Origin of the sequence: Arthrobacter sp. Soil761 (assembly GCF_001428325.1) — a bacterium.
Taxonomy (GTDB): domain Bacteria; phylum Actinomycetota; class Actinomycetes; order Actinomycetales; family Micrococcaceae; genus Arthrobacter.
Genome location: NZ_LMSF01000007.1, coordinates 1 through 83318, shown reverse-complemented (window position 1 = coordinate 83318; position 83318 = coordinate 1). Strand labels below are relative to the sequence as shown.

Here is an 83318-nt window from a genome sequence, read left to right as displayed (position 1 = left end):
ACAAACTTGGCACACTATTGAGTTCTCAAACAACAGACACACCCGGCACCACCCAAACCAACGTCCAGGCTCGCTCCGGAGCAACTTTCCAAACTTACCCGGTTCCAACAAGCTTCGCAAATCAGCGTTACCGCGATCCACTCCACCTAAAAACCAGCCCCACCCGCATCCGGCACGCCAAGGGGCGAACCATTTCCAGGCCGTTCAGTAAGGGGTTTGGCCGCTATCTTTCCGCTTCAGCGGCGGCGACTCAGAAAACAATACCCGCCCCCACACCCAACCGCAAATCGACCCCCTAGCGGGTGAAGATCCGCGGAATCCCGGGGCAGGAACGGCCGTCGGGGCACCCAAGCGGCCTCCCGCCGTCGTAATTCCCTGGTGTGTGCTGCCGCACATGCTGTCTGGCCTCCCCCATCTCCGGCCCCGACCTCAATTCCCTCGGTTGGCCCTTAAAGCCACGAGCCGCGGATACCTCCGGAAAGGAGGATCCGCGGCTCGCCTTAGCACTGCCCCGCCTGGCTAACGCTCGCAGGCGACGCCGTCGCCGTCGCGGTCAAGGGAAGAGCTGTACCCCGCCTGTCCCCTGTACAAAGGCGCCGCACCCGCGGCCTTGGCTGCAGTGCAATTGGCGTAGTAGGCAGCTGCCGGAGCCTGCACGGGGGCTGGTGCGGCAGGAACTGCCACAGGAGCAGGTGCGGGAGCCTGCGCGGCCTGCTTAGCCGCGGCAGCCTGGTCGGCGGCAGCCTTCGCAGCGGCTGCCTGATCGGCGGCGGCCTTGTCGGCAGCGGCTTTCTCAGCGGCCGCCTTCGCAGCAGCAGCCGCCTTCTCGGCCGCGGCCTTGTCAGCTGCCGCCTTGTCGGCCGCAGCCTTCTCCGCCGCAATATCGTCAAGGCTCTTGACGCCGAGATGCACCGTGGACCCCTTGTCAGCCTTTGCACCGTTGGCTGGGTCCTGGGTGGTCACCTGCCAGTTGCTCTTGACCATGATCGACTTGCCGTGGGCCGTGTCCTTGGCATCAACTTCAAACCCAAGGTCTTTCAGCTGATCCGTGGCCTTGTCCAGGGCCAAACCCGTCACGGACGGAACGGTGACGGTCTCGATCGTTTGCGCAACAGCGGTTGCGGCTGCTGCAGGCTGCGTCGCCGCCTGCTTGCCGCCGCAGCCCGTCAGCATGAGGCCGGCAAGCACAGCCAGAGCCAGCGTCTTCTTCAACCTGCCGGCGGCAGGCATGGGACTTGTTTTCAAGATTCCCCCTAGGAATGCGTGTGATGGTGTTGAAATCGCGTCCGGAGAGTCCGGACAAGAACGGGCCTACTCGCAGGCGATGCCGTCGGAGTCGCGGTCCAGTGCGGACCGGTAGCCGGCCTGGCCGGCGTAGAGCGGCGCAGCTCCCGCAGCCCTCGCCGCAGTGCAGTTGGCGTAGTAGACGGCGGCAGGTGCCGGTGCGGCGGGAGCAGGTGCGGGTGCAGCCGGCGCAGGTGCCGCCGGGACAACGGGCGCGGGCGCCGGAGCGACCGGTGCCGGTGCGGGGGCAACCGCCGCCGGAGCAGGAGCAGCCGCGGCAGGCGCCGGTTCAGCCACCGCCGGTGCGGGAGCCGGGGACTGTTGGCTGGTCGGAGCCAACTGTCCGGAGCAGTCACCGAGGATGCGGGCCATCGCGTCGTGCTCCGCCTGTGTCACCCACAGCCCATATGTCGCCTTCACCGAGATCTGCCGGGCCACATACTCACACCGGAAGGGCTTGTTCGGGGGCAGCCAGGTGGCCGCGTCGCCGTCGCCCTTTTGCTGGTTGGTGGGGCCGTCCGTTGCCTGGAGATTCAGCGGATCATTCGCGAACGCCGTCCGCTGCTCGGTGGTCAACTGCTGCGCGCCCTTCTGCCACGCGTCGCTCAGCGCCACCACATGGTCGATCTGCACGGCAGTGCTGGTCCCCGAGCCACGGACAAAACTGATGGTCTTGCCCGTGTAGGGATCCGCCAGGGTCCCTGTCTGGACTTTGCAGGGAACACTGTTCGTGTAAGTGATGCCGGTGAGGTCCCGCCGGAGGATGTCGTTGCGGGTATCGCAGCCATTGCGGTCCACGTCCAGCCACGCCTGGCCGAACTGCGCCCGGTCATACCCCGTTTTCGGCGCCCGGCCCTTGATGGAAAGGGTGGCCAACAGATCGACCGCCTTCGTGGCGTAGGCCGGCTGCGCGTTGGGTGCGGTGGCGGTGACGCCGGCGGCAAGGACGGCCGGGTTCTCCGGGTCCAGCGGCTCACCAGTGCTGTCAGCGGTGGGAGTGGGCGTGGACGACGGCGAAGCCGTGGCTGTGGCGGTTGGGCTCGCTTTGGCGGACGCCACCTTGGCGGCGCTCTCCGAGGAGGCTGCCTCCAGGTCTGCGCTGGCAACGTGCGGCAAGGCGACGGCCCCGCCGATGAAGAGGGCGAGGGACGCGGCGATCGCGATGGCGCCGGCCTTGCGTTGCGCCGGGAGCCAGGCCCAGGAGCGCCGCCCTGTAAGCAGGACATAAAGGCCGGTGAGTGCGGTTGAAATGCCCAGGAAAACCAGGGCTCCGCCCACTCCGCCGCTCAGCGCGCCCAAAAGCATGAACAGTGCGGTGATGCCGGCAACAATAAACGTTGAAATGCGTGGTTTCCGCGGCGGCTTCGGTGCCGCCGCAGGTGGAACAAACCCGAAAAGGGTGTCGTGGTCGGGCATTCTTTCCCCATTTTCACGGGGTCCCCATAAGGGGACCCCACATTTGGCGGGCCTGCTGCTAAGCCCGACAAACTCATCGTCATGAGCCTATGGTCCAACCGAAACCGAAAACGGGCGTCCTGCGCGTCCTCGGCCAACATTCAGCAAGTCTTGATCGGACCTTGAGGAAAGCCCGACGCAATACCGTGTGAGTGCTTCATAATTCGCGGTTTCGCGTGGCTAAACCCGTCTGTTCGGCTCCCATTCCCTTGCGTGAGCCGCAAAGATAGAGTGGCCGGATGCAGATGCGTCTTGAGGTTGTCCAGGTCCCGGTTTCCGACGTCGACAGGTCGAAAGCGTTCTATACCGAAAAACTTGGCTTCGTCCTGGACCACGACGTGGAACACATTCCGGGCATGAGGGTGGTCCAGCTGACTCCCCCGGGTTCGCCCACATCAGTAGTCATCGGCACCGGGATGACCGCCATGACGCCGGGCAGCCTGGAGGGACTGCAACTGGTGGTTCCGGACATCACCGAGGTCCGGGCCGAACTGGTCAGGCGGGGCGCGGACATCAGCGAAATCCAGGACCTGGGCGGCGTCCTGTTCGCCTACTTCACCGATCCCGACGGCAACCGCTGGGTGATGCAGGGCCAGACCCCTGCGGACATCCGGGACGCGCACAAAACCCTAAAAGAAGCTGCCAAAAGGGAGCGGGCGCCGGAGGGTGCGGACTACTTTTTAGCCGGCGGGGCAGTGGAACCCCGGACCACCAGCTCGGTGCCGAGCTCGATCCGCTGCGGCAGTTCCTCGTCACCATCCAGATGCCGGAGCAGGGCGCGCATGGCAGTTTCGGCCATCTGCACTACCGGCTGCCGGATCGTGGTCAGCCCCGGCTCGATCCACTCGGCCGCCGGAATGTCGTCAAACCCAATGACGGACAAGTCTTCGGGAATGCGGAGCCCGGCGGAACGCGCAGCCCGGTACGCACCCAAGGCCTGGTCGTCGTTGCCGGTGAAGATCGCCGTCGGACGGTCCGACAACTCCAGCAGCTTGCGGGTTGCAGCCTCGCCCGCTTCGATGGAAAAGTCGCCGGGAACCATCAACGCCGTGTCCAGGGCTATGCCCGCGCGGCGCAGTGCCGAGATGTAGCCATCCTCTCGGGCGCTGCTGCACTGCAGGTCCTCGCGGCCGCCGATCATGGCGATCCGCTTATGCCCCAACTGCAAAAGGTGTTCCGTGGCCGAATAGCCACCCTCCCAATTCGCCGCCCCCACTGTCATCAGGTCCGGGCCAGGCTGGCCCACAGGATCGATCAGCACCACAGGTATCCCCAAGGACTTGATCCGCTGGATTTGCTTGGCATCCAACTGGTAGACGGCCATGAGCAGCCCATCCGATTTCCGCTCCGCGAGGTTGGCCAGCCACGGCCGGATGCGCGAGCCGTCCAGGCTCAGGCTGCTGACCACAGTCCCGTAGCCGGCGTCCTGTGCCACACGTTCTACGCCCTCGATGATCTCCAGGGCCCATTCCGAGCCCAGCCCCGGAAACACCAGGTCCACCAGGCCGGCCTTTTGCCTGCGTTTGGCAGGGCGGCGCGCATAATCGCGCCGGGCAATGATCTCCTCCACCCGGGCACGCGTCTCTGCCGCCACGTGCGCGTGCCCGTTCAGCACCTTGGACACGGTGGGAACCGAAACCCCTGCTTCACGGGCAATCTCACTGATCGTCGCGCGCCTGGTGTCCTGCTTGCTCACCACGGAAACCGCCCTCTCACCCGGGTCACGCGCCCGGTGCTATGTATCGGAAAGTTCCCACGTCTGGATCCGGCCACACATGCCGTAAATTCTGCGGTTTTCCCGTTTTCCCATCGTAGTTCGCGCACCGGACAGATAGATACTTTCTGCCGTGTCCAGAGAGGCCAGCTGCTGCCGGGTGACTTCCGCCTGGCGGGCAGCTCCCTCCGCCAGAACGTCTGCCCAGGCGCTGGTCCTGTCCGAGACCAGACGGGCAGCGGCAGCATGGAAGTCGGCCAGTGCTGCCGGACCGGAAACCAGCACGGCTTGCTTAAGCGCAAAGTAACCTTCCAGGGCCAAATCACGACGGCGGCGCGCGGCGTGCTCGCCCGCGTCCGGCCCAGCGTCGGCGTCCTTGTGTTCCAGCGCCGCTGCGCTCCGGTACTTTTCCGCGTGCGCAAGGTACTCGGGCGGAAATGTCATCACGGCGTCGCCGTGTTCGGGCAGCCCGGCACTCTGCATGACTACAAGGACCTTCAGGTCACCCGAATCATTGATGGCGCGATGCACGGTGCCGGGGGTAAACCAAAGCACCACCCCAGGCGCCAACGGTGTCGAGGTGAAGCCGCGCGAGTCAAGTGTCTCCAGCCTGCCGATTCCCTGGAGCACCACGTACGCCTCCGTGGAAGCGGTGTGCACGTGCGGCGACCCGCCGGCTGCACCGTCGGCGCCCGGCCAGTCGTAGATGCTGATTTCGGAGAGCCCAGTGGCGCCCGGAAACGTTGAGGCCATCCGTTACGCCCAATCGCGAAGCGCTGCTTGCGCAGCATCCGCCAGCGCCTGGGCGCGTTCGGCGTCCACACCGCCATCGGCAATCACCACGGCGTAGCGGTAGGAAAGCGGCGCACCTTCACGGAGGGGCACCTCCTCGCTGAAGAAGGGGGCTGAGCCCAGGCACGCGAACATGGACGACCTGGCAAACCACTGGTTGGGTGCACCGGGGTTATTTCCGTCCTCCACGAACGCGATGGTGGAGGCCCGGCAGGTGACGTCATGCGTACCGGTGAAGGCGATCCACGGCGAGCGGGTGCCCATGAATTCGTCCGTACCCGCATCCTCCTGGTTGCGGAACACGCCGCCTGTAAAGGACCTGGGGCCGCGCCAAAAGAGGCCACCGTATCCGGCGTTGTGCCGGCCTTCCGTAGTGGGGCTGCCGATGCGGATCTCTTCGCCGGAGATATTGCTCATCCTGGTCTCAAAGAGGATGGCGTATGCCCCCTCGGTTTCGCTGTTCTCCGTGGCAGCGTCTTCCACCAACCGGAGGCTGAACCGGCGGCTCTCCGCAATGACCGGTTCCCCTTCCTGCGAGGTCCAGGTCAGGGATTCCGACGCCGTGATGCCGGGGCCGGATTGGTCGATGCCCGTGAAGGATCCGTGGGTCATGGCACCATTGTTGTCCAGGTTGGCGTACTCCGTGGCGCGTGTGTAGGTGGCTCCGCCCCAGAAATTGTGCTTGCCCACGTTGGGCAGCGCCCAGGAAAGTCCCTTATGCCAGACGTGGTCCCACGGGCGGGAAATTGTCACCTCGTCCCCGCCCAGGGTGGTCAGCGGATGGAAGAACGGCCGCGGACTCTCGTACTGGTCGTCCGTGGGCTTGTAGGTATAGGTGGCGATAGGCCTGCCTTTGGCTGTGAAGGTGAGGGCCGCTCCATCGTCGTGGAAACTGAGTGATGCCGCGGACACAGCGGAAAGGGACGCTGCTGTGGGGGTGGTCATGGTGGTGCCTCCTTGGGTATGGGCTCAGACGCTGGTGGCTTTGAGGGCGGTCAGGTTGAATGCTGTCTCCTCGAGGACTTTCGCGCCCAGCCCTTCGCCGTCCATGCCCCCGTAGAAGGGGTGGCCGGTGACGATCTCGCCGCGGTGCACGGATTTTCCGGTAAAGGCGGAGGCGTAGAGGGCGGCAGCGAACTCCAGAGTTTGCCGTGCGGAGTCTGCCCCGGCCGGAAGAGGGCGGCCGGCGTCGAGCGCGCCATACATGGCCAGGAACTGGGCCGCGTGTCCGCTTCCCTGATCCAAGGGCTCGCCGTTCCACGCTGTTCCTACCTGGTCCTCGTGGCCGGGCGCTGCCGTAATGGTCCAGTTGTCCGTGCTGTAGCCGTAGAGGTGGCTCAGCTCCACAGTGGCAAATTCGCAGTCGATTCGGATGTCCGAGGTTTCCCGCGGCGAGAGCAGCGAGTTGATAATGGTGGCCACGGCTCCGTTACTGAACCGGACCAGGGCGGCGGACAAGTCTTCAGTGGAAGTAGGCCGTGCCTGCCGGCTGGCGATGGCGGTGATTTCCTCCCACGGACCCAGCAGGTGCAACAGCAGATCGAACTGGTGAATGCCGTGACCCATGGTGGGCCCGCCGCCCTCGGCTTCCCAGGTTCCGCGCCAGGGAAGTTCCCAGTAGCTGTCCGGCCGGTACCAGAGGGTGTCGCACCGGGCCACCAGGGGACGGCCGAAGTCACCGCCGCCAATCAGCCGGCGGGCCGCGGCTGCCGCATCCCCGAACCGGTGCTGGAAGACGCAAGAGAACTGGGCGCCGCCCTTTGCCTGGGCGGTCTCCAGCCGGTCGAAGTCAGCGAGGCTTAGCGCCGGGGGTTTTTCGGAGAGGACATGGACGCCTGCTTCGAGGCATTCGATGGCCTGGCCGATGTGGAACATGGGCGGCGTGCAGAGGTGGACAATGTCCGGTTTGGCCTCTGCCAGAAGATCGGCCAGGCTCAGGTACATACCAGGGATGCTGTGCTTCTCCGCGAAGGCATCCAGCCGGCCCTGGTCCACGTCGCATGCCGCCACCAGCTCCGCCCTGCCGTTTGTCCGGGCCAGGTTGTCAGCATGGACCGCCGCGATCCCGCCGGTTCCCACGATGGCCACTCTGTACGTCCGCATGTTTTCTCCGTCGTTGCAGTGATGTAGGTAGCGCCCCAGGGCTTCGAAGTGGTCCGAAGGGCCTCCGGGCGCCTGGTCCCAAAGTCAATGGAAAGTTTCTATTCCATTCACGAAGTTTCGTGGGTTCCGTCGCAGACTTATCCCACTCCCATTGTCAACCGTAGGAGGATTATCTTTGAAGAGTCAATGCTTTAGGACCTAGAAAGTAAACGATAGTTTCTGATAGTTTCTTAGAAACTTCCTACGATCCCAGGAGACGCCCGTGACCAGCGGTGCCGCCGAAAAGCAAGCCATCACCTCCCCGGCCGCCGGCAACGGCTCCCGTGACGCCGTCGAACGCCTCTCCATTGATGAGCTGGTGCGGCACATGACCCTGGAAGAGAAGCTGGCCCAACTGGCAGGTGTGTGGGTCAATGCGTCCACGGACGGAGACTCCGTAGCGCCGCTGCAGAATGAGATGGCCGGCGACGCGCGCTCCTGGGAGGAGATGATTGCCTCCGGACTGGGGCAGATCACCCGCATGTACGGCACGGTGCCCTTGGAGCCTCTCGAGGGCGCCCGGCGGCTGGCCGCGGCGCAGGAACAGATCATGGCGGCCTCACGCTTCCGGATTCCGGCGCAGGTCCATGAGGAATGCCTCGCCGGCTTGGCTGCGTGGAAGGCCACGGCTTTCCCCGTCCCCCTGGCGTGGGGCGCGACCTTTAACCCTCCGCTGATCCGTCGGATGGCGGGTCTCATTGGTGGGCAGATGCGGGCACTCGGCGTCCACCAGGGGCTGGCTCCCGTGCTGGACGTTGTGCGGGACCTGCGCTGGGGCAGGGTGGAGGAGACCATCGGCGAGGACCCCTACCTGGTGGGCACGGTAGCCAGCGCCTACGTCTCCGGGCTGGAAGGGTCCGGAATCGTGGCCACGCTCAAGCACTTCGTTGGCTACTCTGCGTCCCGCGCCGGACGCAACCATGCACCGGTGTCCATGGGCCCGCGCGAGTTGGCGGACGTGATGCTGCCCCCGTTCGAAATGGCGCTTAAACACGGCGGAGCCCGCTCCGTGATGCATGCGTACACGGACACCGACGGCATTCCTGCAGCCGCCAACCGCGCACTGCTGACCTCGCTGCTGCGCGACGAGTGGGGCTTCGCCGGCACCGTGGTTGCCGACTACTTCGGCGTCGCCTTCCTGCATGTCACCCACGGCGTTGCTGCCGATTCCGGCGATGCAGCAGCCCTGGCACTCAGAGCGGGCGTTGACGTGGAGTTGCCTACAGTGAACTGCTATGGCACGCCCCTGCTTGAGCGCGTGCGCTCCGGCGAGGTCCCCGAATCCCTGGTGGACACCGCCCTTCGCCGGGTGCTGCGGCAGAAGCAGGAGGCCGGGCTGCTCGCGCCGGATTTTGACCCCGCGCCCCCGGTCCTCAGCGCCGGAGCCGTCGACCTGGATCCAGCCGGGAACCGGGCTTTGGCCCGCGAGATCGCCGCCCAGTCATTGGTGCTGCTGACCAACGGGATGCACGACGGCGGCGCCAGCCTCCCGCTGCCCGTTACGGCGTTGGCCTCGCTTGGCGTGGTGGGGCCCCTGGCAGAGGATCCATTCGCAATGCTGGGCTGCTACTCATTTGACGCGCATGTGGGCGCATCACACCCGGACGTTCCCATGGGTGTCCACGTTCCCACCGTGGCCTCGGCAGGCAGAAACCGTTTCGGATCGCTGCGCAGCGCTGCGACCGGCACCTGCGAGGCCATCACGGACGAACAGATCGCGGAGGCCTGCCGGACTGCCGCGTCGGTGGACACCTGCGTAATCGTGGTGGGCGACAACGCCGGCCTCTTCGGCCGCGGCACCTCCGGGGAAGGCAACGACGCAGCTGACCTTCAGTTGCCCGGGGACCAGCACCGCATGCTCGACCAGGTGCTCACCGCGGCCGAGGCCGCCGGAACGCGCACCGTCGTCGTGGTCCTCAGCGGCCGGCCTTACGCCTTGGGCGACTTCGCGGACCGGGCCGGGGCGATCGTCCAGGGCTTCTTTCCCGGCGAAGAGGGCGCGGAGGCGCTCTGGGACATCCTGACAGGGGCCGTCAACCCGTCCGGCAAACTGCCCGTTTCCGTACCCCGAACTTCCGGCGGACAACCCGGCACCTACCTGCACAGCCGCCTGGCCGGGCCGTCCGGCGTCAGCGCGCTGGACCCCTCGCCACTGTTCAGCTTTGGGCACGGCCTGTCTTACACGACCTTCGACTTTTCCTGCCACTCGGCCAGTGCGGACGCAATGTCCACAGCGGATGCCGTCACCGTGGGATGCACCGTGACCAATACCGGCCCCGTTGACGGCGCCGAAGTGGTGCAGCTGTACCTCGAGGACCCGGTGGGCGAGGTGGTGCGGCCCCTCCGCGAACTGATTGGCTACGCCCGGGTGGACCTTGCCGCCGGCGCATCGGCGAGGGTCGAGTTCACGGTGCACGCCGACCGGACGTCCTTCACAGGGGTGGATCTGAAGCGGGTGGTGACGCCGGGCCTGGTGAAGCTGCACGTGTCGACCTCCAGCAGCCGGGACACCCACAGCCACGAACTCATCCTGCAGGGCGGCCGCCGCGTCGTGGGTTTTGACCGGGACATGCTGACACCGGCAACGGTGGCGCCGGTCCGGGCGTGTACTGACCCGAGAGGTTGATTGAGGACTCACCCCCGGCCGTGCACCGGCCTGGCGTTTGCCGGGGGTTCCCCAACCTCATGGATGCCATGGCCACTGCAGGCCGTCTTGGTGACGCTGGCCCGCTCGATACGCGAAACGGTGAACCACCGCATGGCGTTGCGCAGCCGGCACCACCCAACCAGGTACCACTGGCCGTTGGTGGCTGCGAACAGCACCGGCTCGACGTCGCGGGTGGTGGTGGTCCCGTCCCCGGATGTGTAGCGAAGGCGAATCACGCGCTGCTCGGCCATCGCCTCCTCCAGTACCGACTTGATGGCCCGTGACGAGGAGGGAAGGGCGTTGACCCAGACACGGTGGGCCAATGCGTCAGCTCGTGCCCGTGTTTTGGGATCGAGGACATCCATGATCTTCCGGACACCTGCTGCTGCCAGATCGGCGTAGGGGGCATCCGACGCAGCGGACACCGCTGCCATGAGCGCCACGGCCTGCGCCGGGGACAGGCTGACTGGCGGCAGGGACCCGCCTGCAGCCAACCCATAGGCACCGCCCGGACCTGGGCGGGACCATACCGGCGCACCGCTGTTCTCCAACGCATCGAGGTCCCTCTTGATGGTGCGAACAGATACCTCAAGTTCTGCAGCCAGCCGCCCGGCAGAAACCCCCTGCCTGCCGCTGCGGCGCAATATCTCGGAGAGGGCATGGAGCCGTTCGACCCGCTTCACCGTTTAAGCCCGGGCAGATTCATGACATAAATAGTGACACACCCTTGTCCAAGGCGGCTGCGAGGGTATTGGCATGACAACTACTGCAAGCCGTCCCATCATCATTCTCATCGCCGGCCACTGGCTGGGCGCCTGGGCGTGGGATGAAGTGCTGGAACACCTGGCAACCGACCAATCCCGCGCCGTCGCGATGACGCTGCCCGGTCTCGACGGGGACGATCCCGGGCGTGCGGCAAAGACCCTCGACGACCAGGCCGCGGCGGTCCTGGACGTCATCAGCCAGCTCGGGGCCTCTGGGGACCAGCCCGCCACTCTCGTCGCCCACAGCGGGGCAAACGCCCCCGTCAGCCTCGTCCTGGACCGACACCCTGAGCTTGTCCATCGAGTGGTGTGGGTCGACTCCGGCCCTGTGGCACCGGGAAGCGCCTTCGGCCCGGGCATCCCGGAGGAGTTGGCGGAGCTTCCGCTGCCGCCCTTCGATGTCCTGGCCCAGCAGGCGAGCCTCGACGGCCTGAGCCCAGAAGTCCTCGAGCGTTTTCGGGCCCGGGCTGTCCCTGAACCCGGCCCTGTGCTTCGTCAGGCCGTCGAGCTCACGAACGATGCCCGCCACAAGGTCCGGACCACCCTGGTGTGCTGCTCGATCCCGGGCGCGCAGGTGCTGGAGCTCGCCCGCTCCGGGCATGCCATGTTTGCCGAAGTGGCGAACATTGAACACCTCGACGTCATCGACCTCCCAACGGGGCATTGGCCCATGTGGAGCCGTCCCCGCGACCTCGCCGGGACCATCCAGTCAGCGGCTTCCCGAACCAGCTGAACTGCACCCATGACCGGTCAGGCGGCGGTGAATTTCTCCTCAACCAGCGCCAGCAGCGGCCGGGAGTTCAGGCACACCAGAAACACTACGGTGCCGGCGAGAACCGGCAGCAGGTACGCAGTGGTCACCAGCAGCAGGGTTCCCGCGACGAACAGGATCCCGGCGTTGCCCAGTGAAACCCGCTTCCGGGCACTGAAGCTGTACAGGGAGAGCCGGTAGAGGTCCCGGGTCCGGAACGAAAACCTGGACAGCAGCAGCAAAGCATTCAGGCCGGCGGTGGCCACGAGCACTGCGAGGAGCAGCATCGCCGGCCTGAGCGCGGGCGTGGCCGGGTTGCCCGGATGCAGCGAGGACAGCCCGGCCAGGTTGACCGCGATGACGGCCAGAACCAAAAGGTACGGCACCCAAACCTGCAGGGCCTGCCCCAGATTCATCCGGTACCCGCGGACGAAGTCCTGGTAAACCCCGCCCTCATGGCCGGCGGCCATTCGGTTGAATGCGTACATGCACGCCACCAGGGCCGGCCCCGCCGGAACGAGTGCCACCACAAGGGCCCAGGCCCCCGCGATGGGTGCCGCCACCAGGGCCGGCAGCAGCAGGATATTGGCCAGCCCCAGGAGGACCGAGCCCATCATCACGCCCGCAACGGTGCCGGCCGCCCTGAACAGGGGGCCGGCTCCGTACTCCGCCTTCTTCTGCACCACTGACTGCCTTTCGGTCACCGCGGAAGGCCCGCGGCCGCCGTCGTACGCCCTACTTCTTTTCGGCGTATGCCTTGTAGGCCTTGTTGGCCAACTCTACGTATTTGCCCATGCCCTTGCTGTCCAGCTCTTTGACGTAGGCGTCGAACTCCGAGAGGCTGCGCTGGCCGGTGATGAACTTCAAGGTGTTCTGCTTGACGTGGTCCTTCAGTGGCGTGAGAGTCAGGGTGGCTTGCTCCCGGTCGGTGTCGCTGAACGGCACGGGCGGGGCAACGGGCCTGGGCTTCTTGCTCTTCATGGCCTTTTGGAAGGCCAGCTCTTCCTCATTGAAGGTGGACTGGAGCAGGTCCGTGGTGCCCCCGTAGGCGAAGTTGCCGCCGGAGAAGCCGTAATCCACGCGCAGGTCTTTGGTGCCGCCCGGATTCAGGCCCTGGAAGTTGATGTCCTTGGCCAGGATGCGTTTGCCGCCTTCCTTGTTGTAGGTGGTGCCCTGCACCCCCCACTTGGCGAACTCCTGGCCTTCGTCGCTGTAGAACAGCCAGTCGATGTACTGCATCAGCGCCACGAAGCTGTCCTTGTCCTTCACGGACGCGTTCAGCATGATGCCGTTTTCCAGCCGGGAACCGCCAATGACGTCGCCTGCGGGGCCGCCGGGAACCGTGATCTTTCGGACGGCGAAGTTGCCCTTCCCCAGAGACTGCTCCATTGATGTGCGGTACGTGATGATGTTTTGGGAGTTGGCGCTGATCACAAACGACTTGCCCGAGGTGAACTTCTGGATGGCCGAATCATCGGTCTGCGTGAAGCTTTCCGGATCCATCAGCCCCTCCGAAACCAAGGAGTTGAAGTAGGTCACAAGATCCTTGAACTGGCCGCTGCCGGCACCGAAGGCGAACTCCTTCTTGCCTTCATCGAACGTCAGTCCGTCCACCAGGCCCCAGCCTGCCACGGTGCCAAAGGCGGTGCCGGCAATGTTCAGCACGCTGTTGCCGTTGAACCGGTCGGAAAAGGGCACCACATCGGGATGGTTCTTCTTGAGTTTGCGCAGCACCTCCCGGAACTCGTCCCAGGTCTTGGGCTCCGCGATCCCGTCCTTCTCCAGCACGTCGGTCCGGAACGCCAGCGTGTAGTCCGGCCAGAGTTCCTCGTGCAGACCGGGCAGGACGTAGTACTTGCCGTCCTCCTGGGTGAGGCCTGCAATCTCAGGCTCCAGCTTCCACTTCTTGATCTTGTCCTGGTAGTGCGGCATGAGGTCCACGTAGTCGCTGACGGGAAGGACGGCGCCGGAGGATACATACGCGCTCTCCTGCCCCGGGTAGGTCTTGGCAATTATCTCCGGGGCCTTGCCCGAACTGATCAACAGGCTGCGCTTCTGCTCGTAGTCGCTGCTGGGAACGATGGTCGGTTCCAGGGTGACGTTGTTGTCGCTGGCCATCTTGGAGAACAGGAGCCAGTCCTTCTTGTATGGATAGGTGGGCTGATCGCTGAACAGGAAGGTGAAGCTCAGCGGCGCCGTCGCCTTGAACGTGTCCCCAACCCCAAAGCTGTCCATCGCACCATTGCGGGCCTTTGAGGTATCGGCCTTGCTGCCGGAGTCAGAGTCACATCCCGCCATCACCAGGCCGAAGGCTGCGAGCGCGGACAGGCCGAGGAAATCTCGTCTGCGGATCATGGGTTTTCCTTTCATAAGGGTTATTCCTTGACGGAGCCGAGCATGACGCCCGAAAAGAAGTACTTCTGGACAAAGGGGTAGACGCAGAGGATGGGGATCACGGTCAGGACGATGGTGACGGACTGGATGTTCGCGGCAATCTGGCCCACGTTCTCCGCCGTACCGCCGGCGGAGCCTGCCGTGGTGACGCCGGCAATCATGTTGCGAAGGTAGATGGTCACCGGGAACAGATCGGGGTTGTCCAGGTACAGGAACGCCTGGAACCAGGAGTTCCAGTTGGCTACTGCGTAAAACAGGACCATGGTGGCAACGATTGCCTTGCTCAGCGGCAGGACCACCTTGAAAAGCACCCCGTACTGGGTAAGTCCGTCAATGGCGGCCGCTTCCTCCAGTTCACGCGGCATGTTCTCGAAGAACGACTTCATGATGAGCAGGTTGAAGACGCTGATGGCGTTGGGCAGCACTACGGCCCATAAGGTGTCCCGCATTCCAAGCGAGGTGATGAGCACATAGTTGGGGATCAGGCCGCCATTGAAGAACATGGTGAACACCGCGATGCCGATGAACAGGCTGCGCCCCTTCAGGTCCTTCCTCGCGATGGCATACGCGAAGCTGGTGGTCAGCACCATGGAGATAGCCGTGGCCACCACGGTGTACAGAATCGTGTTGCCGTAGTTCCGCCAAAAGACCGAGTCGGCCAGGATCAGCTGGTAAGTCTCGGTGTTGAAGCCCATGGGGAACAGGTTGACCTTGCCGGCGTTAATGAATCCTTCGCTTGAGAAGCTCTGCGCCAGGATGTTCAGGAACGGATACAAGGTCAGGAACACCACCACCAGCAGGAAGGCCAGGTTCACCACCCGGAACAGCCGCATGCTGCGTGAAACCTTCATGTCCTTGACCAGGACACCTGTGTCCTTTGGTGCTGCTTTCGCGCCGGGTTCTTTCACGGCTGTCCCTTTCACAGTTGTCCCCTTCACCACAGGCTCGTTCCGGCGAGCCGCTTGGATATGGCGTTGGCGGAGAGAATCAGCGTGAGGCCGATGACGGATTCGAACATGCCGATCGCCGCCGCGTAGCTGAAGTTCGACGATTCAAGGCCCACCCGGTACAGGTAGGTGGAGATGACATCCGAGGTCTGGTAGTTCAGCGGGTTGTAGATCAGTAGGATCTTTTCGAAGCCCACGGCCATGAACGTGCCGATGTTGAGGATCAGCAGTGTGATGATGGTGGGCCGGATGGCCGGCAGGGTCACATGCCAGGTCTGCTGCCAGCGGTTGGCGCCATCGATCCGGGCTGCCTCGTACAGCGATTCGTCCACCCGGGTCAGGGCGGCCAGGTAGAGGATGGCTCCCCACCCCATGGTCTGCCACACCTCGGAGCTGATGTACATGGGCCGGAACCACGCGGCGTCCTGGGTGAAGTTAACCGTGGTGCCGAACAGCGAGTTGGCAATTTGGTTTACGGTGCCTGTCATGGAGAAGTTCTGCAGGATCATGCCGGCGATGATCACCACGGACATGAAGTGCGGCAGGTAGGCCACGGTCTGGACGAACTTCTTGAACTTCTGCGAACGCAGTTCGTTCAGCATCAGCGCGAAGATGATGGGCATCGGGAAGCAGAACAGGAGTGTCAGCACGCCCAGGATGATGGTGTTCTGGAACGCCTGCCAAAAGCTGGGATCGTTGATGAAGAGGGTGACGTATTTCAGGCCCACCCATTTCTCGCCGAAGATGCTGCCGCCGGGCTGGAACTGCCGGAACGCGATCACGTTGCCTGCCATAGGCAGGTACCGGAAGATGGCGAAGTAGGCCAGCGGCAACAGCACCAGGGTGTAGAGCCGCCAGTCCCGCCTGAAGGCCAGCTTCCAGCCTCCGGGTTTGTTCCGCGGTTTTTCAGTTCGCGCATCGGCGTCCGTGGGGACCGCCTCGGGAGGTACTTCCAATCGCATGGCCATGACTGCCTCCTACCGGCCCGTTTCTGCGGTTGAGTCTTTAGTGGGTATTTCCTCCAGCACCAGCACGCCGTTGGCGGCGAGCTCCACCGTGCCGGTGACATTGGCTCCGGTGAGCTGGTCTGTGCCGCCCTGCCCCACGTCCACCCTGGCGGGTGCATCGTTGTGGTTCAGGACCAGCAGGTAGCTGCGTCCGTTGCCGGCACGACGGCGGACCTGCACTCCCAGCGGCGCATCCAGTTCCGCGCGGATTCCCGCAGCGGCACGTTCAGTTGAGAGCAGTTCCGCAAGGAAGGAGCTGTCCACCCTGGCCGACAGGTACACGGCAGTGCCGGCGCCGAAGCTGTTGCGGGTGACGGCGGGCGAGCCTTCCAGCCGGCCGGAGGCATAGCTCGCAACAACGTCAGCCGTGGTGGTGTGCAGGTGCTCGGTCCAGTAATCGGCTGAGGCCGTACCGCCGTCGGCCGTTGAAAGCTTGACTGCCTCGCCCTCCCCGGCCAGCGGATGCATCTCCTCGCTCCACACCCCCAGGACGTTGCGCAGCGCGCCCGGGTAGCCGCCCAGGAGGATGGTGTTGTCCTGGTCCACGATGCCGGAGAGGTAGCTGGCCACCAGATGCCCGCCGCGGGCCACATAGTCCTCGATGTTCCCGGCGGCCTGGTCGGTGAGCAGGTACGACGCCGGCAGGACCACCATGCCGTACTGGCTGAGGTCGCTGGTGGTGTTCACGAAGTCCACGGATATGTTGGCGTCGAAGAAGGGGCGGTAGAGGCGGAGGACTTCCTGGGCGTAGTTCAGGTCCGAGCGCGGGGAGTTCCCCAGTTCCAGGGCCCACCAGCAGTCCCAGTCGAAGACCAGCGCGACCTTGGCGCTGGAGCGTGTGCCGGTGAGGCCGGCCAGGCCCTTGAGTTCCTGGCCCAGTTCACAAACTTCCCGGAAAATGCGCGTATTGGGCCCGGCGTGGTTGACCATGCCGGAGTGGAAGCGTTCGGTGCCGCCCCTGGCCTGGCGCCACTGGAAGAAGAGGATGGAATCGGCGCCCTGCGCGATGGCCTGGTAGGAGCCAAGCCTCATTTTGCCGGGCAGCTTGGAGACGTTGACGGACCACTGGCTGACGGCGCCGGTAGCCTGTTCCATCACCAGCCATGGCTGGCCGCGGCGGAGCGAGCGCATCAGGTCGAAGTTGAGCGCCGCGGCCACGTGGGCGTCTTCCTCGCGCGGGTCCGGGTAGATGTCCAGGGCCGCGGCGTCCTCCTCAGCAGCCCAGGCCCAGTAATCGTTGTTCTTGTAGAAGCGCATGAAGTTGGTGACAATCGGCAAATCTGGCGTGTACCGGCGCAGGATGTCCCGCTCGGCCTTGTAGTGCTCCAGCATGCTGTCCGAAGTGAACCGGTGGTAATCAAGGCGGCGGGACGGGTTGGACCACGTGCGCGGCTGGGCGGGTGCGTTCACCTGTGACCAGTCGGAGTAGCGCTGTCCCCATACGTCGGTGCTCCATGCCTGGTTCAGGTTCTCCAGGTCGCCGTATTTTTCCTGCAGCCATGCCCGGAAGGCGCGGTCGGCGTACGGGCCGTACGAGACCGGTCCGTACTCGTTGTTTACATGCCACATGCGCAGGGCCGGGTGGGCAGCGTAGCGCTCCCCCATCTTCTCTGCCATGGCCAGCGATTTTTCCCGGTAAGCAGGATGGGAGACGTCGAAGTGCTGTCGGGAGCCGAAGCCGAACGTAGAGCCGTCGGCCAGGACGGGCAGGATGTCCGGGTGCCGGGCGATCAACCAGGCCGGCGGGACGGCGTCCGGAGTGGCCAGGTCCACGCCGATGCCGTTCCGGTGCAGCAGGTCCATCACCTCGTCCAGCCAGCCAAAGTCGTAAAGACCGTCGGCTGTCTCGAGCCGGCTCCAGGAAAAGACGGCCAGGGTAACCAGGTTGACGCCCGCTTGCTTCATGAGCCGGACATCCTGGTCCCACACCTCGCGGGGCCACTGTTCGGGGTTGTAGTCACCCCCGTAGGCGATGCCGCCCAGACGTTCGTGCAGGCGTTTGAAGCGGTGTTCGGAGGTGCTGGTGCTGTGCTCGCGGGTCATCATCGTCCTTTTGTTGGCATCATGGCCGCGGGCTCCCACCAGTGCGACCTGCATCACAGTGAGAAACTATCGTAAAGTTTCAGCAATAACAACAGAAAAGGGAAAGTGGGAGGAGACTCCGCGTCCCCTGCAACCATCCATAAGGGCGGCAATACCCAGAGAATGGGGCAGCGGAGTGCGGACTGGCCATCCTTTATGCATGGTTGCCCGAATAGGGATCTTTCCGGGCAGGCAGGAAAGTATCGGGTGGGGAGGGGGAAAGAAACCTACAGCGCTGCTTCCAGCTAAGCGCCCGGTGCCGTTCCACCCGCCTGGGGTTCCAGGACATCCTGGACAACCTCATTGTGGCGCAGGAACCACGGCTTGAACGGCGGGTCGAAGCGGGCGAATCTCGGCGTCCCCACGGGAGTCAGCCCGGCCAGGGTGAGCGCAGCGTGCAGGCCGTCGTTGCGCTTCTGGAAAGCCGATGCCGAACCGCTGCCGGAGAATCCCAGCACTGCGGCAAGGGAACCTGGCACCGCGCGGATCCTGACCATGGGATCGGCAGGGACCGGAGCGCCGTCAGCTGTCACGCCGGCCGGAAGGACGAACGCCACCGAATATTCGGCAGGCTCCCCCGACCCCGGCACCGGACCGGACTGGAGTACGGGGGTGGTCATTGCCAGTTTCCGGGGCCCTGGTTCCTGGAGCACCGGAGCGGTCATGGCCAGTTTCTGCCGGGCATTATTGCTGCCGCTGATGTAGTTGAAGAGATGCCGGAAGGCGGCATTGCCGGCGCGGTCAAAATCCGCGGTGACCGTCACTTCGGCCACCACGTAGTCCGGATACCGGCGCAGCTCGAAATGCGGATAGCGCCGGATCAATTCAAAGGGCTGCTGCTCGGTCATGGTGGACCGAGCCTACGCCCGCCGAGCCGCAGCGGCCAGACCCAAGAGCCGTGACAGTCTCAGACCACGTGGTTTGTGGCGGGTTTCCGGAATTTGGCACGGAGGGCCGCGGTGCCAACCCCAAGGCAGAGCAGCAGTCCCAGCCCGCCGAAGATGACGGTCAGCACAATGCCCACGCCACGGAACCACACACCGTCGCTCTCATAACCCAGCACAACGGCCCTGGCCGGGTCATTTTCGGCATAGACCACCGTGGCTTCGCTGCCGACGACGGGATGCTGGTCGTGGTCAACGGCCGCGAACGTCCTGTGGGGCAGCCCGTCCGCCGCCGTGAATTCAACCTGCATCCTGCGCGAGGAGGCTTTGGTGACGTCCTTGAAGTGGACGATCGTTCCGGTGGCCTGTGTCCCGGTCCGCACAAGCTCCTCGTCGACGTTGATCATGAAACTGCCCACGCCAATCAGGATCGGGCCCAGGCAGATGACCAGGACGGCCACCGCAAGGTTCGCTTTTCCTTTCCACGACAACGCGGATTTGCGCTTTACATCAGCTCTGCCCCCAGTCACGCATCCCATTCTGCCGGAGCATGTCACCAAACCCACACCGCAGGCTGTTGCCCATTGATAAGCAAGCAGACCATAATAGTTAGCAGAACTAATTAGCACTGCTAAGGAACGTCAGCAGGAGGCGCACCCGCATACATGTCACCCACCCAAACGAAGAACACAGCAACCGCAGACCCCACCACGCCCGATACCCTCGCCATCGAGCTCCGCACCGCCGTGATGCGTACTTCACGCCGGCTCCGCGTTGAGGCAACGGGCGACATCATCACCCCCGGGCAATACACGGTCCTGGCCATGCTGAACGGCAGCGGCCCCAGCACGCTCCGGGCACTTGCCGAGAGTGAGCACGTCCAGGCGCCGTCCATGACCAGGATCGTCAACGCGCTCGCCGACCAGGGCTTCGTCACCAGGAGCGCAGACCCCGACGACGGGCGGCAGGTCCGCGTGGACATCACGGATGCGGGAAGGACGGTCCTCGCCGAGGCACGGAGCCAGCGGACGGCCTGGCTGGCCCAGCGCGTGGCCGGGCTCAGCGAGGACGACAGGCTTACCCTCAGCCGGGCGGCCCGCATCATGCAGGAAATGAGCGGCAAATGAGCGCGATGTTCCGGGCCCTCGAAAACCCCAACTACCGCATCTGGGCCAGCGGTGCGATCGTTTCCAACATCGGCACCTGGATGCAGCGCGTGGCCCAGGACTGGCTGGTCCTGACCGTTCTCACCGACCACTCAGGCGCCGCCGTCGGCCTCACCACGGGCCTGCAGTTTTTGCCCATGCTGCTGTTCGGCCCTTACGGCGGAGTCCTGGCTGACCGGTACCGGAAGCGCATTATCCTCATGTGGACGCAGTTGGCCATGGCATCCACCGGCCTCGCCATCGGCCTCCTGGTGGTGACCGGCACCGCCCAACTGTGGCATGCGTACGTGGCGGCCTTCTGCCTGGGCGTTGCCAGTGCCGTGGACGCACCGGCGCGCCAGGCCTTCGTCTCGGAACTGGTGGGGCAGGAGAACATCTCCAATGCGGTGGCCCTGAATTCCGCCTCCTTCAACACCGCCCGGCTCACAGGCCCCGCGGTCGCCGGGGTGCTCATCGCCTGGGTGGGAACGGGCCCGGTGTTCCTGCTCAACGCGGCGAGCTTCGCGGCCGTCCTGGTCTCGCTGTTCAGGATCCGCATTACCCAGCCCGCCCCGGTGGCAAAGGGCGAGCGGAACAAGCACCAGGTGGTTGAGGGCATCCGCTACGTGCGCCGAAGGCCGGACTTGATGCTGATCATGGTCCTGGTGGGCGTCCTGGGCGCGTTCGGCATGAACTTTCCCGTCATCAACTCGCTGATGGCCACCACCGAATTCCGCATGGGCCCGGGTGAATTCGGGCTTCTCGGTTCCATCATGGCGGTGGGCACCCTGGCCGGCGCCCTCCTGGCGGCCCGCAGGTCCCGTCCTCGGCTGAGGTTCCTGCTGGGCGGGGCGCTGGGCCTGGGTGTCTTCACCATCCTGGGCAGCGTCGCGCCGTCTTTCTGGGCCTACGCTGCCCTCCTCATTCCCGTGGGGCTGGCGTCCATCACGTTCCTGAACAGCTGCAATACCAGCATCCAGCTGTCCGTGGAGCCACAGTTCCGCGGTCGCGTGCTGGCCCTGTACCTGGCCATCCTGCAGGGCGGCACCGCCCTGGGTTCACCGCTGGTCGGTTGGATCGGGAGCCAGTTCGGCGCCCGCTGGTCCGTGGCCGCAGGCGGGATCATGGTGCTGCTGGCGGGTGTCGCAGCCGTCATCGCGGTAACCAGGCGGAACCGGCTCACCCTCCGCGCCGCCCTGCGGCTGGCGCTGGGGCGGCGCCAGCCCGCCGTTTGAATTGGATGGCGGGGGAAGGAACAGACGGCTTATTTGGGCCGTGGGCCGGTCCCCCAATGTCACACGTTACCGACCCACGGCAGTCTTAGTCCCCCGAAGCGGGCGGGAGGGCCAGCCGGCGCGTGAGTTCGTCGTCGACGAGGCATCGGAGAGCGGACGCGTGGTCCGGTTCGGTGGAGGAATCTTGGCCGACGAGCGCGTGGCGCAGCAGGAGCAGGTCGGCGGCCGGGACGAGCGGCCAGCGCCGGAAGGCATGGAACACCCTGCCCTGTGAGCTGGTGCCGGGACGGATCCTCCCGGAAGGTGGCTGGTCAGCAGCGGCGTCCATCAGTGGCCCCCATGAGTAACTTGCCAGCTGACTGCTCAACCACGGGTATGCACAAGATACCCAGAACACGGCGGATAAGCCACCGGTTTTTACAACACGTGGACTTATGACGGAAGCTTGGTGACGATATCCACGGAGATTTCCACCGCCGGGACCGTCCCCCTGTTCTCCAGCCAGTGGGTGGTGTTCCGGTCCTCCGGCCAGCCCACTCCGGGCCCATAGTCCGTGGCGGCGCCGTCGCGGTGGTCGGTGATGGTTCCCTGCAGGATAAAGACGGTTCCGGGTCGCCCCACATGGTCATGGAGGGGCCCGAAGACCCCGCCGGGGTCGATCGTCACCATCCGCATCCGCAGCTGCCGGCCTTCCATCCCGTCAATCTCGCCGTCAAGGTCTACGGCCGCCAGCAACTCCACCGAGACGCCTTTTGTCTCCGGAACCATCTCTTCCGCGCCCATTCCCGTGCCTTCCTTTCAGGCCGCTTACGACGGCGGCGCCGGCCTGCCGCTGCCACGCACCCGGGTGCGGGTGCTTCGGGCGGCACGTGCCGGCGTCGTACTTATGGCTTTGCTGCCAGGTGATTGAGTATGCGCCTGTGCAAGGCGGATGGCTACGTGACGGGGATCGAGGAAATGTTCAGGATGTTGCCCTCGCTGTCGAGGAACCACGCACCCTTGCCCATGCCTTCCATCGTTGCGATGCCGTTCTCGGTCTTGAGTCCCGGCATGTCGTACTCCTCAAAGACGACGCCGCGGCCCCGCAGTTCCTCCACTTCCTTTTCGACGTCATCGACGCCCCAGGACATCTGGGTGTTCTTGGCGGAACCGGCGTTGTCCGTCTGGTAGAGCAGGAAGCCCGTTCCCTTGCCGCAGCGGTAGATAAGGTTGTCGTTTTCGACCGTCTGGACCGGCTCCAGTCCCAACTTGTCCCGGTAAAACTCCCGTGCCCGGTCAATATCCTTGGCCGGCAGCACAGCCATGATTTCCCTATCCTTGAGCATGACAATTCTCCTTGTGCATTTAGTGGCGTTGCTCTCCCCCTGAAACAGTCCGGCCGTCCCGGCCGGGCCTCGTGGCCGTCCTTCCCGCCGATTGCCGGGGCGGCCACCTGGAACCCCTGGTTCCGCCGTGGCACAGGACAGCGGCGGGAGGTTCCCGAAGTCTACGAGGCCATTATGGAACCGAATTACCGGGGACGAAATAGGGGAATTTTATGGAATGCCGGGCCGCCGCCCGGCGCTTATTTCCGGGCCGAGCGCGCCGCTTTCCGGAACGCCGCGCCGGCAACAGAAACCAATGGAACAAGGCACACCAGCATGGCGATGGTGTTGGGGCGGAAGACCGCGCGCCCATTCACGGTCCGGTACACGCCCAACGGGACAACGAAACCGCCGCCCCCGCCGCCCGATGCCCCCTGGTCCGATTCCGTGCCGCCGCCAAAACCGAAGGACACCAGCGCCACCGGCACAATGTCCTCCCCGCCCACATTCACGGGAGAGCCGTACGCGCGGGCAACGCCCATGTTCTTGAAGGAGTCTGCGAGGGAGGAGAGAGTATCAGCCATGGCACCACGCTATGCACTGGCGCGGCCGGCTGGAAGGACCATAGGTCCCGCCGTCGTCCTGCGCCCTATTTCCGTATTTCTGCCATCCGCAGCCGGACGATGTCAGCGAGGACGTCGTCCGGCACTGGATGGTCCGCCGTGAAGCGGATGGTCCCCTTGGACAGGGAGTACCCCTCCAGCCGGCCGGCCACTGCCTCCACCACCGCGGAGGAGAACGGGAAAACCGAGAGGTGCTTTGCTGCGGCCACGGCCGCCACCAGCGGTTTGCCGTCCAGTTTGAGGGCGGGCATGCCGTAGCTCATGCCCTCCGTGGCGTCGGGAGCCAGGGACCGCGCAATCTCCACCACGTGCTGAAGGCAACTGCGGTCCGGTCCGTCAATCCTGTCCAGGGCTTCGTCAACGACACCCATGTGGCGGCCTCAGCTCTTTCGTGCCGCCACTGTGGCAGCCAACGCGGCCAGGCCGCGTTCGAAATCGGCGCCCACCATCTTGTCCATGTTCATGAACAGTGCGAACACCCTCCCCAGGCCCTTGTTCTCGCCGGTCATCCGCCAGGTCACTTCGGTGCCGCCCGGGGCAGGGGTGAACGTGAAGGTGGTGGGGTTCAGGGCCTTGAAGGGCTTGGTGAACTGCAGCCGGATCCGGACCAGATTCGACGGCACCGACTCCTCGATCTCCATGGTGCCGCTGCCCGCCTTGCGGTTGCCGCTCCACTCATACCCGGCCCCCGTGCCTGCTTCAGTGCCGAAGTAGCGGCGGCTCATGCCGGGGTCGATGGTCTCCCAGGGGGACCAGGCAGTCCATTCGTGGAAGTTGTTGACGAGCGGAAAGATGTCTTCGGCGGCGGCAGGGATCACGGAACTGCGGCGGACTTCAAAAGTGGACATGGGCCAAGCATAGGGGCGGGAACCGCCGCGGTTAAGGGAGGACCACGTTCACCGGGTCCTTGCCCTCCAACAGCAGCCCGATCTGCTTCCTGAGCAACCGGACCATCCGGGGGAACATGGCCGAACTGGCGCCGCCCACGTGCGGTGTGATGAGCACGCCGGGAGTGGTCCAGAGCGGATGGTCGGCGGGCAGCGGCTCCGGATCGGTGACGTCCAGCGCGGCCCGGAGCCGTCCGCTTGCGGTCTCTGCCAGCAAGGCCCCGGTATCCGCCACCGGGCCGCGGGCCACGTTGACCAGCAGGGCCCCGTCCGGCATGGCCGCCAGGAACTTCGCATCCACCAACTGCCTGGTGTCTTCGCCCAGGGGGACGCTGACCACAACAATCTCGTGCAGCGGCAGCTGCTGGTACAGCGAATCGATCCCCAGGATGGTCCCGCGCTCATCGTCGCGGGCGCGGCTGGCCATCCGGGTGACGTCGGTTTCGAACGGCAGGAGCCGGGCCTCGATGGCCTTGCCCACTCCCCCGTAACCCACCAGCAGCACGCGCCGGTCCGCCAGGCTGGGCCGCTGGCTGTTGTCCCACGTACCGGTTTCCTGGTTCCGGACAAAGTCCGGAATGCCGCGCTGGGAAGCAACCATCATCCCCACGGCGAGCTCCGCCGTCGAGGTTTCATGGACTCCCGCCGCGTTGGCGAAGGTGACGCCGGCGGGCAGCACCGAGGCGACGCCGTCGTACCCGATGGACTGGCTCTGCACCAGGCCGACGTCCACGCCCTCCAGTGCGGCGAGCGCCGCCGGTTTGCCCATGTAGCCGGGCACCAGCAGGTCCAGCCGGCCGTCCGGCACCGGCCCGGTGAGGTCCCACAGGACAAAGTCGACGCCGTCAATCGGCGCCAGTGCGTCCAGCAGGTCCCGGGACGGCAGGCACACGCGCAGGCGGGCCGTCATGCGGCAACCATCAGCTTGACGTTGGCGGCGCGCAGGGCTGTCTCGATCTCCCGCGGCGGCGGAGCGTCCGTGACCAGGATGTCCACCGCGTCGAACGCCGCCAGCCGCGCCAGCGCGTACCGCAGCATCTTCTGGTGGGTTGCCACCACCACTACCTGTTCCGCTGAATTCATAAGGGCGATCTTAGTGGCGCGCTCCACGTCGCGCTCAATATAGAACGCCTCGTCATGGATGCCGCTGACGCCAATAAAGGCTGTCTTGGCACGGAGCCCGGAGGCGGCGCTGACGGTCATCGGTCCGTTGAACGCCTGGCTGTCCAGCAGCAGCTCCCCGCCCAGGCAGATGGTGCGCGCCGCCGTCAGCTGCAGGCAGCGCTGGATGGCGGGCGCGGAGTGCGTGATGATGGTGCCGGTGAACGACGTGGGCAGTTCCTGCGCGATCTGGTACGTCGTGGTGCCGGCATCAAGGATGATGGCATCCCGTTCGCCAATCATCGAGAGGCACACCCTGGCCACCCGAAGCTTCGCGTCCGCGTCCTCCCGGACGCGCGCGGCGAAGTTCGCGTTCTGGCCATGACCGTCCACGGCGCTGACGCCGCCGTGGACCACCCGGGCCAGTCCGCGCTTGGACAGCACCCGGGTGTCCCTCCGCACCGTCATGTCGGAGACGGCAAAGGTCTCCGCCAGATCATTTGTTGAAATGAACCCCCGGCGGCCCAGCTCATCGAGGATGGTGCGCTGGCGGGGTGTCAGCGGCGCCTCTTTATCTGCGGTGCCCATTGGCTGTTCTCCCTCCCCCGTGCGCCGGGCAGGAGCCTGGCGGGATGTTGCAATTCCAACATGTATCTTCTTATGAACGTACCCCGAGGGCGGCATTGCCAAGCTCAACGGGGCGTCCTTCCGTAATAGAGCGTTCGGCGGCCAGGCCCATGCGTACGGACTGCAGTCCGTCCGCAATGGTGACTTCCACCGGCCCCTCGCCCAGGATGGCCTTCCGGAAGCCCTGGTGCTCATAGTAGGTGGAGCCGTGGTGCGCGCCGGCCGCCAGGACAGCCTCATCCACCGGAACCTCGTGCTTTTCGGGACCCAGCGGGGACCGTGGGCTGAATTCAACCGTCGCTTCAGCGTGGTCACCGGGAATCCAGTGGTTGGCGGCCACCGGGATGAGGGTTTCAATCTTGGCAGCATCCCCAACAATGGAGATGCGTTCCTGGAACTTGGATCCCTCGGCGAACATGGACAGCTCCAGCATGGCGCGGCGGCCGCCCTTGAAATCGACGATCACATAGGCGTTGTCCAGCATGTCCGACACCCGGCCGTCGTAGACCTCATCCATGTGGTTCACGTCGTGGCCGCCGCTGGCGAAGACGCGTACGGGCTCGTCCCGCAGGATCAGGCGCATCAGGTCAAAGAAGTGGCAGCACTTTTCCACCAGCGTCCCGCCGGTCCGTTCCGCAAAGCGGTTCCACGCATCCACCTTGTGCAGGAACGGAAAGCGGTGCTCCACGATGGAGAGCATGTGGATGTTGCCCAGCTTGCCGCCATGCGCCGCCTGGATGATCTCCTGGACCGGCGGCATGTACCGGTATTCCATGGCCACCCACACCGGGGCCGGGTAGCTGCCGGCCAGCGCCTCCAGTTCGTCCGCCTGCTCCGCCGTGGTGCACACCGGCTTCTCCACGAGGACCGGAAGGTTGGTGCCGCTGGCGAAGATGTCCTTGAGGATGCCCAGGTGGGTGTCGTTGGGGCTGGCGATCACCAGCGCGTCCACCAGGCCCGAGGCCAGCAACTCCTGGTGGGAAGGGAAAGTCCGCACCTCATGGCCGATCTCCTTCACCGTCTCTTCCAGTGAAGAGGGTGTGGGATCCGAGACTGCGGTGATGCGGCTTCCCGGGATCAGGGCAAGGTTCCGGACGTGTTCGCGTGCCATATGGCCCGCTCCAATGAGGCCATACCGGATGGTCCGGACCGATTCCGCAGTAGGCAATGACATGAGCTGCTCCGTTTCTCTACGTTGAGTGGGCGGGACCGCGGCGTTGCATCCCAAACACAACTATACAGAAAGTGTTGTTTTTCCAACATGCTGTGTGTATATTTCTTCAGTATCAGCCGGAACTACAACGAGGTGGAACGTGCCCCAACCGTCAACCGGAACCCTGCTCTTCGTAGGCTGCGCCACTCTTGACGCCATCGCCCTGGTGCAGGATTACCCTGCCGCGGACAGCCGCACCGTCGCCACGGACTTTGCCACGGCGGGCGGCGGACCCGCCGCCACGGCAGCCGTAGCGGCCGCCCGCGCCGGAGCCAGGACGGCCTTTGCCGGCGTCCTGGGAACCGACGAAGAAGGGGACCGCATCGTCAGCGGCCTTCAGGCAGAAGGCGTGGACACCTCCGCCGTGATCCGCGACGCCGGCGTCAAGACCGGTGCCAGCGTGATCGTGGTCAGCAGGGCCACCGAAAGCCGGGCCATCGTCACCCGTCCGGTCCCGCCGGTCAGCTTCCCCGGGGACAGCCGCTTCTCCGAACTGCTCCAGTCAGTGGCCTGGGTCCACACGGACCACCTGGGCTGGAACGCGGTGGCTAATGCCCCCGCGCGGCCGGCCGGCCTGGCCATCAGCGTGGACGCCGGCAACCCCATCCCCGCCTTCAGCCCCCGCGGCGTGGCCCTGTACGTCCCCACCATCGAAAGGCTCCGCGCAGAATACGGCGAGGACCTCTCCCCTGAGTCGCTGCTCCGGAAGGCAATTGACGACGGCGCCTCCGCCGTCGTCGCCACCGCCGGCTCCGAAGGTGCCTGGGTTTTGGAACGCGGCGCCGAACCCGTCCACGTCCCGGCCACGCCCGCCACCATCGTGTCCACCCTCGGTGCCGGCGACGTCTACCACGGCGCCCTGCTCGCCGCCGTCGCTGCCGGGCTTCCACTGGTGGAAGCCGCCGTATTCGCCGGGCGCACCGCCTCCGCCTCCTGCGGCGGACTGGACGGCCGGTCCGCCATCCCGCACCAAACCGTCAATCTTGTCCCAGCCTCCAACTGACCACCGAAAGAAGCCACCCCATGAGCCATACCGACCTCTCCCCGCTCCAGCGCCCCTCCGGCGCCTTCGCCATGCTGGCCGTGGACCAGCGCGAAGCCATGCGGAACATGTTCGCCGAACACACCGACCAGCCCGTCACGGACCAGGTCCTGCGCGACTTCAAGCTTGAAGCAGCCCGGATCCTGACCCCGTACGCCTCCGGCATCCTGATCGACCGTCAGTTCGCCCTGGACCAGGCCATCGAGGCCGGCGTCGTGGACCCCAGCTGCGGGCTCATCGCCTCCGCCGACCACTTCGAATCCGCCCACGGCGAGCTCGTTGGCGAGGTCACCATCGACCGGCTGGTGGATCCGCAGAAGTACGCGGCCCTGGGCGTGAAGGCCCTCAAGCTGCTGGTCCTCTACCGCCCGGACGAGCCCGCCGAAGGCCGTGTGGCCATGGTCCGTGAATTCGTGGAAAGCTGCCGGTCCGCCGGACTGATCAGCATCATCGAGCCCGTCTCCCGCAAGCCCCTGGCCGGCGGCGACTTTGACTGGGATGCCGGCATCCTGGCCGCAGCCAAGGAACTCGGAAGCCTGGGCGCCGACCTCTACAAAGCGGAGGTCCCCTTCCACGGCCAAGCCCCCGAAGACCAGGTCCGCGCCGCCTGCGCCGAACTGACCAAGGCCATCGACGGCCCCTGGGTGGTCCTGTCCTCCGGCGTCCCCGAGGACGTCTTCCCGGATGCCGTTCGGTGGGCCTGCCTGGAAGGCGCCAGCGGCTTCCTCTCCGGACGCGCCGTCTGGGCATCCTGCATCGGTGCCCCCGACGTCGTCGAATCCCTCTCCACCGACGCCGTCCGCCGGCTGCAGCGCCTCTGCGCCGTCGTTGACGACGTCGTCTCCGCGCAGAGGACGCACGCGTAGCCATAGGTGGCGCGCACCAACGTCCTGACCGGGGCACACCCTTTCCGCAGTAAGCAAACTAGGCACACCAAACACTCAACGAGGAGATTATTGTGAGTCAGATTTCACGCAGGCAGGCAGTCGCCCTTCTGGGAGCCATGGGCTTCGGCGCCGCTGCGGCAGCGTGCGCCGGGCCCGGCGGTTCCACCAAACCCGGCGGTGCCACCGGACCGGCGGCACCCTCCACCGGCGCCGTGACCGGCAGGGTGTCGTTCGCCCACTGGCGCGGCGAGGACAAGGCCGTGTTCGACGAACTCATCAAGCGCTTCGCCGCCCAGCACAACGGCGTGGAGGTTGCCCAGGACATCTCCACCTCCAACGACTACAACGCCCAGGCCCTCCAGAAGCTGCGCGGCGGCTCGATCGGCGACGCTTTTGCCACCTTCCGCGGCGCCCAGTTCAAGAACTTCACCGAAGCCGGCATCTACACCGAGCTCAAGGACAGCAATGCGGTGGGCAACTACCAGAAGGGGCTGCTGTCCGCGGGCCGGAACGGCGACAGCCAACTGGGCCTGCCCTACCAGGTGGTGTTCCCCATGCCCATGGCCAACGTGGATCTCTTTGACAAGGCCGGTGCGGAGATCGCCCCCAAGAACTGGGATGCGTTCCTGGGCATGTGCGAGAAGCTGGCCTCCGCCGGTGTCATCCCCATCTCCTGGCCGGGCGGCGATGTCGGAAACGGCGGCCAGCTGTTCAACTGCATGATTGCCAACAACGCCCCCGTTGACGACATGTGCGCCCAGATCGAACAGGGCAAGCTCAAGTGCACCGACGACTGGTTCATCAAGATGCTTAACCAGTACAAGGACCTGAAGCCCTTCGTTCAGCCCAACGCCACCGGCACCGCCGTGGAACCGGCCCAGAACCTGTTCTCCCAGGGCAAGGCCGCCATGCTGGCCACCGGCTCCTACCACATCGCCGCCGTGCGGGGACTCGGCGCCAAGTTCCCCATCGACCTGGTGTTCCCCAACACCACTTCCGACGGCAACGGCAAATACGAGGGCGCCTACAACGCCACGTTCATCCTCGGCGTCAACTCGGCCAGCAAGAACCAGGCCGCCGCGGCAGCCTGGATCGATTTCCTCTCCGAGCCCGAAAACGCCGGCTACTACGCCAACCAGACCGCCCAGCACGTGTCCGTGGACAAGGTGGAGTACACCAACCCGGACCTGAAGCGGCTGAGCCCCTGGCTGCAGAAGAAGACGGCGCTCGCAGCCCGCTTCCAGTTCCAGAACCTCGACGTCCGCAATGCGGTGGAGGCCAGTGCCACGGCCGTCATCTCCGGCACCAGCCCGGAACAGGCAGCCGCCGCCGCCCAGAAGATTGTTGATGAACGGCTATGAGCATCCATCCCGGAACCGCAGCCAAGGGCAAGGCGCCGGAGAGCCAAACCTCCGCCAACGCCCCCAAGGTGCGCCGGCGCTCCCCCACCCGGGTGAATCCGGCACTGTACCTCTTCCCACTGCCCGCCGTCGCCGTCGTCGCCTTCTTCCTGGTGATGCCCACGCTGCAGGCCTTCCAGTACGCCATCACGGACTGGAACGGCTTCTCGGCGGCCTTCAACTACGTGGGCCTGGACAACTTCATCCGTGCGTTCACCAAGGACTCGCTGTTCACCAATGCCCTGACCAACAACCTGAAGTTCGTGCTGCTGGTGGTCATCGCCCAAACGGCGTTCTCGCTGGTCCTGGCACTGCTCCTCACCCGGAACTCACGCGGCAGCATCCTGCTCCGCGCCCTGTTCTTCTTCCCCACCATCCTGTCCTCGGTGTCCGTGGCCTTCATCTGGAAGTTCATCTACGACCCCAATTTCGGCCTGGCCAACTCGGTCCTCAGAACCGTGGGGGTGGACGGCGGGGCCTACCTCGGCAATGACGCCCAGGCCCTCTACTGGGTTGCTGTCACCCAGGTGTGGTTCCATTCCGGCCAGATGATGGTGGTCTATATCGCGGGGCTGCAGGCCATCCCCAGGGAACTCTACGAAGCAGCCGAAATGGACGGCGCCAACAAGTGGCAGCAGTTCAAGTCCATCACCTGGCCATTCGTGGCCCCGGCCACGTCCATTGTGGTGGCCTACACCACCGTCCAATCGTTCAAGGCATTCGACCTGATCCTCGGTATCGCGGGCAACCCGCCCAAGGCTGCCCTGGACATCCTGTCCACCCGCATTTACAGCACCTTTGCCAACTCGGAGTTCGGCTACGCCGCCGCCCAGTCGATCATCTTCATGGCGATGATCGCCCTGGTCACCTGGCTTCAGCGCCGACTGCTCCGGCTGACCCCGAAGGGGGAATAGCAGCATGCTCGCCTCACTAAGCCGCCGCGCCATCCTGGCCATCTATGCGGTCATCATCATCGTTCCACTGACCGTGGTGGCGTTCGGCAGTTTCAAGTCCACGCAGGAACTGTTCGCCGGGCCATTCAGCCTGCCGCACTCCCTCTCCGCCGACAACTTCGCGGAAGTGGTGGGCGGCCAGAACCTGGGCTCATCCTTCATGAACAGCGCGATCGTCACGGGTATCTCCGTGCCGCTCACCCTGTTCCTTGCCAGCCTGGCCGGCTACGCCGTGTCCCGGCTGAAGGGATTTATGGCCTGGGCCATCTTCGGGTTCCTGGTCCTGGGCATGGCCATCCCGGCGCAGGCCAACATGGTGCCGCTCTATGTGCTCTTCGGCCGGCTTGGCCTGCTGGACAACCTGGCCGGCCTGGTCGTGGCCAACGTGGTCTCCACGCTGCCCATCGCCGTGTTCATCCTGGGCGGGTTCATGCGGACCCTGCCCAAGGAACTCTACGAGGCCAGCTCCATCGACGGCAGCGGACCGTGGAAGACCTACTTCTCCATCGCCCTGCCGCTCTCGGCGCCCTCCATCGCCGCAGCCGCCATCTTCCTGTTCGTCATCCACTGGAACGAGTTGCTGTACCCGCTGCTGTTCATCCAGTCCCCCGGCAACCGCACCCTGCCGCTGGCTCTGCTGAGTTTCCAGGGCGAGTTCCAAACCAACTACCCGCTGCTGTTCGCCGGCGTGATCCTGGCATCCCTGCCCGTCGTCATCGCCTACGTCTTCCTGCAGCGCTACTTTGTAGCCGGCATCACCGCCGGCGCGAGCAAGGGATAAGGAACCAGGCCCGGGCCCGGCTTTGGCGGCCGCCCGGAACTGTCGAATCTTTTCCCAGCCCTACGAAAGGCACAATCCATGAACCTCAAATCCGCCCGGCACCTCATTAACGGCACCTGGCACACCTCCGGAACCGCCAAGGACGTGATTGACCCGGGCAACGGCACCACCGTGGGAGAGGTGGCCTGGGGCACGGCCGACGATGCCACCAAGGCCGCCGGCGCCGCCGCGGAGGCCTTCAATTCCTGGTCCGGCTCCACCGTCCGCCACCGGGCAGACCTGCTCCGCAACGCCGCCGACCTCCTGGCAGAACGCCGCGACGAACTGGCCCACACCCTGGCACTCGAAGCCGGCAAACGGCTTCCCGAAGCGCAGGGGGAGGTGGACTTCTCCGTGGAGTACTTCCGCTGGTTCGCGGAGGAGGCGCGCCGGGCCACCGGCACCGTCAGCCCGCCTGAACTGCGTGGCCGCCGCCATCTGAGCCTGCGCAAACCCATCGGAGTAGCGCTCAGCCTCACCCCCTGGAACTTCCCGGTCTCCATCCAGGCGCGGAAGCTCGCCGCGATGCTGGCCGCAGGCTGCACGGTGGTGGGCCGGGTGTCTGAGAAGGCGCCGCTGGCTGCCACGGGACTGTTCGAAGTCCTGCACGACGCCGGCTTCCCCGCCGGCGTGGTCAACGTGGTCCACGGCCCCTCCCGTGACATCACCGCCGCCCTGATGTCCCACCCCGCGGTCAGGGCCGTCAGTTTCACCGGATCCACCGGCGTGGGCCGGCAGATCATGGCCTCAGCCTCGGAACGCGTGGTCCGGCCACTGCTGGAGCTGGGCGGCAACGCACCCTTCATCGTGTTCGAGGACGCCGATTTGGACGCCGCCGTCGACGGTGCCGTCCTGGGCCGGCTCCGCAACACGGGCCAGTCCTGCGTTGCCGCCAACCGGTTCCTGGTCCAGGAGGGCATCGCGGAGGAGTTTGCACAGAGGCTGGGCGCCCGCTTTGATGCGATGAGCATCGGCCACGGCGTTCCCGACGGCGGCGCACCGGTTCCGGAGCTCGGTCCCGTTATCGACGCCGAAAGGGTGGCCGCGGTTCAGTCCCTGGTGGACGACGCACTCAGCCGGGGCGCCCGGCAGGTCACCCAGCGCACCGACGTCCCGGCCAAGGGGTCCTTCCTGGCACCCACCCTGCTGGCGGACGTCCCGGACGACGCACGCCTGGTGACCGAGGAAGTCTTTGGCCCGGCGGCCGGCGTCGTCACCTTCTCCTCCGAAGAGGACGCCATCAGGAAGGCGAACGCCACCGAGATGGGCCTGGCTGCCTACGTGTGGACCAGCAGCGCCAAGCGCGGCTGGGACATTCCCGAACGCCTCGAAGCCGGCATCGTGGGCGTCAACGATCCCCTGCCCTCCGTTGCTTTCGCTCCCATGGGCGGCGCCAAGCAGTCGGGCCTGGGCCGGGAAGGATCAAGCCTGGGCCTCGAAGAGTTCGAGGAGGTCCAGTACGTGGCCTGGCGGCCGTAAGTGCTGACCACCGGACTGGTGCTGGGCGCCGTCGTCATGGGCGCCGGGATGCAGCGGATCACCGGGATGGGCTTCGCCCTGGTGGCCGCGCCCTTCCTGGTCCTGCTCCTGGGCCCGGTGGAAGGAGTAGTGCTGGTGAATGTGTGCGGCGCCGTGACGGCGGGCGCCATCATCTTCCGGGTGGTGCGGGACATCGACTGGAAGCGGTACCTAATGCTCGCGGCCTCGGCGCTGCTCGGCATTGTCCCGGCCGCATTCCTGATCCGGCTGGTCCCGGCGGCGGTCCTGGAAATTTCCATCGGGGTGATCCTCGCCGCCGGACTGACCATCCTGCTGGCCCTGAAGTCCGCCACGCTGCCGGCGCGCCGGCGGTACCTGCTCACCGCCGGCAGCCTGAGCGGGTTCATGAACACAGCGGCAGGAGTGGGCGGTCCAGCCGTCAGCATGTATTCCATCGCCACCCGGTGGCAGCACAAGTCCTTCGCGGCCACGATGCAACCGTACTTCTTCACCATCGGCGTCTTCTCGCTCATCTCCAAGGCGATCACCGCGCCCCAGACGTTCCCCGTGATGCCCCTGGCGATGTGGCTCGCCGTCGCCGTCGCCTGCCTGGCTGGCCTGGTTCTTGGCGACCTCGCCGCCAAGCACGTCCCCACCCGCGCCGCGCAGATATTGCTGATCGTCCTGGCCTACCTGGGCGCGGCCGCCACCATCATCCGCGGCATATCCGATGCCGTCGCCTGATCCGACATTTTCACCTGCACCAGCACCAGAGAGAGGAATTAACATGACGTGGCTCGACAGTGCCGCCCACGCACGATGGCTTGAGGCGGAGACGGACCGGCTGGTCCGCTTTGCCGAGGCCTCCAAGGTCCCCACCGGATTCGGCTGGCTGGACAACTACGGCAAGGTGTTCGCCGACAAGCCCACCCATCTGTGGATCACCGCCCGGATGACGCACAGTTTCGCCGTCGCCGCGCTGATGGGCAGGCCGGGTGCCGCGCTCCTTGTGGACCACGGCATCGCTGCGCTCAACGGCCCCCTCCACGACGATGAGTTCGGCGGCTGGTACGCCGAGGTGGACGCGAACGGCCCCGTGAACGATACGAAGTCCGGCTACCAGCATTCCTTCGTGCTCCTCGCCGCTGCCAGTGCCGTCGCCGCAGGGCGGCCAGGGGCCCGCGAATTGCTGGACGAGGCGCTCCGGGTGGCTGACACCAAATTCTGGGACCACCAGGCCAACATGTGTTTCGACTCGTGGAACCGGGAATTCACGGAAACCGAGGCATACCGTGGCGGAAACGCGAGCATGCATTCCGTGGAGGCATACCTCATTGTGGCCGATGTGACCGGGGAGAACCGCTGGCTCGAACGGGCCCTGCACATCGCCGAAGTGCTCATCCACAACTTTGCCCGCAACAACAACTACCGGGTGTTCGAGCACTTCGACCCGGAGTGGAACCCCATGCCGGAGTACAACACCGATGACCGGGCCAGCCAGTTCCGGGCGTACGGCGGCACCCCAGGCCACTGGGTTGAGTGGGCGCGCCTGCTCCTCCACCTCCGTGCCGGGCTCGAAGCCCGCGGCCTGGACGTCCCGGCCTGGCTGCTCGACGATGCGCGCGGCCTGTTTGACGCCGCCATCCGCGACGCCTGGGAACCGGACGGCCACCCCGGCTTTGTGTACACCGTTGACTGGGAGGGCAAGCCGGTGGTCACCACCCGCATCCGCTGGGTGCCCGCCGAGGCAATCGGGGGTGCGGCAGCCCTCTATATCGCCACGGGGGACCAGAAGTACGCGGACTGGTATGAGCGGATCTGGGACCATGCCCGTGACTGGTTCATCGACTACGAGCATGGGTCCTGGAAGCAGGAACTCGACGAGAACGGCAATGTCTCCTCCACCGTATGGTCAGGCAAGGCGGACATCTACCACCTGTGGCACTGCCTGGTGGTCCCCCGCCTTCCGCTGGCCCCCGGGCTGGCACCGGCGGTCGCGGCAGGATTGCTGGACATACGCCTTAACCAAACCCTGCAGGCCAGCGAATCAGCCGGCCGCTGATTCGGCACTTCGTCCCGGGCGGCACGCCCCCGGCTTGCCCCCGGAAACAGTCCTCCTGAACAATCCCCCTAAAACGACCCCCTTCCGAAAGGACAGCGATGTCTGCCATCTCCCCCGAAGAATCACTCCTGCGCGTCGCCGCTGCGGACCATGAGCCCGTGACCCTGCACCTGGACGCCGCGCGGCCGACGGCGGTGCGCATCGAAGTGCAGGGCACCTGTACCTGCCAAGGCAGTGCGTCCGGCCGGCCGGGGTCGTACACGGACACCGATTTCGGCCGCAGGTAGGACTTCCTGACCGGAATCACGGTTCGGGGATCACGGCCGGGGACCAGGTTCGGGGAGCCTGGCAGCGGGTCCCGCACGGCAGGAGCGGGAGCACGATCCGGACAACGTGTCATGTCTGTGACAGACCCTTCGATCCGGTAAATTTAAGGGAGGAATTGTCAGGCGAGCAGCGCCGCATTCCACACCCTCCCCCTTGAATGGACGCTTCCCCCATGTCTTCCGCGATCCCTGCGCCGGAACCTGCCCGTTTTCCGTATGCCGCGATGGTGGTCCTCGCCACCATCGCTTTTACGGCCATCTCCACTGAACTCCTGCCGTCCGGCCTGCTGCCCCAGATCAGCACCGGCCTGGGAGTGTCCGAGCCGGTGGCCGGCTACCTTGCCGCCGCCTACGCCGCCGTCATTGTTGTCACGGTGGTTCCGGCCGCCCGGTTGCTGGGGAAGATTCCCCGCCACGCCCTGCTGGTTGGGCTGGTCCTGACCTTCGCGCTCAGCAACGCGATGGTGGGACTCGCACCGGATTTCACCGCCGCGATGATCGCGCGTTTGGTGGGCGGGCTGGCGCATGGGCTGCTGTGGACCACCATGGCGCCGTTCGTATCCCGCGTGGTCCCGGCGGACAAGGTGGGCAAGGCCCTGGCCATCGTGTTCAGCGGCAACAGCCTGGGCCTGGCCATCGGCGCTCCGGTGGGTACGGCTCTGGGCGTATTCCTGGGCTGGCGCGCAGCGTTCCTGGTGCTCGCCGGGTTCGGCGTGGTCCTGACCGTGCTGGCGTTCTGGCTGCTTCCCCGCGTCCGGCGCATTACCGATTCGGTCCGGCCGTCACTGCGCAAGGCCATCGGCCAGCCCGGCGTGAAGTCGGTGGCCACCGCCTGGCCGCTGCTGGTCCTGGCCCACTTCGCGCTGTTCACCTATATCGCGCCGTTCATCCGCGAGGCGGCCCTGCCGGACTACGCCATCAGCCTCTCGCTCACGGTACTGGGCGGGTCCGGACTGCTGGGTATTTGGATCGCTGGACTCACCGTGGACTCGCGTCCCCGCCGCTCGCTGCTCATCACGACGGCGGCCATCGCAGCATCGATGTTCCTCCTGCCCCTCGCCGTGGGGAACCTGCCCGCGGCCCTGGTGCTGATGACCATTTGGGGAGCCGGCCTGGGCGCGATCGGCATTTACAACCAGTCGGCGATCCTCCGGGCCGGCGGCGAATACAGTGAGGCCGCGAACGGGCTCACCGTCCTGACCATCCAGCTGGGCATCACCGTCGGGGCACTTTACGGCTCCGCGGCCCTGGTGGTTGGCGGCCCGCTGCTGGTCCCGGCGGCGGCGGCGATTCCTGTGGTTGCCGCCCTGGTGATCACCCTTGCCGGTAAGCGCTACGCCTACCCACCAGGCCCCCGTGAACGCATCTGGCTGGAGCCCCGGCCGGTGAAGGACACCGTCAAGGACCCGGCCTGACCCTGGGTCAGTCCCGGTGCTTGGCCACCGTGAACAGGAAGGTGGAGTCCTCCTCGGCGTGAAGGCTGTGCAGACCGGGCGGGACGATCAGCAGGTCGCCGGACTTGCCCTGCCAGGATTCCCCGCCAGCGCGGAGGCTGACGCAGCCCCGGATCACGAACACCGTGGCGTCGCCCGGATTCTGGTGCTCACTCAGCTGCGTTCCCGCGGTCATCGCCATGACCGTCTGCCGGAGGATCTTTTCGTGGCCCCCGTACACCGTGTCCGCAGCCCTTCCGTTCGGGGAGCCGATGGCTGCTTCGAGCTGCTGCCGGGCCAGCGCGTCAATCGATATCTTCTGCATGGGCCCAAGGCTACCCACGTGGTGGGGAGATGAACACGTGCCAAACGGCCTTCCGGTGCGAGCGCGGGCGCCAGCGTCGGCGTGGGCGTCCAAGATCCCCCAATCCGGGGATGGAGCAGCCCGCAGGCGCAGCCCTACGCTGCAAGCATGAACACCGCAGCGCAGGTCTTCGCGGTACTCGCCGCAGCCATCTACATCGTCGTGTTTCCAGTGGAGAGCTTCCTCCTCCGCCGTCACCGGTGGGCTCAGAAGTTCCTGAGTACGCCGCCGGAAAATGTGCGTGCAGTGATGATGTGGGCCATCCCCACCGGTTACAGGAACCTGGTGATTGCGCTGGGGGTGATCGCCGGAGTGGTTGCCGCCAACTCCGGGCAGCTCGTGGTGGGCTACACACTGGTGGTCTACTGCTGCGCCAACATGGTCCTCACCGCCCCCACCATGCTGCTCGCCGACATCCAGGGCCACTACCCAAGTAAATGGGAGAGTGTGCCGGGAACCCTCGCGGCCACCGTCCCGGCACTCGTTGCCTTGCTCCTGCTGCCGCTGGGGCCATAAGCGGGGCACGCCAAGGCGCCGGCGCGATTTCGGTCCTGCCGCCGAAGTTGGTAGTGGTTAACGGATGCCAGACCTACTTAACCGCGCCATGCCCTTCCTTGCCGTCGCCGTGGCGGTGGCCGCCGGACTGGTCCTGTCCTGGCTGCTCCGCAAGGTGGTCCTCCATCTGAACCGGAACCGGCCCGAGCTGCAGGCAACCTCCCGGGTGGCCCGCCAGCCCTTGCGGCTGGCACTGTGCCTGGTGGGCGTCCGTGCTGCCCTCAGGCTCACGGCCAACAACGAAAGCTGGCACGCCGGCGTCGACCATCTCCTGCTGATCGCCCTCATCGGCGCGGTCGCCTGGCTCGCCGTCGCGGTGCTGCTCATCGTGGAAGCCGTGGTGCTGAACCGGCACAGCGTGGACGTGGCGGACAACCGGCGGGCACGGCGCCTGCGCACGCAGATGATCCTGGCACGGCGCATCGCCGTGGCACTGGTGGTGGTGCTCGCCGTCGGCACCGCGATGCTGACCTTCCCCGCCATCCAGGCGCTGGGCGCGGGGCTGCTGGCGTCCGCCGGGGTGATTTCCATCGTTGCGGGCCTCGCCGCGCAGACGTCGCTGGTGAACGTCTTCGCCGGCATGCAGTTGGCGTTCACCGATGCCATCCGTGTGGACGATGTGGTGGTGGTGCAGAAGGAATGGGGCCGGATCGAGGAGATCACCCTCACCTACGTGGTGGTGCACCTCTGGGACGACCGGCGGCTCATCCTGCCGTCCACCTACTTCACCACCACGCCGTTCGAGAACTGGACCCGCCGCCAGTCCGAGGTCATGGGCACCGTGGAGTTCGACCTGGACTGGCGCGCCCCCGTGGAGGACATGCGCACCGAACTGCGCCGCGTCCTGGCGGATTCCGAGCTCTGGGACGAGCGCGTGGGCGTCCTGCAGATCACCGACGCCACCGGCGGCTTTGTCCGCGTCCGGATCCTGGTCAGCGCGGCGGACAGTGCCGCGCTCTTCGACCTGCGCTGCCTGGTCCGGGAAACCATGGTCATGTTCCTGCAGCAGAACCATCCGGAGGCCCTGCCGCACCAGCGCTGGGAGCAGGCAGCGGACGACGGCGGCACGGCCGCACGGCGCAGGGCACCACTGCGCGGGCTGGGGTCGCCCCCGGCCGCCGGTGCCCGTCCCCCGGCGGACCCGCACGAATCGCAGCTGTTCACCGGCTCCATCGAGGCAGTGGAGAGGTCGCGCGCGTTCACCGGGCCCGGTGAGGAAGTGTTCGAGGAGCGGGACCGGAACCTTGCCTCCCGCAACTGAGGCAGGCAAGACCCCTTGATAGGTGACCATTAGGTCACATATCATTGCTGTCATGGACGACGTGTTCAAGGCACTCTCCGACCCCACCCGCCGGGACCTGCTCGATGAGCTCTACCGCGAGGACGGCCAAACCCTGAGCGCCCTTGAAGCCCGGTTCAGCATGAGCCGGTTCGGGATCGCCAAGCACCTCCGCATCCTGGAGGACGCAGGCCTGGTGGTGACCCGCCGTCGGGGGCGGGAAAAGCTGCACTTCCTCAATCCTGTCCCCATCCGCCTGGTCCACGACCGCTGGGTCAGCAAATACGCAGAACCATGGGCCGCTGCCCTCAGCGACCTCAAATCCAGATTGGAAAGTCCCATGGAAAAAATCTTCGAGATCTACATCAAGACCACGCCCGAACGGCTCTGGGAAGCCATCACGGACAGCGACATCCGCAGCAAGTACCAGTTCGGCAACACCATCGATTCCGACTGGTCACCGGGCGGACGCTTCGTGATGGGCAACCCGAAGGCCGGGGAGGCCCTCGGCGAAGGCGAAAACCTGGAGGTGGACCCGCCGCGCCGCCTGGTCCAGACCATGCGCGCCCTGTGGGGCGAGGACGTCAAGGCCGAGGGCACGTCCACCATCACCTGGGAGATCGAACCGGTGGGCGATTCCTGCCACCTCACCGTCACCCACAGCGACCTGCGCGAGGGTGCCAACGAACAGCTTTACGGCGGCTGGCCGATGATCCTCTCCGGCCTGAAGACATGGCTGGAAACCGGCGAAAAACTCACTACGCCCGGCTCGCTGATGTACACCTAAGCCATTGATTTTGAGGTAACGCACGACGGCGGCGGGTGCTGCCCGCCGCCGTCGATGCACTTCCGGGACTATGCTATGCCTTGGGGACGCGGACGATGGCCGGCCCGGTTCGGTCAGGCGACAGGGTGACTTTGAGTCCATCCACGGTGGCCTCGACCGTTCCGCCGTCACCCGCCGCTGACGCTTGTGACAATGAGAACCTGCCCGCGTCCAGCTTCAAGGCGGCTTCCGTTCCCCCGCCTAGCAAGTCAACAAAGGCCACGGCTTCCGTTCCGCGGTCAACCCAGCGGATCCAGGGGTCGTCGCTGCTTGCCACGGTTCCATCCTGAAGCGGACGGGCACCCACGAGGTACTGCTTGGCGGAAGCCATCCAGTGGCCAAGATCGGTCAAGGCCTGGCGCTGGATCTCAGGAATGGTGCCGTCCGCCCGCGGTCCCACGTTCAGCAGGAAGTGGCCACCGCGGGAGACCACGTCCGTGAGCTGGCGGGCCAACTGCTGGCCGGTCAGCGACTGCTCCGGTCCTTCCACCTGGTTGTAGCCGAAGGAGAATCCGATGCCCCTGCAGTTCTCCCACTCGGATTCGGACTCGTTCTCCCTGGCCGCTTCGTACTCGCTGGTGGCATAGTCCTTGTGGGTGGCGCCCCACCGGTCGTTCACCACGCCTTGCGGACTGATCGAGTAGAAGTGCTCGAACAGCCGGCCGAGCCCGTACTCGCCAAAGTGCTTGCCGGCGTCGGGCCATTCGATGTCGTTCCACAGGACGTCTGGACGATACTTGTCCACCAGGTCCACCACGTGGTTGTAGGCGTATTCGGCGTAGCCGGCGTCCTTGGGGCGGGAAGTGTCGTGGACGCTTTCGCTGGTGACGTGCGGCGGGAAGGGGCGTACATGCCAATCCAGTCCGCCGGAATAGTACAGGCCCAGCTTCAGGCCCTTGTCACCCACGGCCCGGGCGATTTCGCCGATCAGGTCCCTGCGCGGTCCGCGGTGGACCGTGTTCCGTTCGCCTGTTCCCGGAGCGTCCCAGAGCGCGATGCCGTCATGGTGCTTCGTGGTGGGCACCACGTAATCGGCACCGGCGAATTTGAACAGCTCCACCCAGTCCCCCGGATCGAACTGTTCTGCTTTCCACTGGTCCAGGAAGGCGTCGTAGTCCTCGCCTCCGAACACGTCCCGGTGGTGCTGTTGGGCAGGACTGCCGTCAATGCGGATGGTGTTGTAGTACCACTCCGCATAAGGGTTGTGGGTAAACCACTCGCGGTCCTCGATGGTGCCCAGGGCGCCGATGGGTTCGGCCCAGGCGGGAACGGAGTAGGCGCCCCAGTGGATGAAGATGCCGAACGGCGCGTTCTGGAACCACTCCGGCACGGGCCTGGCCAATTTGTTCCAGTCTTCAGGCATAGCTGTGCTGTCAGTCATAATGCACTCCAATTTCCAGATGGTTGATTTTGGGAATTCCAGGGGTCAGGGCGGTGCTCAGCGGCCGCCGAAGCCGCCCATGCTGACGCCTTTCACGAGCTGGCGCTGCAGGAGGATGACGACGAGCAGGCTGGGAATCACCGCCAAAGTAGCGGCCGCCATGAGCGGTCCCCAGTCCGTTCCGCGTTCACCGGAGAACATGGAGAGCCCCAGTGGAATGGTTGCCTGCGAGACGTCGTTGATGACGATCAGCGGCCACAGGAAACTGCTCCAGTAATCGATGAAACTGAAGACAGCCACCACGGCCAGCGGCGCACGGACAAGCGGAAGGATCACGCTCCACAGGATCCTGATCGAACCTGCTCCGTCGATACGGGCTGCCTCTTCAAACTCAACGGGCAGGGACAGCAGGAACTGTCGGATCAGGAAGGCACCGAAGGCACCGAAAGCAAAAGGGACGATGAGCGCCGGCAGGGAGTTAATCATGTCCAGCTTTGCCATCATGATGTAGAGCGGAATTACCAGGACTTCCTGGGGCAGCACCAGCGTGCCAAGGAAAACGAGGAACAACTTCTCCCGGTGCCTGAACTGCAGCCGGGCAAAAGCGTAGGCGGACAGCAATGACACGACCGTTGTCAGCACCGCTCCGGAGACGGCCACCAAGAAGCTGTTGATGATGACCCGTCCGAAGGGAATAGCGGTCCACACTGTTTGGTAGTTCGACCACTCCACGCGGGAGGCAAGGAAGCTGGCACCGGTGGAGAATATTTCGGAGGTGGGCTTCAGCGATGTGGCGAACATCCAGAGGAACGGGAAGAAGAACGCAGCGCCGACCAGGACAACGCCGATGCGGCTGACGAGGCGGCCGGCCCGCCTCTTCTTCCGCGACGCTGTTGCGTGCCGACGGTGCGCGAGGCCCTTGTCGATTTCCGGTTGGGCGAGAGTTTCAGTTGTCATAGTTGACCAGCCTCTTTTGCTGCGAGAACTGCAGTGCGGTGATGAGCATGACGATGACGAACAACGCCCAAGCGAGTGCCGACGCGTAGCCGAGCTTGTCAAAGGAGAAACCGTTGCGGTAGAGGTACAGAACGATCGTGTTGGTGGAATCGCCCGGCCCGCCGAGTGTCAGCAGGTAAGGCTGGGTAAATACCTTGAAAGAGCCGATGATGGTCATGACCGTGCAGAAGAAGAGCGACGGCGACAGCATCGGCAGCACCACCCGGAAGAACCGCTGCCAGGCTCCTGCCCCATCGATGCGGGCGGCCTCAAGCAAATTCGGCGAGATGCCGCTGAGCCCTGCGCCGAGAACGATGATGTTGTAGCCGATCCCCTGCCAGACAGACATTGCGATCAACGACCCCATGGCGAGCTGGCTGTCACTGAGCCAGGAAGGCCCGTGTATGCCAAAGTTGGCCAGAAAGCTGTTGATGACGCCGTCATCGGTCAGCATCAGGCGCCAAACCAACGCGTTGGCGACCATGGGGGTCACCACCGGAATGAAGAACAGCACCCGGAAGAACGGGCCCCAACTGCCCAGGTTGTGAAGCCAGATGGCAACAGCCAGGGCAGCGATCAGGTTGACCACGGTGTAGGAGACGGCAAAAAAGAGGGTGTTGCCCAGAACCGTCCAGAACACCGGGTCACCAGTGAGCAGCCGAACGTAGTTGTCCAGCCCCACGAATTTTGGTGCCCCGAACAAGGGCCAGTCGAACAGGCTGATGACCAGCGAAGCCACCAGCGGAAGCACGATAAAAACCAGGAACCCGAGCATCCCGGGAGCGAGGTAAGCCGCTGCGAGCCGGCCCTGCCCGCCCCTGGCGGGGGTCCTTTTCACGTCTTTGACAGCAAGTGTGGGTAAAGCAGTCATCGTTGACCTGTTCCATGAAGGGGACAGGCTCCAGTGCGGGAGCCTGCCCCCGGGGAGTTTACTTGGCTGAATTCATGATGGTGGAGAGGAGTTCCTGCGCGGTCTTGCTGCCGCGGAAGCCTTCTCCGGAGTACTGCGTGAAGTTGGTCTCCACCTGGTTCCAGCTAGGGGTGGTAACCAGCGGACGCCCGCTCTTCAGAAGGGCCTGGACAACTGCCACGTCAGCCGCCGGCTTGGTCCCGGCCCAGTCCTTCACCGCGGACTCAACAGATGGAACGGTTCCACGGGCGGCCCCAACAGCGCCGATGACCTCAGGGGTGGTGATCTTCATGATGTTCTTGAAGGCAGCTTCTTTGTCCTTACAGGACGCTGCGATGGCAAACGCGGACCCCTGGATCATGCCGATGCTCTCTCCCGAGGTGGAAGGGACGACGGCGATGCCCACCTTGCCCTGCGTTTTGGTGGTCAGGGTGTCGTACATCCAGGGACCGTCGATGATCATCGCCGCCTTGCCGCTCATGAACTGCTGCTCCGGCACATCGGTCCCGTCCGACGCCTGCGGCGGGTTCGCTACTTGCGCCTTTGCCACAAGGTCGAAGGCAAACTGCTGGTCGTTGACGAGGCCCTGGTTGGTGAGGTCAAGCTTTCCATCCTTGACCGGTTCATTGCCGTTGGCGAATGCCATGGGAAGCCCCGGGCCCGAGCCGAATCCCGGCGGCACTGCGAGGCCCATCACGCCGCCTTTTGTCAGCGCCTTAAGGTCGGCCGCGAACTGGCTGGTGGTGTATTTGGTGGTAGGCGGCGCCACGCCGGCCGCGGCCAGGAGATCCTTGTTGTAGTAAAGAACCACCGGTTCGGCGTCATAAGGTATCCCCCGCAGCGAGCCATCAACGGTCAGGCCGTCGATCATTGCCTTGTTGTACATGGACACGTCAATGTTGTTGCTCTTAACCATGTCGTCCAGCGGCACCGTAAGGTCCTTAAGCTCCTGGGCACGAGCCGCCTGCGTTGTGATGATGCACGGCGCTCCGGAACTGGAGAGGCGGGTCTTGACCTTGGTCCAGTAATCGTTGAAGCTCGGACCCTCCAAAGTGAGGTTGAATGCAGGGTCCTTTTTCTTGGCTGCGTCCACAAAGGCCTGCCACTGGGCCCTGTCGTTTTCATTGGTGATCCAGGTGTACATGGCGGAGGCTTCCTTGCTCTCCCCCGATGATGAACTCCCGCTTGAGGAACCACATGCGGTAAGGCTTCCGACGGCAAGGGCTGCAACCGCTGCAGCTGTCAGCAGCTTGCCGGTAACACGGTTAGTCGACACAACGAACGTCCTTTCAATAGCTGGGGACAAAGGCTGCCCGGCGACGTCCTCGTGGCCTGCCCGCTGTAATTCCCGCAACCCTTGTCCCCAACAGCATGACCCGCCCCAGTTTGGAAAGTCAAGGAATCATCTGATCTTTTTGACTCCAAAATTCCTGGATCGACCCTAAACCGGCTATTTGTCGGAAATAGTCAATACAAGGTCTGACGAATCCTACGTCTGTTCCTCAAGCTCGGGAGCGGGAATGGTTGTCACGTAGTCCTCCACCGCGTACAGGTGGTTCGCCATGCGGGTTCTGGCCCTGTCCACGTCATTCCGCCTGAGCGCCTCCAGGATTCCCAAGTGCTCCCGATGCGTGGCCAGCAGGCCTTCATTGTCATGAATGGACCGCCACATCCGGCCGCGGATGGTGTTGGTGGAGACGGTTTCGATCAGCGCTGACAGCACGTGATTCCTTGAGGCATGGGCGATGAGCCGATGGAATTCGATGTCACACTGCATGGCGCCGGCATGGTCTATGGGCGATGCTTGAATGGCCGCGTTCGCCCGCTCCAATATGCTTTCGGCCTCGTCGAGTTGCGAGCTTTCGATACAAACCGCCGCCGCGGCAGCAGCCTCTGTCTCAAGGGCCCGCCGCACAGTGTGCACCTGGTTTGCCCGCTCTCCATCCTGCAGGCCCACCCAGAATTCCATCGCGGAGAGCAAAGCCGACGGCTCCAGCCTGGTCACGAAGGTGCCGGCGCCCTGCCTCGTCTCCAGAATGCCCATAGTGGACAATGCCCGCACGCCCTCCCGAAGCGAACCCCGGGAAACCTGCAGCTCTGCTGCCAGGTCCTTCTCAATGGGCAGCCGGTCGCCGGGCCGAAGCCTGCGGGACGACAGCATCTGCTTCACGCCCGAAATAACGACGTCGGTTTGGGACATCGACCCAGTGGAGTTGCTGTTGGTCATCGCAGCCGCCTTTCCCAGTGCATCGTCTAGTGACGCTGAACGCACAATTCACTTTCATCAGATGTATCCCTTGGAAAGGGATGCTTCTTCCGATATTCTCATCAAATACTTCCACATACATCAGATGACGCTCGCGATGTTGCTGGAGCGCCGTCTTCACGGCCTGAACCTGGAGGGCTCACCTTGCCACAAATCACCGGTTTCGATATTTTCGACGTGCGGTTTCCCACGTCGCTTTCCGCAGACGGTTCAGATGCCATGAATCATGACGCAGACTACTCCGCTGCGTACATCGTGCTGAAAACGGACGACCCAGACCTTTATGGCTGCGGCTTCACCTTTACCATCGGCAGGGGCAATGAGGTGTGCTCCGCCGCGATGGAACTGCGCGCCAGGCCCCTCATAGGCCAAGACTTGGATGTCCTTTGCGGCAACCTTGGCGAGGCGTACCGAAGCTTGAAACGTGATTCCCAGCTTCGCTGGCTGGGGCCCGATAAAGGCGTGGAGCACCTTGCCCTCGGAGCCGTGATGAACGCCGTCTGGGATCTTGCCGCCCGCCGCTCGGGAAAGCCCCTGTGGCGTTACCTGGTGGACATGACCGCCGAACAGATCGTGGACGCGGCCGACCTCAGCTACCTTTCAGACGCCCTCACCCGGGAGGAAGCCCTGGCGCTTCTGGAACGACTCGACCCCACCCGGGATCAGCGCATCCACCAGCTGGCCCGGGACGGCTACCCGTGCTACACCACCTCGGCCGGTTGGCTGGGCTACTCGGACGAGAAGCTACGGCGGCTCTGCCAGGAGGCCGTGGACCAGGGCTACCGCCACATCAAACTCAAGGTTGGCGCATCCCTCGAGGACGACATTCGCCGCCTCAGGATCGCCCGCGAAGTCATCGGGCCAGAGGGCAACCTCATGATCGACGCAAACCAGGTATGGGATGTTCCGCAGGCCATCGACTGGATCAAGCAGCTGGCTGAATTCAATCCGCTGTGGATCGAGGAACCCACCAGCCCGGATGACGTCCTGGGCCACGCCGAGATCCGAAGGGCCGTCCAACCGATCGGGGTGGCCACCGGCGAGCACGGCATGAACCGCGTCCTTTTCAAACAGCTCTTCCAGGCCGGGGCGATCGACTATTGCCAGTTGGATGCCTGCCGGCTCGCCAGCGTCAACGAAGTGCTGGCCGTCCAGTTGATGGCCGCCAAGTTCGGTGTCCCGGTGTGCCCACATGCCGGCGGGGTAGGTCTGTGCGAACTCGTCCAGCACCTGTCCATCTTCGACTTCATTGCCGTCTCCGGAGACCTGGCCGGCAGGGTCACCGAATTCGTGGATCACTTGCACGAACACTTTGTGGATCCGTGCATCATCCGGGACGGCGCCTACATCATGCCGGCGAACCCTGGGTACTCGTCGGAACTGAAGGAGCAGACGTTGCAGGCGTATTCCTTTCCCCGGGGCAGTTATTGGGCCGGCACCGACGCCGGCCAAGCCGAACAGGCATGGGAATCGGCCCGCGCTGAGCGCGGTGTCGCCTTCGCTCGGGCAGGGACCGGGGAAAGGGTAGGGGAACAGGCATGATCAACTACACACTTACCCACCCGGGCCTGCTCGCAGCCCTCGCTGAATCCGGCCACGGCTCGCAGATCCTCCTGGCGGACGCAAACTACCCGCACAACACCGGCGCCCCTGCAGCCGCGAGGCGGATAGCCCTGAATCTGCGGCCCGGCCTGCTGACCATTGACCAGGTACTGGAGGTGCTGATCGACGCCGTTCCGCTCGAAGCCGCCGCGGTAATGACGCCTCCGGACGGAAACTGGACGGAGGCAGTCAAAGGCTACGAACAAGCGCTGGGCACCGCAATTCCCATCACTTCGCACCAGCGCTTCGACTTCTACGATGCCGCGCGGTCGCCGAACGTCGCCGTCGTCATCGCCAGTGGGGACACCCGGCACTACGCGAACCTGCTCCTGACCATCGGCGTTCGGCCCGACGGACAGGCATGAGGGCTGACAGTTGCTTCAGGTAATAGACTCACACGTCCACGTCTGGGACCCTTCCGTGCTCAGTTATGACTGGTTGAACCGTGCCCCTTCCCTGAACCGGCCCTTCCTTCCACGGGAACTTCCACACGCGCCCGGGACGCAGGCTGTCTTTGTGCAGGCCGATTGCCGTGATGACCAGGCGCTGAAGGAAGTTGACTGGGTGGCGAGCCTCCGGGCCACCTGGCCGGAGCTGGCGGCAATTGTGGCATATGCCCCCATCAACCGCGGGGACGGCGTGTCCGAAGACCTTGCGGAGCTGTGTCAGCGGCCCCTGGTCCGCGGGGTGCGCCAGCTGTTCCAGGACAGGGAGGCCGGTTTCATGCTGACGGCGGAAACACTGGCCGGAGGCCGCCATGTAGGGAGGGCCGGGTTTGCCTTCGACGCCTGCGTCCGCTCGTGGCAGCTTTCGGAACTTGCAGCTTTTGCTGCCCGGATACCGGAACTGCGCATAGTGCTGGACCACATGGGCAAACCACCCATTGCAGCCGGCAGCCTCAGCGAATGGAGCACAGCGATGCGTCGATTGGCCAGGCTGCCCAACGTCGTCGTGAAGATTTCAGGGGCGGGCGCGGAAGCTGACCCCACGCGTCCACTTGGGCCGCAGGCGCTGCCCTTCATCCTGGAAGCCCTAAACGTTTTTGGGGCCGATCGGTGCATGATCGGCAGTGACTGGCCGGTCTCTCTGACGGAGCCGGCCGCGTACCAGGACTGGATTCTCACTGTGGAGCAGGCGATGTCCGACGCCTCCTCTTACGAACGCGAAAACGTCGCCCGTGGAACCGCAGTTCGCGCTTACGGACTCAAGGCAGTCCGGGGTCCGGCACACCCGGAAGAGGAGAAAGACTAACCATGCAAACAGAAACCCGCACTATCCCCGGCACCGCAATCCAACTGCCCGTCCTCGGGTTCGGGGGCGCCCCCATCGGCAACCTGTACCGGCAGGTGCAGGAGCAGGAGGCGATCGACGCCGTTGAAGCAGCCTGGGAGGGTGGCGTCCGGTACTTCGACACAGCCCCACACTACGGGCTGGGACTTTCGGAGCGCCGCCTTGGAAAAGCACTCGCCGGCCAGGACCGCAACAGCTACGTGCTCAGCACCAAAGTGGGGCGCCTACTGCGACCCAACCCATCCCCGAACGGTAAGGACACCGAGGGGTTCGACGTGCCCGATGATCTGGTCCGGGTCCGCGACTACTCACGCGAGGGGGTGTTGCGCTCCATCGAGGAAAGCCTCCAGCGGCTCGGGACTGACCGGATCGACATCGTCTTCATCCACGACCCGGACGACTACTGGAGCGAGGCTGTCGACGGTGCCGCACCCACCCTGTCCGCCTTGAGGGATGAGGGCGTCATCGGTGCCTGGGGCGCAGGCATGAACCAGTCCGAAATGCTCGCCCGCTTCGTCACCGAAACGGACATCGATGTGATCATGCTGGCGGGCCGGTACACGCTGCTGGAGCAGGGAGCAGCAGCGGATCTGCTGCCGGCGTGCCTTGAGCGGAAAGTGGGAGTAGTGAACGTCGGAGTCTTCAACTCCGGCCTGCTCTCCAAAGACCGTCCGGCGCGCGACGCCACCTACAACTACCAACCCGCGCCCCCGCAGCTTTTAGACCGGGCAAACCTGCTGGCCGACATCTGCGAGTCGCATGGAACCACCCTCCCTGCCGCCGCCTTGAGGTACCCGTACCAGCACCCCGCCGTGACAAGCGTGGTCCTGGGCATGCGGACGCCCGAACAGGTGAAGCAGAACCTCGATCTGGCATCGCAGGCAGTCCCGGACCAGCTATGGGCCGAGCTGCGCAACCGCGGCCTCATCACGTAGCTCCCCCAACCCAACAGCATCAATTAGCGAAAGAAGGACCATGCAATTCGCACGAATTGGCGAGCCAGGCAAGGAAGTACCAGCCGTCCTGCACCACCAGAAGTACTACTCCCTCGAACAGGTTGCGGCGGACATCGATGCCGGCTTCTGGGAATCCGACGGACCGGTACGCACAGCGGCAGCCCTAGCCGCCGGGGAACTGGCAGAGATCGCAGTTGATGGTGCCCGGATCGGCGCCCCGATCGCCCGGCCGTCATCGGTCATATGCGTGGGCATGAACTATGCGGCCCATGCGGCCGAGTCAGGGGCCGCTCCTCCGTCGGTGCCCATCATTTTCCATAAGGCCCCAAACACGGTGGCAGGCCCGTTCGATGCTGTGGCGATTCCCCGCGGGTCCACCAAGACCGACTGGGAGGTCGAGCTGGGAGTGGTCATCGGGCGGCAGGCTTCCTATCTGCAGTCCCCCGAACAGGCTCGCGACCACATCGCCGGCTACGTCACCGTCAATGACCTGTCCGAGCGCACATTCCAACTGGAGGTGTCCGGCGGCCAGTGGTCCAAGGGAAAGAGCTGCGCCGGATTCTGCCCCACCGGCCCGTACCTGGTTACCCCGGATGAAGTGGATGCCAGCGACCTGCAGTTACGGAGCTGGGTCAACGGTGAAATCCGCCAGGACTCCTCCACCCGTGACCTGATCTTTGGGGTGGAGCAGGTGATCTACGATCTCAGCCAGTTCCTGGTCCTTGAGCCAGGGGACCTGATCTGCACCGGCACTCCGGAGGGGGTCGCCCTGTCCGGGCGCTTTCCTTACCTGAAGGCCGGGGACGTCGTCGAAATTGAAGTAGCGGGACTCGGCCGCCAGCGCCAGGAATTCTTCCAGGGCTAGGTAGCCCGACCACGAAAGGACCAGACAATGGAGTTTGCGGGACTTAAGGCAATCGTCACCGGCGGAGCCTCCGGAATAGGGGCCGCAACGGCCCAATTGCTGCAGGAGCGCGGCGCAGCAGTGGCGGTTTTGGACCTCCGCCCCGAGCAGGCGCCGAAAGGGGTCACAGCAATTCAGTGCGACGTCTCGGATGACAGCTCTGTCCGGCGGGCCGTACGGCAGGCAGCAGAGCAACTGGGCGGGATCGACATCCTCGCCAACAACGCCGGAGTGGGCGCACAGGGCACCATTGAATCCAACGACGACGACGAGTGGCACCGTGTGTTTGATATCAATGTGATGGGTATAGTCCGCGTTTCAAGGGCCGCCCTTCCGTACTTGCGCCGGTCCTCCCACGCGGCGATCGTCAATACTTGCTCCGTCGCGGCTACCGCAGGCCTGCCCCAACGCGCCCTCTACAGCGCAACGAAGGGTGCTGTGCTGTCACTCACCCTGGCCATGGCTGCCGACCACCTTCAGGAAGGGATCAGGGTCAACTGCGTAAACCCGGGTACCGCTGACACTCCGTGGATCGCTCGCCTGCTGTCCACAGCGGCAGACCCCGAGGCCGAGCGGGCCGCCCTTGAGGCCCGTCAGCCGCACGGCCGGCTCGTCTGCCCGGAAGAGGTCGCTGCAGCCGTCACATACCTGGCCAGCCCCCTCGCCGGGTCCACCACGGGAGTGGACCTGGCTGTTGACGGCGGCATGCAGGCACTCCGGCTCCGGCCCCGCCCCGCGGCTTCCTGACTTCTACACGAAGGCAGGCGCCGGCGGTCCGCGGCTGGGTAAGGTCGTGTAATGGACAGCGGCACCCTGGTTAATATCGCTTTGGTTCTCGGTTTCGTGCTGCTGGGCGGGGTGTTCGCGGCGGCGGAAATCGCACTGGTCTCCCTGCGCGAAAGCCAGGTGCGCCGCATCGAGAAATCCGGTGACACCGGGGCCCGGACTGCCGCCCTTGCCCGCAACCCCAACCGTTTCCTCTCCACGGTCCAGATCGGCGTGACCCTGTCCGGATTCTTCTCGGCGGCGTATGGGGCCTCGGCGATCGCTCCCGCCGTCGTACCCGTCCTTGAAGCCCTCGGACTTGGTGCGGCTGCCGGGCCCGTGTCCTTCATCGGCATGACCCTGCTGGTGGCTTTTCTTTCCCTGGTCCTGGGCGAACTCGCCCCCAAGAGGCTGGCGCTGCAAAGCCCTGTTGCCTTCACCCGCATCCTGGCCCCGCCGCTGATTGCCCTGTCGCATGCCATGCGGCCGGTCATCTGGCTCTTGTCGGTCTCGACGGACGCCGTGGTCAGGCTCTTTGGCGGTGACCCGCGCGTCAAGCGGGAAAGCATCAGTTCCGAAGAGCTCTGGGACATGGTGGCCGAGAACGAACTCCTCGAAGAGAGCAGCCGCCACATCCTGGCCGACGTGTTCGGCGCCGGGGACCGGACGCTGCAGGAGGTGATGCGCCCGCGCACGGAGGTGACCTTCATCGACGGTGCCATGACGGTGGCGGACGCCCGCCGGATGGTCAGGGACGGCCCGTACTCACGGTTTCCGGTGATCGGGCGCAGCCCGGATGACGTCCTGGGCTTCGTCCACATCCGCGACCTGATGCCCCGCGACGAGGTGCAGGACCATTCGCCCGTGCGGGACATCGCCCGGGAGATCCTGCCCCTGCCCGGCACCAACCGCGTGCTCCCCTCCCTCTCACGGATGCGAAAGACCAACCAGCACATCGCTTTGGTGGTGGATGAGTACGGGGGCACCGACGGCGTGGTCACGCTCGAAGACCTGGTGGAGGAACTGGTGGGCGAGATCTACGACGAATACGACACCGGCGCCGAGCACGAGGACCGGGTCAACGTGGCCAACGGAACCATCGACGTGGACGGCGGCCTGATCCTGCAGGAGTTCAAGGCCGCCGCCGGAATCGAACTCCCGGAGGGGCACTACGAAACGGTGGCCGGGTTCGTGATGGACCGCCTGGGCCGCCTCCCAAAGGCAGGCGACCGGGTGCAGATACCGGGGTACGTGTTGACGGTCCTCAGCATGGACCGGTTACGGATTGCCCGGATCCGGGTCACGCCGGTGGCACCCACTTAGCCCCTGGCTGCTCACCCCAGCCTGATCCTGCGCCAAGGGCCGGCATCGGGGACCAATGGCCCTAGGGGGCGGATGGGGCGGCGGCCAGAATTGGAGCTCTCCATACCCCCGGCAGGCAGGACGAATAAGGATGTTCACGAAACGCACCGCCCTTATTGGCACCGCAGTGGCGCTGGCGGCTGCGGCTTTTGCGGGACCGGCACAGGCAGCAAGCAGCGATGGCGCGCAAGTCAGCAAGCCCGGCGAATGCGGCACCTACAGCGATCCCCGGTTCTGCCATTCAGGTGTCACAGTCAGCACTGACGTCTCCACACCCAGCGGCCTGGAATCGTCGTCGTACAACTCCTCCAGCACCTATCCGGACGATCAGTCAGCCGGTTCCACCGTCCGGACCCGGATCAATACCCATAGCCTCGATCGGAATGGGGAGTCCATCGAAGTGGGCCAGCACTATGCGCAGACCACCGGGCGGTGCACCGACCGGGAAGACAGCCAACAGGTCAGGGACCGGCTCCTGTACAACCGCGAGGTGTACTACTGCAGGTGAGCGCAGGCTGGACACACCTTTCCGGGGGCACCCGCGCAACGCACCTAGGCCTTCTGCTGCCGCCAGAACACGGAGATCCCGAACGTCACGGCACAGAGCACCAGCATGGCCAGCACCATCCGCATCCAGCTGTCCTGGTGCACCCCGCCTGATGCGAACACGCCGATCATCACGGTGGCGGTGATCGCGCCCACGTAGCGGCAGGTCTGGTAGATCCCGGCCGCCACCCCGCGGTCCTGCGGCCGGGTGGACACGAACATGCCCTGGTTGGAGGCGATGCTGACCGTGCCGTACGGGATGCCCATCAACGCGGTCAGTACCACCACAACGGGGATGGCCAGCGTGCCGGTCAGCAGCCACATGAGCGCCGCCACCACGGTCAAAAGGACGACGCCGGCAAGCAGCACCCGCCGGACACCGAACCTTCCCATGGCGGAGACTGCCCACGGGGTGGCTACCACGGACATGCCGGCCAGGGGCAGCATCAGCAGCCCCACCACGCCGGGGTCGTAACCGCCGGCTTCCTGCAGCAGCTGCGGGAGGCCGAAAAAGACGAAGTAGTACACGCTGCTGAACACGGCGAACGCCAGGTACACGAGCATCAGCGGCCGGTTCCGGCCCAGCAGCCGCAGGTTCAGGAAGGGTTTGGCGAAGCGTAGCTCCCGCCAGGCAAACAGCCCCGCGACCACGGTTCCGGCGGCCAGCATCCACCACCGGTAGTCCGGCGCGACGTTCAGCGCAGCCATCATGACCAGGAGAAGGGCGGCGATGAACCCGGCAATCCCCGGGACGTCGGAGTCCCGCACCAGTTCCGCCACGCTGCCGCGCTCCCGGACCTGGTCCGGCGGTGCGGCCTTCCGCACGGTCAGCAACGCCGCGAGTGCCAGCGGGACGTTGACCAGGAACAGCGACTCCCAGCCCACGAAGCCCACCAGCAGGCCGCCGACCACCGGGCCCACCGCGGCTGCGGACGTGTTGGCCATCTGCAACCGGCCCAGCGGGCGGGCCGAGTCCACCTTGGCCCGGTGCGCCAGAGCCCCCACCATCACCACGGCACTGGGATATGCAGTGGCAGTTCCCAGAGCCATGACCGCCCGTGCCACGCACAGCAGCGCGAAGTTCGGGGCCAGCGGGGCCAGCGCGCAGGTGACGGCTACCAGCCCCATGCCCAGCATGAACATCCGCCGCGGGCCGAACCGGTCGGCGAGCCGGCCCATCACCGGCTGCCCGGCTGCGGAGGCCAGGTAGAACGAGGTGACCACCCAGGTGACGGCAGCAACGTCGAGCCCGAAGTCGGCGCGCAGCACCACCAGGGCCACGGCGATCATGGAGGAGTTCAGTGGGTTCAGTGCCGTGCCCAGGCTGAGTCCGGCGACGGCCAGGGCAGTCCGGGGGTTGTTGCTCACGGTAACAGTCTGGCCTAAAGCTTCCACCGCAGGCGACTCGGCGGGCTCCCGGGCGGTGTGGCGTGCGCTATTTTCCTGCCACTCCCACCGGGAAGAGTGCGTCCTCCACCGCCCTGGTCAGGTCCCGGATCACCTCGGCCTGGCCCTCATCCGCCCCGCCGGCGGGGTTCTCCGTATAGATGACCAGGGCGAAGGTCGAACCGCGGTAGCTCAGGAGCGCGGCGTCGTGCAGTTCCCCGGACACTTCCCCGTACTTGTGGTACACGTCCACTCCGGACCGTGATCCCGCCGGGATGAGGTCCTCGTTGTTGGTGTCCTGCATGTAGCTGAGCAGCTGCGCCGTGTTGTCCTTATCCAGGAGTTCGCCTGCATAGAGCTTCTTCAGGATCAGGGCCATGTCCGCCGCGGTCAGGAGGTTTTCTTCGGGGTCGTAGGTGACGCCGATGGAGCCCGCGTAGGCGATCAACTGCGGGTACCCCACGGCATCCATCAGCAACAGCCAGGAGTCGTTGTTGCTGTCGTTGACCATGGCTTTGAGTTGGAACGCGGCGTCGTAGTCGCCCATGGGATCCTCCAGGCCCGCCTGCCCGTTTTCCACCAGGTGATAGTAGGCGGCGGCAGTGAGGATCTTGGCCGTGCTGGCCGCGGTGAACGTGTCCTGGTCGCCGAACGTCCGTTCCGCACCTCCGGACACATCGGCGAGCGCCAGCCCAATCCGGTATTCGGCCGCGTCACTGAGGATGTCGTCCACGCTGTCCTGCAACGACGGCGGAGCTGCCGCCACCGGCGCTGCGGGTACGGCCGGCTGGGTGGGGACCACGGCACCGGTGAGTGGCTCGGACCGGACCACGGCCAGGGTGATGGTCCCGACGATGACCAGTACTACCGCAAGGGCCAGCCACAGCAGCCTTCTGTGGCCCCGGTTCCTGCCCGGAGCTGGCTTGCCGTTTGATGGCCTGCCCGGCGGTTGCAGCGGAGCACCGCGGCCTGGTGTGGGCACCATGGGGTGCACGGACATACAAGGGCTCCTGTCCCGCCTCGGCAATCAAAAACAACACCAGCGCGGCGGTGAGCCGCGCTGACAGATGCTGATTAAATCACCGGCGGTTGGGAGCTTCCTGAAGGCTTGCGGGGTGTTCCGCCGGCTGTAATAGGGATGCGCTAGCCGCGGGCGCGGGCGGACAGCGCGCTGTCCAGGAATTCCAGGTGCGCCGGCGCCACAGGCACCACGTTGGCCGAGTATTCCGGGTGCTTTGCAAGGAACTTCTTGATGAACGGGCATACCGGGATGATGCTGCTCCCGGCCTGGACCGTGCTGTCCAGGGCAGCCGTGGCCAGCCGCCCGGCAAGGCCCTGCCCGCCGTATTCCTCGTTGATCACCGTGTGGTAGAAAATCCGCTGCGGCGACTCCCCGCCGTCGTACTCCTTGTACACCGCCTTGCCGATCACGTTGCCGGCGTCGAGGATCTCGAAGCGTTCGCGCCCGGGATTGTGGCGGACGGTGATGTCACTCAAGGGAAACTCCTTCGTTTGCGGTTTGTGTTGCCCGTGCAAAGCCTAACCCGGCCCGGGCAACAGTTATTTCCGCAAGCAAGGGGTCCTTGGTGGCATCCCCGCCCGCCGCCGCGTCAGCTTAAGTAGCCGTTGGGATTGAGGACGTACTTGGTGGCTGCGCCGGCGTCGAACTCCGCGTAGCCCTTCGGTGCCTCCTCCAGCGGGATGGCCTTGGCGTTGACGTTCTTGGCGATGTTGACCCTGTCATTCAGGATGGCCATCATCAGCTGCCGGTTGTACTTCATCACCGGGCACTGGCCAGTGGTGAAGCTCAGCGATTTTGCCCAGCCGGTGCCGAGGCTCAGTGACAGTGCGCCCTTCTTGGCGGCCTCGTCGATGCCGCCCGGATCGCCCGTGACGTACAGGCCGGGGATACCAAGGGCTCCACCAGCGGCCGTGAGCTCCATCAGGGAGTTCAGGACCGTTGCCGGCGCCTCCTTGGCATCGTGGCCGTGGCCCTTCGCTTCAAATCCCACGGCGTCGACGCCGCAGTCCACCTCCGGGACGCCCAGGATCTGCTCGATCTGGTCCTTCGGATCGCCTTTGGTCAGATCCACGGTTTCGCAGCCGAAGCTGCGCGCCCGTGCCAGCCGGTCTTCGTTCATGTCGCCCACGATGACGACGGCGGCCCCCAGCAGGTGCGCGCTGGTGGCTGCCGCAAGACCCACGGGACCGGCCCCGGCAATGTACACGGTGGAACCGACGCCCACCCCTGCCGTGACTGCGCCATGGAACCCTGTGGGGAAGATGTCCGAAAGCATGGCCAGGTCCATGATCTTCTCCATGGCCCGGTCCTTGTCCGGGAACTTCAGCAGGTTCCAGTCTGCGTACGGCACCAGAACGTAGTTGGCCTGGCCGCCGACCCACCCGCCCATGTCCACGTAGCCGTACGCGGCGCCGGGGCGCGCGGGATTCACGTTCAAACAGATGCCGGTCTTGCGCTCCTTGCAGTTCCGGCAGCGGCCGCAGGCGATGTTGAACGGCACCGAGCAGAGGTCGCCCACCTTGATGAACTCGACATCGCGGCCCACCTCCACCACTTCGCCGGTGATCTCGTGGCCCAGCACCAGGTTGGGCGGAGCCGTGGTACGGCCGCGCACCATGTGCTGGTCCGATCCGCAGATGTTGGTGGCCACCGTTTTGAGGATCACTCCGTGGTTGACCGGGCGTCCCACGTTCGCGGGGTTGACACCTGGCCCGTCCTTGAGCTCAAACGTCGGATAGTCAATGTCGATTACTTCCACCTTGCCGGCTTCTTTGTAGGCAACGGCTTTGTTCCCTGTCATCTATCGCTCCTGTAGTCAGGCGTCCGGTGGGACGGCCGTGATCTGGTTGGGTGGCACATCCCGCGAGGGGAACAGCCCTGGCCGATTGGTGCGTCCTGATATGTGAAGTGGTCAGGCAACGGTTCCGGGTGGGGATTCGCCCAGTCTAGGCACGGCCCACCAAGGGGTCTAGGGGTATGAAGCCCCTTGTTTAGGGGAGCAATCCATGAGGGAAACCCCTATAGTGGCGTACGCTGCACCAACCGGTTCCGCTGCCCTGGAAACGGCGCAGGCCAGCTGGTTTTCCGAACACGTTCTACCGTTGAGGAGCACCCATGAAAACGCGCACCATTGGACAACTCACAGTGTCCGCCCTGGGCCTTGGCTGCATGGGCATGAGCGAGTTTTACGGCGACGGCGATGAGCAGGAGTCGATCGCCACCATCCACGAGTTCCTGGATGCCGGCGGCTCCCTGCTGGACACAGCGGACATGTACGGCCCCTTCACCAACGAAAAACTGGTGGGCCGCGCCATCGCCGGCCGCCGCGAAGAAGCGGTCCTGGCCACCAAGTTCGGAAACGAGCGCCGCGAAGACGGTTCCTGGGTGGGCATCAACGGCCGCCCCGAATACGTCAGGTCCGCCTGCGACGCCAGCCTCCAGCGCCTGGGCGTGGACCACATCGACCTGTACTACCAGCACCGGGTGGACAAGACCGTTCCCATCGAGGACACGGTTGGCGCCATGGCGGAACTGGTCCAGGCCGGAAAAGTCCGGCACCTTGGCTTGTCCGAAGCATCCGCCGCGACCATCCGGCGGGCCCACGCCGTGCACCCCATCACCGCCCTGCAAACCGAGTATTCGCTGTGGGAGCGGGAGCCTGAAACCAAGGTGTTTCCCGTGCTCGCGGAACTGGGCATCGGTTTTGTGCCCTACAGCCCGCTGGGCCGTGGGTTCCTCACCGGGCAGATCCGCAGCGTGGACGATTTCGCCGAGGACGACTTCCGCCGCCACTCCCCGCGTTTCCAGGGCGACAACTTCACCCGCAACCTGGAACTCGTGGATCGGGTCAGGGAGCTGGCCGACAGGAAACAGTGCACTCCCGGCCAGCTGGCCCTCGCCTGGCTGCTGGCGCAGGGGGAACATATCGTCCCCATCCCGGGCACCAAGAAACGTGAACGGCTGCGCGAGAACCTGGGCGCCGTGGACATCGAGCTCAGCCAGGACGAGCTTGAGCTGCTGGACCAGCTGGCACCGGCCGGGGCAACTGCCGGCGCCCGCTACCCCAACATGTCCACCATCGACACGTAAACGCACCAACGGCGCTAAGGAGAACCATGGCAATGAACGACGACGAAGCACGGGTGCTGGACCAGTGGAGCCACCGGCTGGCCCAGGCACTGCAGATCCTTGACCTCAACATGGACCAGGAGCTGCTCCTTGACCTGGCCCGCAAATCCTCAGAGAACGTCATCCATGCCGCCGCCCCCGTCACCACGTTCCTGGTGGGCTACGCGGCAGCGCTGGAGGCAGGCACGGGCAGCGCCGGGAACAGGGAAGCCGCTGGTGCAGCCATCGAGAAGGCTGCCAAGGTGGCGTTCCAGCTGATCGACGACGGCGCCCGCGGCGGGCCGGCGGGCAGCGGGTGGGCGGACACCGGTCAATAGCCGGCGAGGACAGTCAGCCCGCGGCGGTGGGCTCGTCCTCCAGTACCTTCACCGGCTCCAGTCGGACGATGACCGCCTTGGACACGGGTGTCTGGCTGCCCTCGGCCACGCTGTCCAGCGGAACCAGGACATTGGCCTCGGGGTAGTACGCCGCGGCACAGCCCTTCGCGGACGGATAGGACACCACGCGGTAGTTCCAGAGGACCCGTTCCACGTTGTCCCTGTATACGCCGCGGATGTCGACGCGCTGCCCGTCGGCCAGCCCCAGTTCGGCAAGGTCTGCCGGGTTGACGAAAACCACTTCGCGGCCCTTCCTGATGCCACGGTAACGGTCGTTGTTGCCGTAGATGGTGGTGTTGAACTGGTCATGCGAGCGCATGCTCTGCAGGATCAGGGTGCCGGCGGGGCGTTCCACGTGCTCAAGTTCGTTGACCGTCAGGATGGCCTTGCCGGTGGGAGTGTGGAAAGTCCGTGAATCCCGCGGGCCGTTGGGCAGCACGAAGCCGCCGTCCTGCCGGATCTTGCGGTTGTAGTCCCCGCACCCGTTGACAACGCGGGAGATGTGGTCCCGGATGAGGTCGTAGTTCTTCTCGAAGCCGGCCCAGTCGGCGTTGATGGTGTCTCCCAGCGTCGCCTGGGCCAGCCGGCAGATGATCGCCACCTCGGACAGCAGGTTGGGTCCCACCGGTTCCACCGTGCCGTGGGAAGAGTGCACCGCGCAGACGGTGTCCTCCACTGAAACAAACTGCGGCCCGGTTTCCTGGCGGTCGATCTCCGTCCGGCCCAAGGTTGGCAGGATGAGCGCTTCAGCCCCGGTGACTCCATGCGAGTGATTGAGCTTGGTGGAGATCTGCACGGAAAGTTCGGTGTTCTCCATGGCGTTCTCGGCCGTTGAGGTGTCCGACATGGCGCCCACGAAGTTGCCGCCAAGCCCCACAAAGACCTTGATGCCACCGTCGCGCATCTGCCGGACGGTTTCCACGGCATCCGCGCCGTGTTCCCGGGGCGGTTCGAAGCTGAACTCCTTGCCCAGGGCGTCCAGGAAGGCAGGCGGCATCTGTTCCCAGATGCCCATGGTGCGGTCACCCTGGACGTTGCTGTGGCCGCGGATTGGGGAAGCCCCGGCGCCGGGTTTTCCGATGTTGCCGCGCAGCAGCAGGAGGTTGATGATCTCCTTGATGGTGGCGACGCCCTTTTTCTGCTGGGTTATGCCCATGGCCCAGGTGATGATGACCTTGTCCGCAGCCAGATAGCGGGCCGCCAGTTCATCGATTTCCCCGCTGCGCAGACCCGTGGCTTCGAGGACCGCGGCTTCGTCGAGGTTGGCCAGGTGCGCCCGGAGTTCAGCCAGCCCCTCGCAGTGTTCCTGGAGGAAGGCGTGATCCAGGACGTTGCCCGGATTGGCATCCTCGGCATCCAGCACCCGTTTCGAAACGGCCTGCAACAGGGCCATGTCCCCGCCGATCCGCACCTGCAGGAACTGGTCGGCAATCTGGGTGCCGTGGCCGATGACGCCCTTGACCTTTTGCGGGTTCTTGTACCGCATCAGTCCGGCCTCGGGCAGCGGGTTGATGGCGACGATGTGGCCGCCGGCCTCCTTGGCTTCTTCCAGTGCCGTCAGCATGCGCGGGTGGTTGGTGCCCGGGTTCTGGCCCATGACGATGATCAGGTCGGCCTTGCCGAAGTCGTCGTAGGAGACGGTCGCTTTGCCCACGCCGATGGTCTGGCCCATGCCCCAGCCCGAGGACTCGTGGCACATGTTGGAACAGTCGGGCAGGTTGTTGGTGCCGTAGGCCCGGATGAACAACTGGTACAGGAAGGCGGCCTCGTTGGAGGTGCGGCCGCTGGTGTAGAACGTTGCCTGGTTGGGGTTGGGCAAGGACTTCAGCTTGTCCGCGATGATCGTGAAGGCATCCTCCCAACTGACCGGACGGTAGTGGTCCTCCCCCGCGGGCTTGTACACCGGTTCGGTGAGCCGGCCCTGCATCCCCAGCCAGTACTCGGTGCGCCGGCGCAGTTCGCTGACGGGATGCCCGGCCCAGAATTCGCTTCCGACCACCACAGGGGTGGCTTCCCAGGTGACCGCCTTGGCCCCGTTCTCACAGAATTCGAAGGTCTTGCGGTGGCCCGGGTCCGGCCACGCGCAGCTCATGCAGTCAAAGCCGTCCTTCTGGTTCAGCGCCAGCAGGGTCTTGCGCGAGCGCTCCACGCCCATGTGCTTGAGGGCAGGCTGCATCGAGTGGTAGACGCCGGGCACGCCGGCAGCCCAGGTCTTGGGATGGCCGCTCACCTCAAGTTCGGATTCGTCGGGTTCTTCGACCTTCGGGTTTTCGCGCGCCACGTTGGGTTCTCCTTGCTTGCCGGTCCCAGATGCGCCTGCTGCCCAGCCGTTTCGGTAATTTCCACAGTTGTTGAGGCTGCCCCTGAAGTCAAGGACGGCCGCCGGCCGGCAGGCCCGTGGGCTGACACCCTGTCCGGCCTGCTTTTCCACATACGCCCGAAGGTTTACGACGGCGGCGCGGGGCTGGCGTAGGGTGGTTCCTACGGCTGAAGCAAGCGGCCGCAGTTTTCTTCTGTGCGGAGCCGCTTTCCATGGCCGACGAACCAGCCCTCCGGGCCCTTGCTGAATCACCCTTCTCGCTGCCCCACCTGCGGGACGGCCAATTGGCTGGCATGGCAGCCCTTGCGGACGGCCGCGACGTCCTGGCCGTGATGCCCACCGGATATGGCAAATCCGCCATCTACCAGGTCGCCGCCCTGCACCTGCACAGGACCACCGGACGTCCCGCCGTCGTGGTTTCACCGCTCATTGCCCTGCAGGAGGACCAGTTGGACGGCCTGGCCCAGGCGCTCGGGCCGGATGCCGCTGTGGCCATCAACTCCTCGCACAGAGACGCCGAAGTCGAGGCTTCATGGCAGGCCGCCGAGGATGGCCAGGCCGTGTTCCTGTTCCTCGCCCCCGAACAGCTGGCCAAGCAGTCAACCGTGGACCGGATCAAAGCCCTAAACATCTCCCTCTTCGTGGTGGACGAGGCCCACTGCGTTTCCTCCTGGGGCCACGATTTCCGACCTGACTACCTCGCCCTCGGCAATGTCCGGGAACAGCTGGGCAATCCGCCCGTGGCTGCCTTGACCGCTACGGCCTCCCCGCCGGTCAGGGACGAGATCGTGGAGCGGCTGGGCATGAACCAGCCACTGGTCCTGGTCCATGGCTTCGACCGGCCCAACATCAGCCTCGATGTGGTCCGCCACCATGAGGACAAGGGCAAGCGCAAGGCCGTCCTTGAGCAGGTGGCGGAGCTGGCCGGGAAGGGTCGAGGCCTGCTGTATGCGGCCACCCGGAAGGACACGGAGAAATACGCGGCCAAGCTTGTCAAGGAGGGGCTGCGCGCGGAGGCTTACCATGCCGGCCGTTCCGCGAGGGACCGGGAACACATCCATGAGCTGTTCCTGGCTGACCAGCTGGACGTCGTGGTTGCCACCACGGCGTTCGGCATGGGCATCGACAAGCCGAACGTCCGGTTCGTGGTGCATGCCGACATTCCGGAGTCGCTGGACTCCTACTACCAGGAGATCGGACGGGCAGGCAGGGATGGCGAACCCGCATCCGCCGTGCTGCATTACCGCTCCGAGGACCTCGGCCTGCGGAAGTTCTTCGGCACCCACTCCCCCGACACCGGTTCCCTCCTGGCCGTGCTGAAGATTCTCAAGGCCGCCAAGGCTCCCGCGCCGAAGGCGTCCCTGGCCGAGCTCACCGGGTTACCCGCCCGCCGCATCACGGGACTCATCAACCAGCTGGAAGAGGTTGGCGCCGTCAGCACAGGCAAGCGGGGCATCCGGCTGACCTCCAAAGCCAAGCTGCCCGCCCTGGTGGACGACGCCGTCGAACTCGCCGAAGCCCGGCAGCGCGTGGACCAGTCCCGGCTGACCATGATGCGTGCGTACGCGGAGACGGACGGCTGCCGGCGGCAGTTCCTGCTGGGCTACTTCGGCGAGGACCTGCCGGAGCCGTGCGGAAACTGCGACGGGTGCGCTGCTGCCGCTTCGGGGGACGCGGGGCAGCCGGACAAGGGGAAGGCGGGAAAGAAGTCCCACGCCAAGCAAAAGCAGGGGAAGAAACAGCCGGGCAAGGCGTCCGACGGCGGCGGGCCGGCTTCCGCCGCCGCCGAGCCTTTCCCGCTGCAGTCCGCGGTGGTGCACAAGGAGTGGGGGCCCGGCCTGGTGATGCGGCACGAGGACGACGTCATCACGGTGCTCTTTGAACAGGAGGGGTACAAGACGCTGTCCCGGACCGCCGTCATGGAGCACGAACTCCTGAAGCCCGCTTAGGTAGGCTGGAGGGACCCTCCGACGAAAGGCCCGCCGCGTGGAAGTATCTGCTTATATCTGGACCCTGACCATTGCGGGAATCGTGGGGCTGCTGGCCTTCGACTTCTTCTTCCACGTCCGTAAGGCCCACACGCCCTCCCTCAAGGAATCCGCCACCTGGTCCGCGATCTACGTGGGAATTGCCGTGCTGTTCGGGCTGGCCGTACTGGTGTTCGGCGGACCCGACATGGGGACGGAATATTTTGCCGGCTACGTGACGGAGAAGGCGTTGTCAGTGGACAACCTCTTCGTCTTCCTCATCATCATGGCCAGTTTCAAGGTGCCCCGCGCGGACCAGCAAAAGGTGCTGCTGTTCGGCATCGTGTTCTCCCTGATCGCCCGCACGGCGTTCATCTTCCTGGGCGCGGCACTGATCAACAGTTTTGCCTGGGTGTTCTACATCTTCGGGCTCATCCTGCTGCTCACCGCCGGCAACCTGCTCAAACCCGACAGCCACGACGACGACTCCGAAGGCCTGGTGGTCCGGCTTGCCAGGAAGCTCCTGCCGGCGTCGCAACACTACGACGGCGACAAACTCTTCACAGTGGAGAACGGCAAGCGGGTCCTGACGCCGATGCTGCTGGTGATGGTGGCCATCGGCGGCACGGACATCCTGTTCGCCCTGGATTCAATTCCGGCCATCTTCGGCCTCACCCAGAACGTGTTCATCGTGTTCACCGCCACCGCGTTCTCGCTGATGGGCCTGCGCCAGCTGTTCTTCCTGATTGACGGCCTGCTGGACCGGCTGATCTTCCTTTCGTACGGCCTGGCGGTCATCCTGGGTTTCATCGGCGTGAAGCTCATCCTGCACGCCCTGCACGAGAACACCCTTCCCTTCATCAACGACGGCAAGCACGTCAACGTGGTGGAGGTCAGCACCGTTGTCTCGCTGGGCGTCATCCTGGGTGTCCTGGTGGTGACCATCCTGGCGTCCATCTTCAGCCCCAAGGGCAAGGCCAAGAACGCGGTGTCCGGGGCGCGGCGCCACGCCACGGAATACATGGACCTCAACTACGAGACGGACATGGCCGAACGCGACAAGATCTTCGCCAAGATGTGCCGCGAAGAAAACCAGATCCGCAAGCTTCCCGAGAAGTACAAGCGGCTGGTCCGCAACGAAACCGAGTTCATGGAGCTGCTGCGCAACGCCCACGCGGAGCACGACAAGGCCCAGGTCCGGGCTGCCGCAGCCGAGAGCTGACGCCCGGCCGGCTTGCGGGGATGGGTTACCGGCCCAGCGCGGCCGCCCCGCTGGCCAGGCTGGTGATCCGCGCCCAGTCCTTGGCCGCGACGGCGTCCGCCGGAGTGAGCCAGCTGCCGCCCACGCAGGCCACATTCGGCAGCCGAAGGTAATCCGGGGCGGTGGCCAGGCTGATGCCGCCGGTGGGGCAGAACTGCACGTGTGGGAGGGGCGCCCCGATGGCCGCCAGATAGGACGGACCGCCTGCAGGCCCGGCGGGGAAGAACTTCATCGCATCCAATCCGGCTTCCAGGACGGCCATTACCTCGCCCACGGTGGCGACGCCGGGCAGCACCGGGACGTCCAGGGACAGCATGTGCTTGAGCAGGGCCGGGGTGACACCGGGGCTGACCAGGAATGTGGCACCCGCTTGGACGGCGGCGTCGGCCTGGCCCGGCGTGAGGATGGTGCCGGCGCCCACCAGGATGTCCGGCACCTCCTCGGCGATCAGCTTCAGCGAGGTCAGCGCGGAGTCGGTGCGCAGCGTCAGCTCGATGGTCTTCACGCCGCCGTCCACCAGGGCACGGGCCAGGGGCACCGCATCCTGGGCGTCGTCGATGGTGACCACCGGGATGACAGGTGAAACGCCAAGGACGCCTGATGCGTCAGCCATGGTTGATCTCATTTCCCAGGCCGTCCGGCCCGTTGGTTTCGATGATGCGGTACCAGTGCAGGAGCAGGTTGCGGAAGCCGCCATGTTCCGCCAGGTCCTGGTCAAAAACGGGCCGGAAGCCCAGCAGTGCAGGCACCACGCTGTCGGCGTCCCTGGCGGCCGGCAGTGTTGCGTTCAGCTCCGCGGCCAGCGGATCGTTGAGGTCGGTTTCCAGGGTGGCGGCCATATGGTGCATCCACGCGGCAATGGCGAGCGCAGCCCAGCGGGGTTCGCGACCGGCGTCGAGCGTTCCCCTGATGGTGGGCAGCAGGCGCAGCCCTATCTTCTGGGAACCGTCGCTGCCCACTTTCGCGGTGGTGTGGCCCAGGGCGGGGTTGGCGAAGCGGCGGAGCACCTCGTCGCAGTACTGCTCCCCGCCCAGCCCGGCCGGGAGGGTGATGGTGGGCAGCGCTTCCTGGAGCATCATGCGCCGGCAGGCGGTGTGGAACGCGTCCACGGCCACGGCGTCGCTGATGGTTTCCTTGCCCGCGGCGAGCCCCAGATAGGCCAGCATCGAATGGCTGGCGTTCAGCAGCCTCAGCTTTGCTGCCTCCCACGCGGCGACGTCGGTGCTGAACACCGCCCCGGCATCCTCCCAGCGCGGCCTGCCGGCGGCGAAATTGTCCTCAATCACCCATTGCTTGAAGGGTTCGGCCACCACGGCGGCTTCGTCCCGAAGGCCAAGTTCACGTTCGACGCCGGCCAGGTCGCCTGGCATGCTGGCCGGCACCATCCGGTCGACCATGGTGCTGGGGAAGGTTGCGTTTCCTGCCAACCAGGCCAGCAGGGGTTCGCTTTCAGGTGCGGGCAGGGCGGCCGCGAAATTCCGGACCAGGGTTCCGGTCAGTTCGCCGTTGCCGGGCAGGTTGTCGCAGGACACCACGGTGATGGCTCCGGCACCCGTGAGTGGCCGTTGCTGCAGGCCACGGACAATTTGCCCGATGGCGGTACGCGGCGGGCGTCCCGAGAGGTCCGCCTGGACATCCGGGTCCTGCAGGTCAAGGGTGCGGGTTTTCGGATCGAACCGGTATCCCTTTTCCGTGATGGTGAGGGTGACGATCTTTGTGGCCGGTGCGGCGATCCGCTCGACCACCAGTTCCGGGTTGTCACGCCCGGATATGGCGTCGACGATGCTGGAGACCACACGCAGCGGGGCGGCGTTGCCTCCCCGTTCTGCCACGGTGAACAAGCCATCCTGGGGCGCCAGTTGCCGGGCCACGGTGCTGGAACGCTGGGTGACCCCGATGATCCCCCACTCGAAGTCGCCGGCGGCAAGCATTGCGTCTTCCGTGAAGACCGCGGTGTGGGCGCGGGCGAAGGCTCCCAGGCCCAGGTGGACGATGCCGGGCTGCAGTTTGTCCCGCTTGATGCCGGCGTGGTGTCCGCTGGTTGCCAGGGAAGATGTAGTCAGGCGTTCGATGGCTGCGCTCCTTCGGAGAAGTTCCCGGAGGCGTGCGCCCTGGTCTGTTCGAATGTGGGGATGCAACCGGTACCGCCCTTACCGCCCACCACCAGCGACGATGCGGCAGCCCCGAAACGTGCCGCCGTCGGGAAGTCGTCGCCCAGCACCAGACGCGCGGTGAGCGTCCCAACGAACGCGTCCCCGGCACCGGTCTGGTCCACCACGGCGGGGGCGGGAACCGCCGGCACCCACGCAGAGCCGGCACCTTGGGCGGCGTCGCCGCTCCATTCGAGCTGGACCCCTTCCGCCCCACAGGTGACGGCAACGTTGGCGGTACCCAGCGAGCGCAGCTTGGCCGCGGCCTCCTGCGGAGAGGCAACGCCCAGCAGCGCATCCGTCTCGCCGGGGAATGACGGCGTGACCAGGAAGGCCTGCGGCGCCAGGGCGGTGAGTGCCGCCGTCGCCTCTTCCACGGTGGTGAGGCGGGGGCGGTAATTGGGATCGTAGACAAAGCGTGTGGCCAGGCCGGCAGCTTTGACGACGGCGGCGCGCGACGTTGGTGAAATGGCGCAGGCGATGCCGCCCGCCACCAGGGCCCCGGCTGCCGCGACAACTTCGGGATCGACGTCCTCCGGGCCCAAGGTGGAACCCACGCTGCCGCTGCGGGCGTAGGAGAACTCGCGTTCGCCGGCGGGATCGCTGTGGACCAGGTAAACGCCCTGCTGGCCGCGCCGGAACTTTAGAAGGTCGGTCGAAACGCCCAGTTCGGCGATACGGGCGGCAATGGCGTGGCCCAATTCGTCATCGGTCAGCACGGACAACAGGCCTACCGTGGCGCCTGCGGCGGCTGCGGAGGCTGCGACGTTGAGGGCGTCGCCGGAGATGCCAAGCTGCGCGGGAACGCCGTGGGCAAAGGGAAGGTCGGTGGCGACTTCGACGAGGATCTCCCCCATCACCACCACGTCAAAGGGTTGGTGGGCTGCAGTGTTCACCAGTCGTGCACCGATCCGTCCAGGCGCCGGTTCACCGGCAGGTACTTGGGGTCGAAGGGGAAGCGTGCGGCGGCTTCCTCATTGAACTCTACGCCGATGCCGGGAGCGTCCCCGGGGTGCATGTAGCCGTCGCTGAAGGTGTAGGAGGTGGTGAAGACTTCCCCGGCGGGGTCGCGGTGGCCCATGTATTCCTGGATGCCGAAGTTGGGGATGCTCATGTCAACGTGCAGTGCGGCTGCGAACGAGGCCGGCGACAGATCACCCGCGCCGTGCGAGCCGGAGCGGACGCCGTAGAGGTCCGCGAGCGAGAAAATGCGGCGCAGGTGCGTGATGCCGCCGGCGTGCGAGACGGAGGTGCGGATGTAGTCGATCAGGCGTTCGGTGATGAGCTGCTGGCAGTCCCAGATGGAGTTGAACACCTCGCCCACAGCCACGGGCGTGGTGGTGTGCTGGCGGATCAGGCGGAATGCCGACTGGTCTTCGGCCGGCGTCGGGTCCTCAATCCAAAACGGCCGGTACTGCTCAAGGGAGGCGCCAAGCCGGCCTGCTTCGATGGGCGTGAGCCGGTGATGGACATCGTGCAGGACGTGGACGCCGTAGCCGAACTCCCCTCGGACGTGGGCCATCATTTTCGGTGCGAAGTCCAGGTAGGCGGTGGTCTCCCAGGTGTCTTCCTGGGGCACGTTGCCGCTGGCCGGCTCGTAGAGTCTGCCGTCCACGGGGGCGATCCCGTAGGTCTTGTCCAGGCCGGGCACGGCTGCCTGGGCGCGGATGGCCTTGTAGCCAAGGTCCAGGTGATGCTGGAAGTCTGCGCTGAGGTCCTCAAGGGTAGTGCCGCTGGCGTGTCCGTAGACCATCACGCCCTCGCGGGCCGCGCCGCCCAGGAGTTCATAGACCGGCATGCCGGCCGCCTTGCCCTTGATGTCCCAGAGTGCGACGTCGATGGCTGCGATGGCCGTCATGGTCACCGGGCCGCGGCGCCAGTAGGCGCCCTTGTAGAAGTACTGCCAGGCATCCTCGATGCGGCGGGCATCGCGGCCGATGAGCAACGGGCAGAGGTGCTCGGAGAGATAGGAGGCTACAGCCAGCTCGCGACCGTTCAAAGTGGCGTCGCCGATGCCGGTGATGCCGTCCTCGGTTTCAATTACGAGCGTGACGTAGTTCCGTCCGGGCGACGAAACCACAACCCGTGCGTCGGTGATCTTCACTGGGAGTCCTTCTCATGGTGGTATGCAATGTTCGGTGGCGGTAAGTGCCCGCTGTGAGGGTTCAGAACGGGCACTTACCGCTGTTTTGGTGGGGGTGGGTGTCAGTCCGAGCTGAGGCGGAGCATGACCTTGCTGCTGCCGGCCGCGGGGTCCGCGGCCGTTTGCATGGCTTGCGCCGCGTCCTCGATGGCGAACTTGTGGGTGATGATGGGCGAGACGTCCAGGCCGTCCTTCATGGCCTGCAAGGCATCGGTGATTTCATCCACGAACCTGTAGGACCCGATCCAGGTGATTTCCCGGGTGACCAGGTCCCCCAGCGCGGAGGCCGCAGGGGTGCCGGGCAGGTTGCCCACCTGGACGACGGTGCCGCCGCGGGCCGTGGCGCGCAGGACTCCGCCCAGGACTGCGGGGATGCCGGTGGCCTCGAAGACGAGCTCCATGTCCGTGGGAAGTGCCCCGTGCGAGACGTTCAGTACCTCGTCGGCGCCCATGGCCTTGGCAATCCGCAGAGACGCGTCGCTGATGTCGGTGGCAATCACGGTCCGGGCTCCGGCGTACTTGGCGGCCGCCGTGACCAGCGACCCGATGGGCCCGGCACCGTTGACCAGCACGTCCCGGCCTTGCAGGCTGCCGGCGCGGCTGACGGCATGCATGGCGACGGCGAGCGGCTCCGCCAGTGCCCCACGGAGGGTGTCCACCCCGTCCGGAAGCGGCCGGACCTGGAATGCCTTGGCGAGTTTCCGTTCGCTGAACCCACCGTCGGTGTGGGGGTCGAACGCCGCCGAGCCGAAGTAGCGGATCTGCGGGTAGAGGTTGGTCCGGCCCCGGAGCCGCTCCGGCAGCGCGCCGTCCCCCACCAGTTCGGCGGGATGCACCGTGACGGGCTGGCCCACTTCGAGATGTTCGACGCCGGCGCCCAGCTTGGCGATCCGGCCCGCCACCTCGTGCCCCAGGACGAGCGGTGACTTCAGCGCCGCGGTACCCGACGCTCCGTGGCGCCAGTACGAAAGGTCGCTGCCGCAAATGCCGCCCCATTCGACGTCGAGCACTACCTCTCCGGGCCCGGCGACGGGCTCGGGCCGGTCATCGATGCGGAGGTCGTTGGCACCGTGGACGACGACTGCCTTCATACTGCGTCCTCCAGGCGGACCATGTCGCGGCCGCGGACCTCGGGGCCAACAGCTGCGGAGACCAGGGTGATCAGCGAGTAGCCGATGACCATGGCGGCGAGCGGCCACCAGTGTCCGGTGACTGCGGTAAGCGTTGCCGCCAGCAGCGGGCCGATGGCTGTGGCCAGGATGCCGCCGATCTCCTTGGCGAGCGCCAGTTGCGTGAAGCGGGTGCGGGCACCGAAGAACTCGGCCATGGTGACGCTTTCCATGGCGAAGAGGCTCAGCACGCCCAGGTTCAGGCCGATGACCATGGCGATGGTGATAAGCGCCGAATTGCCGCTGGTGATCATGAGCATCATCGGGATGGCGTAGAGGGCAGTGAGGGCGCTGAGCACCAGGTACAGGGGGCGGCGGCCGAAGCGGTCACCAAGGAGGCCAATCAAGGGGATGGTGACGAAGCCGAGGATCGAGCCGTACATGATCGCGTTGGTGCCCACGCTCTTGTCCGTCATCAGGACGGTGGCCAGGTAGCCCACCAGGAAGGTCTGCACCAGTCCGGAGTTGCCGGCCTGGCCAAAGCGCAGGCCCAGTGCGATCAGGAACGCCTTGCCCTTCTTCTGGTGCAGGGCAGCTTCGATGGTGCTGGTTCCCGCGAGTTCGGGGGCCTTTGCGGCTGCGCTCTTGATCTTGTCCTTGGTGAGTGCCACGCCGTCAACCACGTCGGCACGCTGTTCGAAGACCGGGCTTTCCTTGATGGAGCGGCGGATCCAGACGGCGAACAGCATGATCACGAAGCTGGCAAGGAACGGGACGCGCCAGCCCCAGCTCAGCAGGTCCTCCTGCGAAAGGGAACTGACCAGGATGGCCCACAATGCCGAGGCGCCCAGGGTTCCGGAGTTGGTGCCCAGGCAGACCAGGGAAGAGATGATGCCGCGTCGGCGAGCCGAAGCGAACTCCGCCAGCATCACCGTGGCACCCGCGATTTCCGCGCCGGCCCCGAAACCCTGGATGAGGCGCAGGGCCACCAGGAGGATGGGTGCCCAGATGCCCACCATGGCGTAGGTGGGAAGTACGCCGATCAGGGTGGTGGAGGCACCCATCAGGGCGATGGTGATGTACAGGACCTTCTTGCGGCCGATGCGGTCGCCCATGCGGCCGAAGTAGACAGCACCGAAGAGGCGGGCAACGTACCCCACGCCGTAGGTGGCCATCGCGGCGATCAGGCCGATGACGGGGCTGACGTCCGGGAAGAAGATCTTGTTGAAGACGATGGCGGCTGCCAGGGAGTACAGCTGGAAGTCCATGAATTCCATGGCCGTGCCAAGCCAGCCGGAGACGGCCACCTTTGCGAGGTCGCGGGTGTTCCGGGCTTCAACCTTGCTGCTGGTAGGCGGTGCAATGCTTTCGGTCATCAGTTGCTCCTTTGCAGGTGATGCTGTCTAGGGGGAGGAAAAACGTTGAAGGGGATTGAACAGCGGAAAGCTGTGGACTGCCCGGCCGGGCCCCTCGGATGGGCATCAGTGAACCGGCAGCACTTCGATTTCTACTACCATACAAGCACTACCATTCTAGTGTGTCAACGGGCTAGACTAATGGCATGGCAACGGACAAAAGAGGTGCTTCCCCCCGGCTTTCGGTGCGCGACCAAACCCTCGAGACGCTCCGCAGCAGGATCATCTCGCTGCAACTCCCGCCGGGCGAGCCCCTATCCGAGAACGAGCTGGCGCAGGAGCTGGGCGTCAGCCGCACGCCGGTACGCGAGAGCCTCATCCTGCTCCGCGAGGAAGGACTGGTGCAGGTCTTTCCCCAGATCGGCTCGTTCGTCTCGCTGGTGGACCTGGCGCGGGTCTCCGAAGCGCAGTTCATCCGCGAAGCCATCGAGTGCGCGTCGCTCCGGGATCTCGCCGTGGACGCGGAAGGCATCGGCGTCCTGCGGGGTATTCTCAAGGCGCAGTCGGATGCTGACGCCAGCGGCGACGTGGAGGAATTCTTCCGGCTGGACGAGGATTTCCACCGGGAACTCCTGCGCCTGGCCGGACACGAATCCGCCTGGAGTGCGGTCAACTCCGCCAAGGCACACCTGGACCGGGCGCGCCGGATGAGCCTGCTGGACACCCGGCCCGTTTCCACCTTGATCGAGCAGCACACGGCCGTGGTGGACGCACTGGAAGCCAACGACCTTTCCGATGCGGACAGCCGCCTGCGCCTTCACCTTCGCGCCGTCTTCGAGGACGTCCAGCGCATCCAGGAATCCACCCCGGAGCTGTTCTCCGACGCGGCTGCCCGGCGTCCTTCACGGCGGAGCGTTGCCCGCCTGACTTAACGGGCGTCCCACGCCGTTTCCTCCCGGATCAAGAAACCCATTCCACTGACCCGGCATCTGTTTGTCAGTCCCTCTTGCTAGGTTTGATTCCAGGCCAGGGAAACCGTCTCCGGGCCCGCAAACAGTTGGGGAGGCCCCGTGTTTCTGCTGGACGCTGCCGGTCATCATGCCGGATCCGCTGCGCCGCCGGACCTGGTCTTCTCCGCCAGCGACCTTGTGGCAGCTTCCGAGTGTGAGTACCGCACGCTGCGAATCCTGGACGAAAAGCTGGGGCGTACTCCCAAGGCAGAGTTCCCGGTCGATGAGATGCAGAAGCGCGCCGGCGAACTGGGCGACCGGCATGAACAGACCGTGCTGGCCAGCCTGGTGGCCAAGTACGGCCAATGGGACGCGGGCCGCGGGTCCGGCGTCTACTCACTGGACCGCGGCCAAAACCTCCGGGGCGAGCTTCAGGCGAAACACGCAGAGACCGAACTTGCCCTGCGGTCCGGGGCGGACGTCGTGTTCCAGGCCACCTTCTTCGACGGCGAGTTCCTTGGTTACGCGGATTTCCTGGTCAATGAGGCGGCAGGCACCGGGAACCCCGGCCGGTACGAGGTCTGGGACACCAAACTTGCCCGGCACGCCAAGGTGGGGGCCCTGCTGCAGCTGGCTGCCTACGGCGACCAGCTCCTCGGGATGGGGCTGGATCCCTCCCCCGCCGTCACGCTGGTCCTCGGCACCCGCGTCGGCGACGATTGGCTGCGGAGCAGCCATTCCCTGCCGGACCTGCTGCCCGTTTTCCGTGAACGACGGCGGCGCTTCCGCCAACTCACAGCCACCCACCGGGCGGCCGATGGTCCCGTCCAGTGGCAGCAGCCCGGCGTCGTGCATTGCGGGCGCTGCGACTACTGCGCCGAGCAGGTGAAGTTGCACAGGGATCTGCTGATGGTGGCGGGCATGTCCGTGGTCCAGCGACGGAAACTTCATGCTGCGAAGATCACCAGCATCGATGAACTGGCAGCCATGCCGGCCGGCGAAGCCAGGAACTCCGTGGCCCGGCTCCGCGCCCAGGCGAGGATGCAGCTGGGCCTGGACCAGCCCGCAGGCTCGAGGACATTTACCAAGGATGGCCAGCCGCACACGGTCTCCTACACGGTCCTTCCGGACAACACCATCGGATCGCTGCCCGCCCCCAGTGCCGGGGACATCTTCTTCGACTTCGAGGGCGATCCGCTGTGGCAGGACCCGGCCACCGGCGCGTGGGGCATTGAATACCTCTTTGGCGTCATCGAGGCCCCGGTGCCTGGTGCGGAAGGCGATCCCGTCTTCCGCCCGTTCTGGGCGCACTCCCGTTCCGGGGAGCGCCGCGCCTTCCTGGACTTCCTGGACTACGTGGAGAAGCGGCGCGCCCGGTACCCGGACATGCACGTTTACCACTACGCCCCGTACGAAAAGACCGCGCTGCGGAACCTTTCGCTTGCGCACCAGGCGGGCGAGGACACGGTGGATGACTGGCTCCGGCAGGGGCTGCTGGTGGACCTGTACGCCACGGTGCGGCATTCCCTTCGGATCTCGGAGGCGTCGTACTCCATCAAGAAGCTTGAACCGCTGTACATGGGAGACAACCTCCGGTCCGGGGACGTCAAGGACGCCGGCGCTTCGGTGGTTGCCTACGCCGCCTATTGTGCCGCCCGCGATGAAGGGCGGCAGGACGAGGCCGACACCATCCTGGCGTCGATTTCCGACTACAACCGGTACGACTGCCTCTCCACCCTTCGGCTGCGTGACTGGTTGCTTCGAATCGCTTCCGTGGCCCCTGCGGACGCCCAAGCGTCAGGGGACGCCCCTGCGGTGGCTGCTTTGACCGTTGCTCCCCCGACAGATCCCGCAGTCGACGGACGCCAGGATGCGCAGGACGAAACCGCCGAAGAACGTCGGCTCCGCGAGTATCTTGCCGGCCTGCCGGACAACCGCCCGTGGACTGACGACGAGCGTGCCATCGCCATGGTTGCGGCAGCCACCGGATATCACCGGCGTGAGCGCAAGCAGTTCTGGTGGCAACACTTCGACCGGGTCGAGGCGCCGCTGGAAAACTGGTCCGACCAACGGAACGTGTTCGTTGTATCGTCAGCGGAAGTCGTCTCGGACTGGGCGTTGGCCAAGCCCCGGGAACGGATGCAAACCCGCGTCCTGAAGCTCCGAGGCACCATGACGGAGGGCTCCGATTTCCGCGCCGACTCCAACTGGTGCCGGCTGTACGACGCCCCGGGACCTGATGGCATGACCGCCCCGGACGCTGCCCCGGGGACCAGGGCCTACTCCTTCGGGACCAGGATCAGCGAACTGGAGCCGGCACCGGACAGCCCGGAACACTTCGTGACCATTGCCGAGCGGGAGACCGGCAAAGTTCGCGCCTATCCGCACCTTCCGGTGGCACTCACGGAGGACCAGCCCCTGGCCACCGCCAGCATTGAAGCAGCCATCGCGGACATCGCCAGCGCTGTCGGGGCTTCGGTGCCGTCCCTCCCCGCGCAACCGGGCCTGGACATCCTGCGCAAGTTGCCGCCGCGGTTCCACTCGCTGCCAGGGCCGGCGGACGTCCGGCATGGCGACGATGGTTCAGCCGATTACGCGGGGGCCATCACCGAATCTTTGCGGGACCTGGACCACTCCTATCTGGCCGTCCAGGGTCCGCCAGGGACAGGCAAGACCTACGTTGGTGCCCACGTCATCGGCAGGCTGGTGGCCGAGGGCTGGAAGGTCGGGGTGGTTGCCCAGTCCCACAACGTGGTGGAAAACCTGCTCTGCCGGGCAATCGAAACCGGCGGAGTGGACCCCCAGGTGGTGGGCAAGAAACTGGCCGCACCCCATCCTGTCCCCTGGAACCTCACCTCAGAAGGCGACGTGTCCCGCCTGCTGGCATCCCCGGGCGGATGCCTGGTGGGCGGCACCGCGTGGACCATGACCGGCAAGGAAGTCCCCGCCGGGTCCCTCGATCTCCTGGTCATTGACGAGGCCGGGCAGTTCTCGCTGGCCAACACCCTGGCGGTCAGCGTCGCGGGTACGCGGCTGCTCCTGCTGGGCGACCCCCAGCAGCTCCCGCAAGTCACCCAGGGCGCGCACCCGGAACCAGTGGACCAGTCCGCGCTTGGCTGGCTCGCGGCCGGCCACGCCACCCTTCCCGTAAGCCTGGGCTACTTCCTCGCCGATACCTGGCGGATGCATCCGGACCTGTGCCGGGCAGTGTCGAACCTCGGCTACGAGGGAAGGCTGGCATCGGCTCCGGCCGCGTCCCTTCGCGAACTGGAGGTCCTGGCGCCCGGGGTGGAGACGGTGTTCGTCAACCACACCGGCAACGCCACCGCGTCAAAAGAAGAAGCTACAGAAGTGGTAAGCCAGGCCCGCCGGCACCTGGGCCTGAAATGGACCTGCGGCCCGGACACCGAATCCCGCCCCCTCGGGCAGCAGGACCTGCTGGTGGTGGCCGCCTACAACGCCCAGGTCCACCTGATCCGCAGGCACCTGGCGGAGGCCGGACTGCCCGATGTCCGGGTGGGCACCGTGGACAAGTTCCAGGGCCAGGAAGCTCCCGTAGTGCTGGTCTCCATGGCATGCTCGGCCGTCTCAGAGGCTCCGCGGGGAGCGGAGTTCCTGCTCAACCGGAACCGCATCAACGTGGCGGTGTCCCGCGGCCAGTGGCGCGCGGTCATCATCCGTTCCCCCGACCTCACCAGCTACATGCCGCACAAGCCCGCGGGGCTGGAGGAACTCGGGGCCTTCATCGGGCTTAGTCCGCGGGATTAGTGCGGGACAGGCCCCCTGACGGCGCCGCGGGAACGTCGCTGCCGCGGGAGCGACTCAGTGCGCCCGGAAGCCGCGGAATTGACCGGAGGCTTCGGATATCGATGCCTCCACGTTGTCCACCCGGCCCGGCGTGCGGCCGGATTTGAGCCACTCCAGGAGCTGGCGCACCTTCGGCTCGGGCCCCTCGGCCACCACGGAAACCGAACCGTCGTCGAGGTTCTTCACTTCGCCGGAAAGTCCAAGGTCCTCAGCCTGGCCCATGGTCCGGAAGCGGAAGCCCACAGCCTGCACCATGCCGGACACGCGCGCGTCCAGCCGGATATTGGCCTGCGCCGGGTTTTCCTGCGCGGGCCCTGCGTGCCTACCCATGGTGGACCTCCTCGTCCGCAGCTTGCCGTCCCGGCCGGGCCGCGCTACCTGTCACCGTTGTTTGGAAACGACAGTCAGCGCGGCCCGGCCGGGCGGATGCATCCCTTAGTTGATGGTGATGTCGCGGGTGGCGTGGTTGTAGCGGATGGTCACCTTGCCGCCGGCGTGGTGCAACTCGTGGTTGGGACCGTCGAACGTGCCGAAGGCACCGTAGTTCTCAGTCCAGGATCGGTTGAGGGCGATCTTGAAGGTGTAGAACCCGGCGGGAAGCTCGGCGCTCTTCTTCCACAGCTGGTCCAGGAAATCGAATTCCATCTGCGCTTCGTCGTACTGCGGTGCCCAGTTCTCCGGGGCACCCAGGATGGTGTTGAAGTCACCAGCCAAGGCCACAGCTTCGGGCTGCGGAAGGGTTTCAACGTCCGGGCCCTCGAACGGCTCGGTGGCGGCGGAGGTCTCGGCAGCGGGGGCTGCTGCTGCCTTGTCCTTGGCCGAAGCCTTGCCCTTGCGTACTGCCTTCACTACGGGTTCGACGGCGTCTTCGATCGCCTTGGCTGCCTTGCCCACCGCCGAGGCGGCCTTCTTCGCGGGAGCCTTCCTGGCGGTCTTCTTCGGAGCCTCCTCCTTGGCCGGAACCTCCAGCGTCGCCGCGGCGGCGGAGACCGGGCGGACAAAGCCTTCGGGAGCCGTGGGAACGGGAGTATCGGCAGGGACGGGAGTGCCGGCGTCGAGCGCTGCGGCGAAGGAATCAGCGTCGGGGAAGGCGACGGTAGCGCGCATGCCGTCCTCGGTGATGGTCCAGCCCGAGCGGCCCTTGATCAGCCAGCCGGCCTTGACCAGCTTGGCGGTGGCGGAGGTGAGGGTCTTGTGGCCGCGCGGGATTCCGCCGCTGAGAAGTTCTGCCTCATGCTCGTTGAACGGCACGCGGGCAGTTGCTTCCGCCAGGACCTGGCCTGCATTCAGTGCATCGCCGGACCACACGCCTTCGGTCAGGACATCGAGCACGGTCTTGAGTCGAAGGTAGGTGTTTTCTGCGGTGGACTTGGCCATGATTCCCCTTATATAAAAGCGATCGGTCTTAGGCATCTTGCCAACAGCCCATTAAATCGCGCGACTTTAATTGGTAAATTCTGCGTGTCGTGACCGACTATGAAGCGGATTGTGCCGCAAGTGAGGCGGAGGTCTCGGGTAAGGGCTGTCTGCATAACCCTCAAGTGCTGGCATGGATGCTGCCCTGCACTCCCCAGACACGCCTGCGGCACTTAGTTTACCGGGCAGAAAGACCGGCTGTTGCCCCCGACACAGCAGCGGTCAGTCGGACACTTCCCTGCCGTTCAATTCCGCCAGCAGCTCCGCTTTCCGCTCCTCTGACGCGAACGAGGAATGGATGGAGTTCGCTGCGAGGCGTGCCCTGTCGAAATCAGAGAGTTCAAACACCGAAGTCAGCTGCGCAAAGTTGTCATCCACGTAGCCGCCGAAGTAGGCGGGATCGTCTGAGTTGACCGAGACGTTGAGTCCGGCGGCCAGCATCGCGGGCAACGGATGGTCGGCCAGGGTGTCTACGGCACGGAGCCGGACGTTGGACAGGGGACAGACCGTCAGGGGAATGCGTTCGTCCACCAGGCGCTCCACCAGGTCGGGGTCATCCATGCAGCGGATCCCGTGGTCGATCCGCTCCACGCCCAGGAGGTCCAGGGCTTCGATGATGTACGACGCCGGGCCCTCCTCCCCCGCGTGCGCCGTCAACCGCAGGCCTGCTTCACGCGCCTTCGCGTACAGCCGCTCAAACTTGGACGGCGGGTTTCCCACTTCGGCCGAATCCAGGCCGATGGCACCGATGGGCGCATTCATGGCCAGCAGCCGGCCGAGGACTTCCAGCGCGGAGTCCTCCGGCAGGTCCCGGAGGAATGCCGCGATCAGGATGGTGGAGATACCGTAGTCCTCCTCCGAGGTCTCCAGCACCGATGCCACACCCCTGACGCACGCCTCAAGGGGAATGCCGCGGGAGAGGTGCGCCTGCGGGTCCATCATGATTTCCGCGTGCCGGACCCCGGCGGCAGCAGCCCGCTCCAGGTAGGCCCGGGTCATGTCCGCAAAGTCCTGCTCGGTTCGCAGCACCGCCATGTTGGCGTAGTAGAGGTCAAGGAAGGACTGCAGATCCGTGAACTCATACTTCTCGCGGAGTTCGTCCAGACCGGAATACGGCAGCGCAATACCGTTGCGCTCGGCCAAGGCAAAGATGAGCTCGGGCTGCAGCGTGCCCTCGATGTGCAGGTGCAGTTCTGCCACCGGGAGGGGCTTGGCAGGGGCTGCGGGTTCCGCAGGGTCCGTTTCGGCTTCGGGCATGGTGCTGCCGCCGGCAAAGTTGTCCATCCGGTCAGGATAGTGCCCCTCCCGGTTTTGCGCCTGCCCGGGACTTCGACGCCTTAAAGACCGCCGGCTCCCCGCAGATGCACTGCACCTACCCGACACCCCTGCTGGAATCTCGATTTGATAACGCCAAAGCGATGTCCTAGCGTGAAATGCATGCCCGCCCGGCGGGCTCTTTGATTGCCCGGTGCTGCCTCCACCAGAACTGCCCAGCGGCAGCCACCGACAGTGACCTCTATTTGTCAGGGGCGGGCAGTGGCGCGACGATCTCCGGGGACGGAACCAGCGCTGGTGGCCTTCAGGAGCATCACCATCATGAAAAACACCAAATTCCGTACTGCCGCACGCCGTGGAGTCACCCTGGCCGCCGTCTCCGCGGCAGGTTTGGCCCTCTCAGCCACGGCGGCCAACGCAGCCACCCCGACCTCCACCTGGGATGCACTCGCCCAGTGCGAGAGCGGCGGCAATTGGTCCATCAACACCGGTAACGGCTTCTCCGGCGGCCTGCAGTTTACCTCCAGCACCTGGGCCGCTTACGGCGGAACCGGCTCCCCCGCGGATGCCAGCCGTGAACAGCAGATCGCGGTAGCGGAGCGGGTCCAGGCCTCCCAGGGTTGGGGTGCCTGGCCCTCCTGCGCGTCCCAGCTCGGCCTGAGCGGTGGCGGCGGAGCCCCGGTCCAGAGCGCGCCCGTCCAGGCTGCTCCCACGCAGAGCGTCCAAGTTCAAAGTGCCCCGGCTCAAAGTGCTCCGGTTAAGCAGGCACCGGCGCCGCGGCATGCTACGTCGGTTGCCCTTAGCGGCGAGACCTACACGCTGCAGGCCGGGGATACCCTGAGCATTGTTGCCGACAAGCTGGGCATCCAGGGCGGCTGGCAGCATCTTGCCGACGCCAACCTGGACACTATTTCGGATCCGAACCTCGTGTTCGAGGGACAGGTTATCCAGCTTCCCGCGTAACGCCTGAGGCGGCATCACCAGCGGCCCCCTGGCCGCCCGCCTTTTGGAAGGCGACACAGACAGGTCGGCGATAGACAAATTCCGTTGACCAAAAGACGACGCCGGCACACCCCCACAAGGGATGTGCCGGCGTCGTTCTTTTAATTCCCGGGCCGCTGCCGGAGTCGGCAGGGAACCGCCGGTCAGCTGGCCGGCAGTTCGCGGACGATCCGCACCTTCCAGGCGGAGTCGTCGCTGGTGTCCAGCAGGGCAACCGTGCCGTGCGCAAGGTTCAGGGCGACACGCTTGACGGCCAGCAACTCCAGGTAGAGGTGCTCGTTCATGCGGCTGGGGGTGTCGATCATGTATTTCACGGCGTCGCGCACCTTGCGGTAGTTGGCGCTGCGTTCGCGGTGCATGTGCAGTTCCAGGGCGGAGCGCTGCTTGAGCCGCGGTTCGTGCCGGTTGAGCAGCGTCACTGCTGCGTGGACCGCAACGACCAGGGCGAGTGAGACTCCGTAGATCCACACGCCGCTGGACAGCAGGAACAGGGGCAGGTTGCCAATGGCCACAAGCGCGATGACCACGCGAAGGGCGGCGATCCGCCGGACCGTCCTGGCCACGGTGGCCATGCCGTCGCGGAACCGGTGCTGGTCCTTGCGCGCGGCGGCGGGATCGATGGTGAACTCGTCGAGGACCAGGATTCCCTGGGCTTCCGGGGCCAGCATCTGCCCGAAACGGGGCAGGGCGGTGCGGGCGTGGGCGACTGCTTTGTCAGGTGTAGATGTCATGAGAGAGCTTCCGAAACGCGGTTGGGGTTGCGGTGATCTTAGTGGTTTAACCTGAACGTCGTATGCATGCGTCCACTATTTGGACATTAACCTCTCCGCGATGTGGCCGTTGGCACAGCAATTGGCACTTCCGCCGGGGACCGTCAGACTGAATAGATGCAAACCTTCCTCCCGTACCCTGACTTCCGCCAAAGCGCCAAAGCCCTGGACACTGCACGGCTGGGCAAGCAGCGGGTTGAAGCGCTGCAGACCCTCCGCGCCCTGGTGATTCCCGGGTACGGTTGGCAGACCCACCCCGCGATCCGCATGTGGATGGGCCACGTGCCGGCCCTCACCATGTATGGGCTGGCGATGGTGGACGAATGGATCGAACGTGGCCACCCGGACAACACCCGGGCGAACATCGCCGAGTTTGCGCCGCAGGCTGCCCATCCTGACTACGCCGCCAAGATCATCCTGCCGCCCTGGCTCGGGGACCCCGACTTCCACCTGAGCCACCGTTCCAAGCTGGTGCACAAGGAACCGAAGTTCTACACGTCCGTTTTCCCGGACGCCATTCCGGACATGGACTACGTCTGGCCCGAACCCCGGCACGAATTCCTGCCGCAGGAACCGGAGGGGGACATTCTCTGGATCCTGCGGGAGCCGCATGACGACGTCGACCCCCAGTCGCTCGGGACCGTTGCGCTTCCGCCGGTGAACCGGAGCGCTGCTGCCGCGGCCGCGATGTCGGCCGGAGATGACGGTTACTCCCCTGTCTACGTGGACGACGGGTCCCGCCGGCCGTCACGGGCGCCCAAGAAGGCGCCCCCGAAGCCTCAGGAGAAGAAGCCCACCCGCAAGCGCGCGGCGCAGGAGGAGGCGTTCCGGACCCTCCCGGGGAAGACGCCGGTTGCGGTTCCGTTCGAGAACGGAGCCAGGTTCGCCGTGGGACAGGTCGTGGGGCGCCCCATCACCCTCGATGACGGCCGCTTTGGCAGGAATTTCGAGGTCATGGAGATCATTGACCGCTCCGCGTTCGCGTACCCGGCGCTGTTGCAGGATCCGCGCGTGTTCTTCCCGGTTGAGGCGCCGTAGGCCGTGACGATTCTTTTGGCAGGGTGCGGCGACCTGGGTACCGAAGCGGGGCTCAGGTTCGCTGCGTCGGGGCACAGGGTTGTGGGCTGGCGCCGGTCCCCTGCGAAGCTTCCGGCAGCCATTGAAGGTGCTGCGGCGGACCTGGGCTCGCCCGAACTGCCGCCAGTCCCTGCGGACACCACCGCCGTCGTCATTGCCGTCGCTGCCGATTCCCCCTCGGAAGAGGCATACCGGACGGCGTATGTACGTGGTGTGGCACATGTCCTGGATGCGCTCGAGCGTGACGGCGTGCACCCGGACCGGGTGTTATTTGTTTCCTCCACGGCCGTCTACGGCGATGCGGGTGGCGGCTGGGTGGACGAATCCACGGCGCCGGATCCGGGCGGCTTCTCCGGACGGGTGCTGGTGGAAGCCGAGGATCTCCTGCACAACAGGCTTGCGGGAACCGGGACCACCGGTATTGCGCTCAGGTTGGGAGGCATCTACGGGCCGGACCGGACGCGCCTGATTGACCAGGTGAAGACAGGCTCGGCCGTGGTTCCCGAGGACGTGCGCTACACCAACCGGATCCACCGTGACGATGCAGCGGCCGCCATTGTGCACCTTGCCACCATGGAGGCTGCGCCCGCGCCGGCATATATCGGCGTGGATGATGAGCCGGCCGAGCTGGGTTCCGTGTTGCGGTTCCTTGCAGCCGAACTTGGGCTTCCAAAACCCCGGGTGGGTGACGCCGGTCCCGCTCGTGGAGGCAACAAGCGTTGCCGTAACCACCTGCTCCGAAGCACCGGGTTCACCTTCACGTTTCCCACGTTCCGGGAAGGGTACAGGGACGTCATAGCAGGGAACGGCATCCGCCATCCGTGACGAAGGCCGCCGTCCAATGGGTTACAGCCAGGTTGGCCGCGGGATGCCTGGCCCGAGCTAAGGCGGGGCATGGAATTTCGGCAGGTCATTGAGGCAGTTGGGCAGCTTGTCGACTTTGCGGGAGTCGCGGTGATGGTGATCGGGGCCGTGGTGTCCCTCCCGCTGGCGATCCGTGGCCATCAGCCGCACCAGCTTCCACCGGGGGCCGGGAAGCTGGGTTTCTACCGGTCCTACCGCCAGTTGCTGGGCCGGTCCATCCTGCTGGGCCTTGAACTGCTCGTCGCCGCCGACATCATCCGCACCGTTGCCGTCACACCCACGTTCGCCAGCGTTGGGGTGCTGGCCATCATCGTGCTGATCAGGACGTTCCTCAGCTTCTCCCTGGAATTGGAAATCACGGGGCGCTGGCCCTGGCAAAAGGAGCCGGCAGCGGCCCGTACCGGCTCCGCCGCCGCCCCACGCTGAGCACCCGGGGTTGGGTTTTCCACATAGGGGTTTTGGGGGCTCTTGATTGTCGGTGGTGGCTGGCAGAGTTGGGTTATGGAGGCCATTGGGGAGCAGCTGGACGGGCCGTTC

General features: G+C 65.4%; 80 protein-coding genes and 1 pseudogene. 37 read left to right on the top strand and 44 right to left on the bottom strand.

The window, feature by feature from the left end; translation table 11 throughout:
• On the top strand, positions 1–299 hold a 299-nt coding region (locus tag ASG79_RS24030; RefSeq protein ID WP_235509752.1), incomplete at its 5' end, for a hypothetical protein.
• Between the two features lie 220 nt (positions 300–519).
• On the opposite strand, the gene ASG79_RS06515 is transcribed toward ASG79_RS24030, so the two are convergent.
• A complete protein-coding gene (locus tag ASG79_RS06515) occupies positions 520–1230 on the bottom strand; it encodes an excalibur calcium-binding domain-containing protein (protein ID WP_056389447.1) in 711 nt (236 codons plus the stop codon).
• A gap of 81 nt (positions 1231–1311) precedes the next feature.
• Entirely contained in the window at positions 1312–2700 is a 1389-nt protein-coding gene (locus ASG79_RS06510) for a GmrSD restriction endonuclease domain-containing protein (protein WP_056389444.1), read from the bottom strand.
• 278 nt (positions 2701–2978) lie between these two features.
• Here ASG79_RS06510 and ASG79_RS23020 point away from each other — a divergent pair.
• A pseudogene (locus ASG79_RS23020) lies at positions 2979–3362 on the top strand (VOC family protein); the annotation flags it as partial.
• A 50-nt stretch (positions 3363–3412) separates the two neighbouring features.
• Here the strand turns inward: ASG79_RS23020 and ASG79_RS06500 are convergent.
• Genes ASG79_RS06500 through ASG79_RS06485 form a run of 4 tightly spaced genes read right to left on the bottom strand, consistent with a single transcriptional unit; the run spans position 3413 to position 7348 of the window.
• Positions 3413–4438, bottom strand: coding sequence for a LacI family DNA-binding transcriptional regulator (locus ASG79_RS06500; protein ID WP_018771323.1), 1026 nt, complete (start codon positions 4436–4438; stop codon positions 3413–3415).
• Positions 4439–4474: 36 nt separating this feature from the next.
• Positions 4475–5206: a cupin domain-containing protein gene (locus ASG79_RS06495; RefSeq protein ID WP_056389439.1), complete on the bottom strand. Its 732-nt coding sequence runs from the start codon at positions 5204–5206 to the stop codon at positions 4475–4477.
• A gap of 3 nt (positions 5207–5209) precedes the next feature.
• A complete protein-coding gene (locus ASG79_RS06490) occupies positions 5210–6190 on the bottom strand; it encodes a PmoA family protein (RefSeq protein WP_018771325.1) in 981 nt (326 codons plus the stop codon).
• A 24-nt stretch (positions 6191–6214) separates the two neighbouring features.
• Positions 6215–7348: a Gfo/Idh/MocA family protein gene (locus tag ASG79_RS06485; protein ID WP_056389436.1), complete on the bottom strand. Its 1134-nt coding sequence runs from the start codon at positions 7346–7348 to the stop codon at positions 6215–6217.
• Positions 7349–7610: 262 nt separating this feature from the next.
• Here ASG79_RS06485 and ASG79_RS06480 point away from each other — a divergent pair, with 262 nt between their 5' ends.
• Positions 7611–10013, top strand: coding sequence for a glycoside hydrolase family 3 N-terminal domain-containing protein (locus ASG79_RS06480; RefSeq protein ID WP_056389433.1), 2403 nt, complete (start codon positions 7611–7613; stop codon positions 10011–10013).
• 8 nt (positions 10014–10021) lie between these two features.
• On the opposite strand, the gene ASG79_RS06475 is transcribed toward ASG79_RS06480, so the two are convergent.
• Complete coding sequence (locus ASG79_RS06475; RefSeq protein WP_056389429.1) at positions 10022–10717, bottom strand: helix-turn-helix transcriptional regulator; 696 nt, start codon at positions 10715–10717, stop codon at positions 10022–10024.
• Between the two features lie 73 nt (positions 10718–10790).
• Here ASG79_RS06475 and ASG79_RS06470 point away from each other — a divergent pair, with 73 nt between their 5' ends.
• A complete protein-coding gene (locus ASG79_RS06470; protein WP_056389428.1) occupies positions 10791–11531 on the top strand; it encodes an alpha/beta fold hydrolase in 741 nt (246 codons plus the stop codon).
• Positions 11532–11548: 17 nt separating this feature from the next.
• On the opposite strand, the gene ASG79_RS06465 is transcribed toward ASG79_RS06470, so the two are convergent.
• From ASG79_RS06465 to ASG79_RS06435, 7 genes are all read right to left on the bottom strand, one after another.
• The gene (locus ASG79_RS06465) at positions 11549–12253 is read right to left on the bottom strand and encodes a DUF624 domain-containing protein (RefSeq protein ID WP_235509751.1); all 705 of its coding nucleotides are present in this window, start codon (positions 12251–12253) and stop codon (positions 11549–11551) included.
• Positions 12254–12284: 31 nt separating this feature from the next.
• Complete coding sequence (locus ASG79_RS06460) at positions 12285–13919, bottom strand: extracellular solute-binding protein (protein WP_056389425.1); 1635 nt, start codon at positions 13917–13919, stop codon at positions 12285–12287.
• 5 nt (positions 13920–13924) lie between these two features.
• Positions 13925–14794: a carbohydrate ABC transporter permease gene (locus tag ASG79_RS06455; protein ID WP_026266084.1), complete on the bottom strand. Its 870-nt coding sequence runs from the start codon at positions 14792–14794 to the stop codon at positions 13925–13927.
• Between the two features lie 83 nt (positions 14795–14877).
• On the bottom strand, positions 14878–15858 hold the full coding sequence (locus ASG79_RS06450) for an ABC transporter permease (protein WP_018771333.1): 981 nt from the start codon (positions 15856–15858) through the stop codon (positions 14878–14880).
• A gap of 9 nt (positions 15859–15867) precedes the next feature.
• Entirely contained in the window at positions 15868–17994 is a 2127-nt protein-coding gene (locus ASG79_RS06445; protein ID WP_235509753.1) for a beta-galactosidase, read from the bottom strand.
• Between the two features lie 230 nt (positions 17995–18224).
• Positions 18225–18827 carry an SOUL family heme-binding protein gene (locus ASG79_RS06440; protein WP_056389422.1) on the bottom strand — a complete coding sequence of 201 codons (603 nt, stop codon included), beginning with the start codon at positions 18825–18827 and terminating at the stop codon, positions 18225–18227.
• Between the two features lie 59 nt (positions 18828–18886).
• Positions 18887–19393, bottom strand: a complete 507-nt coding sequence (locus tag ASG79_RS06435; RefSeq protein WP_056389419.1) for a DUF3592 domain-containing protein — start codon at positions 19391–19393, stop codon at positions 18887–18889.
• A gap of 135 nt (positions 19394–19528) precedes the next feature.
• Here ASG79_RS06435 and ASG79_RS06430 point away from each other — a divergent pair, with 135 nt between their 5' ends.
• Positions 19529–19990 carry a MarR family winged helix-turn-helix transcriptional regulator gene (locus tag ASG79_RS06430; RefSeq protein ID WP_056389418.1) on the top strand — a complete coding sequence of 154 codons (462 nt, stop codon included), beginning with the start codon at positions 19529–19531 and terminating at the stop codon, positions 19988–19990.
• On the top strand, positions 19987–21243 hold the full coding sequence (locus ASG79_RS06425; protein WP_056389415.1) for an MFS transporter: 1257 nt from the start codon (positions 19987–19989) through the stop codon (positions 21241–21243). The genes ASG79_RS06430 and ASG79_RS06425 overlap by 4 nt, the downstream gene beginning before the upstream one ends.
• Before the next feature lie 85 nt (positions 21244–21328).
• On the opposite strand, the gene ASG79_RS06420 is transcribed toward ASG79_RS06425, so the two are convergent.
• The 9 genes from ASG79_RS06420 to ASG79_RS06380 all read right to left on the bottom strand — a co-directional run bounded on the left by ASG79_RS06420 (position 21329) and on the right by ASG79_RS06380 (position 26959).
• Positions 21329–21571, bottom strand: a complete 243-nt coding sequence (locus tag ASG79_RS06420) for a hypothetical protein (RefSeq protein ID WP_018771339.1) — start codon at positions 21569–21571, stop codon at positions 21329–21331.
• 104 nt (positions 21572–21675) lie between these two features.
• Positions 21676–22026 carry a cupin domain-containing protein gene (locus ASG79_RS06415; protein ID WP_056389412.1) on the bottom strand — a complete coding sequence of 117 codons (351 nt, stop codon included), beginning with the start codon at positions 22024–22026 and terminating at the stop codon, positions 21676–21678.
• A gap of 152 nt (positions 22027–22178) precedes the next feature.
• Positions 22179–22568, bottom strand: a complete 390-nt coding sequence (locus ASG79_RS06410) for a VOC family protein (protein WP_018771341.1) — start codon at positions 22566–22568, stop codon at positions 22179–22181.
• 239 nt (positions 22569–22807) lie between these two features.
• Entirely contained in the window at positions 22808–23131 is a 324-nt protein-coding gene (locus tag ASG79_RS06405; RefSeq protein ID WP_026266086.1) for a hypothetical protein, read from the bottom strand.
• 65 nt (positions 23132–23196) lie between these two features.
• On the bottom strand, positions 23197–23541 hold the full coding sequence (locus ASG79_RS06400) for an iron chaperone (protein ID WP_018771343.1): 345 nt from the start codon (positions 23539–23541) through the stop codon (positions 23197–23199).
• A 9-nt stretch (positions 23542–23550) separates the two neighbouring features.
• A complete protein-coding gene (locus tag ASG79_RS06395) occupies positions 23551–24018 on the bottom strand; it encodes an SRPBCC family protein (RefSeq protein ID WP_056389409.1) in 468 nt (155 codons plus the stop codon).
• A gap of 31 nt (positions 24019–24049) precedes the next feature.
• The gene (locus ASG79_RS06390) at positions 24050–24967 is read right to left on the bottom strand and encodes a 2-hydroxyacid dehydrogenase (protein ID WP_056389406.1); all 918 of its coding nucleotides are present in this window, start codon (positions 24965–24967) and stop codon (positions 24050–24052) included.
• Entirely contained in the window at positions 24964–25746 is a 783-nt protein-coding gene (locus tag ASG79_RS06385; RefSeq protein ID WP_018771346.1) for a DeoR/GlpR family DNA-binding transcription regulator, read from the bottom strand. Before ASG79_RS06385 ends, ASG79_RS06390 begins: the two co-directional genes overlap by 4 nt.
• A 70-nt stretch (positions 25747–25816) precedes the next feature.
• Positions 25817–26959 (bottom strand): Gfo/Idh/MocA family protein, encoded by a 1143-nt coding sequence (locus ASG79_RS06380; RefSeq protein ID WP_056389403.1) that lies wholly within the window; start codon positions 26957–26959, stop codon positions 25817–25819.
• Between the two features lie 139 nt (positions 26960–27098).
• Between ASG79_RS06380 and ASG79_RS06375 the strand changes: the two genes are divergently transcribed.
• The 10 genes from ASG79_RS06375 (at position 27099) to ASG79_RS06330 (ending at position 37382) form a co-directional block, all read left to right on the top strand.
• Positions 27099–28001, top strand: coding sequence for a PfkB family carbohydrate kinase (locus ASG79_RS06375; protein ID WP_056389399.1), 903 nt, complete (start codon positions 27099–27101; stop codon positions 27999–28001).
• A gap of 20 nt (positions 28002–28021) precedes the next feature.
• Positions 28022–28906, top strand: a complete 885-nt coding sequence (locus tag ASG79_RS06370) for an aldolase (RefSeq protein WP_056389397.1) — start codon at positions 28022–28024, stop codon at positions 28904–28906.
• Between the two features lie 92 nt (positions 28907–28998).
• Entirely contained in the window at positions 28999–30288 is a 1290-nt protein-coding gene (locus tag ASG79_RS06365; protein WP_056389396.1) for an ABC transporter substrate-binding protein, read from the top strand.
• The gene (locus ASG79_RS06360; RefSeq protein ID WP_018771351.1) at positions 30285–31241 is read left to right on the top strand and encodes a carbohydrate ABC transporter permease; all 957 of its coding nucleotides are present in this window, start codon (positions 30285–30287) and stop codon (positions 31239–31241) included. Before ASG79_RS06365 ends, ASG79_RS06360 begins: the two co-directional genes overlap by 4 nt.
• A 4-nt stretch (positions 31242–31245) precedes the next feature.
• Positions 31246–32061, top strand: a complete 816-nt coding sequence (locus ASG79_RS06355) for a carbohydrate ABC transporter permease (protein WP_018771352.1) — start codon at positions 31246–31248, stop codon at positions 32059–32061.
• 78 nt (positions 32062–32139) lie between these two features.
• A complete protein-coding gene (locus tag ASG79_RS06350) occupies positions 32140–33579 on the top strand; it encodes an NAD-dependent succinate-semialdehyde dehydrogenase (protein ID WP_056389395.1) in 1440 nt (479 codons plus the stop codon).
• Complete coding sequence (locus ASG79_RS06345; RefSeq protein ID WP_018771354.1) at positions 33580–34323, top strand: sulfite exporter TauE/SafE family protein; 744 nt, start codon at positions 33580–33582, stop codon at positions 34321–34323. It begins immediately after the preceding gene.
• Positions 34324–34366: 43 nt separating this feature from the next.
• On the top strand, positions 34367–35641 hold the full coding sequence (locus ASG79_RS06340; protein ID WP_056389393.1) for an AGE family epimerase/isomerase: 1275 nt from the start codon (positions 34367–34369) through the stop codon (positions 35639–35641).
• Positions 35642–35739: 98 nt separating this feature from the next.
• Positions 35740–35928, top strand: coding sequence for a hypothetical protein (locus tag ASG79_RS06335; RefSeq protein ID WP_018771356.1), 189 nt, complete (start codon positions 35740–35742; stop codon positions 35926–35928).
• 212 nt (positions 35929–36140) lie between these two features.
• Positions 36141–37382: an MFS transporter gene (locus ASG79_RS06330; protein ID WP_056389391.1), complete on the top strand. Its 1242-nt coding sequence runs from the start codon at positions 36141–36143 to the stop codon at positions 37380–37382.
• 7 nt (positions 37383–37389) lie between these two features.
• Here ASG79_RS06330 and ASG79_RS06325 read toward each other — a convergent pair whose 3' ends face one another.
• Positions 37390–37725, bottom strand: coding sequence for a cupin domain-containing protein (locus tag ASG79_RS06325; protein ID WP_018771358.1), 336 nt, complete (start codon positions 37723–37725; stop codon positions 37390–37392).
• A gap of 147 nt (positions 37726–37872) precedes the next feature.
• Here ASG79_RS06325 and ASG79_RS06320 point away from each other — a divergent pair, with 147 nt between their 5' ends.
• The 3 genes from ASG79_RS06320 (at position 37873) to ASG79_RS06310 (ending at position 40385) form a co-directional block, all read left to right on the top strand.
• The gene (locus ASG79_RS06320) at positions 37873–38280 is read left to right on the top strand and encodes a DUF1304 family protein (RefSeq protein ID WP_056389388.1); all 408 of its coding nucleotides are present in this window, start codon (positions 37873–37875) and stop codon (positions 38278–38280) included.
• An 88-nt stretch (positions 38281–38368) separates the two neighbouring features.
• Positions 38369–39580 (top strand): mechanosensitive ion channel family protein, encoded by a 1212-nt coding sequence (locus ASG79_RS06315; RefSeq protein ID WP_018771360.1) that lies wholly within the window; start codon positions 38369–38371, stop codon positions 39578–39580.
• 52 nt (positions 39581–39632) lie between these two features.
• Positions 39633–40385 (top strand): ArsR/SmtB family transcription factor, encoded by a 753-nt coding sequence (locus ASG79_RS06310; protein WP_056389385.1) that lies wholly within the window; start codon positions 39633–39635, stop codon positions 40383–40385.
• A gap of 73 nt (positions 40386–40458) precedes the next feature.
• Here the strand turns inward: ASG79_RS06310 and ASG79_RS06305 are convergent, their stop codons facing one another.
• The 5 genes from ASG79_RS06305 to ASG79_RS06285 form a co-directional block, all read right to left on the bottom strand.
• Positions 40459–41805, bottom strand: a complete 1347-nt coding sequence (locus ASG79_RS06305) for an alpha-L-fucosidase (RefSeq protein ID WP_056389382.1) — start codon at positions 41803–41805, stop codon at positions 40459–40461.
• A 57-nt stretch (positions 41806–41862) separates the two neighbouring features.
• Complete coding sequence (locus ASG79_RS06300; RefSeq protein WP_018771363.1) at positions 41863–42762, bottom strand: carbohydrate ABC transporter permease; 900 nt, start codon at positions 42760–42762, stop codon at positions 41863–41865.
• The gene (locus tag ASG79_RS06295; RefSeq protein WP_235509749.1) at positions 42752–43639 is read right to left on the bottom strand and encodes a carbohydrate ABC transporter permease; all 888 of its coding nucleotides are present in this window, start codon (positions 43637–43639) and stop codon (positions 42752–42754) included. The genes ASG79_RS06300 and ASG79_RS06295 overlap by 11 nt, the downstream gene beginning before the upstream one ends.
• Before the next feature lie 91 nt (positions 43640–43730).
• Complete coding sequence (locus ASG79_RS06290; protein ID WP_051081442.1) at positions 43731–44987, bottom strand: ABC transporter substrate-binding protein; 1257 nt, start codon at positions 44985–44987, stop codon at positions 43731–43733.
• Between the two features lie 213 nt (positions 44988–45200).
• The gene (locus ASG79_RS06285; RefSeq protein ID WP_018771366.1) at positions 45201–45938 is read right to left on the bottom strand and encodes a FadR/GntR family transcriptional regulator; all 738 of its coding nucleotides are present in this window, start codon (positions 45936–45938) and stop codon (positions 45201–45203) included.
• A gap of 183 nt (positions 45939–46121) precedes the next feature.
• On the opposite strand from ASG79_RS06285, the gene ASG79_RS06280 reads away from it, so the two are divergent.
• From ASG79_RS06280 to ASG79_RS06245, 8 genes are all read left to right on the top strand, one after another.
• Positions 46122–47519, top strand: coding sequence for an L-fuconate dehydratase (locus ASG79_RS06280; protein ID WP_018771367.1), 1398 nt, complete (start codon positions 46122–46124; stop codon positions 47517–47519).
• Positions 47516–47944, top strand: coding sequence for an RbsD/FucU family protein (locus ASG79_RS06275; protein WP_056389378.1), 429 nt, complete (start codon positions 47516–47518; stop codon positions 47942–47944). Before ASG79_RS06280 ends, ASG79_RS06275 begins: the two co-directional genes overlap by 4 nt.
• 10 nt (positions 47945–47954) lie before the next feature.
• The gene (locus ASG79_RS06270; RefSeq protein WP_082581688.1) at positions 47955–48830 is read left to right on the top strand and encodes an amidohydrolase family protein; all 876 of its coding nucleotides are present in this window, start codon (positions 47955–47957) and stop codon (positions 48828–48830) included.
• Between the two features lie 2 nt (positions 48831–48832).
• On the top strand, positions 48833–49804 hold the full coding sequence (locus ASG79_RS06265) for an aldo/keto reductase (protein ID WP_056389376.1): 972 nt from the start codon (positions 48833–48835) through the stop codon (positions 49802–49804).
• A 40-nt stretch (positions 49805–49844) separates the two neighbouring features.
• Complete coding sequence (locus tag ASG79_RS06260; RefSeq protein ID WP_056389373.1) at positions 49845–50690, top strand: fumarylacetoacetate hydrolase family protein; 846 nt, start codon at positions 49845–49847, stop codon at positions 50688–50690.
• A gap of 27 nt (positions 50691–50717) precedes the next feature.
• Positions 50718–51476, top strand: a complete 759-nt coding sequence (locus tag ASG79_RS06255) for an SDR family NAD(P)-dependent oxidoreductase (protein WP_018771372.1) — start codon at positions 50718–50720, stop codon at positions 51474–51476.
• Positions 51477–51527: 51 nt separating this feature from the next.
• Complete coding sequence (locus ASG79_RS06250; protein ID WP_056389370.1) at positions 51528–52817, top strand: hemolysin family protein; 1290 nt, start codon at positions 51528–51530, stop codon at positions 52815–52817.
• Positions 52818–52947: 130 nt separating this feature from the next.
• Positions 52948–53364: a hypothetical protein gene (locus ASG79_RS06245; RefSeq protein WP_056389367.1), complete on the top strand. Its 417-nt coding sequence runs from the start codon at positions 52948–52950 to the stop codon at positions 53362–53364.
• Positions 53365–53408: 44 nt separating this feature from the next.
• Here the strand turns inward: ASG79_RS06245 and ASG79_RS06240 are convergent, their stop codons facing one another.
• The 4 genes from ASG79_RS06240 to fdhA all read right to left on the bottom strand — a co-directional run bounded on the left by ASG79_RS06240 (position 53409) and on the right by fdhA (position 57610).
• On the bottom strand, positions 53409–54770 hold the full coding sequence (locus tag ASG79_RS06240) for an MFS transporter (RefSeq protein ID WP_056389364.1): 1362 nt from the start codon (positions 54768–54770) through the stop codon (positions 53409–53411).
• Positions 54771–54837: 67 nt separating this feature from the next.
• A complete protein-coding gene (locus ASG79_RS06235) occupies positions 54838–55788 on the bottom strand; it encodes a serine hydrolase (protein WP_056389361.1) in 951 nt (316 codons plus the stop codon).
• A 143-nt stretch (positions 55789–55931) separates the two neighbouring features.
• Positions 55932–56285 (bottom strand): GNAT family N-acetyltransferase, encoded by a 354-nt coding sequence (locus ASG79_RS06230; protein WP_018771376.1) that lies wholly within the window; start codon positions 56283–56285, stop codon positions 55932–55934.
• Between the two features lie 113 nt (positions 56286–56398).
• The gene (gene fdhA / locus ASG79_RS06225) at positions 56399–57610 is read right to left on the bottom strand and encodes a formaldehyde dehydrogenase, glutathione-independent (protein ID WP_018771377.1); all 1212 of its coding nucleotides are present in this window, start codon (positions 57608–57610) and stop codon (positions 56399–56401) included.
• 314 nt (positions 57611–57924) lie between these two features.
• On the opposite strand from fdhA, the gene ASG79_RS06220 reads away from it, so the two are divergent.
• Positions 57925–58899, top strand: a complete 975-nt coding sequence (locus tag ASG79_RS06220) for an aldo/keto reductase (RefSeq protein WP_056389358.1) — start codon at positions 57925–57927, stop codon at positions 58897–58899.
• 26 nt (positions 58900–58925) lie between these two features.
• Entirely contained in the window at positions 58926–59255 is a 330-nt protein-coding gene (locus ASG79_RS06215; RefSeq protein ID WP_056389355.1) for a DUF6457 domain-containing protein, read from the top strand.
• Positions 59256–59268: 13 nt separating this feature from the next.
• Here the strand turns inward: ASG79_RS06215 and ASG79_RS06210 are convergent, their stop codons facing one another.
• On the bottom strand, positions 59269–61596 hold the full coding sequence (locus ASG79_RS06210) for an FdhF/YdeP family oxidoreductase (protein WP_056389352.1): 2328 nt from the start codon (positions 61594–61596) through the stop codon (positions 59269–59271).
• 251 nt (positions 61597–61847) lie between these two features.
• On the opposite strand from ASG79_RS06210, the gene ASG79_RS06205 reads away from it, so the two are divergent.
• Positions 61848–63584: a RecQ family ATP-dependent DNA helicase gene (locus ASG79_RS06205; RefSeq protein ID WP_056389349.1), complete on the top strand. Its 1737-nt coding sequence runs from the start codon at positions 61848–61850 to the stop codon at positions 63582–63584.
• A 37-nt stretch (positions 63585–63621) separates the two neighbouring features.
• The gene (locus ASG79_RS06200; RefSeq protein ID WP_018771382.1) at positions 63622–64824 is read left to right on the top strand and encodes a TerC family protein; all 1203 of its coding nucleotides are present in this window, start codon (positions 63622–63624) and stop codon (positions 64822–64824) included.
• A 25-nt stretch (positions 64825–64849) separates the two neighbouring features.
• Here the strand turns inward: ASG79_RS06200 and eda are convergent, their stop codons facing one another.
• From eda to ASG79_RS06170, 6 genes are all read right to left on the bottom strand, one after another.
• Positions 64850–65476 carry a bifunctional 4-hydroxy-2-oxoglutarate aldolase/2-dehydro-3-deoxy-phosphogluconate aldolase gene (gene eda, locus ASG79_RS06195; protein ID WP_056389346.1) on the bottom strand — a complete coding sequence of 209 codons (627 nt, stop codon included), beginning with the start codon at positions 65474–65476 and terminating at the stop codon, positions 64850–64852.
• Complete coding sequence (locus tag ASG79_RS06190) at positions 65469–67001, bottom strand: mannitol dehydrogenase family protein (RefSeq protein ID WP_235509747.1); 1533 nt, start codon at positions 66999–67001, stop codon at positions 65469–65471. Before ASG79_RS06190 ends, eda begins: the two co-directional genes overlap by 8 nt.
• On the bottom strand, positions 66923–67909 hold the full coding sequence (locus ASG79_RS06185; protein ID WP_235509746.1) for a PfkB family carbohydrate kinase: 987 nt from the start codon (positions 67907–67909) through the stop codon (positions 66923–66925). Before ASG79_RS06185 ends, ASG79_RS06190 begins: the two co-directional genes overlap by 79 nt.
• Positions 67906–69117 carry a D-mannonate dehydratase ManD gene (gene manD / locus ASG79_RS06180; RefSeq protein ID WP_056389343.1) on the bottom strand — a complete coding sequence of 404 codons (1212 nt, stop codon included), beginning with the start codon at positions 69115–69117 and terminating at the stop codon, positions 67906–67908. The genes ASG79_RS06185 and manD overlap by 4 nt, the downstream gene beginning before the upstream one ends.
• Before the next feature lie 101 nt (positions 69118–69218).
• Positions 69219–70247 (bottom strand): L-idonate 5-dehydrogenase, encoded by a 1029-nt coding sequence (locus ASG79_RS06175; RefSeq protein ID WP_056389340.1) that lies wholly within the window; start codon positions 70245–70247, stop codon positions 69219–69221.
• Positions 70244–71641, bottom strand: a complete 1398-nt coding sequence (locus ASG79_RS06170) for an MFS transporter (RefSeq protein ID WP_018771388.1) — start codon at positions 71639–71641, stop codon at positions 70244–70246. The genes ASG79_RS06175 and ASG79_RS06170 overlap by 4 nt, the downstream gene beginning before the upstream one ends.
• Before the next feature lie 185 nt (positions 71642–71826).
• Here ASG79_RS06170 and ASG79_RS06165 point away from each other — a divergent pair, with 185 nt between their 5' ends.
• Positions 71827–72552, top strand: coding sequence for a GntR family transcriptional regulator (locus ASG79_RS06165; RefSeq protein WP_056389338.1), 726 nt, complete (start codon positions 71827–71829; stop codon positions 72550–72552).
• Between the two features lie 138 nt (positions 72553–72690).
• The gene (locus tag ASG79_RS06160; RefSeq protein ID WP_056389335.1) at positions 72691–76338 is read left to right on the top strand and encodes a TM0106 family RecB-like putative nuclease; all 3648 of its coding nucleotides are present in this window, start codon (positions 72691–72693) and stop codon (positions 76336–76338) included.
• Between the two features lie 54 nt (positions 76339–76392).
• On the opposite strand, the gene ASG79_RS06155 is transcribed toward ASG79_RS06160, so the two are convergent.
• The 3 genes from ASG79_RS06155 to ASG79_RS06145 form a co-directional block, all read right to left on the bottom strand.
• A complete protein-coding gene (locus tag ASG79_RS06155) occupies positions 76393–76707 on the bottom strand; it encodes an acylphosphatase (RefSeq protein ID WP_056389332.1) in 315 nt (104 codons plus the stop codon).
• 105 nt (positions 76708–76812) lie between these two features.
• Complete coding sequence (locus ASG79_RS06150; protein ID WP_018771393.1) at positions 76813–77754, bottom strand: glycosidase; 942 nt, start codon at positions 77752–77754, stop codon at positions 76813–76815.
• 261 nt (positions 77755–78015) lie between these two features.
• A complete protein-coding gene (locus ASG79_RS06145) occupies positions 78016–79077 on the bottom strand; it encodes an adenosine deaminase (protein ID WP_414730904.1) in 1062 nt (353 codons plus the stop codon).
• Positions 79078–79389: 312 nt separating this feature from the next.
• On the opposite strand from ASG79_RS06145, the gene ASG79_RS06140 reads away from it, so the two are divergent.
• Positions 79390–80031, top strand: coding sequence for a transglycosylase family protein (locus ASG79_RS06140; RefSeq protein ID WP_056389450.1), 642 nt, complete (start codon positions 79390–79392; stop codon positions 80029–80031).
• A 182-nt stretch (positions 80032–80213) separates the two neighbouring features.
• On the opposite strand, the gene ASG79_RS06135 is transcribed toward ASG79_RS06140, so the two are convergent.
• A complete protein-coding gene (locus tag ASG79_RS06135; RefSeq protein WP_018771396.1) occupies positions 80214–80801 on the bottom strand; it encodes a hypothetical protein in 588 nt (195 codons plus the stop codon).
• A 156-nt stretch (positions 80802–80957) separates the two neighbouring features.
• On the opposite strand from ASG79_RS06135, the gene ASG79_RS06130 reads away from it, so the two are divergent.
• The 3 genes from ASG79_RS06130 (at position 80958) to ASG79_RS06120 (ending at position 83207) form a co-directional block, all read left to right on the top strand.
• Complete coding sequence (locus tag ASG79_RS06130; protein WP_056389329.1) at positions 80958–81878, top strand: MSMEG_6728 family protein; 921 nt, start codon at positions 80958–80960, stop codon at positions 81876–81878.
• A gap of 3 nt (positions 81879–81881) precedes the next feature.
• Entirely contained in the window at positions 81882–82742 is an 861-nt protein-coding gene (locus ASG79_RS06125) for an SDR family oxidoreductase (protein ID WP_056389326.1), read from the top strand.
• A 69-nt stretch (positions 82743–82811) separates the two neighbouring features.
• Positions 82812–83207: a DUF1622 domain-containing protein gene (locus ASG79_RS06120; protein ID WP_018771399.1), complete on the top strand. Its 396-nt coding sequence runs from the start codon at positions 82812–82814 to the stop codon at positions 83205–83207.
• Positions 83208–83318: the final 111 nt, after the last annotated feature.

Excerpts from the sequence above, each read along its gene's own strand:
- ASG79_RS06490 (WP_018771325.1), bottom strand. The coding sequence starts at position 6,190 with ATGACCACCCCCACAGCAGCGTCCCTTTCCGCTGTGTCCGCGGCATCA.
- ASG79_RS06390 (WP_056389406.1), bottom strand. The coding sequence starts at position 24,967 with ATGACGGCCCGCCTGCGCGTGTGCCTGCCGTCCCGGGACCTGCTGGAC.
- ASG79_RS06130 (WP_056389329.1), top strand. The coding sequence starts at position 80,958 with ATGCAAACCTTCCTCCCGTACCCTGACTTCCGCCAAAGCGCCAAAGCC.
- ASG79_RS06220 (WP_056389358.1), top strand. The coding sequence starts at position 57,925 with ATGAAAACGCGCACCATTGGACAACTCACAGTGTCCGCCCTGGGCCTT.
- ASG79_RS06470 (WP_056389428.1), top strand. The coding sequence starts at position 10,791 with ATGACAACTACTGCAAGCCGTCCCATCATCATTCTCATCGCCGGCCAC.
- ASG79_RS06165 (WP_056389338.1), top strand. The coding sequence starts at position 71,827 with ATGGCAACGGACAAAAGAGGTGCTTCCCCCCGGCTTTCGGTGCGCGAC.
- ASG79_RS06170 (WP_018771388.1), bottom strand. The coding sequence starts at position 71,641 with ATGACCGAAAGCATTGCACCGCCTACCAGCAGCAAGGTTGAAGCCCGG.
- ASG79_RS06305 (WP_056389382.1), bottom strand. The coding sequence starts at position 41,805 with ATGACTGACAGCACAGCTATGCCTGAAGACTGGAACAAATTGGCCAGG.
- ASG79_RS06175 (WP_056389340.1), bottom strand. The coding sequence starts at position 70,247 with ATGAAGGCAGTCGTCGTCCACGGTGCCAACGACCTCCGCATCGATGAC.
- ASG79_RS06510 (WP_056389444.1), bottom strand. The coding sequence starts at position 2,700 with ATGCCCGACCACGACACCCTTTTCGGGTTTGTTCCACCTGCGGCGGCA.
- ASG79_RS06335 (WP_018771356.1), top strand. The coding sequence starts at position 35,740 with ATGTCTGCCATCTCCCCCGAAGAATCACTCCTGCGCGTCGCCGCTGCG.
- ASG79_RS06445 (WP_235509753.1), bottom strand. The coding sequence starts at position 17,994 with ATGCAGGTCGCACTGGTGGGAGCCCGCGGCCATGATGCCAACAAAAGG.
- ASG79_RS06410 (WP_018771341.1), bottom strand. The coding sequence starts at position 22,568 with ATGCTCAAGGATAGGGAAATCATGGCTGTGCTGCCGGCCAAGGATATT.
- ASG79_RS06400 (WP_018771343.1), bottom strand. The coding sequence starts at position 23,541 with ATGGGTGTCGTTGACGAAGCCCTGGACAGGATTGACGGACCGGACCGC.
- ASG79_RS06315 (WP_018771360.1), top strand. The coding sequence starts at position 38,369 with ATGCCCTTCCTTGCCGTCGCCGTGGCGGTGGCCGCCGGACTGGTCCTG.
- ASG79_RS06310 (WP_056389385.1), top strand. The coding sequence starts at position 39,633 with ATGGACGACGTGTTCAAGGCACTCTCCGACCCCACCCGCCGGGACCTG.
- ASG79_RS06430 (WP_056389418.1), top strand. The coding sequence starts at position 19,529 with ATGTCACCCACCCAAACGAAGAACACAGCAACCGCAGACCCCACCACG.
- ASG79_RS06300 (WP_018771363.1), bottom strand. The coding sequence starts at position 42,762 with ATGACAACTGAAACTCTCGCCCAACCGGAAATCGACAAGGGCCTCGCG.
- ASG79_RS06515 (WP_056389447.1), bottom strand. The coding sequence starts at position 1,230 with ATGCCTGCCGCCGGCAGGTTGAAGAAGACGCTGGCTCTGGCTGTGCTT.
- ASG79_RS06155 (WP_056389332.1), bottom strand. The coding sequence starts at position 76,707 with ATGGGTAGGCACGCAGGGCCCGCGCAGGAAAACCCGGCGCAGGCCAAT.
- ASG79_RS06140 (WP_056389450.1), top strand. The coding sequence starts at position 79,390 with ATGAAAAACACCAAATTCCGTACTGCCGCACGCCGTGGAGTCACCCTG.
- ASG79_RS06460 (WP_056389425.1), bottom strand. The coding sequence starts at position 13,919 with ATGAAAGGAAAACCCATGATCCGCAGACGAGATTTCCTCGGCCTGTCC.
- ASG79_RS06370 (WP_056389397.1), top strand. The coding sequence starts at position 28,022 with ATGAGCCATACCGACCTCTCCCCGCTCCAGCGCCCCTCCGGCGCCTTC.
- ASG79_RS06425 (WP_056389415.1), top strand. The coding sequence starts at position 19,987 with ATGAGCGCGATGTTCCGGGCCCTCGAAAACCCCAACTACCGCATCTGG.
- ASG79_RS06455 (WP_026266084.1), bottom strand. The coding sequence starts at position 14,794 with ATGAAGGTTTCACGCAGCATGCGGCTGTTCCGGGTGGTGAACCTGGCC.
- ASG79_RS06145 (WP_414730904.1), bottom strand. The coding sequence starts at position 79,077 with ATGGACAACTTTGCCGGCGGCAGCACCATGCCCGAAGCCGAAACGGAC.
- ASG79_RS06385 (WP_018771346.1), bottom strand. The coding sequence starts at position 25,746 with ATGGGCACCGCAGATAAAGAGGCGCCGCTGACACCCCGCCAGCGCACC.
- ASG79_RS06360 (WP_018771351.1), top strand. The coding sequence starts at position 30,285 with ATGAGCATCCATCCCGGAACCGCAGCCAAGGGCAAGGCGCCGGAGAGC.
- ASG79_RS06325 (WP_018771358.1), bottom strand. The coding sequence starts at position 37,725 with ATGCAGAAGATATCGATTGACGCGCTGGCCCGGCAGCAGCTCGAAGCA.
- ASG79_RS06395 (WP_056389409.1), bottom strand. The coding sequence starts at position 24,018 with ATGTCCACTTTTGAAGTCCGCCGCAGTTCCGTGATCCCTGCCGCCGCC.
- ASG79_RS06485 (WP_056389436.1), bottom strand. The coding sequence starts at position 7,348 with ATGCGGACGTACAGAGTGGCCATCGTGGGAACCGGCGGGATCGCGGCG.
- ASG79_RS06150 (WP_018771393.1), bottom strand. The coding sequence starts at position 77,754 with ATGGCCAAGTCCACCGCAGAAAACACCTACCTTCGACTCAAGACCGTG.
- ASG79_RS06405 (WP_026266086.1), bottom strand. The coding sequence starts at position 23,131 with ATGGCTGATACTCTCTCCTCCCTCGCAGACTCCTTCAAGAACATGGGC.
- ASG79_RS06320 (WP_056389388.1), top strand. The coding sequence starts at position 37,873 with ATGAACACCGCAGCGCAGGTCTTCGCGGTACTCGCCGCAGCCATCTAC.
- ASG79_RS06215 (WP_056389355.1), top strand. The coding sequence starts at position 58,926 with ATGGCAATGAACGACGACGAAGCACGGGTGCTGGACCAGTGGAGCCAC.
- ASG79_RS06340 (WP_056389393.1), top strand. The coding sequence starts at position 34,367 with ATGACGTGGCTCGACAGTGCCGCCCACGCACGATGGCTTGAGGCGGAG.
- ASG79_RS06495 (WP_056389439.1), bottom strand. The coding sequence starts at position 5,206 with ATGGCCTCAACGTTTCCGGGCGCCACTGGGCTCTCCGAAATCAGCATC.
- ASG79_RS06265 (WP_056389376.1), top strand. The coding sequence starts at position 48,833 with ATGCAAACAGAAACCCGCACTATCCCCGGCACCGCAATCCAACTGCCC.
- ASG79_RS06275 (WP_056389378.1), top strand. The coding sequence starts at position 47,516 with ATGATCAACTACACACTTACCCACCCGGGCCTGCTCGCAGCCCTCGCT.
- ASG79_RS06135 (WP_018771396.1), bottom strand. The coding sequence starts at position 80,801 with ATGACATCTACACCTGACAAAGCAGTCGCCCACGCCCGCACCGCCCTG.
- ASG79_RS06440 (WP_056389422.1), bottom strand. The coding sequence starts at position 18,827 with ATGACCGAGCAGCAGCCCTTTGAATTGATCCGGCGCTATCCGCATTTC.
- ASG79_RS06250 (WP_056389370.1), top strand. The coding sequence starts at position 51,528 with ATGGACAGCGGCACCCTGGTTAATATCGCTTTGGTTCTCGGTTTCGTG.
- ASG79_RS06380 (WP_056389403.1), bottom strand. The coding sequence starts at position 26,959 with ATGTCATTGCCTACTGCGGAATCGGTCCGGACCATCCGGTATGGCCTC.
- ASG79_RS06350 (WP_056389395.1), top strand. The coding sequence starts at position 32,140 with ATGAACCTCAAATCCGCCCGGCACCTCATTAACGGCACCTGGCACACC.
- ASG79_RS06205 (WP_056389349.1), top strand. The coding sequence starts at position 61,848 with ATGGCCGACGAACCAGCCCTCCGGGCCCTTGCTGAATCACCCTTCTCG.
- ASG79_RS06245 (WP_056389367.1), top strand. The coding sequence starts at position 52,948 with ATGTTCACGAAACGCACCGCCCTTATTGGCACCGCAGTGGCGCTGGCG.
- ASG79_RS06330 (WP_056389391.1), top strand. The coding sequence starts at position 36,141 with ATGTCTTCCGCGATCCCTGCGCCGGAACCTGCCCGTTTTCCGTATGCC.
- ASG79_RS06235 (WP_056389361.1), bottom strand. The coding sequence starts at position 55,788 with ATGTCCGTGCACCCCATGGTGCCCACACCAGGCCGCGGTGCTCCGCTG.
- ASG79_RS06415 (WP_056389412.1), bottom strand. The coding sequence starts at position 22,026 with ATGGGCGCGGAAGAGATGGTTCCGGAGACAAAAGGCGTCTCGGTGGAG.
- ASG79_RS06255 (WP_018771372.1), top strand. The coding sequence starts at position 50,718 with ATGGAGTTTGCGGGACTTAAGGCAATCGTCACCGGCGGAGCCTCCGGA.
- ASG79_RS06120 (WP_018771399.1), top strand. The coding sequence starts at position 82,812 with ATGGAATTTCGGCAGGTCATTGAGGCAGTTGGGCAGCTTGTCGACTTT.
- ASG79_RS06260 (WP_056389373.1), top strand. The coding sequence starts at position 49,845 with ATGCAATTCGCACGAATTGGCGAGCCAGGCAAGGAAGTACCAGCCGTC.
- ASG79_RS06355 (WP_018771352.1), top strand. The coding sequence starts at position 31,246 with ATGCTCGCCTCACTAAGCCGCCGCGCCATCCTGGCCATCTATGCGGTC.
- ASG79_RS06450 (WP_018771333.1), bottom strand. The coding sequence starts at position 15,858 with ATGGCCATGCGATTGGAAGTACCTCCCGAGGCGGTCCCCACGGACGCC.
- ASG79_RS06285 (WP_018771366.1), bottom strand. The coding sequence starts at position 45,938 with ATGACCAACAGCAACTCCACTGGGTCGATGTCCCAAACCGACGTCGTT.
- fdhA (WP_018771377.1), bottom strand. The coding sequence starts at position 57,610 with ATGACAGGGAACAAAGCCGTTGCCTACAAAGAAGCCGGCAAGGTGGAA.
- ASG79_RS06420 (WP_018771339.1), bottom strand. The coding sequence starts at position 21,571 with ATGGACGCCGCTGCTGACCAGCCACCTTCCGGGAGGATCCGTCCCGGC.
- eda (WP_056389346.1), bottom strand. The coding sequence starts at position 65,476 with ATGGCTGACGCATCAGGCGTCCTTGGCGTTTCACCTGTCATCCCGGTG.